Consider the following 115343-nt stretch of genomic DNA (forward strand, 5'->3'; position numbering starts at 1 on the left):
GTTATTGTTTAGATACGGAAATAGCAAAGCAATTGTAACTGTGGTTGGTTAGCCATTGCGATCATTTCCGAAAAGAGCATCTACCGTATGGTAGGTGCTTTTTTAATTTGAAAGTATGTTTGGAAAAGTCATGAGCCGAGCGTTCATGGCTTTTTTGTTTTCTGTTTTGCCCCTATTCTTAAAAACGCTTTTAATTGTCGAAAGATTTTAAAATAAATATTATTAAAATATTCGTTTTGATATACTGAAAAATAGAGGAGGGGTTGTTGGTGAAAGTCTATATGGAGGAATTTGGTGATGAATCTAACCCTACTATCGTCTGTTTTCATGGACTAGGTGGTAGTGGTCGTTATACTTATTCGGAAATCATTCCGATGCTTGAGCAAGATTTTCACTTGCTTGTTTTTGATAGTCCTGGGCATGGTCAGACGCCTGCATTCAAGGAAGAATCAGACTATTTGTTCTCTCGTTTGTCTAGTTGGTATCAGACGATTCTGAAAGATGTGAAGGGTTCATTTTATCTGCTTGGCCACTCTTGGGGTGCGGATCTGGCGCTTCATTACGCAAAGGACTTTCCTGAGAAGGTCTTGGGGGTAATTTTGTTGGATGGTGCTTTTACATTTCCTTCGTTTCAGTCAGATTTGATGTTGGAGCGGGCGTTATCCATGTGGGATCGGTATATAGATGAAACAGCTTCGACTAGCTGGGGGCAAGTGCTAGAGGAGTACAAGGGATATACCCATAAATGGGATGCTTCGAAAGAGGGATATGTTCGGCAGATATACCGGGAGGAAGATGGGGTATATCGCCTGGTAGCTACGAAGCATACCGCTTTAGCGATCGTGAAGGCATTTTTTCAAGAGCCTTTTACAGAGGTTTATCCTTTCGTAGAGGTTCCGGTTCTTTTAGTTTCTGCATCGTTACCGGCAGAAATGGAGGATGCGCGGAGAAAAGCAACCCGTTTTATAAAGAGTGTTGCGGACGTTGATATTGTTCGGATCGAATGGGCGGGACATATGCTGACATGGGATGAGCCGGAGAAAATATCTGAGGTAGTTGGTGGTTGGATTAATGCTGTTATACATAAGAAAAGGGGATCTAAATGAAGGAAATTAAATTTGGGCTCATTGGAACAGGGGTTGTCGGGGAGAGGATTATTAATCAAATCCTAAAGAACTCGGAAGCGGAGATAACGGCCGTTTATGATGAGAATAAAAGCAGATTAAAAGAAATCTCCACAAAGTATGGCTTGGAGATGGCAGGAACAGTCGAGGAGCTGTTGGACGCCAAACCAGACTGGGTTTATATCGGTACTCCGCCTGTTAGTCATGCTCCTTTGGCAGAAATGATTGCCGAGAGAGGAATTCGTATACTTTCAGAAAAGCCTTTGGCGCATGATTATTCATCAGGGGAACGGATGGTAAGGGTATCTAAGGAAGCAGGTGTGCAAACTGCCATGCATTTTCCTTTGATGTATAGTCCGGTTGTCCATGAATTGAAACGAGCGGTTGAACAAAAGGAGCTTGGAAACATCGTTCGGGTAGAGCTGCATACATACTTTCCGCATTGGCCTAGAAAGTGGCAACGAAATCCTTGGATAGGCTCTCGGGAGCAGGGGGGCTTCATACGAGAGGTTTTCCCACATTATTTGCAGCTAGCGTATCATTTGTTCGGGGAACTGGACATTGTTTCTCATTCTACTGAGTATCCGATGGATGAATCGCTCTGTGAAACAGGTGTGATGGCGATTGGGAGGACTAGTAGCGGTATTCCGCTATTCTTGAATGGCTTGTCGGGTATTGGGCAAGAAGAGAAGCTGGAGTTTAGGGTGCTTGGAACGGAAAAAGCGATGGTCTTGCGGAACTGGTCTGAGCTCTGGGTTAGTGAAATGGACATGGAGGAGAAGAGGCTAGAGGTTAGTGGTGACGTGGCGAGCCTCATGCAAGCTTGTAGTGACACGGTTAGGGGAAGAAAGGCGTTAACTGTTAGCTTTGAAGAGGGCTTGCTTGTCCAAGGGTGGATTGACGGGCTGTTGAAATAAATAGTAGGAAAACTGAGTCGAAGGAAGGGGTTTATCCCTTTTCATCGGCTTTTTGTATGTCCAAATAGCTAGGGATAATAAAGTTCGTGTAATGTACCCTGACACAATAGGAGAAAAATTCAGAAAATACTGTTGACTTATTTTTAATGGTGTGTAAAATAAAAATATAACTTATGTTACATTTCCTGACATCATTGAGAGATGAAACATAACATACAAGAAAAAGGGAGGAATACAGGATGGATGTAAATTATTTAATGGACAGTATGTGGACCATGGTTGCTGCAATTTTAGTTATTTTTATGATTGGTGGATTTATACTTTTAGAAGCTGGTTCAACAAGAATGAAAAATGCTGGCCATGTTGCTGGTAAGACAATTTTCACCTTTGGCTTGGCTGCTTTAGTTTTTTGGGCAGTGGGCTATGCCTTTATCTTCGGAGGTAATGCAAACTTTTTTGTAGGAATGACTGATTTCTTTTATTCCGGAGCAATCGCTGAAGGGGACTCCTTGGCAACTCCTGTATTCTTTGTTTTCCAATTAGCATTCGCTGGTATTGCGATTACCATCGCATTAGGGGGATTTGCGGAACGTGCAAAGCTATCCGCTTATGTAGTATTTACGGTTTTATTTGGAATTGCTGTGTATCCGGTTATCGCACACTGGGTTTGGGGCGGTGGCTGGTTAAGTGAACACGGCAAGCAGGACTTTGCTGGTTCTACGGTAGTGCATTTAACTGGAGCGATGGCAGCATTAGCGGCAACATTAATCTTAAAGCCTCGTATCGGAAAATATAATAAAGACGGCTCTGCCAATAATCTCGCTGGTCATAACCAAGTGTACACTGCTTTAGGAGTTTTGATCCTATGGGTAGGCTGGTTCGGATTTAACGCAGGTAGTACTATTTCTGTAGAAGGTGCGTTCTTTGGTTTCGTTGCATTAAACACAATGCTGGCTGCTGGAGCAGGAGCGGTTGCTGCAACATTTATCTCGTGGGTTGCATTAGGGAAATCCGATATCCCAACGATCTTAAACGGAGCGTTAGCAGGTCTTGTTGCCATCACGGCATCCTGTGCTTTCGTTGAAACGTGGGCTTCTGTAGTAATCGGCTTGGTTGCCGGCGTACTAGTATTCTATAGTGCTAGATTCTTCGAGAAAAGAAAAATTGATGACCCAATCTTTGCTTTATCCGTTCACGGTGCTGCCGGGGTTTGGGGAACTTTATCAACTGGATTCTTTGCGACACCAGAATTAGCAACGACGGGAAAAGCAGGTTTACTATATGGTGGTGGATTTGATCAGCTGCTAGTACAGTTAATGGGTGTTGTAGCTTGTGGAGCTTTCGCGTTTGCTGTATCCTATGTTATCCTTTTTATAATGAAAAAAGTAATGGGCGGTATCCGAGTTTCAGAGGAAGAAGAAATCATGGGTCTAGATATGAGCGAGCATGGTGGATACGGATATCCAGAACAAATGATTTTAGAGGAAGCTCCTTCAAAATCATAATACTACAGAAAAAGCCTCTTCTTGTAAGAGGCTTTTTGTATAAAGGGAGGATCATGTGAAATCGTACGGGGAAATAAAAGAGTGGAAGGAAAGAAATATTTACGACAAGCGAGACGTCATCTCTCTGAATCGATTTCATGATGAAGTGATGGGAGAGGTGATGAAGCTTGCTCAGGAGAAGGTGGGGGAGCCGCCATGCTCCTATGTTTGGTTCATCACAGGAAGTGGCGGAAGATTCGAGCAGGGCTTTATTAGTGATCAAGACCATGGGATGGTTTATGAAAACGAGGATGAACAAACACGGGAATATTTTCGGCGTCTTGGAGAAGAGGTTTCTTTTGGTCTAGACCAGCTTGGCTATCCGTACTGCACTGGAAAAGTGATGAGCTCCAATCCGTTATGGTGCAAGTCGCAGTCTGAATGGAAGGAGCAGCTGAGATTTTGGATGGAGGATGGCAGTTTTGAATCCATTCGCTACCTGCAAATCTTTCTAGATGCAAGAGCACTTTGCGGGTCAGCTGGCTTTATTCACAACTTAAAAACGTTCCTATTTTATTATCAAAAAGAGCATCTATACTTGCTTAAAAGGTTCGTAGACAATGTGATGCATGTGAAGAGTGGTATCGGACCGCTTGGACAAATTCTAGTAGAGCAGTATGGGGAGCACCAAGGCTGTGTGAACTTGAAGTATGCAGCGTTTCTTCTTTATGTAAACGCGGTGCGGCTCCTAAGCTTGAAGGAGGGTGTGTATGAAACCTCTACGCTCTCTAGGATAAATAAATGTATGTCCATTGGAGGATATGAACGGCTGCTTCAAAATGCAGAGAAAAATTTCAGTGATCTGCTAGCTTTTCGGATGTCTCTTTTTCTGGGAGGCTCATATGAGGACACCCATTATGTAAACGTAGAAAAGCTGACACGAGATGAGAAGAAGGTTATGAAGCGCATTTTGAGGGATGGGAAGAAATTACACGATGAAGTAATTGCTATGTTGAAAAAGGGTGTTGCAGATGGGGTTTGAATCATTTTTCCATATACTAAGAGGTGTTCAAAGAAGAAAGACAGGCGCGGGAATCGGCGGTATCCAAAATGCGCAGCAAATTGCTTTCCTGCGGAATCTTCAAAAGGAAATTCATCAAGAGGACGCTCTCACCGTTCCGCTTAAGCGGTTGAAGGTGGTAGTCTTTGATATCGAAACAACTGGCTTCCATCCTGAAAAAGGCGATGGGATTCTTTCTCTTGGAGCAATCAAGATGCAAGGCTCTGAGGTATTGGAAGAAACCTTCTATTCCCTTGCCCGCTATGATGAACAGGTGCCTGTGGAAATTGAGCGGTTAACCGGAATCACTACAGAGATGGTTGCAAGTGCTCCCTTGTTTTCGGACGTCTTCATCAAGTTCATGGAATTTAAAGAGGATGCAACCCTAGTAGCCCATCATGCTATACATGAAAGAGCCTTTATGCAGCACGCAAGCATGACAATGTTTAAAACCCCCTTCAAGCATAGGATTGTGGATACTGCCTTTTTATTCAAAACGGTGGAACCGAATTTGTCGCTCACTACGTTAGATGAGTGGTGCTTACATAATCAAATGCCGATAGTCGAGCGCCACCATGCCTTAGGAGATGCCAAAATGACTGCAAAGCTGTGGGGAATGTACGTAGAGAGAGCGAGAGAGCTAGGCTGTGAAACGTTACGGGATGTATACGAGCGATATGCGAGGCTGTAGGAGGAGCTAATGGTGAGCTCTTCTTTTTTTGTGTGAATTGTGCAGTGTCCTTTTAATAGGTAGGGGACTTGGGAATGGATTGTAGCAAAACTGAGGTTGATTGTAGCAGAAATAGAGGTCATTGTAGCAAAAATAGCGATGATTGTAGCAAAAATTAGTTCGCAAAGCGTCCAAGGAATTGATTGTAGCAAAAATGAGATTGATTGTAGCAGAAATAGAAGTCATTGTAGCAAAAATAGCGATGATTGTAGCAAAAATAGCGATGATTGTAGCAAAAATAGTTCTAAAAAGCATCCTGAGAATTGATTGTAGCAAAAATGAGGTTGATTGTAGCAAAAATGGAGCTCATTGTAGCAAAAATAGTTCTAAAAAGCAACCGCAAGGCGGTTGCTTGAAAGTAAAAGCAATATTACTAATTTCTCTTTTGTATTATATAAAATAATTGAGTAATGATGATGCATACCCCGGTGAATATTACAAAAGCAAATCCTACCATCCATTTTTGATAGATTTCTAGGCTATTAAAGAACAAGAAGGGGATGGAAACCAATATGGCTCCCGAGAATAACAATAAAAGAAAAATGCTAAGGTATTTCTCCACGTCATTCTTCCTCTAATAAGTTACGTTTTGCAAGGACAAGTCCATCTTCGTCCACGTAAACATAATTACCTGGTGTCCAATTTACTCCCGAGAAATATAAGGGGATATCTCGCTCTCCGACTCTCTTTTTCTTGCTTTTTAATGGATTGCTACCCAATGCTAGAATTCCGATATCTAGCTTCGCTAAATCAACTGTATCTCGAACACAGCCATTAACTATAATGCCTGCAAGATTTCGGCTCGCTCCTATCTCGCCGAGTCGATCTCCAAGTAAGGCGCATTTCTGTGATTCTCCACCATCCACCACTAACACATTTCCAGCAGGGATTGAGCTAAGCGCTTCTTCTACTAAAACATTATCCTCAAACACCTTCACCGTGCTGATTGGTCCAAAAAAGCTTTGTTTCTTACCAAAAGAACGAAACTCGGAGCCGATCACCTGGATCTCACTTGAGTAGGTATCGCATAAATCAGTCGTCTTAAACGTCATGTTCTTCGCCTCCTGAATAGTTATACAACCATCTTATCAAATTATTCAGTTAATTTTAAGTGAAGAAGACTTACTCTTTGTTTTTTGTCTCATTAAGTTTGAGTAAAAATCTTACTGCCTGTTCTTGGTCGAAGCTGTTAATAAAAGCTGTGAACTCGTCCTTCGTAAAAGATTCATGTATTTGATTTGTCCCTATACTACTGCTATGAAGGAAGATAAAACGAGGTTCATCTTCGACTGTAAGGGATGAAAGGGCTAAGTTGTAAAGAGCGCCGTCTGCCTGCAGCTCCCAAGTTCCTATTTTTTCTGCAACCTCCGCAATTTCAATTTTTCCTTTTAAAAAGATAGTTAAATTATACTCACGTGTATCCTTCTGTAAGGATAGATTCATAGAAGCAAATTCATAGTCATCTGTTTTTAATTTACCTACCACTCCTTCTTCGGTAATCGTGCTTAATGAATTATAAAGCTCGTAATCTGACGGAGAAGCATAAACCTCCATATTTGTAAGTTGATAGTCTGCATTAGTGAAGACTTTTTGCATCTCCATAAACTCCTCTTCGGTAGCAGCTCTCTCTAACATAAATATCATGTGACCTTCCGCTTTCATATACTCTCCAAAGTTCATATTTTTCTTATATTTACTCTCATCGAAATCATCATTTAAATTGTTGTCTGTCACAGGCATTTCAAAGATTGTATCGTGATGCTTATTCACAAACGCTTGAACTAGCTCGATGGCTTGCTTCAATGGCTTACTATCTGTGTTTTCTGGAGTATCTTTTGGAGTGTGAATATGCTCGAATTTTTCTTGAGATATATTTATTGCTTGATAGCCAGATAATAAAAAGGATTTGTGATCGCTATTAAGTCCTGAATATTCTTCTATTGCACTGAGAGTACTAATTTTTTGGCTTTCGGCTATCTTGGATAGCAATTCATTTAGATTACCGCTACCTGATGTCTCTCCGACAAGGGATATTGAGCCTCCATCCTTCGCACCGATGCAGTCCAAATTAATGTTTGCAATCGTGTCATATTCATTTTGGAGATATTCAACAAAGCGCTGACTTCCAATTAGACCATTTTCCTCTGCATTGAATCCCACGAAGAGAATGTCAGAAGCATATGTTGTATTTTTTGAATCCTCTTTTAGAAGTTCTGCAAGATTGATCATCCCCGTTAAACCAGTGGCGTTATCTAAGCTGCCAGGGAACAGTGTTTTTCCTGACATCCCAACATGGTCAAAGTGAGCAGAAATGACAATAGCCTGCTTATTTCCGCTACCTTTAATTTTTCCGGCAACATTATATTCGGTCATAGGATTGAACATTTCGTTATACCAAGCCAGATGTACTTTTTCGATAGCCTCTTTATTCTCGGTTAGGTAGTCATACACTGGTTCTGTTATCTCAAACGTAGTTGCGTCTGGACTTGAAAAATGATTGACCGTTTTAAATATATTGTCAGTCTTAATAAGCTGTGCTCTGACATCTTCTATTATTGTTTCCTCCGTGACAATGATGCTGCCCTTACTTATTTCCTGGGTAATATCTTGTCCTTTTTCATAAAAATGGAGAGGAAGCTCTATATCGATTTCTTGTGAAACTCTATTGGACCATTCCGTTCCGTATTCAAATTCCTTTGTCTCTCCGTTTTTAAGGTGCACGATTAAATCTGCTTTCTTCACTCCTTTATAAAAGAAGTCAAATGGCACGAGGTAATCATTTTCCTGTAATGGCTCCAAGCCAATTTCTTTAAACTTCCTTGCTATTTCCTCTCTTGCTTCCTTATTTCCTGGTGTGCCGGCTTCTCTCCCTTGAAATTTTTCAGAAGACCAGTAGGCGATTTCTGTATCTAATTTCTCTAATGAAAATTCTAGATGCTTATCATTGCAAGCCGTGATGAGTAAACTTACAGCAATTAATAAACAAACCCTGAACAGTATTTTCATTGTTTCACCCCCTACGATCTATTTTACTGTATAAAATGAAATAATTGGAAAAAACTTCAGGATTATTTTGTCCGACGATTGGCTCGGTAAAAGTTATAGCCTAGTACGATTACTAGCACCCCACCGCCAACTTTTAATATTAGGTTGGAGATATAGCTACTATCATTTCCTTCATATTTCCCATTAAATACGGCTTTTCGATATATTCCCTTTTTAGTTTCTACTGCAATTGCTTCCTTTGTGCTGACTCCTGGGATGGAGAAATATTTAGTTCCTCTCTCATAAGCATTCGAGAAGTTCCCTCCGGATGAGTAATAATCCGAATATACAGTTACCCTGCCTATTCTTTTTTCTACCTCTGTTATCTCCTCATCCTCCACAACATACATGTTTCCTTTCCAAACAACAAAGGGGTAGGCCCAATCTGTTGCATAGGTTTTAATGGGGAAAATAAAACAAAAGCAGCAAAGTAGAAGTAGGGGAAGAGGGTATCGCATATAATTTCCTCCTAGTTTATTTTATAAGACTGAGTGGAGTGGGAAAAAGTTACAAATATGCGAGTGCCTTTTTGCGAGAGTAAATTCAGGCCAAGCGAGAGTAAAGTCTTCACGAACGAGAGTAAACCATCTATCTGAGAGTAAATGATCCCTATTCGAGAATAAATTGCGGCTAAGCGAGAATAAAGACTTACCGAACGAGAGTAAATGGCGCCCAACCGAGAGAAAGCCTATTTGATAGAAAGTGAGCTATCTTCTTCTAAGAGTAAATTTGGTCTATCCGAGAATAAAATCCCATCAAACGAGAGTAAATCGAGCCCAAACGAGAGAAAGCCAAAAAATAGTAGGAGCCACTAGTGGTAACCCCACTCAACCAAAAAATGCAGTCTCCCAAAGGAGACTGCATCACCAATTATTTTTTCATTTTTCGAATTAATTCTTCGTCAGGTGTGACAAAGAGGGTGTTTTGGTCAAAGTAGATAACGAAGCCGGGCTTCGAACCATTTGGCTTTTTCACTTGCTTGATGACTGTATAGTCTACTGGCACAGATGAGGATCCCCTTGCCTTACTGAAGTATGCTGCTAGGTTAGCGGCTTCCAGAAGGGCTGTTTCCGAAGGGTTGTCTGAATGAATCACGACATGGGATCCAGGGATGTCCTTCGTGTGCAACCAGGTGTCTGTTTTTTTCGCAAGCTTAAAGGTTACATAATCATTTTGCTTGTTGTTTTTCCCTACAGAGATCTCTGTGCCATCTGATGCAATGTACTTTTCGGGCATCGGTTTTACGAGCTTTTTCTTTTTCTTGGAGGCGCGAGATTTTAAGAGGCCTTGTTCCATTAGCTCCTCACGTATTTCCTCTATATCTGTTGGGGAGGCTTGCATTACCTGCTGATGCAACAGCTCAAAATAATGAATATCCTCTTTTGTAATGTTCATTTGCTGCTCTATTTTAAGCAAGGCAGTTTTTGCCTTTGTATACCGGTTGTAATAGCTCTGTGCATTTTGTGTGGCAGTTTTTCGATTGTCTAGAGGTATTTTCACTGTATTCTGGTCTTCATCATAGTAGTTAACAAGCTCAACTTCGCTTAAGCCTTTTTCGATTGCATAGGCATTTGCCATCAGCAGCTCGCCGTATAACTGGAAAGTATCTAGCTTTTCGGCTTGCTCTAAATCCTTTTGCAGCTTTTTCATTTTCAGCTTAAGCTTGTTTAATTCGTTCTGTAGCCAACGCTCTAAGTCGCCAGCTTGCTGCTTCACGCGGTCACGCTCAGCCTTTGCAAAGTACACACGGTCAAGCAAGCTACCTAAAGATGGCTCATTAAATTTTTCACCTTCTAAATGGGTAAGCTCATTCGGTGAATAAAATTGCTTTCCGTTCCATTCTACTAGCTGCTTAGCGGTGCCACCAGTCTGGAACTCTTTCATATAAGCTTGATAGATTTCCATTCGAGCGGATCCGGTAGAGAAACGATGTAGCAGCTCCTTCGCATGAAGAGGAGAGAAGCCGGCGATTTTTTCCACAATCTCCTTAGGTTCTTCCATACTTTCCAGTACGTCCTTCAGACTATCCGAAAACTCCAGCGGATGGAGCTTATCCTGGGCAGGTGGAGCAATGTATTGCTGACCTGGCATGATAGTTCGGTAGCTGTTCATGGAAGGAGGCAGGTGCTTAATGCTTTCTAGAATTAAGTTTCTACTTGGATCAACTAGTATTAGGTTACTATGTCGTCCCATGATTTCCATATGAATCTCGCGAGTGATATCATCACCGATTTCATTCTTGCTCAGAACTTCTAAAATAATAATTCGGTCAGCCTCGTGCTGTCTCACAGCGGTTATAATACCACCCTCTAAATGTTTGCGCAGCATCATGCAGAACATTGGGGGAGACGCTGGGTTATCAATCGATTCTTCTGTTAGTTGCATTCTAGAATAGGAAGGGTGAACCGAAAACAAGAGCTTATAATTCTGTCCTTGCGCTCGTATTTGCATAAGTATCTCTTGTGCATTTGGCTGATGTATCTTCGAAATTCGCCCAGTCACAATTCTTTGTAATTCAGTTGTCATTGATATAGTAAATAATCCATCAAAAGCCATGATTAATCCTCTTTCAAAACGTATTTAGTAGTCCTTTATCCAAGCATAAGAATAGAAACATCCTATGCGACTAATTATAATTAAAGTAGTAGGTTTTCCCTTAAGTGAAGGGGAAGCTGTCTATAATAAAGACATAAATAAAAAGGTATGCCAGGATTGTCTCAACCCTATTGAAGAAACGGCACTATTCAGCTTTTAACATTAAAGTGTTTCAATAAATCATACAACTATCTTGATTAGCATAGCAGTGGGAAGCGTCCGCATAGAGCGCTCACACTGTAATAGGCTCTTTTATTAGAAGCTTTCTAACACCAAGAGCGTCCACCTTAAGCGATAACATTAAATTAAGTTAGTTCTTTTGTTAGAATGAAACATATATTAAGTAGTTCAGCTCCACTTTCAACATCAAAAAGGTTCATTAAATCCTAATACCATCTTAATTAAAAAAGCAGCGACCGGCGGCGACTCCAGTGGGATGAGTGAGACAGATGAGACAGCACACCGACACGCGCAAGCGGCCGGTGCTGGCTCATCGCTCACCCCACGGAAAGCGTCCGCCGAGAGCGCTCACATTCAATAAATTCATTTGTTAGAATGAAGCATATTTAAGTAGCTCTGCTCAGCTTTCAAAATTAAAAGGTTCATTAAATCCTACCACCATTTTTATTAAAAGCAGCGACAGGCGGCGACTCCAGTGGTATGAGTGAAACAGATGAGACAGCACAACGGCACGCGCTAGCGTTCGGTGCTGGCATCTCTTAGGATGGAAAACTAAGAACGTCACATCGTGTGACAACGTTTTCCTGACCAACATCCTGTCGGCCTCACGGAAAGCGTCCGCCTAAAGCGTTCACACTAAAAAAAGTTCATTTGTTAGAATGAAACATATATTAAGTAGTTCAGCTCAGCTTTCAAAATTAAAAAGGTTCCTAAAAATATATTTTCTATCCACCATGTCGCTTTTCTTTTTATCTTATCATTTTAAACAGGAAATGTGTTATAATCACTAAAGTATGTATTCAAAATAGCAGACGGAGATAAGATGTAGTTGAAGGAGAAGTTATGCGGAGAGAAAAAGGTATATTAATCGTTTTATCTGGTCCATCAGGAGTTGGGAAAGGAACAGTACGAAAAGAACTGTTTTCAGAGCCTGAAACAAATTATGAATATTCCATTTCCATGACGACAAGACTTCCTAGAGAGGGAGAAATTGACGGAGTAGATTACTTCTTTAAAAAGAAAGAAGAATTTGAAGAGCTAATCGAACAAGGAAAGCTTCTAGAATACGCTTCCTATGTAGGCAATTATTATGGAACGCCGATTGACTATGTCAATGAAACGCTAGAGTCAGGACGAGATGTGTTCTTGGAAATCGAAGTACAGGGAGCGGCGCTTGTTCGAGAAAAAGCACCAGACGCTCTTTTTATTTTCCTTGCACCTCCAAGCCTAAGTGAACTAGAGCAGAGGCTAATTGGTAGAGGTACGGAAACGGAAGATGTGATTAACTCGCGAATCCAAGCAGCTAGACAAGAATTAGAAATGATGCACTTATACGATTATGTAGTGGAAAACGATGAGGTTTCCAAGGCATGCTCGAAAATAAATGCGATTGTCGCTGCGGAGCATTGTCGCAGAGAGCGAGTAGAAAAAAGATATTTAGCCATGTTGGAGGGAGAAGTATAAATGTTATATCCATCAGTAGATTCTTTAAAAAATAAGATTGATTCCAAGTATTCTTTAGTAAGTGTTGCTTCCAAAAGAGCAAGACAGCTACAAGAACAAGGTGGCGAGCGCTTGCACAAATACGTTTCAGCTAAACAGGTTGGAAAAGCGTTGGAGGAAGTAGCCGCAGGAGAACTGACAATCGTAACTGCAGACGAAAAAGCGGTATACGAAGACGAAGTATAATAAGGGCACAGCAGACACCTCCCAAGGAATGATTCGTTCTTTGGGAGGTTATTGTTTAGAGAGGGGATTAGAGATGTTGGCATCCAAAAATATATTGGTTTGTGTTACAGGTGGGATTGCCGTATATAAGGCAGTCGCGCTTGTTAGTAAATTAACGCAGGCTGGGGCAAACGTGAAAGTAATCATGACGGAATCGGCAAAGCAATTTGTACAGCCTCTTACGTTTCAAGCGATGTCTCGCAATGATGTCTATTTTGATACATTCGATGAAAAGGATTCAAGTGTAATCGCCCATATTGATTTGGCAGATTGGGCTGACTTAGTTATTGTGGCACCAGCGACAGCGAATGTGATTGGAAAGCTTGCGAATGGCATTGCGGATAATATGGTGACGACCACACTTCTCGCAACTACTGCAGATGTTTGGATTGCTCCTGCAATGAACGTACATATGTATGACCATCCTGCTGTCATTCGAAATATACAACAGCTTTCAAAGGACGGCTATTCCTTTATTGAGCCCTCTGAAGGCTTTTTGGCATGTGGCTATGTTGGGAAAGGAAGATTAGAGGAGCCAGAAAATATCGTGAAGCTGGTAGAAGCATATTTTCAACCAAAGGAGCTTCCGTTAAAGGGGAAAAAGGTTGTCGTAACTGCCGGTCCAACAAGAGAGAGAATTGACCCGGTACGTTACTTGACCAATTTCTCCAGCGGGAAAATGGGCTACGCAATGGCCGAGGCCGCTGCAGCTTTAGGAGCGGAGACTGTTTTGATTTCTGGACCAGTAAATATACAACCCCCAGCAAATGTACAAGTTATCTCTATTGAAAGTGCAGAGGAAATGCTTCAAGCGGTCCTTTCTCACTATGATACTGCCTCCATCGTCGTGAAAACGGCTGCAGTTGCAGACTATCGTCCAAAGGAAGTCCATTCGCAAAAGATGAAGAAAAAGGATGGAGATGCTTCTATTATTTTAGAGCGGACAAGCGATATTCTTTCCGAGCTTGGTAAAAGAAAGAAGCATCAGCTGCTAATTGGCTTTGCTGCAGAAACGAATGATGTCGTGCATTATGCAAAGGGTAAGCTAGAAAAGAAAAATGCAGATTATATTGTTGCGAACGATGTGACGGAGGAAGGCTCCGGCTTTGGTACGGAAACCAATTCGGTCACATTAGTTGGCAAGGGCAATGTGAAGATTCATTTTCCGCACGCCTCGAAAAAGGAGCTTGCGCTTCAGCTGTTTGAAACCATTCTGCAATTAGAGAAAGATGATCGTCCATGATTGTAGGGGTAATTGTAGACGTTGCTGCATATCCTATTGACCGCCCCTTCGATTATTATGTTCCTGCACACTTGGAAGACCTTGTGGAAAAAGGAAGCCGAGTGCATGTGCCATTCGGAAATCGCAGAGTGCAAGGTTTTATTACCGAAGTTAAACGCAATACCGACATAGATCAATCGAAGCTCAAGGAAGTTCAATCAATTATCGACGTAGAACCTGTCATTACGGACGAGCTTTTAGCTTTATCGAAATGGATGACGAAAAAGACACTTTGCTATGAAATAGATGCTTTACAGGTAATGCTTCCTGCTGCTTTAAGGGCATCCTATAAGAAATTTATCAAAATGGTCGAGCCTGACAAAGTCGATCAAGAGCTACTGGAGCTGTTTGGAAAACGAGAGAAGCTTCCATATGAAGCATTTGAAAAAGCTGGCTTGCTGCCTCAGATGAAAAAGCATTTAACCGATGGCTCCTTGGAGCTAGAAAATGTGATTAAGCAGCAAGCGAAGGCAAAAACTGTGACCACCTACCATTTAGTAGACAACGAAGCGTTTGTTAAAGAACAGCTAGATAGCCTGACAAAGCAGGCAAAAAAGCAACGAGAGCTAATAGAATGGTTATTGGCGCAAGAGCAGGATAAGTCCTTTACCATGCAGGAAATGGTGGAGGCTACGCTTGTAAGCAATGCAACGGTCAAATCGTTAATTGAAAAGGGTATTTTAATAAAAGCGAAGGAAGAGGTTTACCGTGAGATTGCTTCGCTTGATTACCAGGACCAAGATAAACGAGTGGAGCTGAATGAAGAGCAGGCTATTGCGTTGTCCCACATAACGCAAGCACAAGAACAGCATCAGCCGACTACTTTTTTGCTGCACGGAATAACGGGCAGTGGGAAAACAGAGATTTATTTACATGCCATCGAGAGAGCTATCTCCGAAGGTAAGCAAGCTATTATGCTCGTACCGGAAATATCGCTCACTCCTCAAATGACTCGTCGCTTTAAGCTTCGTTTTGGAGACCAGGTTGCTGTAATGCATAGTGGTTTATCCATCGGGGAAAAGTTTGATGAGTGGCGAAAAATTCGGAGAGGCGAGGTGAAGGTAGTGGTAGGCGCACGCTCCGCTATCTTTGCTCCTTTCACCAATTTAGGTGTCATTATTCTCGATGAAGAGCATGAATCCTCCTACAAGCAAGAGGATACTCCACGCTATCATGCGAGAGATGTGGCCATTTGGCGAGGAGAGTATCATCATTGTCCCGTTATATTAGGGAGCGCAACTCCTTCCCTTGAGTCATTCGCAAGAGCCTCTAAGGGAGTCTATACACTTCTATCTCTTCACAAGCGCGCAAAGGATCAAGCGCTACCTACCGTGAATGTCGTGGACATGCGCGCCGAGCTAAAAGGCGGTAACCGTTCTATGTTCAGTGTGCCCCTTGCAGATGCAATACGTGACAAATTAGAGAAGAAAGAGCAAATCGTTCTTTTCTTAAATAAAAGAGGATTCTCCTCTTTTGTCCTATGTCGAGATTGCGGTACTGTGGTGGAATGCAATAATTGTGATATCTCGCTCACCTATCATAGAGAAGGAGAGCATCTGAAATGTCACTATTGTGGGCACGAGGAGCCGGTTCCTCATCAATGTCCAGAGTGTGGAAGTGAACATATACGCTTCTTTGGCACCGGGACTCAAAAGGTAGAAGAGGAAATCACCAAATTATTTCCGCAGGCAAGAGTTCTTCGAATGGATGTAGATACAACTAGAACGAAAGGATCGCATGAGCGCATATTAAAGGAATTCGGAGACGGTGGAGCAGACATTCTCCTAGGGACTCAGATGATTGCAAAGGGTCTGGACTTCCCTAACATCACCTTGGTTGGCGTATTAAACGCAGATACGACGCTTCATTTAGCTGATTTCCGAGCGTCTGAAAAAACCTTTCAGCTAATGACACAGGTAAGTGGTCGAGCGGGCAGACATCAGAAAGAGGGAGTCGTATTTATTCAAACTTATACCCCGGAGCATTATGCCATCGAATTTTCGAAGAACCAGCTTTACGAGCCATTTTATAAAAATGAAATGATGATGCGTAAGCAATATGAATATCCGCCATTTTATTATGTGACGTTGGTACAAGTAACGCATGAGAATGTATTGGCAGCAGCTGAGCATGCCAAGCTTGCTACTGATTGGCTAAAAGAAAACCTGTCGCCAGGGACTATCGTGATTGGTCCAACAGCAAGTGCGATTAGCCGGATACAGAATAGATATCGCTATCAATGTTTGATAAAATACAAAAAAGAACCATTATTAATAGAAAAATTACAGCAATTAATTAAGATATACCGTACGGAATGGATGAAAAAAGGGATTACCCTATCCGTTGATTTGGATCCATCCACTATTTTATAAGCTGTTGGAAAAGAGGAATGTAACACATGGCAATACGACCAATTATCACCCATCCAAATGACTTATTAACACAGAAATGTAGAGAGGTTACAGCGTTTGATGAAAGCCTTGCTAACCTTTTAGACGATATGTACGATACGATGGTCGCTTCCGATGGGATTGGAATCGCTGCTCCACAAGTAGGCGAAACAATTCAAGTCGCAATCGTTGACCTCGGGGAAGGGCAAGAGGTCATTGAAATGATCAACCCGGTAGTAGTAGCGGTTGGAGGATCTGAAATTGAGGTAGAAGGCTGTCTTAGCTTCCCAGATATTTATGGCGAGGTTGAAAGACCGTTCTATGTCAAGATTGAGGCACAAGACAGAGACGGCTCTTTATATGAGCTAGAGGCTGAGGATTACGAAGCAAGAGCGATTCTACACGAAATAGATCATTTGCACGGTGTTTTATTTACATCAAAGGTCATTCGATATGTGGATTTAGAAGAGTTAGAGGCTGAGGGAGAGGAGGAAGAGCTATGACATCGATTGTATTTATGGGAACGCCTGCATTCTCCGCTCCTATTTTAAGGATGCTGGTTGAAGAGGGCTATGATGTGCTAGCAGTAGTCACGCAGCCGGATCGTCCAGTTGGTAGGAAGAAGGTGCTGACTCCTCCACCAGTGAAGGAAGAGGCAGTAAAGCTTGGTTTACCAGTGCTTCAGCCAGAAAAGCTAAAGGGCTCTGAAGAATTACAGCAGGTGCTAGATTTACAGCCGGATTTAATCGTAACCGCTGCTTTCGGGCAGATTCTTCCAAAGGTGATTCTGGATGCACCGCGACTGGGCTGCATTAATGTACACGCATCTCTTTTGCCAGCATACAGAGGTGGCGCGCCGATTCACCAAGCGATTATGGATGGGCAAGATAAAACAGGCGTTACTATCATGTATATGGAAGAAAAGCTGGATGCAGGAGATATTATCTCTCAGCGAGAAATTCCAATCGGTCATCACGATGACACAGGCCTCCTTTTTGAAAAGCTGAGTGAGGTTGGGAAAGAGCTTTTAAAAGACACATTGCCTTCTATCGTAAATGGAACGAATGAGCGAATAAAACAAGATGAATCGAAGGTTACCTTCGCTAGAAACATCTCCAGAGAGCAGGAAAGAATCGATTGGCATAAGTCTGCTTTAGAAATTCATAACCAAATCCGTGGTCTTCATCCGTGGCCTGTTGCATATACAACATTAGATGGACAAACAGTGAAGATTTGGAGAGCGGATGTAGAGAAGATGCAAGCTTCTCAAGAGCCGGGTGCGGTTGTGAAAATTGAAAAGGATTATTTTGTCGTGCAAGCAGGAACGAATGAAGCAGTTCGGGTTTTAGAACTGCAACCTGCAGGGAAAAAGAAAATGACCTCTACCGACTATTTACGTGGTGTCGGAGGGAAATTGCAATTAGGAGATAAATTTGAATGACAAAAAAATCAGAGAAAATTTGGAATGGGAACGTCCGCGACGCAGCATTGTCCATCCTCATGGCTGTTGAGAAGCAGCAGGCATACAGCAACCTTTTACTTCATCAAACCATCGAAAAGTATCAAATCGATCCAAAGGACCGCGCGCTTCTGACAGAGCTAACGTACGGGACAATTCAGCATAAGATGACGCTAGATTATTATTTGGAGCCATTTATAAAGGGAAAATTAGACGACTGGGTTAGACAGCTTTTACGTCTTTCTTTATATCAAATCCACTATCTATCTAGGATTCCAGATCATGCAGCTGTAAACGAGGCTGTAGAGATTTCGAAAAGACGCGGTCACAAAGGGATTGCTTCTATGGTCAATGGAATTCTTCGCTCTATATTAAGAGAAGGAGTACGTTCGACAGAAGAAATCACGGATAAGGTGGAGCGATTATCTATTGAGACAAGTCATCCGCTTTGGATGGTCAATAGATTTATCTCTGAATATGGCTTTGAAGAATCGGAGAAAATGCTGAAGGAAAATAATGAGCCACCTGTGACGACCTTGCGTGTAAATCTGTTCAAGCGCACTGTCGACCAAGTACTTCATTTATTGACCCAAGAAGGATATGTGGTGGCAAGGAGCGAACATATACCTGAGTGTATTTATTTATTCAACGGACAAGCAGCAAAAACGACTGCCTTCCAAAAGGGCTTTGTCACCATTCAAGACGAAAGCTCGATGATTCCTGCCTATGCACTGCAGGCGGAGCCTGGGATGACGGTGCTGGATATGTGCTCTGCTCCGGGAGGAAAAACAACGCATATCGCGGAGAAAATGAAAAACACAGGCAAGCTCGTCGCGATGGATATCCATCAGCATAAGCTGAAGCTCGTTCGAGAAAATGCAGACCGCTTAGGCTTTAGCTTTATCGAAACAATGGAAATGGATGCTCGAAAGGCGTCCGAAATATTTCCGGCGGAATCCTTTGATCGTATTCTAGTGGATGCTCCTTGCAGTGGTCTTGGCGTAGTCAAGCGTAAGCCGGATATCAAATACACAAAAAGTGAGAAGGATTTTGATTCTCTTAAACCAATACAATTAAAGCTTTTAGAAGAGGCGTATAAGCTATTAAAGCCCCACGGAATTCTTGTCTACAGTACTTGTACGGTGGATCGTGAAGAAAATGAAGGCACGACGAAAATCTTCTTAGAAAAACATCCAGATATGCAACTAACATCCTTTCCAGACGTTATAAAGAATATAAAAACGCAGACTCAGGAAGGGATGCTTCAAATCTTTCCACAGGATTTAAGAAGTGATGGTTTTTACGTAGCTGTTTTTCAAAAAAAGAGCTGAAAGTTCCTCTGCTCAAACCATAAAGAGGTGAACGATTAGATGAAGTTCGTTGTGAAGACTGATGTTGGGATGAAAAGAACAATAAATGAGGATAGGGTCGGAGTGTTTAGTCGTGGTGACCTGGTGATTGCGGTGATTGCGGATGGAATGGGCGGACATAATGCAGGTGATGTGGCGAGTGAAATTGCTATAACGGAATTTGAAAAGTACTTTCAAACATTTGACCCGTCCTCTCAAGATGCAAAAGAATGGCTTACGTATACTTTCCAGAGCATCAACCAGATTATAGCTAAGCATTCCTCCTCTAATGAGGGCTGTGAAGGAATGGGGACCACGCTGATTGCTGGCCTTTTCGAAAAGGAAAAGGGTATCATCGCGCATATTGGTGACAGTCGGGTGTACCAAGTATCAAAAAATCGCGTTCATTTGATTACCAGAGACCATTCTTATGTGAATGTTTTGATTGATTCAGGTGAAATCAATGAGGAGCAGGCTAGATTTCATCCAATGAAAAATGTCATGATGAAGGCAGTTGGAACAGAAAAAGCCATTCAGCCCGATTTTTTTGAAGTGGAGTTTGAGCCGGACTCGTATTTTTTATTCTGTACTGATGGATTGAGCAACAAACTAAGTGAATCATTTATTCAGGAAACATTATATTCGGATGAATCCCTTCAGAAAAAGGGAGAGGTTTTAGTAAAAGAAGCCAATAATTCTGGAGGAGAAGATAATATTTCGTTAATTTTATTAACTAATAAGGAACAGGAGGTGTAAGGATGCTGATAGGAAAACGAATTAGTGGTAGATATAAGCTGCTAGAAATGATCGGTGGAGGCGGTATGTCCAATGTTTACCTAGCTCACGATATGATTTTAGACAGAGACGTTGCGATCAAGGTGCTTCGATACGACTTTTCGAATGAAGAGGAGCTTCGTAGACGCTTTCAGCGAGAGGCTTTATCTGCTACCAGCCTTACACACCCTAACATTGTAAATATTTATGATGTTGGAGAAGACGGGGATATCCATTATATCGTCATGGAATACGTGAAAGGAGAAACCTTAAAACAGTACATACAGAGAAATGCACCAATTTCACCAAGTAAATCTGTGGCTATTATGAGACAGCTAACTTCCGCAATCGCAGCTGCCCATTTAAATCACATTATTCATCGAGATATTAAGCCACAAAATATTTTAGTGGACGAACAAGGGGATATCAAAATAACGGATTTTGGTATTGCGATGGCGCTTAGTGCAACTTCTCATACGCAGACGAATTCTGTTTTAGGGACAGTTCATTACCTTTCACCTGAACAGGCAAGAGGTGGAACCGCTACCAGACAATCAGATATATATGCGCTTGGAATCGTATTATTTGAACTCCTAACTGGACAAGTCCCTTTTTCCGGCGAATCGGCAGTCTCGATTGCATTAAAGCATTTACAAGCAGAGACCCCTTCCGTTCGGGCAATGGTTCCTAACATACCACAAAGCTTAGAAAATGTTGTCTTGAAGGCAACTGCGAAGGATCCAAGACACAGATATCGCTCGGCAGAAGAAATGGAGAGAGACCTTTCCACTTCTTTATCGGCAGAGCGTGCGAATGAGGAAAAATTTGTGATAGAGACAGATGAAGGTGCCACTAAGGTGCTACCAATCATTAAAGAGCCTGTGCCTTATGAGGAAGTCGCAGAAACGAAAAAAATGGAGCCGGTAAAATCAGCTGAGGCTGCCCCTCCATCTGCAAAGCAACCGAAGAAAAAGAAGAAAATGGGTTTGATTATTGGTGGGATCCTTGCAGGGATATTGCTCCTTGCATTGCTTGTGTTCCTATTGTTCCCAGGCTGGTTTAAGCCAGATAAAATTGAAATACCAGAGGTTGAAGGAATGACCCTAGAGGAAGTAATCTCGACTCTAGAAGAGGCAGGATTTGAAGCGGGAGAAGAGATATTAGAATTTAGTGATGAAGTAGAAAAGGATTTGGTCATTGGCACCTCTCCTGAAGCTGGCAAGGAAAGAGAAGAGGGAACGGTCATTGATATCTTTATTTCTCAAGGAAAGCAGACCTCTGCAATCGGAGATTATAGAGGAAGAGATATTGAACAAGTATTAACGCTGCTTCAAAACCAAGATCTGCGGAGTATTGATCAAAAAGAAGAATTCTCCGATAAACCCAAGGGGACGATTATTAAGCAGGAGCCTGAACCAGGCACGGAGATAGTGCCAGAGGAAACGGATTTGATCTTTACAGTTAGTAAGGGACCAGACTTACGGACGGTAAAGGACTTAACAGGCTTTAATGAAAAAGCATTAGAGGATTATGGACAAAGCTCTGGATTCAAAATTTCTATCAAGAATAAGGTGCATTCCAACTCGGTTCCTGCTGGAAATGTGATAGAGCAAAGTCCTAAGGCTAACACGCAAGTGCCACCAGGGAGTACAATTGAGGTAACCATATCTATTGGTCCAGAAGAAAAGCATACGAAGACTTTTATAAAAGAGGTAACGATTCCTTACAACGATCCTTCTGAAGGTGAAGAGGGAGAGGATGATGGGAATGAAGAACAGACTCCTGAAAAACAGCTTGTTCGTATCTATATTGAAGACAAAGAACGTTCGATGGCAGAGCCAGTAGAAGAATTTGAGCTCGTTGAAACCACAACTAGAAGGCTATCCTTGCAAATCGTGGAAGGTGAAAAAGCGGCCTATCGAATTATGATAAACAATCAAACAATTGAAGAACGAACAATCGGCTATGACGAAATAAAATAAGGGAGGCTTTTAATGCCAAAAGGTCAAATTAGAAAAGCGTTAAGTGGATATTATTATGTGTATGACGATGGAAAGCTCATTCAGTGTAGAGGAAGAGGAGTTTTTCGAAACAGAGGGGAGTCCCCGTTAGTTGGGGACTTCGTCGATTATACAGTAGAAGGCGAAAATGATGGCACCATCACGGTGATTCATGACAGAAAGAACAGTCTTGTTCGACCTCCTATCGCCAATATCGATCAAGCGATATTAGTTTTTTCCGTGAAGGAGCCGGATTTTAATACAATTCTGCTAGACCGTTTCTTAGTAGTATTAGAATCCTTTCATGTGGAGCCAATCATCTGTCTGACAAAAATGGATTTATTGGATGAAGCCACTAGTAAAAAGATTGCAGAGTATGTAGAGCATTACCGAGAAATCGGTTATGAGGTACTCATGACTTATAAGGATGAAGAGAACTTGACAGAGGTGATCAGCCCTATCCTAGAAGGCAAAATCACTGTATTAGCCGGTCAATCGGGTGTTGGGAAGTCTACGCTTCTTAACACGCTACTGCCAAGTCTTCAACTGAAGACCGGTGTAATCTCAGATGCATTAGGACGAGGAAAGCATACGACAAGACATGTAGAGCTTATCGAGGTCTGTGGTGGTCTACTTGCGGACACGCCTGGCTTTAGCTCCTTTGAATTTGATTTAATTGAAAAAGAAGAGCTTACCAACTGTTTTCCAGATTTTGTGGACAGGCAGGATGGCTGTAAATTTAGAGGCTGTATGCATATCAACGAGCCGAAATGTGCCGTTAAGAGTGCAGTAGAGGTAGGGGAAATTAAAGACTATCGCTATAAACATTATTTACAGTTCTTCGAAGAAATTGCAGAAAGAAAGCCGAGGTATTAATCATGGTAAAAATCGCACCTTCCATTTTAGCAGCAAATTTTGCGAAGCTTGGAGAAGAAGTAGTAGAAGTAGAAAAAGCAGGAGCAGAGTTAATCCATATTGATGTTATGGATGGTCATTTCGTGCCGAATATTACAATGGGACCAATCGTAGTGGAGGCGTTGCGACCACTTACGAAGCTACCATTAGATGTTCACTTGATGATTGAGAACCCAGATCAATACATCGAAATGTTTGCGAAGGCGGGCGCTGACTATATTACGGTTCATGTGGAGGCTTGTCCTCATTTGCACCGAACGATCCAATTGATTCGCTCATTTGGTGTAAAGCCGGGTGTCGTGCTAAACCCTCATACACCGATCTCTTCTATCCAACATATATTGGAGGATGTGGATATGGTGCTATTTATGACGGTTAATCCAGGCTTTGGAGGCCAGAAATTTATTCATTCCGTTCTTCCGAAGGTGAAAGAATTAGCTGAAATCGTGAAAGAGAGAAATCTTTCCATTGATATAGAGATTGATGGCGGAATTAATGAAGAGACGATTAAGCTATGTGTGGAAGCGGGAGCTAATATCTTTGTTGCTGGCTCTGCTATTTATAATGCTCCAAATAGAGCGGAGGCACTTCAAGCAATTAAGCAAGCCGGCTTAAGTGTGGCAGGCAAATGAAAAGGGTCTTTATTTGTTCAGGAGGCCCTATAGAGGAAGTTGTGGAAGTGAAGCAGCTTCCTTTTTCTATGGAAGAGACTATCTTTATAGGGGCAGATAGGGGGGCAATCCACTTAGTAAACCAGGGGATTGTTCCCAATGAAATTATTGGGGATTTTGATTCTTTGGTGGATGGAGAGCTAGAGCTTTTAAAAGAAAAAATTCCTCACGTTACCATTCTTCCAGCTGAAAAAGATGAAACGGATACACATTTAGCTTTGAGAGAAGCGATGAAATACAAACCTGAAGAGGTTTATGTAACGGGAATCAGTGGTGGTAGGCTGGATCATTACGAGGCTGCCTTGCACGATGTATGTGGCTTTCAGCAAGCAAATCCAGACGTTCGCTTTTTTATTCAAAACAAGCAAAATAAGCTCCAGTTTTTATTGCCAGGGACTCACATCTTAGAAAATGACCTAGGTTACAAATACGTATCGTTCTTCGCTTTTGCACGGGATATTGAAAATGTTTCCTTGGAAGGTTTTTTATACAACGTGGAGAAAGAAACGATTCAAATCGGAAATGGGCGGTTTACGAGCAATCAACAAGTAGGACGAACAAGTCATATCTCCTTTGATACAGGCATATGTTTAATGATAAGAAGCAGTGACTGAAAAAGGGAGGATTTCTGTGAAGGTCTATACATTTAAGTTGCCTAAATCTGTCAGCAGCATTATGAAGGTTTGCATCAAGATATTTAAAAAGGAAGACGAGAAAAAGGGATAGAAAAGAAATAATGCCAGGTCGACTATTGTCGACCTGGCATTAACTATGAGTACGATTAAACGCGCTCAATTTTTCCTGATTTTAAAGCTCTAGCAGATACCCACACACGTTTAGGTTTGCCATCTACAAGAATACGTACTTTTTGAAGGTTAGCTCCCCAAGTACGCTTGTTAGCATTCATAGCGTGAGAACGAGCATTACCAGAACGAGCTTTACGCCCAGTGATTGCACATACTTTTGGCATTATAAGTTCCTCCTTTAAAAAAGAAGCTGAAAGATTTTTCAGTTCGATATTTCACATACTTTAATAATTTAACACAGACTGAAACTTGACGCAAGTATATCAAGAAAAAAACCTTTACACATACTTTCGATAAAATTAACCAATATTGGGTAACATAGAAAAACTAGACGAAAATAAACGTCTCTTTTATAATTTTATAGGGTGTAGTACAATAAGGGATAGTCAAAAAGACTTGGGAGGTTTCAGCATGTCTATAGAATTAAGAAATGAATTCGGTCAAATTGATATATCACAAGATACTATAGCGCAAATTGCAGGTGGCGCTGCAGTGGAATGCTACGGTATTGTCGGTATGGCATCTAAGCACCAAATAAGAGATGGTTTAACTGATATACTGAGAAAAGAAAACTTCACTAAGGGAGTTTTAGTGCGACAAGATAAAGATGGTTTACACATCGACATGTATATTATTGTTAGTTACGGAACAAAAATCTCAGAAATAGCTTATCAAGTTCAATCTAAAGTAAAATATACGCTAAATAAATCTCTTGGTATGCAGGTGAAATCCGTAAACGTCTACGTACAAGGAGTTCGCGTGGCAAACGTTTGATTAAGGAGAGAAAATGATGAAATCGATTAATGGTAACCAATTTGCAGATATGGTGAAGATGGGTGCACACCATCTTTTCCAAAATGCAGATTATGTAGATGCATTAAATGTATTCCCTGTACCAGATGGTGACACGGGAACAAATATGAATCTTTCTATGACTTCTGGGGCGAAGGAAACCGCAGCAAACACAAGTGAGCATATCGGGAAAACTGCTCAAGCATTATCAAAGGGATTGCTGATGGGGGCACGCGGAAATTCTGGTGTTATTCTTTCGCAGCTTTTCAGAGGGTTTGGTAAGTCCATCGAAAGCTATGCTTCATTAGATGCAAAGCAGTTCGCACAGGCATTGCAATATGGAGTAGAAACAGCTTACAAAGCGGTGATGAAGCCAGTAGAGGGTACCATCCTTACAGTAGCGAAGGATTCAGCTAAAAAAGCTGTAGAGGTTAGTGAAACAGTTACGGATATCCGTGAACTGATGACTGCTGTTGTGGAAGAAGCAAAGCAATCATTAAACAGAACGCCAGAGCTATTACCAGTGCTAAAAGAGGTCGGAGTAGTAGACAGCGGCGGCCAAGGGTTAGTTTTTGTCTACGAGGGCTTCCTTGCTAGTCTAAAGGGTGAAGCGCTCCCAGAAAAAACAGTTGGAAATTCCATGGACGATCTAGTAAGTGCCGAGCATCATAAGCATGTTCAAGGATTTATGGATACTGCAGACATTGAATTTGGCTTCTGTACAGAGTTCATGGTTCGCCTAGAAGATGGGAAGAAGAAGTTTGATGAATCAGACTTCCGTAATGACCTTAGTGTTTATGGCGATTCCCTACTAGTTATTTCCGATGATGAAGTCGTGAAAATTCATATTCACTCCGAAACTCCTGGAGAAGTACTAACATACGGACAGCAATACGGAGAGCTAATCAAGATTAAGATTGAAAATATGCGTCAGCAGCATACAGATATTGTCGGCGAAGGCCATGTTGCGGAAGTACCAGCAAAAAAATCTGAGATCCATCCTTACGCTGTCGTAACGGTAGCAATGGGTAGCGGCGTTGCCGAGCTACTAAAAAGCTTAGGTGCATCTGCTGTAATTGAGGGCGGACAAACTATGAACCCTTCCACAGAGGACATCGTGAAAGCGATTGAAGCAGTGGGAGCAGAAAGAGTTTTAATCCTGCCTAACAATAAAAACATTATCATGGCTGCAGAGCAAGCAGCAGAAGTAATGGGAATCGAAGCGGCAGTAGTGCCAACGAAAACGATTCCACAAGGGATGGCAGCAGTTCTTGCTTTCAACCCACAAGCTAGCGTAGAAGACAACCAACGCAATATGACAGCTGCCTTTGCCGGTGTAAAAACTGGCCAGGTCACTTTTGCTGTGCGCGACACTTCTATTGATGGAATTGAAATCAAAAAAGATGACTTCATGGCAATTGCTGAAGGCAAAATTATTCTAGCTGACCCTTCAAGAGAAGAAGCAGCAACCAAGCTAGCGAAAGAAATCATTGACGAAGATGCAGAAATTGTTACAGTTATCTACGGCGAAGATGTTTCCCAAGAGGACGCAGAAAACTTTGCAGCATTTATCGAGGAGCAATTCGAAGACGTCGAGGTAGAAGTATATAACGGAAAGCAACCGCTATATCCGTATATTCTATCTGTTGAATAAAATCATTTGAGCATTTTCTGCTCCCTGATTGGGGAGTGGGGAATGCTTTTTGTTTTGGGGGATGGAAACTAGGGTGTTGGAAGTGTTCAGTCCAGCCAAGAGAGTGAGCTGATTGTCGGGATAAAGGGAGCTGGAGACATAGGGAGTATATTTTGTGGCAGAAATTGATTGTCGCAAAAAAAATAGGGCTGATTGTAGTAAAAAATGGGAGTGATTGTAGCACTTTTTGTTTCGTTGAAATTGATTGTAGCAAAATTAGCATTGATTGTAGCAAGAATGTCGGTCATTGTAGCAAAAATGGGAATGATTGTAGCACTTTTTTCAAGAGCAGATCCCTTCGCCAGGTTACTCTCGTTCGTCTGGTGTTTATTCTCACTCATAGATGATTTACTCTCGGATAGACCATCTTTATTCTCATTCGGCCGGGTTACTCTCGTTCGAGCGGGGTTTATTCTCACTCGCGGATGATTTACTCTCATTCAAATTGGTGGAAGGGCATGGCCTATGTCCACTTGCTATCAAGGTCGTCCTTACTCTCGGTCGTGGGGTGGTTACTCTCGTTTGTCTGGTGTTTATTCTCACTCGTGGATGATTTACTCTCATTCAAATTGGTGGAAGGGCATGACCTATGTCCATTTGCTATCGAGGTCGGCCTTACTCTCAGTTGTGGGGTGGTTACTCTCGTTCGGATTTGGTTTATTCTCACTCATAGATGATTTACTCTCGGATAGACCATCTTTACTCTCATTCAGCCGGGTTACTCTCGTTTGTCTGGGATTTATTCTCACTCACAGATAATTTACTCTCATTCAAATTGTTGGAAGGGCATGGCCTATGTCCACTTGCTATGGGGGTTCGTTCGGGATCCCGTTACTCTCAGATAGATGGGGAATACTCTTGTTCGCATTGGTCATCTGTCTACCATCTATCACTCCGTACACTCCTTCTTTGTTCAAAATTCTTTCCTATCCTACCTTCCAAGTCCTATCGTCATCATTTGAAAAGCATGGTATAATCCATGAAAGCGTTTTTATCGCTTTTGTACAATACTTTTGTTTAATGTTCCTATTACGTGTAAAATAGAGTTATAAAGTGAAAGTGGAGGTCAGTAGATTGAAATTTAAGTCTGTTTTTGACATAATAGGCCCCGTTATGATTGGTCCTTCCTCATCCCATACTGCTGGAGCAGCACGCATTGGGAGAGTTGCACGAGATTTGTTTGGAAAACAGCCTACTTGGGCTAAGATATATCTTTATGGGTCTTTTGCTGAGACCTATAGAGGACACGGTACGGATGTAGCGATCATTGGTGGATTGTTAGATTACGATACATTTGATGAGCGTATAAAGACTGCCTTCGAGGATGCGGAGAAGGCTGGGTTAAGCTATGAATTTATTCCAGAGACAGGCCATACGGAACATCCGAATACAGCGAGGATTGTATTAGGGGACGATAAGACGGAAATGTCGATGGTCGGTATTTCAATCGGTGGCGGGAAGACGGAGATTACCGAGTTAAATGGTTTTCCACTTCGTTTGTCTGGTAATATGTCAGCAATTCTTGTGGTGCACGATGATCGTTCGGGCTGTATTGCAAGTGTTTCTAATTGTTTGGCAAATTATGATATAAATATTGGCCATATGGAGGTTTCTCGGAAAGGGAAGGGAAATATGGCGTTAATGGTGATAGAAGTCGATCAGAACGTGAACGAGTCTGTTTTAGAAGAGATATCGAAGCTTCCTAATATCACGCAAGTTACAAGAATTGTAGATTAAGGAGAGGTAAAATGGAGGTTCTATTTCGTAATGTTCGAGAATTGGTGGACTTGGCGACAGCGCAGAACAAGCTGATCTCGGAAATAATGATTGAACAAGAAATGCTTTTGACAGAGCGTTCTCGTGAAGAGATTATGCAGCAGATGGAGCGTAATCTGACTGTCATGGAAGAGGCTGTGGAAAAAGGCTTGAAGGGTGTTCGTTCAACATCAGGGCTAACCGGTGGAGATGCTGTGCTTCTTCAGGAGTATATGAAGAAGGGCAATTCACTTTCTGGTGAATTAATGCTCGATGCTGTTAGTAAGGCGGTAGCTACGAATGAAGTGAATGCTGCGATGGGTACGATTTGTGCGACTCCTACAGCTGGATCTGCTGGGGTAGTACCAGGTACTTTATTTGCGGTGCAAAATAAATTACATCCGACTAGGGAGCAGATGATCCGTTATTTATTCACGGCTGGTGCCTTCGGATTTGTGGTGGCGAATAATGCTTCTATTTCGGGAGCTGCTGGAGGATGCCAGGCTGAGGTAGGTTCGGCAGCTGGAATGGCGGCTGCAGCTATCGTAGAAATGGCTGGGGGAACTCCTGCACAGTCAGCGGAGGCGTTTGCCATAACACTGAAAAATATGCTTGGATTAGTATGCGATCCAGTGGCTGGCTTAGTTGAGGTGCCATGTGTGAAAAGGAATGCAATGGGTGCATCGAATTCTTTAGTAGCTGCGGATATGGCACTTGCTGGAGTTACTAGTAGAATTCCGTGTGATGAAGTAATTGATGCAATGTATAAAATTGGTCAGACGATGCCAACTGCTTTAAAAGAGACTGCTCAAGGGGGCCTTGCTGCTACGCCGACAGGGAAGTGGCTGGAAGCGAAGATTTTTGGCGGGGCTGTGATGAACAGTGGAAAATAAATTACAGGAGTCAGTCACTACTCTAAAGGGAGTGGGAGCTGGAACGGCTAAGGCTTTGGAAGAGTTGGGGATTCACACACTTCAGGATTTAGTAATGACCTTCCCATATCGACATGAGGATTTTCGATTAAAGAACTTAGCGGAAACAGCCCACAATGAAAGAGTGACAGTAGAAGGAAGGGTCGAAAGCGAACCCTCTCTTCTTTTTTTAGGAAAAAATAAATCACGATTGCAGGTCCGATTGTTGGCAGGACAGCATCTGATAAAGGCGGTTTTCTTTAATCAGGCATACTTAAAAAATAAACTGACTCCTGGCTCTTTTATTACGGTGACGGGTAAATGGGACCGAGGTAGACAGGTGATTAATGTTTCCACGTACAAGGATGGTCCGAAGACGGATGACCAGCAGGATTTTGAGCCGGTTTATTCTCTTCGTGGTTTAATTAATCAACGTGTATTTCGAAAGTTTATGAGGCTTGCATTAGATGAGCTGAAAGGGCAGATGGAGGATATTTTACCAGCATCCATTCGAACTGCGTACAAGCTGCCTGATATGGTGGAGGCACTGGAAGGAATTCATTTTCCGGTAGATGCAGAGCACGCAAAAAATGCGAGGAGACGCTTCGTTTATGAGGAGCTTCTTATTTTCCAATTAAAAATGCAGGCTATTAAAAAGGTGCGCAAGGAGCAGAATGTTGGAAATGACATTCATTTTGACAATGAAAAAGTCAAGGAGCTCATTCAGTCCTTGCCATATGAGCTAACAGATGCGCAAAAACGAGTGGTGAATGAGATTTGTCGCGATTTGCTCGAGCCACACCGAATGAATCGACTGCTTCAAGGAGATGTAGGCTCTGGGAAAACGGTAGTAGCAGCAATTTGTCTTTATGCGGTAATTACAGCTGGTTATCAAGGTGCGCTCATGGCTCCTACAGAGATTTTAGCAGAACAGCATGCAGCCTCCTTGGATCAGTGGCTTTCCCCTTTGGGTGTAAGAATTGCCTTGTTAACCGGAAGCACCAAGGCCAAGGCAAGAAGGATGGTGCTCGAGAATCTAGCGGCAGGCAATATTGATTTATTAATCGGAACGCATGCCTTAATCCAGCCGGATGTTACGTTTAAGAAACTGGGGTTAGTGATCACGGATGAGCAGCATCGCTTCGGTGTTGAGCAGAGAAGGGTGCTGAAGGAAAAGGGAGAAAATCCGGACGTGCTATTTATGACTGCTACTCCTATACCGAGAACGCTTGCAATCACGGCTTTTGGTGAGATGGACGTATCTATTATCGATCAAATGCCTGCTGGAAGAAAAGCGATAGATACGCATTGGATGAAGCAAGAGCAGCTACCGAAGCTAATCGTCCGCTTGAAGCGAGAGCTTGCACAGGGTAGACAAGCGTATATTATTTGCCCACTCATTGAGGAATCGGAAAAGCTGGATGTCCAAAATGCGGTGGATGTGTACAATATGATGGCTCATGAGCTAGGTGGCCAGTACCCAGTCGGACTGATGCACGGCAGGCTCCATCCAGATGAAAAGGATCAAGTGATGAGAGAGTTCACAGATGGACAAATCAAGGTACTCGTTTCTACGACGGTTGTAGAGGTAGGGGTAAACGTACCGAATGCGACATTTATGATCATTTTTGATGCCGAGCGATTTGGTCTTGCACAGCTCCACCAGCTACGTGGAAGGGTAGGTCGTGGAGAGCATCAATCCTACTGCATCTTGCTAGCGGATCCGAAATCGGAGGAAGGGAAAGAGCGAATGATATCGATGACTGAAACGAACGACGGGTTTGTGCTAGCGGAGAAGGACTTGGAGCTTAGGGGACCAGGGGACTTTTTCGGTCGTAAGCAAAGCGGTCTACCAGAGTTCAAGATGGCAGATTTAGTGCATGATTACCGTGCGTTAAATACGGCGAAGGCTGATGCGGAGCGTCTGTTGGAATCTGATGAGTTTTGGCAGTCGACGGAAATGAAGGGACTAAGAGATATTCTTGAACAATCCAAGGCATTAGATGGAGAGCGAATAGATTAACTGTTAGGTATCTGCATGGCTTTAGGCTCTTCGGAGTTTAAAGCCGTGTTTCATTTGTAGAAGCGGTAAGCAAAAGGAATGTATTCGGAATAAAAGCTGGAAAAGGCAATGCTCCTTGTTTTTCTGTAATCAGTTGTTGCATTCTTATTTTAATATTTATATACTGATATTAGTACCAAGTGCTAAAATGGTGGTGTGAAAGATGAAATATACGAAAAAAGAAAGACAGAGATTGCTTTTAGAGACTTTAGAGAAAAATCCTTTTATCACAGATGAAAATCTGGCATCCACGTTTCATGTGAGTGTTCAAACGATTCGACTTGATCGGATGGAGCTTTCCATTCCGGAGCTTCGTGAACGTATCAAATCTGTCGCCGCCAATAAATTTGAAGCTGAGGTGAAATCTCTTCCCCTTGATGAGGTGATTGGAGAGATTATTGATATAGAATTGGATAAACAGGCCATCTCTTTATTGGACATAACACAGGACCATGTGTTTGCGAGAAATGGGATAGCTCGTGGCCATCATTTATTTGCACAAGCAAACTCGCTAGCAGTAGCAGTAATCAATGACGAGCTCGCACTAACTAGAAAAGCGAATATTACCTTTGTGAAGCCGGTCAAGGCTGGTGATCGAGTAATTGCGAAAGCGGTTGTGATTTCTAGTGATACGGAAAGAAATAATACGGTCATTGAAGTGACAAGTAAGGTAGAAAATGATACTGTATTTGCTGGCCAATTTGATATGTATAGAGTAACTATGTCTTAAGTAAAGGTGAGTAATATGAAGATAGCAATAGATGCAATGGGCGGAGACAACGCCCCACACGAAATCGTCAAAGGAGCTTACGAGGCACTTGATGCATTTTCGGATATCGAAATACTTTTATATGGAAATGAAGAGAAGTTAGCTCCTCTTATGAAGGTGCATGAACGCATCAAGGTAATACATACAGAAGAAGTAATTGAAGGAACGGACGAGCCGGTTAGAGCAATTAGAAGAAAGAAAAATTCTTCGATGGTGAAAATGGCGGAGTCAGTGAAAAATGGAGAGGCAGACGCTTGTGTATCTGCGGGAAATACAGGTGCTTTAATGGCAGCAGGGCTGTTCGTGGTTGGTCGAATTGACCAAGTAGATCGTCCGGCACTTGCTCCGACTCTACCGACAGTGGATGGAAAGGGCTTTGTGATGCTCGATTTGGGAGCGAATGCGGATGCGAAGCCAGAGCATTTACAGCAGTTTGCGGTAATGGGAAGCGTCTATGCAGAAAAGGTAAGAGGTATTTCTAACCCAAGAGTTGGACTGCTGAACATCGGTACGGAGGATCAAAAAGGAAACGAGCTGACGAAAGCAGCATTCGCCTTGCTAAGCGAATCTCCTATAAATTTCATTGGAAACGTAGAATCGAGAGATCTTCTAAGCGGCGTAGCAGATGTCGTGGTAACGGATGGTTTCACAGGAAATATGGTGTTGAAAACGATTGAGGGTACGGCGGCTAGCATTTTTACCCTGCTGAAGGAAGCGTTGAACAGCTCTACAAAGACAAAAATTGGTGCATTGCTTGTGAAGGACGAGCTAAAAGGCTTGAAAGGCAAGCTTGATTACTCCGAATACGGAGGAGCAGGGCTGTTTGGTTTGAAGGCCCCTGTGATTAAAGCGCATGGTTCTTCCAATGCACATGCTGTGTTCCATGCAATCAGACAAGCAAAAACGATGGTGGAAAACAATGTAGCGGGTATTATCCAAACTACGTTAAGAAAGGAATCATCTAATGACTAAAATTGCTTTTATATTTCCTGGTCAAGGCTCTCAATCCGTGGGGATGGGGCAGCAGCTGATCGAAAGCAGCGTTGAGAGAAAAAGGTTTTATGAAGAAGCAGATAAAGTATTAGGGTTTTCATTAACAAACATTATGCTGGAAGGTCCAGCAGAAGAGCTGACAAAGACCTATCACGCACAGCCAGCTCTATTAACAACGAGTACGATGGTTGCGCATGCTCTCATGGATGCTGGTATTAAGCCGCATTATACAGCAGGGCACAGCTTAGGAGAGTATTCCGCTTTGGTTGCCTCCGGTGCCATTCGTTTTACGGACGCCGTTTCCTTAGTACACCAAAGAGGCTTGTTTATGAATGAGGCTGTTCCTTTTGGAGAAGGCTCGATGGCGGCGATCCTAGGCATGGAAGAGCATTTGCTGAAGGAGGTCACTAGCGAAGTGACAGCCGAAGGGAATCTTGTTCAAATTGCCAATCTGAATTGTCCTGGTCAAATTGTTATTTCCGGAACGGCGGAAGGTGTAAGACTCGCTTCGGAACGAGCAAAGGATTCTGGAGCAAAGCGTGCTATACCATTAGTCGTTAGTGGACCTTTCCATTCGGAATTAATGCGACCTGCAGCACATAAATTAGAACAAGCTATTCATACAATTGAAATGAAGGATGCTAACACTCCTGTCATTTCTAACGTTACTGCACTGCCTACAGAGAAGGCTACCGATTTTCAGGATCTCTTAGTTGAACAGCTATATTCTCCTGTTCGATGGGAGGAGTCTGTGAGGCAGCTATTAGACCTTGGAGTAACTGTTTTTATTGAATGCGGTCCTGGTAAAGTGTTAAGCGGGTTGGTGAAAAAAATAGATCGTTCGGCAACTGTTTATTGCGTTCATGATGAGGCGTCTATGCAGCAAGTCATTTCAGAGCTGGGAGAGGTTGTAAATGGGTAAGTTAGAAGGCAAATCGGTCATTGTGACAGGTGCTTCTCGAGGAATCGGGAAAGAAATTGCTCTTTATCTAGCAAGTGAAGGTGCAAAGATAGCAGTTAACTATAGTGGTAGCAAAGAAAAGGCAGAGGCAGTGGTAGCAGAGATTAAATCGCTTGGCGGTGAAGCATTTGCCATACAAGCGAATGTAGACCAAGCGGAGGATGTGCAGCAGCTTGTTGCACAAACGCTTGAGAACTTTGGATCTATTGATGTGTTAGTGAATAACGCGGGGATTACTCGCGATAACCTGTTGATGAGAATGAAGGAGCAAGAATGGGATGATGTGTTAAACACCAACCTAAAAGGAGTCTTCCTATGTACAAAGGCAGTGACAAGACAGATGATGAAGCAACGAAAAGGACGAATTATTAATATCACTTCTATCGTTGGAGTCGCTGGTAACCCTGGACAAGCCAATTACGTAGCTGCTAAAGCAGGGGTAATTGGACTGACGAAGACCTCTGCGATCGAGCTTGCTAGCCGGAATATTACCGTAAATGCAGTGGCACCAGGTTTTATTACTACGGACATGACCGATGCGCTTCCTGATGAGGTGAAAACCCAGATGCTAGGTCAAATTCCATTAGCGAAATTTGGGCAGCCAGCGGACATTGCAAAGACAGTAGCTTTCTTAGCTTCAGAGGATGCTAGCTATATAACCGGTCAAACCATACATGTTAATGGCGGTATGTACATGTGAGGTTAGGAAGTTCTTTTCCAAACACGCAGTTTTTTGTATAATCATTGAGGGGAGGTGACAAATGTGTCAACAGTTTTAGAACGCGTAACTAAAGTAATCGTAGATCGTCTAGGTGTAGACGAAAGTGAAGTAACATTAGAAGCATCTTTCCGTGATGATTTAGGTGCAGACTCTCTTGATGTAGTTGAATTGGTTATGGAGCTTGAGGATGAATTCGATATGGAGATTTCTGATGAAGATGCTGAAAACATTTCTACTGTAGGTAATGCAGTTAGCTATATTGAAAGCAAGCAAGGCTAAAAACCACTTAGATGAATTAAGGAAAAGAGACGTTCTGCTTTATTCGAATGAATAGCGGCAAAACGTCTCTATTTCTTTTTGCACAATGGTTTATAAAAGGGTAAACTTATACAGATAGACGTTTAAGCGAGAAAGGCAGATTAGGATGAAAGTAAATCGAAAACATAATCAGAATAGAAAAACAGGTTTTCCCGAAGCAGTAAAACAACAATTTCAGCATTTTCAGGAGCATTTTAATATACACTTTAATAATCCTACCTTATTGTATCAAGCCTTTACCCATTCATCCTATGTGAATGAGCATCGCCGGAAATTTTTCACGGATAATGAACGCTTAGAATTTTTAGGGGACGCAGTGTTAGAGCTTTCCGTCTCTCAATATTTATTCCAGCAATATGCACTAATGAGTGAGGGGCAGCTTACCAAGCTTAGAGCGGCAATTGTATGCGAGCCATCCCTTGTAGTGTTTGCGAATGAGCTTGGTTTTGGAAAATATGTATTGCTTGGAAAAGGCGAGGAACTCACTGGTGGTCGAGAAAGACCAGCACTGCTTGCTGATGTTTTCGAAGCATTTGTAGGAGCGTTATATCTAGATAAGGGCTTAGAGGAAGTCGTTCAATTTTTAGAAAAGGTCGTCTTCCCGAAAATAGAAACCGGTGCTTTTTCGCATGTGATGGATTATAAAAGTCAATTACAAGAGGTTGTTCAGCAAAAAAACAATGGTACCTTGAGCTATGAAATAGTAGAAGAAAAAGGACCTGCACATAATAGAACCTTCGTGTCTCGTGTACTTTTAAATGCGAAGGAGCTTGGAATTGGAAAAGGGCGTTCGAAGAAAGAGGCAGAGCAACAGGCCGCTCGAATCGCCATTCATGCTATAAAGGATCAAGAACAGGAGGAATAATCGTTGTTCCTTAAAAGATTAGAGATAATTGGATTCAAATCATTTGCAGATCGAATTGGGATAGATTTTGTTCCTGGTGTGACAGCAGTGGTTGGTCCAAATGGTAGTGGAAAGAGTAATGTGACAGATGCAATAAGATGGGTGCTAGGAGAGCAATCTGCCAAATCACTTCGTGGAGCAAAAATGGAGGATGTTATTTTTGCAGGAAGTGATTCGAGAAAGGCGTTAAACTTTGCTGAGGTTACCTTAATATTGGATAATGCGGACCGAAGAGTTGCACTTGATTTTGCAGAGATCAGTGTGACCAGAAGGGTATTCCGCTCTGGTGATAGTGAATATTTATTAAACAAACAGAACTGTCGATTAAAGGATATTACCGATTTATTTATGGACTCTGGATTAGGAAAAGAAGCCTTTTCCATTATTTCGCAAGGTAGGGTCGACGAAATACTAAACAGTCGCCCTGAGGATAGAAGAGCTATATTTGAAGAGGCAGCTGGTGTACTAAAATACAAGCAGCGAAAGAAGAAGGCCGAATTTAAGCTCATTGAAACGGATGATAATCTAAATCGTGTATTAGATATCCTACACGAGCTAGATGACCGCATGGAGCCTCTTCGTATCCAATCTTCTTTAGCAAACGATTATTTAACGATGTATGCAGAGCTAAAGGATATTGAAATAGCCGTCATTGGACACGATTTACGTCAATTTATTCAACAAACAGAAACGCTACATAAACAGCTTCAAGTAGTAGAAGAGGCAAAGGGACAGCTAACCGTAGAAATAAATCAAATCGAAGCTGCTATCCAAGAAAGCCGTAAAAACTTAACCTCCATCGACGAAAAATTAGATGATGAGCAAGGGCAGCTGGTTGATACTAGCTCCGAGCTAGAGCGCTTAGAGGGTAGAAAGCTGCTGCTGGCTGAGAAAAAGCAAAATGCTAGTCAGCAAATTGCGCAGTTAAAAAGAGCGCTAGAGGAAGAACAGAGCCGTTTAGCAGCTTTGGAAGCACAGATGGAGCAAAATGATGCATCAAAGGCTGAAAAACAGCAGACGTTGAAGGAGCTTCGTGCCAAGAAGATTCAAATCGAAAAGGTGCTAAGCAAATCGGCATCTGAGGTGGAAGAAGAAATTGAAAACCTGAAAAGCTCATACATCGAACTGTTAAACGAAGAAGCAGCGATGAAAAATGAAATGAAGCATATGGAGCAGCAGCTTCAAACAGAAATGGTCACCTCTGAAAAAATGGTAGAAGACTATCGTGAATTAAAGGAGGAGACTGAAAAGCTATCTGCTAGAAAAGAAGAGCTAGATGCTTTGTTAGCAACCTGTCAGGACAAGCTAGCACGAAAGCTAGAGTCTTACACGTCGAAGCGTGAGACAGCAACTCGTCTAGAGGCAGCCTATGAGGAGCAGCAGACAATGCTTCAAAAGGCATATCAAATGAAGCATCAGATGCAGGCTCGAAAGGATTCGCTTGAAGAGCTCGAGTCCGAGTTTGCCGGCTTCTTCCAGGGTGTAAAGGAAGTGCTGTTTGCACGGGATAAGAAGGAGCTGCAAGGGATTCATGGTGCAGTTGCAGAGCTTATTCAGATTCCAACCGAATATATGAGCGCGATTGACACTGCAATTGGTCAGCAATCTCAGCATATTATTACTGACACAAGTCAGGATGCACGTGTGGCAATTGAATGGCTGAAGCGTAAGAGAGTAGGTCGTGCTACGTTTCTGCCTTTAGAGGTAATCAAATCTAGAAAGCTAAGTGAGCAAACACTTGCTCCGATCAAACAGCATCCAGCTTTTATTGACACAGCCGACCAGCTAGTTAACTATCAAAAGGATTATCAAGTAATTTTTGAAAATTTACTTGGTAATATTATCGTAGCAAGAGACTTAAAGGGTGCCAATGAAATGGCGGCCCGACTGCAATATCGATACCGATTTGTAACACTGGATGGGGACGTAGTAAATGCCGGTGGATCTCTAACAGGAGGAGCTTCCAAACAGCAATCCTCTGTATTCACGAGAAAAGCAGAGCTGGAGCAGCTGAATGAAAAGCTGGTAGAGCTAGAAGCCTCTGTTTTAAATGCTGAACGTTCTGTTGCCTCGAAAAAGCAAGAGGTCAATCAGCTGAAAATTGAGCTAGAGGACGCGCGTATCCAGGGAGAAGGCTTACGAGAAGAAGAGCATAAGCTACTAGCGGAGACGAGAGAATGTACTGCTATCCTCACTCGACTGTCTAATCGATTACTAGAATATGATGAAGTGAAGACAGAAAAAAGCAACCTTCAAAACGACCTTGTTCGTAAAAAGGAGCAAACGGAAAAGCGAAGTGCAGAAATTCAGCAATCCCTTGCTTCTATTCAGCAAACGATTGACCAGCTTCAGCAACTGAAGCAGCAATCGATTGAAGAAAAGGATAAATTCCAAAACGAGCTTGGCGAGCTGCTTGCTACAATCGCCGTTGTAAATGAACAAGTTACGCAACGTGAAAAAGATAGAGCGCAACTAACGGAAGATAATGCGAAAAGCAAGCAACGAATCAGTAGTCTTCAGAAAGAAATTGCTTGGTATGAAAATGATGACCATGGTGGACAGTCTCCTGAGGAGCTAGATCAATTGATCAGTGACTTGAAGAAGAAAAAGGATTACCTGGTCGAGCAAATTCAAGCTGGGAAAACTGGACGAACAGATATTTCTCAAATGATTGCAAGAAATGAAGAGGCGTTGAAGAGACTTTTACAGCAGCTCTCCGTCCATACATCTAACGAGCGAGAGCTAGAGCTTAAACTAAGCAAGATAGAGGTAGAGACAAGAGCACTGCAAAACCATCTAGAGGACACGTATGAAATGAGTCTAGAGGAGGCAGAGCGTGATTATCCATTCGATATGGAGGAGGAGCTTGCACGTAAGAAGGTGAAACTGCTTAAACGTTCTATTGAGGAATTGGGACCTATTAACTTGGCCTCTATCCAAGAATTCGAGCAGGTCTCTGAAAGACATGCATTCTTAACCGAGCAGCGAGAGGATTTATTAGCAGCTCAAGAAACCTTACATGAGGTAATCAAAGAAATGGACGAGGAAATGACCATTCGCTTTGAAACAACCTTCCGTGAGATACAACGCCATTTCAAGGTGGTCTTCCGTCAACTTTTCGGTGGGGGACAGGCAGATTTAGTGCTAACAGATCCATCCTCCTTACTGAATACGGGAATAGATATCGTAGCGCAGCCGCCTGGTAAAAAGTTACAAAATCTATCTTTATTGTCAGGTGGGGAAAGAGCGTTAACGGCAATTGCATTGCTATTCTCTATCCTTCATACAAGACCTGTACCTTTCTGTATCCTCGATGAAGTAGAGGCGGCCTTAGACGAAGCGAATGTCACACGTTATAGTGACTACTTGAAGAAGTTTAGCCATGAGACACAATTTATCGTTATCACCCACCGAAAGGGAACGATGGAGGGTGCCGACGTGCTATACGGAATCACGATGCAAGAATCCGGTATTTCGAAGCTTGTTTCTGTAAAATTAGAAGAAGAATTAGTAACATAAAAGGAGTTTTTTTATGAGCTTTTTTAAGAAATTAAAGGATAAAATGCTTGGTTCCACTCCAGAAGCTGAGCAAACAGTAACTGTCACGAATAAATTTAAGGAAGGTCTTGCAAAAACTCGCAATCAATTTACCTCAAAAGTGAATGATCTTGTCGCAAGATACCGCAAAGTAGATGAGGACTTTTTTGAAGAGCTAGAGGAAATCCTACTGCAAGCCGATGTGGGCTTTGAGACAGTGCTTGAGCTGATGGATTCCCTTCGATTTGAGGTGCAGCGTAAAAATATCAAGGATACTGCCGGTATTCAATCAGTAATCTCTGAAAAGCTTGTAGAAATCTATCAGGCTGGTGAAGAAGACATTACGTCGCTTAACCTAGAACAAGAAGGGCTTTCTGTCATTTTATTCGTTGGAGTAAATGGTGTTGGGAAAACTACTACAATCGGGAAGCTCGCTCATCGTCTTAACAGCGAAGGCAAAAAAGTTATGCTAGCTGCAGGAGATACGTTCCGTGCGGGGGCAATAGACCAGCTACAGGTATGGGGAGACAGAGTAGGCGTAGAGGTTATCAAGCAGGCTGAGGGCTCTGACCCTGCAGCTGTTATGTACGATGCCATCCGTGCTGCCAAATCCCGAAAAGCGGATGTGTTAATCTGCGATACCGCTGGAAGACTTCAAAACAAAGTAAACCTGATGAATGAACTAGAAAAAATCCATCGCGTTATTTCTAGAGAGGTTCCAAATGCACCGCACGAAGTACTACTAGCTTTAGACGCTACCACAGGTCAAAATGCACTAGTGCAAGCACAAACGTTTAAGGAAGCTACAAATGTAACAGGAATTGTGCTAACGAAGCTAGACGGAACTGCAAAAGGCGGTATCGTCCTAGCCATCCGCAACAAGCTTCACATCCCTGTAAAATTTGTAGGCCTAGGGGAAAAAATGGATGACCTGCAACCATTTGACGCAGAAAAGTACGTATACGGCCTCTTCGCAGACGGCCTCGAGCTAGAAGACGAGAAAGAAAACGACTAACAACAGAACCAGTACTTAACAGGTAAGACAAGTAAAATTACTTGACAGACCTGTGCGGTATTAATACAATTGATAAGTAAAGTTATATAAAAAAGCAAGAGTAAGATATCCGCCCAGACGGTGGATTCTTTGGATTGATTTATTGATTGCTGTAAGAGTACGCTCTGAGCGATGACTGTACTTAACAGAGCTGTAAATCAATCAGAAGGGATCCATAATTAAATTAGTATTAATTTAACTTAATTTGTAATGGGTAGCGACCGGCAGGAAGCGACTATTCTTAATCAAAGTGGTAGTTGCTAAGAGGGCTTCCATAATCAGAACAGAATTATATTCGACTTTATTTGTGACTGGAAGCGGCGGGTGGCGACTCCTGCAGGATGAGTGAGAAAAATGAGACAGCACACCGACACGCGTAAGCGGCCGGTGCTGGCTCATCGCTCACCCTGCGGAATGCGTCCACCCATAGCGCCTACACTTAATAACGGGATTTCTTAACCCAATCACTGATTTGATTACCTAAAGCTTCAAAGCACTACTAAGGAACAATGGTAAGGAGAGATGGGAATTGATTGAAAAAACAACTAGAATGAATTTTCTCTTCGATTTTTACCAGGCACTATTAACTGATAAACAACGAAGCTATATGCAACTATATTATCTAGACGACTTATCCCTTGGAGAAATCGCAGAAGAATACAGCATCTCTAGGCAAGCAGTATACGATAACATCCGCCGCACAGAAGCAATGCTCGAGGAATATGAGGATAAACTAAACCTCCTATCCAAATTCGAAAACCGACAAGAAACAATCGAGCAGCTTCTGCAATTGGCCAAGGAAGAGTCGGTAAACGATCAGCTTATCGAACTAATTGATCAATTAAAAGAATGGGATTAGGAGGCGAGCGTGCATGGCATTTGAAGGATTAGCAGAGCGGCTCCAAGGAACAATTCAGAAAATCAAAGGTAAAGGGAAGATTTCTGAAGCAGACGTAAAAGAAATGATGCGGGAAGTCCGCTATGCACTATTAGAAGCGGACGTTAACTTAAAGGTAGTAAAAGAATTCGTTAAAAACGTATCGGAACGTGCTGTCGGTCAGGAAGTAATGAAAAGCCTAACACCTGGTCAGCAAGTAATTAAAATCGTAAAAGACGAGCTGACAAACTTAATGGGTGGGGAGCAAAGTCAAATTTCCTTCTCTTCCAGACCACCAACCGTTATTATGATGGTCGGTCTACAAGGGGCAGGTAAAACAACCACTACAGGTAAGCTGGCAAACGTACTTCGTAAAAAGTATAATAAAAAGCCTTTATTGATTGCAGCCGATGTATACCGACCAGCTGCAGTTAAACAGCTAGAAACAATTGGTAAACAGCTTTCATTGCCTGTATTCCAAATGGGTACGGACATTTCTCCGGTAGAAATCGTGAAGCAGGGGCTCGAAAAAGCGAAGGAAGATCATAATGATGTCGTAATCATCGATACTGCTGGTCGTCTTCACATTGACGAGGCGCTCATGCAGGAATTAAAGGATATCCGTGCGCTTAAAGAGCCAGATGAAGTATTTTTAGTTGTGGATGCGATGACAGGGCAAGATGCCGTGAACGTAGCGAACAACTTCAACGAATCCATTGGAATCACTGGCGTCGTGCTTACGAAGCTAGATGGTGATACTCGTGGTGGGGCAGCATTATCTATCCGTTCGATCACCCAAAAACCTATTAAATTTGTTGGGATGGGTGAAAAAATGGATGCGCTTGAGCCATTCCATCCAGAACGAATGGCTTCCCGAATTCTAGGGATGGGAGATATGATGTCTCTTATTGAAAAAGCGCAGGCGAATGTGGATGAACAGCGTGCGAAGGAGTTGGAAGAGAAGTTTAGAACCCAATCCTTCACATTTGATGACTTCCTAGAGCAGCTTAGCCAGGTGAAAAAGATGGGGCCATTGGATGAAATCTTAAAGATGCTTCCGGGCGCTGGAAAAATCAAAGGGCTAGAAAATGCAAAAGTAGATGAAAAACAAATGGGCCGAGTAGAAGCGATTATCTATTCGATGACTCCTCAGGAAAAAACTACCCCTGAGATTATTAATGGTCCAAGAAAGAAACGTATCGCCAAAGGTTCTGGTACGTCTATTCAAGATGTAAACCGTCTGCTGAAGCAATTTGATGAAATGAAAAAAATGATGAAGCAAATGACGAACATGACCCAAAAAGGGAAGAAAAAGATGAAAGTGCCTGGTTTTGATTCTCTTTTTAAATAATTTTTTTCAAATAAATAAGGTGTTAAGAAAAAACACTTTACAAACATCTAAAACCTTGATAATATACTATCTTGTGTGAAACTATTCGGAGGTGCAATAAAAAATGGCAGTTAAAATTCGTTTAAAACGTATGGGAGCTAAAAAATCTCCTTTTTATCGTATTGTAGTAGCAGACTCTCGCTCACCACGTGATGGTCGTCAAATTGAAACAGTAGGTACTTACAACCCACTTACTAAACCAGCTGAAGTAAAAATTAACGAAGAATTAGCGTTAAAATGGCTTCAAAATGGTGCAAAACCATCTGATACAGTACGTAACTTGTTCTCTGAGCAAGGAATCATGGAGAAATTCCATAACACAAAATTCGGCAAATAATCGGAGGGTACATTGTGGAGCAGCTGATCGAGACAATCGTAAAACCATTAGTTGATTATCCAGATAGCGTTCAGGTTGGAAAAGAGGAAAGTGTGAACCGTATAGTTTACAAGCTTTCTGTTCATCCTGAAGATATGGGGAAAGTAATTGGCAAACAAGGCCGAGTAGCGAAATCTATTCGAACTATTGTGTACTCAGCAGCAGGCAGTAACCAGAAGAAAATATATGTCGACATTTTAGATTAACTTACAATCTGTAGTTTACAAAAAGGGAGAACAATTTGTTCTTCCTTTTTTGTAGCATAAGAGGGGCAAGCATAGAGAGAATTTACAGTAGGAACGGTCATATTGCCTTCCTTATGCTTCTGCTTTTCAAAGGAGGTTTTGGACGATGGAATGGTTTAACGTAGGAAAAATTGTGAATACCCATGGCATCTGGGGAGAGGTGCGTGTCATCTCTACAACGGATTTCGCTGAAGATCGTTATCAGGTAGGAAATGTGCTGACTCTGTTTAAGTCAGATGGCTCTAAGCCGATGAAAGTAAAGATTGCGAGTCATCGTAAGCATAAAAACTTTGATCTACTTACATTCGAAGGCTACGGGCTTTTGAAGGAAGTAGAGGGATTCCGCGATGCAATCTTAAAGGTTTCGAAAAAGCAGCTTTCTGAATTAGAGGAAAACGAATTTTATTTCCACGAAATTATTGGCTGTACGGTTGTATCAACTGAGGGAGAAACAATCGGTACTGTGACGGAGATTCTTCAAACGGGAGCGAATGATGTGTGGGCAGTTCAGCCAGCAAAGGGTAAAACGCATTATATTCCTTATATCGAAGATGTGGTAAAAGAAGTGGATATCAAGAACCAAAAGATTACGATTGAAGTGTTAGAAGGTCTGCTATCATGATGAAGATCCACATTCTTTCATTGTTCCCAGAAATGTTTACAGGTGTCTTTAACTCTTCCATACTGAAGAAGGCGCAAGAAAAGAATGAGGTATCTATTAACGTAGTGAACTTTCGAGATTATGCAGGGAATAAGCATAACCAAGTCGATGATTACCCATACGGAGGAGGAGCGGGGATGGTATTAAAGCCAGAGCCGATCTTCCATGCAGTAGAGGCACTGCCTCCTAGCAATAAAAGACGTGTCATTCTGTTATGTCCACAAGGAGAGCGCTTTACTCAAAAGAAGGCAGAAGAGCTTGCGAAAGAGGAAGAGCTGATCTTCATCTGTGGACACTATGAGGGGTATGACGAGCGCATTAGGGAGCATCTAATTACAGATGAAATCTCTATTGGAGATTTTGTCCTGACAGGCGGAGAGCTTGCGGCCATGACTGTAGTAGATAGTGTAGTGCGCTTGCTTCCAAACGTCCTAGGAAAAGCAGAATCTCATGAGCAAGATTCTTTTTCTACTGGATTGCTAGAGCACCCACATTATACGCGTCCAGTAGAATTTAGAGGGCATAGAGTGCCAGATGTCTTAATGTCAGGCAACCATGCAAATATTGAAAAGTGGCGTAGAGAGCAGTCCTTGAAGCGGACGCTGGAAAGGCGACCAGATTTGCTGGAGGAAGCAGACCTCTCTGAGGCAGATCGGAAGCTCCTCGATTCTATAAAAGGAAAGTAATTTCAGCGGAATTATTATTGCATACTAGCAAGAGTTATGATATATTTTACTATGTACTTTTATGTGAAGTACTGATTTTGGGTGTTCCGCTGCAACAGCTATGTGTGTAAGAGCATTCTATATAAGGAGAGAAAATGATGCAAAACATTATTTCAGAAATCACAAAAGAACAATTACGTACAGACTTACCTGATTTCCGTCCAGGAGATACAGTACGTGTGAACGTAAAAGTTGTAGAGGGTACTCGTGAGCGTATCCAAATGTACGAAGGTGTTGTAATCAAACGTCGTGGAGGCGGAATCAGCGAAACTTTCACAGTTCGTAAAATCTCCTCTGGTGTTGGTGTAGAGCGTACTTTCCCAGTACACACACCAAAAATTGCAAGCCTAGAAGTTGTACGTCGTGGTAAAGTACGTCGTGCTAAATTGTACTACCTACGTGACCTACGTGGTAAAGCTGCTCGTATTAAAGAGCGTCGCTAATAAGAAAAGTAAATGTTGTAGTGAAGGTGGCGACACTTTTGCTACAGCATTTTTATTTTCTCTAGTAGCTAGATTTCTAAACGTGTGTCTCCATTTAAATATACATAATGAGAACGAAAGAGAGTACTACCTCTTTCCTCGTTTTCTGTATTCATTCAAATTTTTCTTCTCTCGCATAAAAAGAGGGATGTTGGGAAGTTATAAAAGAAAGGGTATTTCCTTTTGCCACCATACCATTTTCCCTGTACAATGAAGATAGTAACTAAAGGGGGCAAGTAAATGGAACAAGTAAAAAAAGAGAAAAATGAATTATGGGAATGGTCAAAAGCATTGCTGATTGCATTTGGGTTAGCTGCGATAATTCGCCTCTTTTTATTTACCCCTATCGTAGTAGACGGAGAATCCATGATGCCTACATTAGAGAATGGGGATCGGATGGTCGTTAATAAGATAGGATATAAGATAGGAGAGCCTGATAGATTTGATATCGTTGTTTTCCATGCACCAGAGCAAAAAAATTATATCAAACGTGTAATTGGTCTTCCAGGAGATCATATCGAGTATAAAAACGATCAGCTTTTTATCAATGGTAAGCCTGTTGATGAGCCATACCTTGACCAATACAAAAAAGAAATAGATGAAGGAACACTTACAGAGGACTTTACGCTTGAAGAAAAGGTGAACATGGAAGAGATTCCAGAAGGCTATGTGTTTGTTATGGGCGATAACCGTCGCTATAGTAAGGACAGCCGTCTAATAGGTCTCATTGCAATCGATGAGATTATTGGAAGCACGAACTTTGTATTCTGGCCAATTGAAGATTTTGGCACAGTTAAATAATTAGAGTGTAAGGGACGCTTGGCACAGCTTCAAGCGTTCAATGAAAATAAATGACGAAACTACTGACAAACTTAGTATCGCTAAGTTTGTTGTTTGTTTAAGAGGAGGGGCACGGGTGACAATTCAATGGTTTCCAGGACATATGGCAAAGGCAAGAAGAGAGGTTACGGAAAACCTCAAGCTAGTTGATATCATTTTTGAGCTAGTTGATGCTCGCTTACCACTTTCCTCTAGAAATCCGATGATTGACGATGTCATCAATCAAAAGACACGCTTGCTCATTTTAAACAAGATGGATATGGCGGATGATATGCAAACAAAGAAATGGATTGCCTATTTCGAGGAGAAGGGCCTGCCTACGGTTGCAGTAAACTCTTTGGAGGGAAAAGGTCTCCAAACTATTTTTAAGGCTGCTAAAGAGCTTCTAAAGCCGAAATGGGACCGTATGAAGGATAGAGGCATGAAGCCAAGGGCAATTAGGGCAATGATAGTAGGAATTCCAAATGTAGGGAAATCAACGCTTATCAACCGATTTGCCAAGAAAAACATTGCCAAGACGGGGAATACACCAGGGGTGACGAAGCGTCAGCAATGGATCAAGGTAGAAAAAGAAATAGAATTGCTAGACACTCCAGGTATACTTTGGCCGAAGTTCGAGGATCCGGAGGCAGGCTATAAGCTGGCACTTACCGGTGCTATCAAGGATGCTGTCGTAAACATGGAGGACCTAGCAGTATATGGCCTACGCTTCCTTGCTTCTCACTATCCAAATCGCATGAAAGAAAGATATGGTATTGAAGCGGTAAGTGAGGACTTGGTAGAAACGTTCGATCATATCGGCAAGCTGAGAAGATGCTATGCTGGTGGCGGCGAAATAGATTATGACCAAGTGGCGGAGTTAATTGTCAGAGATATACGAAGCCAGCATTTGGGTCGACTGACATTTGATTTTGTGGAAGATAATGCTTGACTTAGGGGTGTCCAAAAAGGGCACCCCTTTTCCATCGTTTCTCTCTATTTTGGAGGAAATCAACCGATACATAAAATAAGCAATTAGATAAAGTGGTGAAAAAATGAACATTCAAGAGATAAAAAGTAAACTAGCAATGACACAAACTATGGAGCCATGGATAGAGGAGTTAGAACGGGATCAAAGAGCGGGTGTCCAAAAGCTGCTGGTAAGCTGGAAAAAGAAGCAGGAGCAGCTATTAGAGGTTAAGCGCCAGCATGAAGAAAAAGTACGCTTTGATCGAAGCTTTACGAAGAGTCCGTTAGACCTAGTAGCAGGGGTGGATGAGGCTGGACGTGGACCGTTAGCCGGTCCAGTAGTAACAGCAGCAGTGGTTCTCGGAGAAAACACAGACGCCTTGATAGGTTTAAATGACTCGAAGCAGATTTCAAAGGAGAAAAGAGAAGAGCTAGCGAAAATAATAAAAGATACGGCACTGAGCTACTCCATTCATTTTCAATCTGTTGAAAATATCGATCGATTAAATATTTATGAAGCAACGAGGCTATCCATGATGGAAGCAGTAAACGCCTTGGAAGCAAGGCCACAGGTTGTGCTAGTAGATGCTATGAAGCTACCAATTGATATAGAGACACATTCTATTATCAAGGGAGACGCCCAGAGCTTAGCGATTGCCGCTGCTTCTATCCTAGCTAAGACGGCAAGAGATGCGTATATGGAAAAGTTACATGAGGAGTATCCACAGTATTTATTCCACCAGCATGCGGGTTATGGAACAAAGGAGCATGTGAATAAAATCATGGAATATGGTCCTTCTATCCATCATCGGAAAACATTTGAGCCAATTAAATCACTACTACAAAAGAGCGAGGTGAATGTATGAGCTATTCTTCCTTTTCGACGATTACCGGAAACCAGCCTTCTGCTATCCAACCAAATGGTCCGATGGCAATGAAGGAAGGACAGGTTGTGCATGGGACGATTAAGCAGCTCTTTCCAAACCAAACGGCGGAGGTGCAAATCGGTGGTCAAAAAGTAATTGCCAAGCTGGAAGCACCCTTAAAAGCAGGAGACGCTCATTTTTTTCAAGTGACAAAAGGAGCGCCGGAGCTTCAATTAAAGGTAGTGACAGGGCCGCTTGAACAAGGGAAGGGAATTGTTCAACAGGCTCAGCAGCTGATTCAGGCGATGGGGCTGAATAAATCAATGGAGCTTCAGGCTGCAGCCCAATTTTTCTTAAAAGAACAACTGCCGATTTCGAAGGAAATCCTGCTTCAGGCTGAGCAGCTAATGAAAAACCTTCCACAAGGAGCCTCTCTGAAGGCGGGACTTGAAGCAATCCAAAAAATGATGGAGCTCAAGCTACCTTTAACGGAGCAGATGCTGCAGACACTGGTAAGCGGTAAATCTACGAAAGGGATGCTGCCTTTGATTCAGCAGCTAAACAATGCAATTCAACAGGATAATAGCATCCCTGCTGTCATGAAACATACGATGCAGGACAGCTTAGTAAGACTGCAGGAGCCATTTCGATTTCCTCAGGCAGGGGCTTTATTAGGAAATCAGCTTGCTACCATGCTGGATGAGCAAACACCTGTTGCAGACAGACTGCAGATTATGCAGGCCTTGAAAGAGGCAGGGATTCTTCCGAGCAATTCGACGTTGAACTCTGTAGTGCTTGGAGAAGGAGCTGCTATTAAGGGGACGGCTGGGGAAGTGCTGCAAACAAAGAACGTGGAATTCGTTCGGAGCTGGGTGGAGAATCAATCGCTTCTTACCTCTTCCCAAAAAGAGACGCTATTAGCCTCGCTTAAGGGAGATAGTAACAATATACAGCAGCAATTAATCAAAGCCTTTTCGGCCCTTAGTCAACAAGCGATCTTTGAGAAAGATGAAGCTGGGTTTACGCCGAAGGACCATCTTTTGAGTTTGCTTGGTAAAGGGGAAACAAGAGAAGCGATGCAGCAGTCGCTAACTCAAATCGCTCAGTTAGGTAGAACGCAAGCATTTTCTGCAGGGAACCAAGCTGCGGAGCAATTGATCGTGCAGCAATTAGATGGGAAAGCAATGGAGCATGCGATGAAGGAGGTGCTTCGTTCGCTTGGATTTAGCTACGAAGGGAAGCTTTCAGGAGCCGGCGATAACGTAAGGCAGTTATCTGCCCAGCTTAAGCCGCAGCTAGTCGAATTACTGCAACAGCCACAAATCTCTTCTGCAATAAGAGAGATAGCGGAGGGTTTATTGCATCGAATGAACGGTCTTCAGCTTCTTTCTGCCGAAAACGGGGCACAGCATCAGCTTCTCATGCAGCTGCCATTAGAGTTAATGGGAAAGAAAATGGATGCAACATTAGAATGGAATGGAAGGATGAAAGAGGATGGGAAAATCGACTCCGACTATGCCCGTATCTTGTTTTATTTGCAGCTGGAATCTTTACAGGAAACTGTTGTTGATATGCAAGTGCAAAATAGAGTGGTGACGATTACGTTATTTAACGAGCTTCCTCAATTACAAGCCATGGTGGACCCACTAAAGGATCAGTTGAAGGCAGGGCTCGCTAGCCTTGATTACAAGCTATCAGGTGTCTTCGTGAAAGGTTTTCAAGAACAGCAGCTATCCTCCAAATGGAAGCAAAAATCAGTTGGGTTAGAAAACCAGGGAGTCGATATACGAATATGAGTGACGAAAAATTCAAACGAAAAGAAGCGGTCGCCTTAACCTATAAGCCAGGCGTAGATGCTCCCACAGTAGTTGCAAAGGGCAAGGGAAAAATAGCCGAAAACATTCTAGCGAAGGCAAGCGAGCACCAAGTCCCTATCCAGGAGGATCCCAGTTTGGTCGAGCTACTGGGAGGCCTAGATATCAATCAATCCATCCCGGAGGAGCTCTACCAGGCAGTAGCGGAGGTATTTGCTTTTATCTATCGCGTCGACAAAGGATTATCAGATCGGAAGTGAGCTCCCTGGGAATATAGGGAGCTTTTATTTGTTGTTACTTCTAAAGGGGGGCGATTCCAATATGGAGTGGCAAGTCGACCGAGAGTAAAGCGCGTCTGAGCGAGAGTAAACTGCTCCCGAGTGAGAGTAAACAGGCTGAATGAGAATAAAAGATCCTTAACCGAGAGTAACCTCCCCGCGAGTGAGAGTAATCGACAGCTAACCGAGAGTAAATATCCCTCAAGTGAGAGTAACCGAAATTAATAGAAAGTGGGGTTGGTCGAGTGAGAGTAACTGGTGTCCGAGCGAGAGTAAACTGCTCCCGAGTGAGAGTAAACAGGCTGAATGAGAATAAAAGACCTTCAACCGAGAGTAACCTCCCCGCGAGTGAGAGTAACTGGTGGCTGAGCGAGAGTAAACTGCTCCCGAGTGAGAGTAAACAGGATGAATGAGAATAAAAGATCCTTAACCGAGAGTAACCTCCCCGCGAGTGAGAGTAATAAGTGGCTAACCGAGAGTAATCCCCCCGCGACCGAGAGTAACCGCAAGCCCCCTGAGAGTAACCGTAACCCTACCCCAACTCCACATCAACTATCCAATACCACCAATTATCCCTTCCCTAACCCAGTATATTCCAAAAGCTCTTCCGCCCCTAAAATAATCCATAATATACTATAATGTGCGAATATTCTTTGATTTGGAGAATTATCATACTTTTGTGGACAAGATGTGACAGCTCTAATACAATAATAAAGTAGTATAAATGTTTGACATTTGATGGGAGGATGTAAAATGAATATCCATGAATATCAAGGAAAACAACTCCTAAGACAGTATGGGGTAGCAGTTTCGAATGGAATTGTTGCTTTTTCTCCGGAAGAAGCAGTAAAATCTGCAAAAGAGTTGGGCTCTAAGGTTATCGTTGTAAAAGCGCAAATTCACGCAGGTGGACGTGGAAAAGCGGGCGGAGTAAAAATCGCTAAAAATCTAGACGAAGTACGTGAATATGCGAAAGAGCTTCTAGGGAAAGTTCTTGTTACTCACCAAACTGGTCCTGAAGGTAAAGAAGTAAAGCGCTTACTTATTGAAGAAGGAAGCGACATTAAGAAGGAATATTATGTAGGACTAGTGTTAGACCGTGCAACTTCTCGTGTGACATTAATGGGCTCTGAAGAGGGCGGAATGGACATTGAAGAAGTAGCGGCAAATACACCTGAGAAAATTTTCTACGAGGAAATTGACCCGGTTGTTGGACTTACAGGGTTCCAAGCACGTCGTATGGCTTTTAATATGAATATTCCAGCTAAGCTTGTCAACAAAGCTGCGAAATTCATGCTAGGGTTATATCAAGTGTATAAAGAAAAGGATGCGTCCATCGTAGAGATTAACCCGTTAGTAGTAACAGGTGACGACAACGTATTGGCGTTAGATGCAAAATTCAACTTCGATAGCAATGCCCTATATCGTCATAAGGACATCTTAGAATTACGTGACTATGATGAAGAGGATCCAAAGGAAATCGAAGCTTCTAAATATGATTTAAGCTATATTTCCTTAGATGGAAATATCGGCTGTATGGTTAATGGTGCCGGTCTTGCGATGGCAACTATGGACACAATCAGCTATTATGGCGGCTCGCCTGCGAACTTCCTTGACGTTGGGGGCGGTGCAACAGCAGAAAAAGTGACAGAAGCATTCAAGATTATTCTAGCTGATCCAAATGTAAAAGGTATTTTCGTAAACATTTTCGGTGGAATTATGAAATGTGACGTTATTGCAGAGGGTGTTATTACAGCAGCAAAAGAAGTAGGACTTCAAGTGCCACTAGTTGTTCGTTTAGAAGGAACGAATGTGGATCTTGGAAAGAAACTACTGAATGAATCAGGCTTAAACATTGTTGCAGCAGACTCCATGGCAGACGGTGCTCAAAAAATCGTTAATCTTGTAGGATAAGAAAGGCAGGGACATAGAATGAGCGTATATATTAATAAAGATACAAAAGTAATTGTTCAAGGAATTACGGGCTCAACTGCTCTTTTCCATACAAAACAAATGCTGGAATATGGTACAAAAATTGTTGCCGGTGTAACTCCAGGAAAAGGCGGCACAGAAGTGGAAGGCGTTCCTGTATTTAACACAGTAGCGGATGCTGTAAAAGCAACTGGCGCAAACGTTTCTGTTATCTATGTACCAGCACCATTTGCAGCTGATGCAATTATGGAAGCCGTTGATGCTGAGCTTGATATGACCATCTGTATTACTGAGCATATCCCAGTGTTAGATATGGTGAATGTAAAACGCTATATGGAAGGTAAGAAAACACGTTTAGTGGGACCAAACTGCCCAGGTGTTATCACTGCGGATGAATGTAAAATTGGTATCATGCCAGGATACATTCATACAAAAGGCCATGTTGGCGTAGTTTCACGTTCTGGTACTTTAACGTATGAGGCTGTTCATCAATTAACACAAGCGGGAATTGGCCAAACAACTGCTGTTGGTATCGGTGGAGACCCAGTAAACGGTACGAACTTCATTGATGTATTAAAAGAATTTAATGAAGATGAAGACACTTATGCAGTAGTAATGATTGGGGAAATCGGTGGTACTGCAGAAGAAGAGGCTGCTGAGTGGATCAAAGCGAACATGAAGAAGCCGGTTGTAGGATTCATCGGTGGACAAACTGCACCTCCTGGAAAGCGTATGGGTCATGCTGGAGCTATCATCTCTGGTGGACAAGGTACAGCGGAAGGAAAAATCAAAGCGATGAAGGATGCAGGCATGAAGGTTGCTGCTACTCCATCCGTTATTGGTGAAACGTTAATTGAAGCAATTAAAGAAGCTGGAATCTATGACGCTTGTAAAACACATTAATAGATTATTCTAGAAAGAAAATAGGCTACTATTAGTAATAGCAGCTGCAACAAAGGGTATCCAAAGCATGAAGTATTGGATACCCTTTTTAAAAGTGACGATTCCAGTTTTCATTCATTTACTCCCGCTCTTATGCTGCTTACAAGTACTTCAATATTTAGGAGGTAATCAATGGAAGAATTATATAGAAGAAACTTGTTAGCCCTACATTATGTATTCCCTGCACCTCTTCATCAAATATTTCCTCTCATCAAACTTACCGCGAATCTTTCTGAATATAATGAAATAACTCCTAATATGATTTCCACCATTTGTCATGTTTCCTCTGCTCGAGCATCGAATATCCTAAGTCTTTGGAAGAAGTATCAGATAGTCCCTCTGGAAGATATGTATCAAGCTCATCAAATTACCCCTATTCTTTTTACAGATCCTCTATACCCAAAAAGTTTATTAAGCCTGTATGACCCACCCGCAGTAGTTTATATAAGAGGAAACAGTGAGATACTTAAAAATAAGAAGAAAGTCGCTATCATAGGTTCTCGAAAAGCTACCAGTTATTCCTCAGAAAGTATGAAACTTCTTCTCCCTCCTTTAATAAAAAATGATTATATTATTGTCAGTGGTTTGGCTAAGGGGGCAGATACGATGGCTCACCGAACAACCATTGAGTTATCAGGTCAAACGATTGCTGTCCTTGGGGCGGGCTTCCAGCATATATATCCGAAGGAGAATACGGAATTGGCTAGAATCATGTCGACCCATCATTTGCTGCTAACTGAATATCCCCCATATGTACCACCTAAAAAGTGGAATTTTCCTAAGAGGAATCGAATTATTAGTGGTTTGTCACAAGGTGTCGTTATTACAGAGGCAGAGTTGAAAAGTGGTACAGTTTCTACCATGGAGCATGCGCTAGAAAATGGAAAAGAAATTTTTGCGGTACCTGGACCTATTTTTTCTCCTCTGTCATTAGGACCAAATCACTTGATTCTAGAAGGGGCAAAGCCAATTTGGGATGGGAATCAAATACTAGAAGAATTAGAAAATATAAAATAAAAAAATGGATAAGAAATGAAAAGTCTTGCATTTCTCGAAAAACTGTTATACATTTTGCAACAGGTATTTGTTTTGAGTATGAAGCGAGTTACCTTCTATAAGGAGGCAAATCTATGTCAGATTATTTAGTGATAGTGGAATCACCTGCAAAAGCAAAAACAATAGAAAGATATCTTGGGAAGAAGTATAAAGTAAAAGCTTCTATTGGTCATATTATCGACCTCCCTAAAAGCCAAATGGCTGTTGATGTAGAAAATAACTATGAGCCTAGATATATTACAATTCGAGGAAAAGGTCCAATACTTCAAGATTTAAAGAGTGCCGCTAAAAAAGCGAAAAAAGTCTATCTAGCGGCCGACCCCGATAGAGAAGGGGAAGCGATTGCTTGGCATTTGGCGAAGGCATTGAATGTAGAACTAGACTCAGATTGCCGAGTTGTTTTTAATGAGATAACGAAGGATGCGATTGTGGAATCCTTTAAGCACCCAAGACCTATTGATATGGACCTAGTAGATGCTCAGCAAGCAAGAAGAGTACTAGACCGATTGGTGGGCTATAACATTAGCCCAATCTTGTGGAAAAAAGTGAAGAAGGGTCTGTCCGCTGGTCGTGTTCAATCGGTGGCCTTGCGCTTAATTATCGATCGTGAACGTGAGATAGAACAATTTGTTCCAGAAGAGTACTGGTCCATTGAAGGGAAATTCGAAAAGGATAAAAAACCCTTTGATGCAATGTTCTTTGGAAAAGACAAGGAAAAAACAACGCTAGCAAATGAAGAAGAGGTAAATGCAGTCCTAAAGCTGATGAAAGGAAATGACTTTGAGGTAACGAACGTAGTGAAGAAGGAAAGAAAGCGTAATCCAGCTCCATCCTTTACTACCTCATCCCTTCAGCAAGAGGCAGCACGGAAGCTGAACTTTCGAGCTAGAAAGACCATGATGCTAGCACAGCAGCTTTATGAAGGAATCGACCTTGGGAAAAAAGAAGGTACTGTCGGGTTAATCACCTATATGCGTACTGACTCCACAAGGATTTCTGAAACTGCCAAGGCGGATGCCGAAAGCTTTATTCAAATGCAGTATGGACAAGAGTTCGTGGCAGTTAAGAAAGCAGATAAGAAAGCAGATAAGCAAGCAAAAAATGCTCAGGATGCGCATGAAGCAGTTAGACCGACGAGTGTTACTAGAACACCGGATTCCTTGAAAAACATCCTATCTAGGGATTTATATCGTTTATACAAGCTTATTTGGGAGCGTTTTATTGCAAGTCAGATGGCACCTGCTACCTTAGACACAGTAGCTGTGGATTTGAAAAGTGGAGATGCTATTTTCAGAGCAAACGGCTCTCAAGTAAAGTTCCCTGGTTTTATGAAGGTGTACGTAGAGGGAACGGATGACCAAAAGGATGACAAGGATAAGCTATTGCCAAAACTTGAGGTTGGAGACAAGGTGGAGGCTTTAGAGGTGTTACCTAAGCAACATTTTACACAGCCACCTCCAAGATATTCTGAGGCTAGATTAGTAAAGACGCTAGAAGAGCTAGGTATCGGTAGACCATCTACTTATGCGCCTACCTTGGATACGATCCAAAAAAGAGGATATGTGACACTAGAAGCAAAACGATTTGTTCCTACTGAGCTAGGGACCATCATCCATGAGCTAGTACTGGAGTTCTTCCCAAACATACTAAATATCGAGTTCACTGCCCAAATGGAGCGGGACTTAGATAGTATTGAAGAAGGAGCAGTCCAATGGAGAGATGTTATCGATGGCTTCTATAAGGACTTTGAGAAGCATTTAAAACATGCGGATGTCGCAATGGAAAAGATCGAAATTAAAGATGAGCCGACTGGAGAGGACTGTGAGCAATGTGGTTCTCCGATGGTATATAAGCTAGGTAGATATGGGAAATTTATGGCTTGCAGTAACTTCCCGGATTGCAGAAACACAAAAGCGATTGTGAAAGAAATCGGTGTTACTTGTCCAACCTGTAAGGAAGGACAGATTGTGGAGAGAAAAAGTAAGACGAAGCGCGTCTTCTTTGGCTGTAATCGATATCCAGATTGCGATTTCGTTTCTTGGGATAAGCCAATCAATAGACCGTGTCCTAAGTGTAATGAAATGCTCGTAGAGAAAAAGCTGAAAAAAGGAATACAAATACAATGTGTTGCGTGTGACTATAAAGAAGATCCGCAAAGTTAGGAAAGAAGGATTCTAATATGACTGAAATCGTAAATGTAATTGGTGCTGGTTTGGCAGGAAGTGAAGCGGCATGGCAGATTGCGAATCGCGGTGTAAAGGTTCGCTTATATGAAATGCGTCCAGTGAAACAAACGCCAGCCCACCATACAGATAAATTCGCTGAATTAGTTTGTTCGAATTCACTTAGAGCAAATAATCTAACAAACGCTGTAGGGGTCATAAAAGAAGAAATGCGTATGCTTAATTCTTTGATTATCCAGTCAGCTGACAACAGCAGCGTACCAGCGGGTGGGGCATTGGCAGTTGATCGTCATGATTTTGCAGGTCGTGTGACAGAAGCAATTCGAAATCACCCAAATATTGAAATTGTGAATGAAGAAGTAACCGAAATACCAGAAGGAATAACGGTAATCGCAACTGGTCCACTTACTTCTCCTGCATTAGCAGAGAAGGTAAAAGAGATCACTGGGCAGGATTATCTTTATTTCTATGATGCTGCTGCGCCAATCGTAGAAAAAGACAGTATTGATATGGATAAGGTATACTTAAAATCTCGTTATGATAAAGGCGAAGCTGCTTATTTGAACTGTCCAATGACAGAAGAGGAGTTTAATCGTTTTTATGATGCGCTCATAGCTGCAGAGGTTGTGCCATTAAAGGAATTTGAGAAAGAGATTTATTTCGAAGGATGCATGCCTGTTGAGGTAATGGCTGCTAGAGGTAGAAAGACATTATTGTTTGGTCCGATGAAGCCAGTTGGATTAGAAGATCCGAAAACAGGTAAAAGACCTTATGCTGTTGTACAACTACGTCAAGATGATGCTGCTGGAACTCTTTATAATATCGTTGGATTCCAAACGCATTTAAAATGGGGACCACAAAAAGAAGTTCTTCGCCTAATCCCTGGGCTTGAAAACGTAGAAATTGTAAGATACGGGGTAATGCATAGAAATACGTTTATCAATTCTCCTTATGTATTAAAGCCGACTTATCAGTTGAAGGAAGAACAACGAATCTTCTTTGCAGGACAAATGACTGGTGTGGAAGGATATGTAGAGTCCGCTGGAAGTGGTCTATTAGCTGGTATTAACGCTGCTAAGCTTGCGAAGGGCGAGGAGCTTGTTGTATTCCCGAGTGAAACGGCGTTAGGAAGTATGGCGAGATATATTACGGAAGCTAATCCGAAGAACTTTCAGCCGATGAACATCAACTTTGGTTTATTTCCAGAGCTTCAACCGAAAGTGAGAGACAAAAAAGAGCGCACAGAACAACTAGCAAATAGAGCGTTGACAACAATTCGAAATTTTATGAAAAATACGTCAATATAATTGATTTTGGCCTCTTAAAAGTTGTATACTTTGAGAGGCCTTTATATTGGTTGTATAGGAGCTGGTTATAATGATCGGGACGGAAGAATTACACGCTTTTATTACGCATATACAGTTGGAAAAAAATTATTCAAGCTTGACTGTACGAGAATATCAAAAGGATATTGGTAATTTTATGAACTTTCTCGAACAAGAGGGCGTAAGCGACTTAAATGATGTAGAATATATTCATGCACGACTTTTTGTCACAAAATTATATGAACAGCAATTGGCACGAACTACAATTTCCAGAAAGATATCCGCTATTCGGTCCTTTTATAAATATTTAAACAAGGAATATAACATACGAGATGATGCATTTCAGAGTCTTTATCATCCCAAGAAAGAGGAGAGGCTTCCTCAGTTTTTTTATGAAGAGGAATTGGATGTTTTATTTGAAAAAAATAAAGGAACAGATCCTTTATCTATTCGAAACATCGCAATTCTGGAGATACTATACGCTACCGGTATTCGAGTGAGCGAACTTATTTCCATTGAATGCAGTCATATAGATAGTAGCTACGGAGTAATTCTTGTTATGGGAAAAGGTAGGAAAGAAAGGTACATACCTGTGGGTGACTATGCGCTTGGTGCGGTAGAAGAATACACAAAAACAAGCAGACCTAAACTTATGAAGAACAAGTCTCATTCCTATTTATTTGTCAATCATAGGGGAGAACCACTGACCACAGATGGAGTAAGGTATATTTTAAACAGCATGATGAAGAAAGCTGCCTTACATAACTCCATTCACCCTCATATGTTACGACATACCTTTGCTACACATTTATTAAATAATGGAGCAGATCTACGAAGTGTGCAGGAGCTTTTGGGCCATGCACATTTATCATCTACGCAGGTATATACACATGTAACAAAAGAGCATTTAAGAAAAACTTATATGAACGCCCATCCGAGGGCTTAAAAGTAGGAGGGAAAGAGTTTATGAGTCAAATTCATGCAACTACTATATTTGCGGTACAACATCGAGGTTCTTGTGCAATGGCAGGAGATGGTCAAGTAACACTTGGCAATCAAGTAGTGATGAAGCACACGGCTAAAAAGGTGAGAAGGCTATTTAATGGCCAAGTGGTGGCAGGATTTGCAGGTTCGGTAGCTGATGCTTTTACCCTTTTTGAAATGTTTGAAGGTAAGCTACTAGAGTATAATGGGAATCTTCAAAGAGCAGCAGTAGAGTTAGCTAAGCAGTGGCGAGGAGACAAAATGCTTCGTCAGCTGGAGGCGATGCTACTCGTGATGGACAAAGATCATTTATTACTAATAGCAGGAACCGGTGAGGTTATAGAACCGGATGATGGTGTACTTGCAATCGGGTCTGGTGGGAACTATGCTTTGGCTGCAGGAAGAGCCTTGAAGAAGTTTGCCGGAGATACGTTGACGGCGAAGGAGATAGCTGAGGCGGCATTAAACACGGCCGCTGATATTTGTGTATTTACAAACCATCAAATTATTGTGGAGGTAATAGGTGAAAATGAAAGAAACTAACTTAACTCCTAAACAAATAACTGAGCACCTAAATAAATATATTGTTGGTCAAGAGTCTGCAAAAAAATCAGTAGCTGTTGCATTACGTAATCGTTATAGAAGACAGTTGCTAGACGAGGAAATAAGAATGGAGGTAATACCAAAGAACATTCTTATGATTGGTCCAACAGGAGTTGGGAAAACAGAAATTGCGAGAAGAATTGCCAAGCTAACGAAAGCCCCATTTGTAAAAGTGGAAGCAACGAAATTTACAGAGGTTGGCTATGTAGGTAGAGATGTCGAGTCTATGGTAAGAGATTTGGTGGAGGCTGCTGTCCGTATTGTAAAAGAAGAGAAGATGGAAGAAGTCAAGGATCAGGCCGAACGACTTGCTAATGATGCGATTGTGAAACTATTAGTTCCATCTCTGAAAAAGAAGAATTCTGGACAAAATCCGTTTGAAGCCCTTTTTGGAGGGAAAATGGAGGATGAAGCCTCAGAAAATGATGATGTAGAGATACGTATAAAACGCTCGCAAATTGCCGAGGATTTAAGAGACGGCAAATTAGAAAATGAAATCATCACGGTAGAGGTAACAGAGCAAGCCCCTTCTATCTTTGACGCTTTGCAAGGTGGCGGGATGGAAAGCATGGGAATGAACATGCAAGACGCTTTATCTAGCCTAATGCCTAAAAAGAAGAAGAAAAGAAAAATGAAGGTGAAGGATGCTCGTAAAATTTTGACTCAAGAAGAGGCTAGCAAGCTAATTGATAATGATGAGCTCTCCCAAATCGCAATTGAGCGGACAGAGCAATCTGGGATTATCTTTATTGATGAAATGGATAAAATCGCAAGTAAAAGTGGTGGAAGCTCGGCAGATGTTTCAAGAGAGGGCGTACAAAGAGATATTCTGCCAATAGTAGAGGGGTCTACTATTACTACTAAATATGGTGCTGTCAAAACAGATTATATTTTATTTATTGCAGCTGGAGCCTTCCATATGTCAAAGCCGTCTGATTTAATTCCAGAGCTGCAAGGACGCTTTCCAATCAGAGTGGAACTCGAAAAGTTGACACAGGAGGACTTTGTTCGGATCTTGAAAGAGCCACATCATTCTCTTATTAAGCAATATGAGGCGTTGCTAGAAACAGAAGGGGTTTCAATCTCCTTCACTGAGGAAGCAATCGAACGTATTGGAGACATAGCTTATCAGGTCAATCAGGAGACGGATAATATAGGAGCGAGAAGGCTTCATACCATCCTCGAAAAAATATTGGAAGAGCTGTCCTATGAAGCTTCTGACATATCTCCAGCACAAATCCAGATAACCCCTGCATATATAGACTCTAAACTTGACAATATTGTGAAAAACAAAGACTTATCGCAATTTATACTGTAAGATATGAATGTTATTAGAATCGGAAACAATTAAAAAACTTTTGAATTTTGAAAAAATGAAAAACTATATGGAGGACTATACACATGAATCTTTTGGAAAAAACTCGTAAAATTAACTCGATGCTACAAGCATCTGCTGGGAAGCCAGTAAACTTTAAAGAAATGGCAGCTACTCTAAGCGCTATCATTGAATGTAATGTATTTATCGTTAGCAGAAAAGGGAAGCTTCTAGGTCATGAAGTACATCAACAAATTGAAAATGACCGTATGATTAAAATGATGGAAGAGCGTCAATTCCCAGAAGAATATACGCAAAACCTTTTCCAAATTAATGAAACATCCTCTAACCTAGATGTATACAGTGAGCATTCTGTATTCCCAGTAGAGAACAGAGACCTATTTAAAGATGGTCTTACAACAATCGTTCCAATCATCGGTGGTGGAGAGCGCCTAGGTACACTTATTCTTGGACGTCTTAAAGCGGAATTTGGCGAAGATGATTTAATCCTTGCTGAATACGGAGCTACAGTTGTAGGAATGGAAATCCTTCGTGAAAAAGCGGAAGAAATCGAAGGTGAAGCAAGAAGCAAAGCTGTGGTGCAAATGGCGATTAACTCACTTTCTTATAGTGAGCTTGAAGCAATTGAGCATATCTTTGAAGAATTAGATGGAAATGAAGGCTTGCTTGTAGCTTCTAAAATCGCTGATCGCGTTGGAATTACTCGCTCAGTAATCGTAAATGCACTTCGTAAGTTAGAAAGTGCAGGGGTTATCGAGTCTCGTTCGTTAGGAATGAAAGGAACTTATATCAAAGTGTTAAACGATAAGTTCTTAGCAGAGCTTGCACAACTTAAATTACGCTAATAGCATTGACTACGGTAAAACTTTTTATTTGCTATAAGTGAAGAAAAATACCTCAAGAGCATACCGAGGGCACTGAAAACTGTAGTCTTTTTATAATCGATTCATATCTAGAAAAAATAAGGCCCTTTTTGTTCTTTTTTGAACAGAAAGGGTCTTATTTCTATATCTGTTTCTTACTCCTTTCACTTAGAAGTTTCAATATTCGCTTGAGGTTGACCGTAAATATAGTGGTCGCTCCTTGTATTTTCATGCCGAATAAACCCACTGACTTGGCTGTTTTATACCCATGCGGATTTTTGATTTCACTATTTTTCGCCTCTATTTTATAGCTTTTCTTCGCTATTAGCTTGAAAGCCTCTGTCTCTTGAAATTCCGCTTGTTCCTAATGGAACGTGGACTTGATAGTAACCAAATAAGACTGACTTGCTTTTGGCACCTTCTTTATAACAACCTTCTCTAATAGGGCAAACTTTACATTTTTCAATATAAAATAGAAAGTGATTTGCTGGTTCTTAGCTTAATTTTTCTTTCCGGTACGCGCTTGTTTGATTGCCATATATCCCGCCGGCAAACAAACAAGCCTGCGCATCCTTGTTAAAATCAAACTCTCTCTTCCGTTGTCCGTTGCCATTGGTGATGGCGAGATGCAATGGGGATATCAGTTGAAGTCCTTAAGACTTTACGTGCAGTAAATTATCTTTATCTGAATAGCTGTATCCAAATATTCGAGAAGGTGGACATCTGATAGGTCTTGAATTGCTTTTAGTAGTAGTTATTTAAACATCCGAATCCGCCACAATGGAAATTAAAGATTTAAAAAAGCGAGTATGTGAAAGATTCTCCCCTACATCCTCGCTTCAAGTATTAATGAAATTTTTCAGTGCCCTCGAGCATACCTAGAGGTATTTTATATTATCTACCTCGAAAGTATCTCCCCTTAAAAAATACCTTCGAATACTGCATATGTGCTTGTAAGATATCTTGAACAAATGCACTAACTCCAACCTCTACCTATAAACAATCTTCTTAAGAATAAGTATCAGGACTAACCTTGCTAAAGCAATCTATTGCATATAAATAGACTGTCCAAGAATAAATCTATCCTTTACAGGAGTAATTTGTCATAATCAACGACAAAACTAGATTAACTGTAATTTGTCCTTTCTTGAAGAGATTTCACTAGTTCATCTCAAGTTGAATGACCGCAAATTTTAAGACTAGTTAGTGATAAAATAATTTTTTTGTCTGTTTCTTTTAGCGTTAGTACCCACATAGGTATAATACGTAATTAATCTAGTGGTTTCATAATATCGACAGCCAATGATTGTGAGTTACCTAGACCAATAAAACTAGTCGAATAAAACAGAATAAAAGAGAAAATATTTTTATAGGGACTTAATTAAAGGTAAAAAAATACATATATGTATGAAATGTGACTACTTTCGACAAAAATGGTAATAATGATGAATTTTTATTATAAAAAAGGGAAGAAAGTACTATGAAAATTCAAAAAATATAATAGACACTAAGTTATATATTCATTACAATTATAATATTATGATTTTGATAGAATATTACTAAATTACAGTATAGAAAAATAATTAGGGGTGAGTGAAAAATGACTTTTTTTGGAGGGACTATAAATAATTTAGAACGAGCTTTAGACTTTTCTGCTGTGAAGCATAAGACAATTGCTCAGAATATAGCGAATGTTGACACGCCGAATTACAAGGCGAGGGATGTGGATTTTCAGCAATATTTGACAGAGGCGAAAAGTATGTCTATTTCAGCATACCGTACAGACAAGAAGCACTATAATTTTTCGGCGAACGCAGGTCAATCGGAGGTGTTTGATTACTCAAGCTTCCAATACAATAGTAACGGCAATGGAGTGGACATGGATAAAGAACAGGCAAACCTTGCGACAAACCAGCTATATTATAATGCCTTAATTGACCGAATGAGCGGGAAGTTAAATACACTTCAAAATGTAATCAAGGGAGGAAGATAATCATGTCAATCTTTCATGGGATGAATACAACTGCCTCTGCCCTTACTGCACAGAGACTTCGAATGGATGTCATTTCATCTAACATGGCCAATGCTGAGACAACAAGGGCCAAAATGGTGGATGGAGAATGGCAGGCTTATAGAAGAAAGTCGGTTACCCTGCAGCCGTTAGAAAATGGTCGTTTTTCTAGCTTCTTAAATGTAGCGATGGGAGCTGGGGGTAAGAATGGAGCAGGTAGCGGTGTTAAGGTGACAAATGTAAAAGAAGACACAGAGACGCCATTTAAACTTGTCTATGATCCAACACATTTAGACGCTAATGAAGATGGTTATGTTGAAATGCCTAATGTTGACCCGTTAAGAGAAATGGTCGATTTAATATCTGCCACAAGGTCGTACGAGGCAAATGTTACAGTGTTCAATGCGAACAAAGCAATGATGTCGAAAGCGCTTGAAATAGGAAAATAGAAAGAAGGGTAATATATAAATGGCAATCGAATCAGTTTCTATGTTTCAGACTTCCCCGATTAATACGCTCGCTGCTCCTAAGAGTAGCCCAGCAGAAGCACAACAAAATTTTGGTGAGATGCTTAAAGGTGCGATTGATTCAGTAAACTCATCCCAGCAAGCATCGGATATAGCGACAGAGAAATTAATTAATGGTGGAGATATAGAATTACACGATGTAATGATTGCTTCTCAAAAGGCTAGCATTACATTAAATACTACACTCGAAATACGTAATAAAGTTGTAGAAGCATATCAAGAAATCATGCGAATGCAGGTGTAAGCTCTCGGTTATTAGTGAATGAAAAGCCGAAATATTCAACGTAGCCGGAGGAAAAATATGAATGAACGAATAACAAACATCACTCAAAATTTAACTGGCTTTTGGAAAAGTAGAACAAAAGCACAAAAGGGTACCATTATAGGGAGCATTGTTGCGATTATCCTTGCTGCAGCAGCTCTGACCTATTTTATGAGTAGAACTACCTTTATTCCCCTCTACTCGGAAGCTTCTCCAGCAGAAATAGGACGGATTAAAGAAACATTAGATGCTCAAGGAGTACCGAATGAAATAGGTCCTGGTGGAACATCCATCTTAGTTCCTGATGGACAGGCAGAAGCATTGCTTGTACAAATGGCAGCAGAAGGGTTTCCTCAATCTGGCATGATCGATTATAGCTTTTTCTCGCAAAATGCTGGCTTTGGAATGACTGATAATGAATTTAATGTATTAAAGCTTGCCTCCATGCAAACGGAGCTTGCCAATCTTATAAAAAGTGTAGAAGGCGTGAAGGATGCCAAGGTAATGATTACTTTGCCAGAAGAAGGAGTATTCCTTACACAAAGCAACCAAACAGCTAGTGCATCCATCGTATTAAACACAGCACCAGGATACCAATTCACTGAATCACAAATTAATTCTCTTTATAATTTAGTGGCGAAATCTGTACCGAACTTATCAACGAACGATATTGTGATTATGAATCAGTATTCCGAGTATTACGACTTAAACCAAGCAGGTAATGGCACAGGAGGTTCTCTTGTTACAGACCAAATGACATTGAAGAAAACAATTGAAAGAGATCTTCAACGGCAGGTGCAAACAATGCTTGGTACTTTAATGGGACAAGACAAGGTTGTTGTATCTGTTACAACAGATATTGATTTTAAGAAAGAAAATCGTGAAGAAAATCTAGTGGAGCCGGTGGACCAAGATAGTATGTCTGGGATTCAACTAAGTGCTCAGCGGATATCGGAAACTTTTACTGGAAACAATCCGATAGCTGGTGGTACTCCTCAATCGGAGGATCCAACAGATAACTCTACTAGTTATTTAGAAGGTTCTAATGCAAATGGTGATTATGAACGGACAGAAGAAACGATTAACAATGAAGTTAACAGAATAAGAAAAGAAATTGTGGAAAGCCCATATAAAATCAGGGACATCGGTATCCAAGTGATGGTTGAACCACCAAACCCTGAGGATGTTAACTCTCTTTCTAATGGAGTTCAAGAGGATATCGAGCAAATTCTTGCAACGATTATTCGTACTTCCATTGATAAAGGGGCAGTAGCCGAACTAACAGAGGAACAAGTACAGGATAAAATAGTTGTTTCTGTTCAACCGTTTAACGGAAAAAATTCTCTCACTGCAGAGACCAGCCAAACGATTCCTTGGTGGATTTTCGTTATCGGAGCAATCTTACTTGCAGCAATCATCCTATTAGTATTCTTTATCATCCGCTCTAAAAGAAGAGAGGCTCAAGAGGATGAATTCGTATTTGAAGAGCAAATGGAAGAGATAAAGATTGAGGACATAAACAATGAAAAAGAAACAGAGGCTACATTGAGACGGAAACAATTAGAAAGAATGGCGAAGGACAAGCCAGAAGACTTTGCGAAATTGTTGCGTACTTGGATAGCTGAGGATTAATGGGGGAATGGTCATGACTAAGAAGGAGAAAGGGCTAACTGGTAAGCAAAAAGCGGCTCTTCTATTGATTTCATTGGGACCAGAAGTATCAGCTTCCATCTATAAGCATTTAAATGAGGAAGAAATTGAACGGTTGACCCTTGAAATATCTGGTGTGAAAAGAGTAGAGCCAGAGGTGAAAGAGGATATTATTGAAGAGTTTCATCATATCGCTTTAGCTCAGGACTATATTTCACAGGGTGGCATTGGTTATGCCAAAACAGTTCTGGAAAAAGCGCTTGGAAGTGAGCACGCCCAGGCGATTATTAATCGACTGACATCGTCGTTGCAAGTAAAACCTTTCGATTTTGCTAGAAGAGCGGAACCAACTCAATTATTTAACTTTATTCAAAACGAACATCCACAAACAATTGCGCTGATACTATCTTATTTAGAGCCACAGCAGGCAGGAGTGATTTTATCCTCGCTGCCTCAGGATGTGCAAGCGGATATAGCGAGAAGAATCGCAACCATGGATTCTACTTCTCCGGAGGTAATTAGCGAGATTGAATCCATTCTAGAAAGAAAGCTGTCTTCTACTGTTACGCAAGACTTCACAGAGACAGGCGGTGTAGACGCAGTAGTCGAAGTGTTAAATGGAGTAGATCGTACAACAGAGAAGACTATCTTAGACGCACTAGAAATTCAAGATCCTGAGCTAGCGGAAGAGATTAAGAAGCGTATGTTTGTATTCGAAGATATCGTTACACTCGACAATCGCTCTATTCAACGAGTTATTCGAGATTGTGAAAATGAGGATCTTATCTTGTCCATGAAGGTTTCAAGTGACGAAGTGAAAGAAATTATTTTCCGAAACATGTCTACTAGAATGGCAGAGACATTTAAAGAGGAAATGGAGATTATGGGACCAGTTCGTCTACGAGATGTTGAAGAAGCACAAACTAGAATTGTTTCAGTGATTAGAAGATTGGAAGACGCCGGAGAGATTATCATTGCTCGCGGTGGAGGAGATGACATCATTGTCTAAGATTTTCCGAAATGCACAGCTCAGGACTCAAACAGAGCAGGCAAAGCAAATTCAGATAAAAAATCTTTCTCTAACTCTGCCTAATGATGAAAAGGATGAGAACAATAGGGAGAATTTATTTAGAGAAAGAGAAAGAAGGAACGATAAGCAAGAAGGTTTGCTAGCGAAACGCGAGCAAAAGTTATTAGAGGAAGAAGCTGCTGCAAGAGCAAGGATACAAGCGGAAAAAGAAAGCTGGGAATCAGAAAAGCTTGCTCTACAGCATGAGGCGTATGAGGAAGGCTTTACACGAGGTGTAGAAGAAGGCCGAGCAAAAGGATATGCTGAGCTACAAGAGACCCTTCAGCAAACGAATATGGTGTTGAACGAGGCTTATCAAAATGCTGCAGCTTATGTACAAGAGCAGGAGCACGTAATTCTAGAGCTGGCTATTCGTACAGCGGAAAGAATACTGGGTGAAAAGCTGGAAGATAACGCTGATTATTTCTTATCAGTAGTAAGAAGAGGTCTCAAGGAAGCTAGAGAGATGAAAGAAATAAAATTATATGTTTCTATGAACTATTTCTCCCTTATTTCTAGCAATAGAGAGGAATTAGCAGCAATTTTCCCAGTAGATGTTCCTTTTATGATTTTTGTGGATGAAGAAATGAATGAGACAGATTGTTATATAGAAACAAATCGTGGAAGAATCGTAGTAAGCGTCGATGAACAGTTAAAGGAATTACGTAGGAAACTGGTAGACATCTTAGAGAGTATGGAGTGAATGTGATGAAAGCGAAAGAGTTGATCCAACAAGTTTCGAATATACCAACCTTTAAAAAATTTGGTCGCGTCAGCCGTGTTGTTGGATTAATGATTGAGTCACAAGGACCTGAGTGCTCAGTTGGTGATGTTTGCAAAATTCATATTCAATCCCCCAAGAATGGTCACTCTGAACTTCTTGCAGAAGTAGTTGGTTTTCGAGAGGAAGTAGTAGTCTTAATGCCATATACCAACATTCGAGAGATTTCAACAGGATGTCTAGTAGAGGGTACAGGCAGTCCGTTAGAGGTAAGAGTCGGTCCGGAGCTAATAGGAAAGGTCTTAGACTCCATGGGAAATCCAATCGATGGATCTACCCTCCCAAAAGGTCTAAGTACTGTTGGAACTGAGCAGGATCCACCTAATCCGCTCACCAGGCCGCCAATTCATGAGCAGATAGAGGTTGGCGTAAAGGCAATTGATGGCATGCTTACTGTCGGTAAAGGACAGCGTGTAGGTATCTTTGCGGGCTCAGGGGTAGGTAAGAGTACACTTCTTGGGATGATTGCCAGAAATACAAATGCAGATTTAAATGTCATTGCACTCATTGGAGAACGTGGCAGAGAGGTACGAGAGTTTATTGAACGAGACTTAGGTAAAGAAGGGCTGGAAAGAACGATTGTTGTTGCTGCTACGTCAGACCAGCCGGCTCTCATGCGAATAAAAGGAGCATTTACTGCAACGGCGATAGCCGAGTACTTCCGTGACAAAGGGTTAAATGTCATGCTTATGATGGATTCAGTAACGCGAGTTGCAATGGCTCAACGAGAAATAGGGCTAGCAGTTGGAGAGCCGCCGGCAACGAGAGGATATACCCCTTCCGTTTTCGCAATCTTACCAAAGCTCTTAGAAAGAACCGGTACAAACCAGCAAGGAACCATCACGGCCTTTTATACAGTGCTAGTGGATGGGGATGATATGAATGAACCTATTGCGGATACGGTGCGAGGGATACTAGATGGTCATATCGTGTTAGATAGAGCACTTGCGAACAAAGGGCAATTCCCAGCGATAAACGTATTAAAAAGCATAAGTCGTCTAATGAATCACATTTCAGATGAACAGCATGTAAAAGCTGCTGAACGATTAAGAGAGCTATATTTTACTTATCAAAAATCAGAGGATCTTATTAATATTGGTGCATATAAACGTGGTACATCAAAAGAAATAGATGAAGCAATTCAATACGAGCCAATCATTACAGCCTTCTTAAAGCAAAGTTACCTGGATAAGGTTTCATTCAAGGAAAGTGTTCGTGAATTAGTAACTTTATCTGGTGGAGGTTCATAATGGTTACGTTTCATTACAAATTTTCAAAGGTTTTAACTGTCAAAGAGCAAGAAAAGTCTGATACAGAAATTGCTTATAAGGAATCTGTAAACATCTTTGAACAGGTTGCAACAGAGCTATATACTCTCTTAAAAAAAAGAGAGGATACATTAGATCAACAAAATAGTCACCTGAGTAACGGGCTATCCGTAGATGGAATCCACCATTATGCTCATTACTTGGATGCTCTTCAAAGGAGAATAGAAGTTCTTCAGCAGGAAGTAATTCAGGCGAGAGCCAAAATGAACTGGTATGAGGAGCGATTGTTAGAGAAATCTCTAGAAGTAAGAAAGTTTGAAAAGATAAGAGAAAAAGACTTGGAAAGCTTCCAGATAGAACAAAATAGACAAGAATCCTTATTCTTGGATGAGATATCCTCGTTAAAGTTTCAAAACAAAGAGATTAGGTGAGTAAACCATGGCTAAACCAACCAAAACAACTAAAGGTGTACAAGTGAATAACTCTAAACCTAACAAGATAGGCAAGGGGAAAATGTTTTTCCACTTCTTTTTTATCCCTTTCTTATTTGCTTTAGCTCTCCTGTTAGGCTTTGCTCAACTTACCAATGTAAATATTTTCGAAAAGGCGAAGGAGCTAACTAGTCTTAACGAAGATGGGACAGCTAAAGAGGAGATAAAAAATGAACGGCTTGAGCAACGAGTAGTGTCATTGCAGTCCGATATTCAAGAGAAAGAAGTACAAATCGACCAGCTTCAGCGTCAAATGGAACAGTCAGAGCAATCGAAAGAAGAACTTTTGTTAGAGCAAGAGAGATTGCTTGATGAAATCGAAAGTTTGCAAAGACAAAAGGAAGGTGCAAAGAGAGAATTTGCAGAAGTGGTGACAACCTTTGAAAACATGTCTGCAAAAACTGCAGCACCAGTCATTACAAAAATGAGCGATGCAGAAGCTCTTCGAATTTTGACTTCCTTAAATCCAGAGACGGTAGCGAAAATATACGAAAAAATGTCTCCAGAAGATGCGGCGAAATATATAGAGTTAATGTCTCAGTAATAAACAGAATACTTGAAGGGAGGTGAAAAAAATGAATATTACACCGGTTATGCCGAAAATGGCTTCCATCCAACTCACGAAACAGCCCGGTAACATGCAAGCGTTTGGTCAAGTGTTTGGTCAAGTGTTTGGTCAGATGCTAACAAATCCAGCTTCCGAATCCCTTACAGAACAAGCTTCAGGAATGGAAGATCTTCTTGCGCTATTAAATCTAACGTCATTAGAGGAGATAGAAGAAATGGTCGGAGAGCCTGTAAGTCAGGACGAGCTACACGCACTCTTCACTGATTTAGTCGGGGAAAAATCTCTAGAGAAAGAAACAGATATGTGGGGCTTTATAGAAGGATTGCTAATGCAGGATCCAGCAATAAGGGAGGCTATTTTAACTTCTGTTCAATCAGGGCAGCCAAAGAAAGATTTGGCTATTCAACTGGTTGGGCAACTAAAGATGGTAGAAATGATAGGCAAAAAATCTGACTTAACCTTAAAGCAAGAATCCGTTTTATTTGATATAAGCCAATTATTAGGTTCTATTAAGGAAGGGTTAGCAAACTCAGGAAAGACAGAGGGTTTTCCAGCGTATCAATCAATGAAAGCAATTAACTCGAATCTGCATTTCACAAAAATCCTTTCCCAGCCAATCACTTCGGATACAGTGGTAGAGGCGAAGGAAACAATGGCAACTCAAGGGCAGCTACCTAATCTTACACAGCCGAAGGTAGAGACAGGCACGATTGTTCTGCCGTTCAATAAGCCTGCTCAATCAGAGGAATTGGCAAAAGAGCTTCAAAAAATCATGAATAGAGTGCAATTTGGTCAGTCTGGTGGAGCTAATCGTTTAGTACTAAAGTTATATCCAGAGCAACTTGGAACAGTGCGCATTGAACTAATCCAGAAGGACGGGATGCTGACTGCAAAAATGCTTGCTAGCACGCCACTCGGTAAAGAATTGCTTGATACCAATGCTTCGCAGCTTCGAAATGGTTTGCTTAGTCAAAATATTCAGGTTGAAAAGCTTGAGGTCAGTTTGGCTCTTCAGGATACTGCTCGTCAAGATCGTCAGCAGAGTTTCGATGGATCCTTTAAGCAACAGCAGCAATCACAGGAACAAGAAAAACAGGATAATAAGGAAGAGGTTCCACTATCATTCCAAGATTTACTAGATGGATTGGAGGTATAACGAATGACTAATTTTCAACCAATAACAAGCAATATGTACTTGTCTCAACAGCAAAAGTCTACAAGAACTACAGGTAACGGGACATTAGGGAAAGATGAGTTTTTAAAAATACTCATGACTCAGCTTCAGAATCAGGATCCAACCAGTCCGATGGAGGATACAGAGTTTATTTCCCAAATGGCACAGTTTTCTTCGCTAGAGCAAATGACAAATATGACAAAGGCATTTGAAAAATATGCCGAGGCTCAAAACCAAACACAGCTGATTCAATATAGCAATTTTGTTGGAAAAGAAATTAAATGGCATGAAATCACGGACAAGAAAGATGATAAAGGCGACTTTATTATCCAAGAAGGAACGGGTTCCATTGTAGCTGTTAAGTTTGTGGAAGGCAGAGCAGAATTTACGCTAGCTGATGGAAAAGTAATCTCACCAGGAAATATATCTGAAGTACTAACAGCCGGTTCGTCCTCTAACAGCTTAGTAGAAGCTAGCATGATGATTGGCAGGTTAATAGAATTTAAAGCTGGTGAAATAGTAGGAAGTGGTACAGTTGAATCTGTCTCTAAAAAGGAAGGGAAAATAGTATATAACCTTTCAGATGGGACTGCTGTAAGTACAGAGCAAATAACATCCATTAAATAGAACGAGGTTTGGTCAATGGACAAAATGATGATTAATCGCGTCCCATTGCAACCGGTAATACGCCAGCCTATTCAGGCGAAACAAGTAACTACGCCAAGGCAATCGTTTTTACAGCATCTACAAGATGCGCAGGAAAACACACAGCTAAAGATTAGCAAGCATGCAAGCGCTAGACTGGCAGAACGTAATATTCATCTGACAGATGCAGATTGGCGACTTGTAAGTGATAAGGTGTCGGAAGCGCGCAAAAAGGGTGTGAATGATTCATTGGTGTTAATGGATCAGGTGGCATTAATTGTCAGTGTGAAGAATTCGACGGTGATTACGGCCATGGATCGCAGGGAAGCAACAAATCAATTATTCACAAATATAGACGGCACCATTGTGCTGGGATAGCAGGACCTTTAAAGGATGCTATGTGCTGTGGAATGATAGAAGCAGCACGAAAATAGAAGGGAGAAATAAGAATGATTCGCTCAATGTATTCAGGTATTTCAGGTTTAAAAAACTTCCAAACAAAGTTAGATGTAATTGGGAATAACATTTCAAACGTTAATACGTATGGTTTTAAAAAAGGTCGTACTGTTTTTAAAGATTTAGTATCACAAACAACTGCTGCAGCATCTGCAGCTACATTAACTCGCGGGGGAGTTAATGGGAAGCAAGTAGGTCTAGGAGCTCAATTATCTGCAATCGATACTATTCATGCGGGTGGTTCTTTACAATCCACTGGTAATACATTGGATTTAGCGATCTCAGGAGATGGTTTTTTCCAAGTTGCTGACGGGAATAATGATGTAGATCCAACAACAGGAGCAGGAACATTTACTAATCCATCTTTTACAAGAGCAGGGAATTTTTATATGGATAACAATGGCTATTTAGTAGATTCAAATGGTAAATTCCTAGTTGGTGTTGGTATAGGGTGGGATGGAGATCCAACAACTGTAGGGACAACATATCCAGCCAACACAGACGTTACAGCTGCAGCTGTAACTGGAAATCTTTCAGGAACGCCAGGTGAGATGCCCGATGTAATACCAGTAACTGCTGTAGGAGGAACCCCAGCATATACTCCTATCCGTATACCAACAAATGCCCAAAGTATGGGGGTAGGACAAGACGGTTCCATTACTTTCGTAGATGCTGCTGGTACTCTTAGATGGGCAGGACAATTAGTATTAACTAAATTTGCTAATCCAGGCGGGTTAGAAAAAACTGGATCTAACTATTATCAAGCATCATCGAACTCAGGTAATCCAATGAATCAAGTTGCATTAAAAGAAGGAATTGGTTCCGTGCAATCAGGCTTCCTTGAAATGTCCAACGTGGATCTTTCCGAGGAATTCACAGACATGATCGTTGCTCAGCGTGGATTCCAAGCTAACACACGAATCATCACAACATCAGATCAAATTTTAGAGGAATTAGTAAATCTAAAACGATAATTAATTTTATTAGCAAGGGAGGGTTGGGCCGTTCCTTAGTGCCCGGCCCTTTTATATGATTCACTTAACTAGATTAAATGGTAAAGAATTTTCATTGAATGCTCTATACATAGAGACGGTAGAATCTTTTCCAGATACAACGATAACGCTAACGAACGGTCATAAATATGTAGCCAAAGAGAGCAGAGAAGAAGTAGCCGAAAAGATTCTGCAGTTTTATCAAGCTATACATATTTTATCGAATCCCCAAGTAAGAGGTGTTCAATTTGAAGAACAATAACAGACTACTAACGATAACACTCATCATATTAGTTTCTATTACTCTAGTAGGAGTGATATTCCTTATCGCATTTTTCCAATTAAGTAAAGGGAATGAGGGTACTGAGCCAACTATCGATGAAATCATTGAGGCATCCATTGATATTCCTGAGATAACTACAAATTTATCAGGTAATAAATTCATTCGACTTTCTTTGAAGGTTCAAACAGATAGTAAGGATAGTGCAGAGGAGCTGGCAAAAAGAGATTTCCAAGTGAAAAATATTATTATAACGGAATTATCGGAAATGACTCCGAAGGATTTAGAAGGAAAAGAAGGAAAGCTGGCATTTGAATCTTCCATCAAAACGAAAATCAATGAGCTCATGAGTAATGGAGAGATTCAGCAAGTTTATATTACATCCTACATTATTCAGTAGGATACGCATTATGTGAAATGGAGGTGGGCAAATTGGCAGGAGATATTTTATCTCAATCAGAAATAGATGCGTTGTTAAGCGCTCTTTCCACAGGAGAAATGACAGCAGATGATATGAAATTCGAACAAGAAGCAAAAAAAGTGCGTGTGTATGATTTTAAGAGAGCACTTCGTTTTTCAAAGGATCAAATAAGAAGCTTAACGCGTATCCATGAAAATTTTGCTCGTCTGTTAACGACTTTTTTCTCTGCTCAGCTGAGAACATATGTACAAATCTCTGTAGTATCAGTCGACCAAATTCCCTTTGAAGAATTTATACGCTCTATCCCGCACAAGACATTAATTAATGTTTTTGAAGTTCCGCCACTTGAAGGAAATATATTAATGGAAATTAACCCAAACATTGCTTATTCTATGTTAGATTTATTAATGGGTGGAAAAGGGCAGAGTTATTCAAAAACAGATAATCTAACAGAGATAGAGACAAAAATCATGACGAATCTTTTTGAAAGATCCTTTGATAACTTACGAGAAGCATGGTCCAATATAGCGGATATAGATCCAATATTGACAGAGCTAGAGGTAAATCCTCAGTTTCTCCAAATGATTTCACCGAATGAAACAGTTGTTGTTATTTCTTTCAACACGGTTATTGGAGAAACGAGTGGAATGATAAACATTTGTATACCACATGTTGTGCTAGAGCCGATTGTACCTAATCTCTCCGTGAGATATTGGATGCAATCAAACAAGAAAGAGGTTTCTGAGCAGCAATTACAGATTCTAAAAAAGCAAGTAAAGTCTGCAGAATTACCAGTTGTTGCGGAGCTTGGCAAAACAGATATTACAATGGAGGATTTACTTTTCTTGCAGTTGGGTGATGTCATCCAGCTTCAAACAAAAATAGAGGAACCGTTGACTATAAAGGTTGGCGATGTTCCTAAATTTAGTGCGCAGCCTGGAAAGCTAAAAAAACGGATGGCAGTTCAAATTATTGAGACTTTGAAAGGAGGAGAGGATGATGATGAGTGATGATATGCTCTCTCAAGAAGAAATTGAGGCTCTCCTAAGAGGTACAGTTGGAGAAGATAAAAATACGGAAACGAGAATCGAGGATTATTTAGATTCCTTTGCACAGGATACACTCGGAGAAATTGGGAATATTTCTTTTGGAAGCTCCGCTACCGCTTTATCAGCGTTACTCGGGCAAAAAGTAGATATAACTACTCCTAATTTAAGTATGATTAACCAAAGTAAGTTGAAGGAGGAATTCCCACATCCTTATGTGGCTGTTCAAGTTCAATATACAGCCGGCTTGATTGGCTCTAATCTTTTAGTGATCAAGCAATCCGATGCAGCGATTATCGCTGACTTGATGCTTGGTGGGGACGGCACTGATCCGAGTTCAGATTTAGGTGAGATACAGTTGAGTGCTGTACAAGAGGCCATGAACCAAATGATGGGCTCTGCAGCAACCTCTATGTCTACAGTTTTTAATAAAAAGGTCGATATCTCGCCACCAACGATAGATTTAATGAATTTGCTTGAGGGTGAAGGAGTAGAGGCTATACCAAGTAAAGAGCTGTTAATAAAAATTTCCTTCCGCCTAAGAGTAGGAGGTTTAATAGATTCCAATATCATGCAGCTCTTACCGCTGGACTTCGGATTAGAGTTAGTAAAATCTCTGATTGGAGAGCAAGGCGAATCTGAGGCAGCAGCTACCGTGGTAGAGGAAAAAATTCAAGAAGCTCCTATTTCAGTAACTAAAAAGACTTATCAAGAGGATGTGCAGGAAATGTCTTCTATGCCAATTAGTCAGCCAAAACCTTCTAAGGCGCAAGTAGAGGTTCAGCAGGCTCAGTTTACTAGCTTTGAAGCTCCTCATTTGTCACAGAATGAATCGAGAAATTTAAATTTACTCCTCGATATACCGCTTAGTGTGACAGTAGAATTAGGACGTACGAAAAGAACCGTGAAAGACATTTTAGAGCTGACAAGTGGCTCGATTATAGAATTGGATAAACTTGCTGGCGAACCCGTTGATATATTAGTGAACCACCGTCAGATTGCTAAAGGTGAAGTAGTGGTAATTGACGAGAATTTCGGAGTGCGTATTACAGAAATATTAAGCCAAGCAGAGCGAATTCATAATTTAAGATAAGCAATGGAGGACAAGGAAAAATGTCAAAGAGAATACTAATTGTGGATGATGCAGCATTTATGAGAATGATGATTAAGGATATTCTAACGAAAAATGGCTTCGAGGTTGTAGGAGAAGCAGCAGATGGTATACAAGCTGTAGAAAAATATACAGAGCTTAAGCCGGATTTAGTAACAATGGATATAACAATGCCCGAGATGGATGGCATCGATGCACTTAAAAAGATTAAAGAAAAGGATCCTGCTGCAACTGTCATTATGTGTTCAGCTATGGGGCAGCAAGCAATGGTTATTGATGCAATTCAAGCTGGAGCCAAAGACTTTATTGTGAAACCATTCCAAGCTGATCGAGTAATTGAAGCTATCTCCAAAGCGATAGGGTAATAGAAATGAAATATTATTCCCTTTTACTTTGTTGTTTTATTACATGTATTTTGTTTCTACCAAATCCGATAGAGGCGAATGCAGCGGTGAACCAACACGAATGGGTAAAGGATAATTACAAGCCAAGCGATGAACCTTCGGAAGAAGAAACAGAGCAAGATGGAAGTACACAAGATTCTGAAGCAGAGGCAGAAGGAGTTCCACCGCTGGATGAGGAGCCATTAAGCGGTTCTGAAGGCGTTTCTGTCACTGCTTGGGACTATATAAAGATGATTTTTGCTCTTTTATTGGTGATTGGACTGTTATTTGCTGTCCTACGTTTTTTAAACAGTAAAAATAGAACGTTCCAGCAAAACCGTCTTGTCCAAAATCTCGGAGGTATGGGAGTAGGGCAAGGTAAGTCTATTCAGCTTATGCAAATAGGCAACTCCTTATATGTTGTTGGTATTGGGGAAAACATCACCTTATTGAAAGAAATCACAAATCCAAAGGAAATAGAAGAATTAACGACCATGTATGAGGAAACAACCGTGAGTGGTAAGGCAGTTCCTTATTTGGTGGAAATTTTTCAGCGTGCTAGAGCTAGGAAGGATTCAACCTCCACTCAGCCTTCTTCCTCTTTTCAGGATACCTTGCAAAAAAGACTGCAAGAGGTTAAACAAGACCGCAGTAACGTATTAAAGGATTGGAAAGCAAAGGAGCGTAATGACCATGAATGATTTCGTCCAATTTTTCTCGGACAGTGATCCATCTAATGTCTCCACATCCATCAAATTAATGCTGTTGCTGACGGTTTTATCTTTGGCACCAAGTATTCTTATTTTAATGACTTCCTTTGCACGGATTATCATTGTCTTATCCTTCGTACGGACTGCGCTTGCAACGAACCAAATGCCACCTAACCAGGTGTTAGTAGGATTAGCTTTATTTTTAACATTCTTTATCATGGCTCCGACATTACAGGAAGTAAATGAGACAGCGTTAACACCTCTGTTTAATGAGGACATAACGTTGGAGGAGGCCTACTCCAGAGCGAGTGGACCGTTTAAGGAGTTTATGAGTGAGCATACTCGTCAAAAGGATTTGGAGTTATTTTTACGATATACCGAATCGGAAAGACCGGAAACAATTGAGGATATTCCTCTAACTACATTGGTTCCAGCCTTTGCTCTAAGTGAGATAAAAACCGCGTTTCAAATTGGATTTATGATTTTTATTCCTTTTTTAGTAATAGATATGATTGTTGCAAGTGTGCTTATGTCTATGGGGATGATGATGTTACCACCGGTAATGATCTCCTTGCCATTTAAAATTCTTTTATTTGTACTAGTGGATGGCTGGTATCTCGTGATGAAATCCCTTCTACAAAGTTTTTAGGAGCTGATTGTTATGAATAGTGAAATGGTAATTGCAATTGCAGAGAGAGCTATCTGGATTATTCTACTAGCTTCAGGTCCTTTACTTTTAGTTGCATTGGTTACAGGTCTTATCGTGAGTATTTTTCAAGCAACCACCCAAATTCAAGAGCAAACGCTTGCCTTTGTTCCAAAGATTGTGGCTGTATTAGTGGCAATCGTATTTTTTGGCCCTTGGATGCTTTCTCAAGTAACAACGTATGCTGCAGACATCTTCGAAAATTTAGTTAGATACATAGGTTGATCAGTATGGAAGAAATATTACCTAATTTTACTGTTTTGTTATTAATTATCGCCAGAGTATCAGCATTCTTTGTAACGCTTCCTTTATTCTCTCATAGAACAATACCGGCAAATCATCGTATTGCGTTTGCGGTGCTTCTATCTTGGATGATGTATTATAGCTTCGATCATCCACCATTTGAGATTAATGGTGATTACATGATGCTTATCATAAAAGAGGTACTGGTTGGATTACTGATTGGTCTACTTGCTTTTATCATTATGTCGGCGATTCAAATCGCTGGTGGATTTATTGATTTTCAAATGGGTTTTGCGATTGCCAATGTGATTGACCCACAGACTGGAGCACAGAGTCCCTTAGTCGGACAATTCTTTAATACGATTGCTTTACTTTTGCTATTAGCAATAAATGGCCATCATCTGCTCCTCGATGGAATATTTTATAGCTATCAATTCATGCCATTGGATGCAGGATGGCCAGCGTTTGGAGGCAATTATGCAGAGTTTATTGCAAAAACATTTGCCGGAATATTTGCAGTTGCCTTTCAAATGTCTATTCCAATCGTTGCAACTCTTTTTCTAGTGGATATTGCACTTGGTATTACAGCCAGAACGGTGCCTCAGCTAAATATCTTCGTAGTCGGATTTCCTATAAAAATCGGTGTGAGCTTCATCGTTTTGTTGGTGATGATGGGCGTGCTGATAGCTGTTATGCAGAAAATGTTTGAGATTATGATGTTTAGCATGCGAGATTTAATGATAATTTTAGGTGGTGGCTAATTTGGAGTTGCTCCGATTAGATTTACAGTATTTTGCCGGAGAAAAAACAGAAAAAGCTACGCCTAAGAAGAGACTCGATTCTCGAAAGAAAGGGCAGGTCTTAAAGAGCCAGGATGTAACAAGTGCTTTTGTGCTACTAGCTGTTTTTTTGTTTCTCTTTTTCTTTAGCGGCTTTTTGCGCTCAGAGATCTTCTCTTTCTTCGATATAACATTTAATAGTTACATGCTAATGGATTCGTTGACAATTGATACCACCATTGAGATTTATAAAGATTTACTAATGGAAATTGCAGTTATTTTGTTACCTATTATGGCGGTGGCAGTCATTGCAGCGATCGCAGCTAATTTCTTTCAATTTGGTCTTTTATTTACAACAGAGCCGCTTAAATTGGATTTGAAAAAGATTGATCCAATAAAAGGATTAAAACGCATATTTTCTATGAGGGCTATAATAGAGCTTTTAAAATCTATTTTGAAAATAGCCTTTATAGGCTCTGTTACAGCCCTTATTATTTGGATGAATCTAGAACAGGTTTTGTCTCTTTCCTTTAAAACTCCTTGGGATATCCTATCTACAGTTGGTTGGTTAACAGGGATGATGGGGATAGCTGCTTCTTTTGTTCTTTTGTTAATCTCAGTCCTTGATTATTTTTATCAAAGATATGACTATGAAAAAAATCTAAAGATGTCCAAGCAGGATATAAAGGATGAACACAAAAATACCGAAGGGGATCCGATAATCAAATCTCGTATAAGGCAGCGACAACGAGAAATGGCGATGAGACGGATGATGCAGGAAATCCCAAATGCAGATGTTGTCATCACCAATCCCACTCACTTTGCAATTGCCTTAAAGTATGATGATAACTCAATGGACGCTCCCATTGTGGTAGCAAAGGGAGCGGATTTTGTGGCTCAGAAGATTAAGATGATTGCAAAAGAGCATGATGTGGTCATGGTAGAAAACCGACCTTTGGCTAGGGCGATGTATGATCAAGTAGAGATTGGCCAAAGAATTCCTGATGAATTCTTTAAGGCAGTAGCAGAGGTTTTAGCGTATGTGTATCGAATTAAACAAAAAATTTAATGAAAAAGATAGAGGTGGAAGGTAATGCAAATCCGCGATATAGCTGTTTTAGCTGGTGTCATATCTATAGTGGCAATGCTGGTTATCCCACTTCCACATTGGTTATTGAGCTTCTTAATTATTGTCAATATTACCATTGCGCTGCTCATTCTTATGACGGCAATGAATATGAAGGAAGCGCTTGAGTTTTCTGTGTTTCCACCTTTGTTACTAATCGTTACCTTGTTTCGTTTAGGATTAAATGTTTCTACTACTCGTGCAATTCTTTCGGAAGGAGATGCGGGAAAAGTTGTAGAGACATTTGGTACATTCGTAACCGGTGGCAATATCGTAGTAGGTTTAGTAGTATTTGCGATTTTAGTTATTATCCAGTTTCTAGTTATTACAAAAGGTTCAGAGCGTGTTTCTGAGGTAGCTGCACGATTTACATTAGATGCAATGCCAGGGAAACAAATGAGTATAGACGCTGACTTGAACGCCGGAATGATTTCGGAGCGAGAAGCTAGAGAGCGACGAGAGAAAGTAAGTAGAGAAGCCGATTTCTATGGTGCGATGGATGGGGCGACAAAGTTCGTAAAAGGAGATGCAATCGCCGGTATTATTATGGTGCTGATCAATCTTATCGCTGGAATGATCATTGGTGTTGTCCAAATGGGCATGCCATTTGCCGAAGCTGCTGTGCAATTCTCTACGTTGACTGTAGGAGATGGCTTGGTATCTCAAATACCAGCACTTTTAATTTCTACTGCAACGGGTATCGTAGTAACAAGAGCTGCGTCAGAAGGAAACCTAGGTAGTGATATTACTGGACAGCTTCTTTCGCAACCGAAATTATTGTACGTAGGTGCTGTTACGATTGCTCTTTTAGGTGTCGTTACTCCAATCGGTATAATCCTTACTTTCCCGATAGCTATCGCTTTAGCGGTAGGGGCTTATATGATGGGCAAAAACAGTAAGCAGGATCCTATAGAGCTGGAAGAGTTTGAAGAAGAGGCTGCAACAGACAACATGAAGAGTCCTGAAAATGTGATTAATTTATTAAATGTAGATCCGATAGAATTTGAGTTTGGCTATGGATTAATTCCGTTAGTGGATACAGCACAAGGCGGAGATTTGCTGGATAGAGTAGTAATGATTCGAAGACAGCTTGCATTGGAGCTGGGAATTGTCATCCCGGTCGTTCGAATTAGAGATAATATTCAGCTACAGCCAAATGAGTACCGCATTAAGATAAAAGGCAATGAAATGGCAAGGGGAGAGCTGCTGCTTGATCATTATCTAGCGATGAGCCCTGGCGATGATGATACGATTGAAGGAATTGATACCATTGAGCCTTCCTTCGGGCTTCCTGCGAAGTGGATAACGGAATCTGTCAAAGAGGATGCAGAAATACTAGGATACACAGTGGTAGATCCTCCTAGTGTTGTATCGACCCATATGACTGAAATTATTCGAAATAATGCACACGATTTACTGGGAAGACAAGAAACGAAGCAGCTGATAGATCATATTCGAGAAAGCTCCCCTATCCTTGTGGATGAGCTGACACCGACGCCTCTATCAATTGGAGAGATTCAAAAGGTACTCGGCAATCTGTTAAGGGAGCGTGTATCTATTCGAAATCTACCTATTATATTTGAAACATTGGCAGATTACTCGAAGCTGACTTCCGACGTAGATGTATTAACAGAATATACTAGACAGTCACTTGCAAAGCAGATTACAACACAATATGCAATCAATGGCTCTGTTTTAAAGGTGTTAACTGTATCAGGTCGCGTTGAAAAATTAGTTGCAGACAGTATCCAGCAAACAGAGCACGGAAATTACTTGTCCATTGACCCAAATGATTCTCAAGTAATCTTAGAATCAATGGCTAGAGAAATAGAGCGAGTGTCTCTCATGGAGCAGTCTCCAATTGTTCTATGCTCTCCAGCAGTTCGGATGTATATCAGGCAAATGACGGAGAGATATTTTCCACAGGTTCCAATTCTCTCCTACAATGAATTGGAAAATTCCATTGAAGTACAAAGCGTTGGGGTGGTGAATGTAGATTGAAAATGAAAAAATTTGTAGCTGCTAGCCTTCCGGAGGCGATGAAGCTAATCCGTAAGGAACTTGGAGACGACGCCATTATAATGAGTCAAAAGGCTATTTATTCCAAAGGGTTTTTAGGCATGTTTAAGAAAAAGTCAATTGAAGTGGTAGCTGGGATGGATACACAGCAGGATTTTTATAAGCCTTCTGGGGAGCCATTACCTTCCCCCCCACAGCAAACATCGGATGGCTCTTTGGAAATAAAAAAAGAGCTGGAAGATCTTAAAATTATGCTTAAATCCATTCAAAGACCCTCTTTTGAACAGCAGTATCCACAGGAAATGAAGAACCTTATTCATTACTTGAAGGAGCAGGAGTTAGCAGAAGAGCTTATCACAACAGTTAGTGATGAGCTTTTTGTGCTTTCCAAAAAGCAAGAGCTCTCTTTTCAGGAGCTTGCAGCTGGAGTAGAAAGAATCTTACTTCAGCAGCTCGCAGATCTTTCCTTCGGTGGCATTACGTATCAAAAGAAATATATTAACGTTCTAGGTCCGACCGGTGTAGGGAAGACGACCACTATAGCCAAAATAGCGGCTAGAGCTGTATTAGAGAAAAAGAAAAAGATTGGCTTTATCACTACGGATACTTATCGTATCGCGGCCATCGAACAGCTTAAAACTTATGCCGGTCTTCTACAAGCTCCAATCGAAATCATTTACAACGAAGCTGACCTGAAAGCAGCAACTGAAAAGTTCGCACATTTGGACATTGTCTTTGTCGATACTGCTGGCCGTAATTATAAGGAACAAAAATTTGTGGAGGACCTTGAGTCTCTCGTAGATGTTAAGCATGATTCGGAAACCTTTTTAGTGCTGTCCTCCACCTCTAAAGAAAGAGATATGGAGAGTATTATCAAGCAATTTCAGCATTTTCCAATTGAAAAGCTGATTTTTACAAAACTAGATGAAACAAATTCTGTTGGCTCCCTAATCAATTTAATGGTTAAATATAAGAAAGGACTTGCTTACTATACAGATGGTCAAGAAGTCCCGGAGGATATTGGGGATGGAACCCCTAAAAAAGTAATAGATATGTTGTTGAAGGGGCTGCAATCATGAGAGATCAAGCGGAAGAATTAAGATTACGCATGCTTCGTAATGAAAGCAGACTTGGTCGTTCTATTGCAGTTGTCAGTGGAAAAGGGGGCGTAGGGAAAAGTAACTTTTCTACAAACTTCACTACAACCCTTAGTAGCCTCGGAAAAAAAGTAGTATTAATCGACATGGATATTGGAATGGGAAATATCCACATCCTTCTAGGGAAAACAGCTCCTAAAAACTTAAGGGATTATTTGGTGGGAATGTGTTCTTTAGAGCAAGTGATGTATGAGGGACCGAATCATCTCCAATATATTTCTGGAGGGTCTGGTTTAAATGGTGTAATGGATTGGACAGAGGATATGTTCCATCGGTTGATCGAAGCCTTTGAATACCTTCAACGAAACTATGACTATATTTTATTTGACATGGGGGCAGGTGCTACCCCTCAAACATTAGATTTGCTAGTAGCAGTGGATGACATCATCGTATTAACAACTGCCGAACCTACTTCAATCACAGATGCCTATTCGATGATGAAATTTATCTACCATAAAGATGCAGATAAACATTTCTACTTACTTTGTAATCGGGCTTTCTCGAAGGAAGAGGGAAGAGAAACAGTGGCTAGACTGCAGCTTGCGATGGAAAGATTCTTATCAAAAGAGATTACCATTCTCGGCTCTTTGCCAGAGGATTCACACGTGAGAAAAGCTGTCCAGCAGCAGGTACCATTTTCTATTGCTTTTCCACATGCAGAGATAACAAAAGCGCTAAATGGAATAGTCAGCAAATTCACCGATGTTCAAATGGAAGAAGAGTATCCAAAGCAAAGCAAATTTATCACACGGTTAAGAAGCTTATTTGGAAGGTCGTGAGAACATTGAATGCTAGGAAGAAAAAGCTATTAATAGTAGATGACTCCGCATTTATGCGAAAGCTTATCGGTGATTTTTTTAAAGGAAATGACCTGGTAGAGGTTGTAGGTATCGCCAGAAATGGAAGGGACGCAATCCAAAAGATCAAGCTATGGAAACCAGATGTAGTGACGATGGATGTTGAAATGCCAGAGATGGATGGGATTGAGGCAGTACGTCAAATTATGGCCATCACTCCAGTCCCTGTGGTCATGCTTTCCAGTACGACTAGCAGGGGGACAGAAAATACGCTTAGGGCTATAGAAGTTGGTGCAATAGACTTCGTGGCAAAGCCGAGTGGGACCATTTCGCTTGATTTGGAAAAAATAAAAGATGAGCTAGTGGAAAAAGTGATTCACGCGGCGAATGTATCCATTCAAAAGGTGAAGAAACCGGTATCGCTTTCGAAACCAACAGAGAAGCCTACACTTCCAAATCCAATCAAATCTAGTGGGTGGAATAAAAGTAGCAAGAAGCTCGTACTGATTGGAACTTCTACAGGGGGTCCCAGGGCTCTTCAAGAGGTTCTGTGTAGACTTCCAAGCACTATCCAAGCACCTATTTTAATTGTCCAACATATGCCGGCAGGCTTTACGAAATCGTTGGCAACCAGACTAAATCAGCTGTCTGATATGGAGGTTAAGGAAGCAGAGCAAGGGGACATTTTATCCGACGGGCATGTATATATTGCACCAGGTGGCTACCATATGAAAGTTCGAAAGATGGGTCCTACCTTCACTATCGAGCTTGATAACCAGGAACCTCCTCGTGGTGGACATCGCCCATCAGTAGATGTGTTATTTGAGAATGTTAGTAAGCTTCATGACTTTAATAAAATTGCTGTCATCATGACGGGGATGGGCTCTGACGGCTCCAAGGGCCTTGTCCAATTAAACGAGCACGGTAACGTTGTTGCAATAGCAGAGTCCGCAAATACTGCAATCGTTTACGGAATGCCCAAGGCGGCAGTAGAAACGCAGCTAGTAAATGAAGTAGTAGATTTAGAAAGAATCGCAAATTCAATTATTCAATATTTGCCTTGAAGGGGTGTCAAAATGGATACAAATCAATATTTAGAGATGTTCATTGATGAGAGTAAAGAGCATTTGCAAGCGTGTAATGAGAATTTATTAGAACTAGAAAAAAATCCGGCAGATATTTCCATCGTGAATGAAATTTTTCGTTCTGCACATACCCTAAAGGGAATGTCCGCGACGATGGGCTATGAGGATATTGCAAACCTAACTCATAAACTCGAGAACGTCTTAGATGAAATAAGGAACTTGCGATTAGAGGTTACAACGGAGCTGTTAGATGTCGTATTTGTGGCAGTGGATCAGCTGGAGGAAATGGTTTTGGACATTGCAGGCGGTGGGGACGGCAAGCTAGATGTGGAGGAAACAGTTAAACAGCTGCATCTAATCGAGAGCGGAGAAGCAGTGCCAGCAGCAGCTACTATCGTGGAAGAAGCACCTGCGAAAAGCAACATAGTCTCTAATTGGTTAACCTACGACGATTATGAGTTGACGGTCATACAACAATCAGGTGAGCAAAGCTTCTATACATATGAAATAGCCGTGACGCTTCGAGATGATTGCCTACTTAAGGCTGCTCGGGTTTACATGGTATTCGAGCTGCTAGAAAAAATGGGAGAGGTCATCAAATCTTCTCCGCCGGTTGAAAGGCTCGAGAATGAGGACTTTGACAATCAATTCTTTGTAGCCTTCGTTACAACAGAAACGAAGGAGAACCTGCAGCAAAAGCTGTTAAAAGTTTCGGAAGTAACAGAGGTGTTCGTATTAGAGGTGACCTTGGATCAGCTGAAGCTTCGTCAAAACGAGGAATTATTGAAGAAAGAAATAGAACAACAAGATGCACAGGCAGTGGAAGCAGATCAGAATGTGGTGAAAAAGGAAGATAGATCCTCTTCTAGGACTGTTTCGGCGGCAGCAAGTAAAACAATCCGAGTGAATATTGAACGCTTAGATATCCTTATGAATTTATTTGAGGAATTAGTCATCGACAGAGGTCGTCTACAATCTATATCCAACAACCTAAAGGATAGTGAGTTAGATGAAACGGTAGAAAGAATGGCAAGAATCACTGGTGATCTACAAAACATTATTTTAAACATGCGAATGGTACCAGTAGATACTGTGTTTAATCGATTCCCTAAAATGGTTCGACAGCTTGCCCGTGATTTGAATAAAAAAATTAACCTGCAGATTATTGGGGCAGAGACAGAGCTAGATCGCACAGTGATTGATGAAATTGGCGACCCGCTTGTCCACTTAATTCGTAACTCCTTAGATCATGGTATTGAAAGCCCAGAGGTTCGGAAGGCAAATGGAAAACCAGAAGAAGGAACGGTTGTCTTAAGAGCTTATCATAGTGGCAATCATGTCTTCATTGAAATTGAAGATGACGGAGCTGGGATTAATAGGGAGAGAGTATTAAAAAAAGCCATTGCCAAAAATATCATCAAAGCGGATACGGCGGCGTCGTTATCGGACAAACAAGTAGCAGAGCTGATCATGTCCTCCGGGTTCTCTACTGCTGAGGTTATTTCAGATGTTTCTGGCCGAGGAGTAGGGCTAGATGTGGTAAAGACTACCATTGAATCTCTTGGTGGTACGATGGACATTTCCTCCACAGAAGGAAAAGGCTCGCTATTCTCTATTCAGCTGCCATTAACTCTATCCATTATTTCTGTCATGCTCGTGGAAATTGGAGAGGAAATTTATGCTGTTCCATTGTCTTCTATTATTGAAACCGCAATTATACGTAAATCTGATATCTTAAATGGACATAATCAGAAGGTAATAGATTTTAGAGGGAAGGTAGTGCCACTAGTCTATTTGGAGGAGGTATTAGAAGTACCAAATGCCAAGGAGGAGGATCAATTCCTCTCTGTCGTGTTAGTTCGAAAAGGAGATAAGATGGCTGGTTTGGTGGTAGACTCCTTTATTGGTCAGCAAGAGGTCGTTTTAAAATCACTCGGTGGTTACTTATCCAGTGTCTTTGCTATATCTGGAGCAACGATTTTAGGTAACGGAAAAGTGGCACTTATTATCGACTGTAACGCATTAATTAAGTAGAGAGGAGGTATAAAGCATGACACAGACTACAAGTACAGAAAGTAAGAAGTTTGTTGTTTTCCAGCTAGCAGATAATGAGTACGTTGTTCCGGTAAGCCAAGTGCAGGGGATCGAAAAAATGATGGACATCACCAGAGTTCCAAACACACCTTCCCATGTAATGGGAGTTGTCAATCTCCGAGGGGTGGTAACGCCAATCATTGATCTGAAAATACTGCTAGGCTTAGAGAAAAGTAAAATTACAGAGGCAACTCGAATTATCATCATCTCATCGGAGGAAAAGAATGTTGGGTTGATTGTAGATGCTGCTAACGATGTGTTAGATATACCCGATGAATTGATTGAACCACAGCCTGAGGTCGTTGGTGGTGTAGAACAAGCCTTCATCGCTGGTGTAACTAAAATAGAAAAACGGTTATTGATTCATTTACATTTACCCACTATTTTGCATGTGAATGGAAATGGTGAATAAGATGTACGAGAACAACATTACCTCCATGCATCTAGACATTTTAAAGGAGATTGGCAATATTGGTGCGGCCCACGCCGCTACTGCACTTTCCACTTTATTGAATAAGAGAATTGAGATGAACGTTCCAAAGGTTGAAATGGTATCGTTTGATCATATGATGGAGCTAGCCGGTGGGCCAGAGAGCGTGGTTGCGGGTATCTACCTACGTATTGAAGGAGATGTAAAGGGAAGCATGTTTTTTGTCCTGCCTGTCGAACAGGCTAGCAGGTTTATACAAAAGCTAGTACAGGACGACACGATTGACTTTCAAACAGGTGCTGTTTCGGAAATCGCAGCATCTGCTTTACAGGAGCTAGGTAATATTCTTTCTGGCTCCTATCTTTCAGCACTCTCTGATTTTACCTCCTTACATATTTTTCCGACTGTCCCTGCTTTAAGTGTGGACATGGTAGGGGCCATCATCAGCTTTGGCCTGGTGGAGATATCACATGTTAGTGATTCTGTTATCGTCATCAATACCACAATAAGTGATGAAGAGGCATTCACTGGAGAAACTGTAACAGGGCACTTTTTCTTACTGCCGGAGCCTGATTCCTTTCATACAATCTTTCAGGCATTGGGAGTCGATTAACATGGGAAATCAAGAGCTTACCGGTCAAGTGGTAAAAGTCGGGATAGCGGACATGAAAGTGATCCAAGCCCCTGATACCATCAGAACCTCCGGACTTGGATCTTGTGTTGGTGTAGTGTTGTATGAGGAAAGACTAAAAATTGCCGGAATGGTTCACGTAATGTTGCCTGAATCCAGTCTTGGAAGAACGGAAAACTTGAATCATGCAAAGTTTGCGGATACAGGAATTCCTGCACTTATTGATTTATTAAAGCAAAAAGGTGTTATTCCTATTCGCTTAAAGGCGAAGATTGCTGGAGGCGCTCAAATGTTTTCCTTTTCCTCCAGCAGTGAGACGATGAGAATTGGTCCAAGGAATGTAGAAGCGGTAAAAGTGCAACTTAAAATACATTCCATCCCTCTAATCGCGGAGGACACGGGGGGAAATAGCGGGCGAACGATTGAATTCGACCCTGCAAAGGGATTCTTACATATACGAACTGTCAATCAGGGAGTGAGAGAAATATAACATGGTAGGTTCAATACTTTCTAATTTTTGGGCGGCTTTATTCGCTTTTACTATTTATTTTCTTAGCTGTTACCCATTTACTGCCGGTCTAGGAATACTTACGACTGCCTTTGTTGTTGCCATTGTTGTCTTTTTTCTTACCTTTTTGGTAAGAGGAATTCTATCTTTTATTCTAGAGGATAAAAATGAAACTACAGAACAAGCAGGAGAAAAGATGCAGAGTAACCCAGTTAATGAGGAAATAACATCAGAAGAATATGCGAAAGCTATTAAAAATATGTTGAACGAGTAGCAGAGGAAGGGAGAGTCGCCGCGTTCGACCTCCCTTTTTCGTATATAAATTGGTATAATAATGATATCGAGTAAGAAAAATAGTTTATCACCAAAAGCTGGGGATGATCTATAAGAAATGTTTGATTGAAGTGTCGGCTGGCGACTCCTAGGGGATTAGCGAATTTATTTGCGACGAAAGCGAAGCGACAGGAGCAAATATCTTCTGCGACAGGAGCACCCGTGCGGAAAATCCAATTGTTTCGGAAGCATCCGAAACAAGATGGAAAACTAAGAACGGCACATCGTGTGCCAACGTTTTCCTGAACAACATCCTGTTGTCCCGAAGCCGCGCCCCCAGGAAAGCGTCTAGCCAGAACGGAAATCAACCCCAAGTTATGGGGAAAACCAGGAAAATGCGAAAGGAGGATAATTGTGTCAAAACAACATTCGGCAGAAGAGCAGCTCTTGTGGAAAAAATGGAGTGAAAGCAAGGACCCTCAAGCTGGAGATTTGCTTCTGAGAAAATACACTCCCCTTGTTACTTATCATGTCCAACGTATCGGTGCTAGCATTCCACAAAGCATTTCAAGAGAAGAGCTAAAAAGCTTAGGGATGATGGGGCTCTTTGATGCGCTAAATAAGTTTGATCAATCGAGAGACTTAAAATTTGATACGTATGCCTCTTTTCGGGTTAGAGGAGCAATTATAGATGGTTTAAGAAAAGAGGACTGGCTGCCAAGGTCATCGAGAGAGAAAGCAAAACGATTAGAAGGAAAAATTGAAGCGCTAGAGCAAAAACTGATGAGACATGCAACTCCAGAGGAAATAGCGGAATATACTCAAATGCCGGTAGAGGATGTCTATCAAACTGTACAAGAAAACTTCTTTTCAAACGTCTTATCGATGGACGAGCAGCTACAGGATAATGAAGAGACTGATAGTAAATCCTTTGTTATCCGAGATGATAATCAGAGAACACCTGAGCAGCATCTAGTGAAGCGAGAGCTCCTGCACGATTTAGCTGAACAGATCCAACATTTAAACGAAAAAGAGCAGTTAGTTCTAAGTTTGTTTTATACGGAGGAGCTAACACTTACCGTAATTGGAGAAATGCTTGGCTTATCTACTTCTCGAATTTCTCAAATTCACTCCAAGGCACTGTTTAAGCTGCGAAAATTATTAGCTTCAGAAATGCTGAATTCTTAGGAGGCGGAAGTATGAGCTTAAAAGGAGTAGAATTACAAATCGCCATTCCCAAAACATTTGATGCAGGGAAGGTAGCTGAGCAGTTGCAGCAGCAAAGCACTATTAGTCAGGCACATGCACAGGAAGCGACGGAGAGACAGCTAGAGCGAAACCGAGAAACGGTTCTTCAATCAAGCGAAACCTCGAAGTTTAAGGATTCAGATCCTAGAAAGCAACAAAATGGCCAGCAGCAACGAAACAAAAAAAAGCAACAACCAAAGAACTCTAAGCATCCCTTTAAGGGGAACTTTGTAGATTTTAATGGATAGGAGCAGCTTATAATGACCATCATGCTAGTGTTTTTATTTATCCTACAAATAATCAGCTTCTATTTCATCGCATTGCTATATACAAAGCTATCTAAGTTCCAAGATTTTGAAAGAAAACAAGAGAGTATGATGAACAATCTAGAAAACTCCATTAGTGCTTATTTAGCAGAGATGAAGGATGAAAATGATCGGTTATTGGCTGAGCTGAATAGGGATGCAAAAAGTCAATCTCCAAAGAGAACTATAGATTCGCAAAGTAATCATGAAACAAAGCAACCTCTTCCTAAAACCTATGTTTCTAAGCAGCTAGCTGCTTCTACTTACACTCAAATGAAGCAGACACCTAAAATGGCGGAGCCTGAAACAACGCAAGAAAAGGTTCTTTATTATCAGGATAAAGGAATGTCGATTGATGAAATAGCGAAACTCCTGCAGATTGGGAAAACGGAAGTAGAGCTTTTCCTGAAATTTAGGGAATAAATAGTTGAAAGTATAAAAAAGGTATGGTATAGTACAATACGGTATGAATATACACGCATTTCTGATGGAGTTGGTAGGTGCTCTCTGGAGTAGCCGACGAAAAATGATGAATGCGGAAGACTAAACCAAAATCAGGAGGAAATATCATGTCAGTAATCTCTATGAAACAATTACTTGAGGCTGGTGTACACTTTGGTCACCAAACTCGCCGTTGGAACCCAAAAATGAAAAAATACATTTTTGTTGAGCGTAACGGAATCTACATCATCGACCTAGCAAAAACAGTGAAGAAATTAGAAGAAGCTTATGACTTCATGCGTCAAGTTGGCGAAGATGGTGGGAAAGTTCTATTTGTTGGAACGAAAAAACAAGCGCAAGAAGCGATCAAAGAAGAAGCTGAGCGTTCTGGTAACTACTACATCAACCAACGTTGGTTAGGTGGTACTTTAACTAACTTCGGAACAATCCAAAAGCGTGTAGCACGCTTAAAAGCGATTGAAAAAATGGAAGAAGATGGAACTTTCTCTGTACTTCCTAAAAAAGAAGTAGTACAACTTAAAAAAGAGCACGAGCGTCTAGTTAAATTCTTAGGCGGTATCCGTGACATGAAAGCTATTCCAGATGTTATGTTCGTTGTAGACCCACGTAAAGAGCGTATTGCAGTTGCGGAAGCTCGCAAATTGAACATCCCTATCGTAGGAATCGTTGATACAAACTGTGATCCAGATGAAATCGACTATGTAATCCCTGCAAACGACGATGCAATCCGTGCGGTTAAATTATTAACAGCTAAAATGGCGGATGCATTACTTGAAGCAAGACAAGGTGAAGACGAAGTAGCTCCAGCTGAAGTTGCTGCTGAGTAAGACATGTAAGTACAGGTGATAAGCGGACCAACCACTTATCACCTTTTTTTGAGAAATGGATATTAAATGTTCTAGGAGGAATTTTATAATGGCAGTTACAGCACAAATGGTAAAAGAATTACGTGAAAAAACTGGCGCAGGAATGATGGATTGCAAAAAAGCACTTGTTGAAACAAACGGTGATTTAGAAGCAGCAATCGACTTTTTACGTGAAAAAGGATTATCTTCAGCAGCTAAAAAAGCTGACCGTATTGCGGCAGAAGGTACTACTTTCATTCAAGTAGAAGGAAACAAAGCAGTATTATTAGAAATGAATGCTGAAACAGACTTTGTTGCGAAAAACGAAGCATTCCAAGAGCTAGTGAAAAAAGTTGCTACTCACCTATTAGCAACTGAGCCAGCTTCAGTTGAAGAAGCATTAGCTTCTACAATCGAAGAAGGTACTACTGTAGATAACTTAATTTCTAATGCTGTAGCGAAAATTGGAGAAAAAATTACTCTTCGTCGTTTTGTTATTGAAACAAAAACTGATGCAGATGCATTCGGACCATACCTACACATGGGTGGACGCATTGGAGTATTAACAGTGCTTGAAGGTTCTACAGACGAGCAGGCTGCGAAAGATGTTGCAATGCATATCGCTGCTTTAAACCCAACTTACATCACTCGTGATGAAGTTTCTGCTGAAGAAGTAGAGCGTGAGCGTAAAGTGTTAACTGAACAAGCATTAAACGAAGGTAAGCCAGAAAACATCGTTGCGAAAATGGTAGAAGGCCGCCTTGGTAAATATTTCGAAGAAGTGTGCTTATTAGATCAATCTTTCGTTAAAAACCCTGACCAAAAAGTACGTGCATTTGTTGAGTCAACTGGTGGTAAACTAGTATCATTCACTCGCTATGCTGTAGGTGAAGGTATTGAAAAACGTGAAGATAACTTTGCTGAAGAAGTAATGAACCAAGTTAAAGGTAACTAATAATTAAAGGGAACTAAGGAATTAGTTATCCGGATATAAAGTAATCACTAGGGAGCACTATTTTGTGTTCCCTATTTTTCAAGAAAAGAGATGGAGGATACCTATGAGCACACCACAATACAATAGAATCGTTTTAAAGCTAAGTGGCGAAGCGTTAGCGGGAGAAAAAGGCTTCGGACTTTCTCCTCAAATCATTAAATCCGTTGCAGAACAAGTGAAGGAAGTAGTAGAGCTTGGAGTGGAAGTAGCGGTAGTCGTAGGTGGAGGCAACATCTGGCGCGGAAAGATTGGCAGCGAAATGGGCATGGACCGAGCAACAGCTGACTATATGGGCATGCTTGCCACCGTTATGAATTCCTTGGCACTTCAAGATTCTTTGGAGAAATTAGGGATTGAGACGAGAGTTCAATCTTCTATTGAAATGAGACAGGTAGCAGAGCCATACATAAGACGAAAAGCTATCCGTCACTTAGAAAAGAAACGAGTTGTAATCTTTGCAGCAGGAACAGGAAATCCTTACTTCTCTACTGATACTACAGCAGCACTTCGTGCAGCAGAGATTGAAGCGGATGTCATTCTGATGGCAAAAAACAACGTAGACGGTGTATATTCAGCTGATCCAAAAACAGATAAGAACGCAGTAAAGTATGACGAGCTATCCTTTATTGAGGTTATTCAACAAGGACTGCAAGTAATGGACTCAACTGCTTCCACGTTATGTATGGACAATGATATTGCACTTATTGTATTCTCTATTATGGAAAAAGGTAATATAAAAAGGGCTGTTATTGGGGAATCAATCGGAACAGTCGTGAGGAGGAATTCATAATGCCGAAACAAGTATTGGAGCAAACAAAAGAAAAAATGGCCAAAACGATTCAGGTGTATACGAGAGAGCTTGCCTCTATTAGAGCTGGGCGTGCAAGTGCCTCTTTACTCGATAAGATTACCGTTGATTATTATGGTGCGCCGACACCTATCAACCAAATGGCTGGTATTTCAGTTCCAGAAGCAAGACTTCTAGTAATTCAGCCTTATGATAAAACAATTCTAGGGGATATCGAAAAAGCAATCATGAAGTCGGATCTTGGAATTACACCGACAAATGATGGCTCTGTCATTCGTATCGCAATCCCTGCTTTAACAGAAGAGCGCCGTAAGGACTTAGTGAAGCAAGTGAAAAAAGAGGCGGAAGAAGCGAAAGTAAACATCCGCAACATTCGTCGTGATGCAAATGATGATTTGAAAAAGCTTGAAAAAGCTGGAGAAATCACAGAGGACGAGTTAAGAGGATACACAGAAGATGTTCAAAAGCTGACTGATACAAATATTGAAAAAATCGATTCCATTACAAAGGATAAAGAAAAAGAAATCCTAGACGTATAAGTATAACCTGCGAAAAGACTTTTACTGATATATTTCATCAGCTGAAGAATGACAGGCCCTGCTAAAAGGTATATGATACTAAAAAAGGCTGGCTTGATAATTTGAACCTTTATGTTAAAAAGGCGTCCTTTTGGTAGGACGCCTTTTTATATTTGGTTTATTTTGATATGATAGTTATATATGTCCGGAGAAGGTCTAATGTGGGGGTTAGTATATGCTAAAAAATCTTATTCGTAAAAAAAACAAAACGATAAGTGCACAAATAAAAGAACGGATAGAGAAAGCGCAAAAGGAAGAAATTCCCGAGCATATCGCCATTATTATGGATGGGAATGGAAGATGGGCAAAGAAAAGATCATTGCCTAGAATTGCCGGACATCATGAAGGGATGCAAACGGTACGCAAAATTACACGATTTGCAAACGAAGTAGGAGTAAAAACACTTACTCTCTATGCATTTTCAACGGAAAATTGGAAGAGACCAAGAATGGAAGTAGAATTCCTCATGAGGCTTCCAGAAGAATTTTTAGGTACTTATTTACCTGAGCTCACTGAACTGAATATCCAAGTGAAAATGATGGGAAATATAGAATCGCTACCTGAGCATACAAAAAGAGCGGTATATAAAGCGATGGAGCAAACCTCTAAAAATGATGGGATGACCTTAAATTTTGCTTTAAATTATGGAAGCAGAGACGAAATCGTCCAAGCGGTAAAGCAAATTGCAGATGATGTGAAGGATGGAAAGCTACAATCTGAAACAATCAATGAGGATCTTATTTCCTCTTATTTAATGACAAAGAATCTAAAAGATCCTGACTTGTTAATTAGAACAAGCGGGGAGGTTCGTTTAAGTAACTTTATGCTGTGGCAGCTTGCGTATACAGAGTTTTGCTTCACGGATACACTGTGGCCAGACTTTGACGAAGAAAGCTTAATGGATGCCATTGAAAGCTACCAAAAGAGACAACGAAGATATGGTGGTCTTAAGGGGGAAGAAATTAATTGAAGACAAGAATATTGACTGGTGCAGCCGCAATAGCTGTTTTTCTCCCAGTCGTCCTACTTGGTGGGCCCGTGTTTACGGTCTTTACTTATTTGATCGCTTCGATAGGGTTATATGAAGTACTGAGAATGAAGGGGATCAAGGTCGTTTCTTTTCCTAGTCTCGTTTCATTCTTATTGTTATTTCTGTTATTACTGCCAAGTTCATTAGCAGATAATTTATATGAGCTAACTACCCATACAAAAATGGAATGGCTATTTGTTGCTGTTTTCCTGGTTCTTATTTATACAGTGTTAAAGAAAAATCACTTCCACTTTGATGATGCTTCCTATATCATCCTTGGGACACTGTATGTAGGAATTGGCTTTTATTATTTCATAGAAACAAGAATAGAAGGAGGACTAGCATACGTAATTTATGCACTCCTAATTGTATGGACAACCGACTCTGGTGCTTATTTTACAGGTAGAAAGCTTGGGAAACGGAAGCTTTGGCCGGAAATATCTCCAAACAAAACAGTGGAGGGCTTTTTCGGCGGAATTATTTGGGCGCTAATCACTGCCTTAATTTTTCAGTGGATTCACCCTTTAACAGATTCTTATCTAATGTTAATAGTGGTGACAGTCGTTGCCTCTGTATTTGGTCAGCTAGGAGATTTGGTTGAATCAGCGATTAAAAGACATTACCATGTGAAGGATTCAGGGAAGCTATTACCTGGTCACGGTGGTATATTAGATAGATTTGATAGTCTTCTTTTCGTGATACCATTACTAAACTTTTTACATTTCATTTAAGGAGACGACATTATTTCATGAGTAAAAGAATAAGCTTATTAGGAGCAACAGGTTCTATTGGGCTCCAAACACTTGATATACTAAAGGATCACCGCGAGAGCTTTCAGCTAGTCTCTTTTTCTGCTGGGAGAAATATCGAAGAAACAAGAAGAATCTTGCGTGAGTTTTCAGTAGAGCTTGCCTCTGTTCAAGAAGAAGAGGATGCTCGTACTCTACAAAAAGAGTTTCCGAACGTTGAAATCGTATTTGGTTCACAGGGCCTAATTGATGTAGCTGCACATACCAATGCAGATATTCTAGTCAATGCTGTCTTAGGCAGTGTTGGACTTAAGCCTACGCTAGAAGCTATTAAAAAAGGAATCACGATTGCTATTGCGAATAAAGAGACATTGGTGACTGCCGGTCATTTAGTCATGCAGGCCGCAAAGGAGCACCAAGTTCCGATTCTTCCAGTAGATAGTGAGCATTCTGCGTTATTCCAAGCGTTGAATGGAGAAAATAAATCGGAGATAGCAAAGCTTATTATTACCGCTTCCGGTGGCAGCTTCCGTGATAAAACAAGAGCAGAGCTGCAGCATGTTACGGTCAAGGATGCGCTAAATCATCCAAACTGGTCCATGGGCTCCAAAATTACGATTGATTCTGCAACTATGATGAATAAAGGCTTAGAGGTAATTGAAGCGCATGTGTTATTCGATATAGATTATGATGATATCGAGGTGCTTCTACATAGAGAAAGCATCATTCACTCTATGATTGAATTCCAAGACACTAGTGTAATTGCACAGCTGGGAACACCAGATATGCGCGTGCCGATTCAGTATGCACTTTCTTATCCAAAGCGTTTAGACAGACCAAATGCCACACGCTTAAACTTAGCGGAGATTGGAAAGCTTCATTTCGAAAAGATGGATTACAATCGTTACTATGCGTTAAAGCTAGCAATTGATGCTGGACGAGCTGGTGGAACGATGACGACAGTGTTAAATGCGGCGAACGAAGCAGCGGTAGGTCTATTCCTTCAAGAAAAGATAAAGTTCCTAGAAATAGACGAGCTAATTGAAAAAGCGATGCAAGAGCATCAAATAATCCAGAATCCTGATTTAGACACAATCTTGCATGTTGATCAGGAAACAAGAAGAAGAATTTATGATATAGTGAACTGAGAAATTACTGAGTTGATTAAAAAAGGTGGGGTAAAATGGAAACGGCCATTGCGTTTATTGTTATCTTTGGAAGCATTGTCTTCTTTCATGAACTAGGCCATTTTATTTTTGCAAAAAGGGCCGGAATTATGGTTCGAGAATTTGCAATTGGATTTGGACCTAAGATTTTTGGTATGACAAAAGGGGAAACCTTATATACGATTCGACTTTTACCATTAGGTGGATATGTAAGAATGGCTGGCGAGGATTTGGATAGTATAGAGCTTCAGCCAGGATATCGTATTGGGATTCACGTGAATCAAGATAATGAAATTGACCAAATCGTATTGAATCAGAACAAGCAATTTCCTGATATGCTATTCCTAGAAGTAGAAAAATCTGATTTGATGAAGGAAATGTTCATCGAGGGATATGATGAAGAGGAACGATTTGTTCGATATACGGTAGCTAGAAATGCAGTCATTTTGGAAAATGGAAATAAAACAATTATTGCACCATACGATCGCCAATTTGGCTCAAAAACAGTCGGTCAAAGATCTCTAGCTATTTTTGCTGGCCCTCTTTTCAATTTTATCTTAGCCTTTTTCATTTTTGTTTTATTAGGATTATTCCAAGGGATTCCAACGATGGAGCCCGTTATTACAGAAGTGCTGGAAAACAGTCCTGCAGAAAAGGCTGGCATGCAGTCAGGCGATTTAGTCACTTCCATAAATGGTCAAGCGATCACTTCTTGGGAAGAGCTATCAGAAACCATTCGTGTCAGTGCTAATCAGCAAGTAGACTTTACAGTGGAGCGAGATGGACAAGCGTATGACTTGACCATTACACCTGCTGAGGTAGAGGTTGACAAAGAAAAGGTTGGCCAGATTGGTGTACAATATACTAGCCCAGTAGAAAAAAATCCGATTAAAGCAGTAGCTTTCGGTGCTGAGCAGACGTACGAATGGACAGTAAGGATTTTCACTGTACTAGGTACATTAATCACTGGTAACTTTTCTATAGATGACCTAGCAGGACCGGTAGGAATTTACCAAGCGACTGATAAAGTAGCTAGCTTTGGGATATTCAGTCTAATGGCTTGGGCAGCAGCACTAAGTATCAACTTAGGAATCATGAATCTGCTCCCACTACCAGCATTAGACGGCGGTCGTCTTCTGTTCTTCTTATTTGAAGCACTTAGAGGAAAACCAATAGACAAGCAAAAAGAAGGAATGGTTCACTTCGTAGGCATCATGCTCCTAATGATCCTGATGGTAGTAGTGACCTGGAACGACATCCAGCGATTCTTCTTCCAGTAACAATTTGAACGATGGGAGCCAGCTATAGGACAAGGGTTGATTTCCGTTCTGGCTGGACGCTTTCCTGGGGGCGCGGCTACAACTAAATTGTTTCGGATGCTTCCGAAACAATTGGATTTTCCGCACGCGCTTTATCCCCTAGGAGTCGCCAGCCGACACTCCAATCAACTATTTCTTATAAGGCAATCCCAAGTTTTTGGTGATGAACCAAAATTAAATTTATTCATATCGAATCACTTGCTATTTAAAGGATGGAAAAACTAAGAACGTCACATCGTGTGACAACGATTTCCTGACCAACATCCTGTTGGCCTCCACTCCAAGCGTCCGCCAGGAAGCGACTTTAATGTAACATAGGAGTAATCTATAAGAAGGTTACCTAATAAATTAGGTTCACCATAAATCACTTTATTTCTGATAATCACTGGTTAAGCGAAAGCTAACTGGATGAACTACTACTTTTTGAGTATATATTTTGCGCCTCACGAATGATAAAATTACTAGTAAAAAATAGTATAGGAAGGAAAGTTCATTCCAGAACTTTCCTTTCTTTTTCTGTACAAGGGAGGGAATCACATGCAGGACGGTAAAATGAGAATGCAGCTACTACTGCAACAGCTAGAACTCACAGAAGACGCAGTAGTGCAATACTTTGAAAACGCCTCAATTACAAGGTTTACAGTACATAAAAAGCAAAGGCAATGGCATTTTCAACTGAACTTAGCCTCCATACTTCCAATTGACGTATATACCCTGTTTCATTCCAGACTACAAGAAAAATTTGCAGGAATCGCAAATGTCCTTGTAAACATACAATGTGAAAATACAACCCTGACCGACAGCCTAATCAAAGACTACTGGCCAAAGGTAATCAATGAACTAAGCGATATGGCTCCTCCTCTGCGAGAGCGCCTTCTAGGGCAAATGCCAGAGTGGAACGGACAAACCATCCAGCTAACCTGTGCCCAAGAGCTAGAACAGCGAGCATTCAAGAAAAAATATGTTGAGCACTTATCTAGCATCTATGAAAGCTTTGGTTTTCCGAAAATGGGCTTTGACTTCAAATTAGTAGAGGATACACAAGCGCTAGCGGAAGCGCATCAAGCATTCTTGGAACAAAGAAGACGGGAAGAGGAAGAATTAGGAAAGAAAGCATTGGTAGATTTGCAGAAACGTGAGCAAAAACAAGAATCACAGGAATCTACAATCGATGGTCCTTTCCAGCTTGGTGTCCCATTGAAAAAAGAAGAGCCAATCGTGGAAATCCGTACGATACAAGACGAAGAACGTCGTGTGACAATAGAGGGCTACGTGTTCGATGTAGAGGTAAAAGAGCTTCGTAGTGGTCGTTCTCTGCTTACTGCAAAGGTGACGGACTACACAGACTCTATCCTCGTGAAGATGTTCTCACGAGACAAAGAAGATGCTCAAATGATGGAAAAACTGAAAAAAGGTATGTGGATCAAGGTAAGAGGATCTGTACAAAACGATACGTTTGTGCGTGACTTGATTATCATGGCGCAGGACATGTCTGAGATAAATCCTGTCGTAAGACATGACACAGCAGTAGAGAAGCGAGTGGAATTGCATCTTCATACGCCGATGAGTCAAATGGATGCAGTATCCTCTGTATCATCACTTGTGTCGCAGGCTGCCAAATGGGGGCATAAGGCAATCGCCATCACGGACCATGCCAATGTGCAGTCCTTCCCAGAAGCATACGCGGCAGGGAAAAAGAATGGGATTAAAATCTTATATGGACTAGAAGCAAACTTGATCCATGACGGTGTTCCGATTGCTTACGATGAACAGCATTTAGCATTAGAGGATGCTACTTATATTGTCTTTGACGTGGAAACGACTGGGCTTTCTGCAACTTATGACAAAATTATAGAACTTGCTGCAGTGAAAATGCATCAAGGCGCCATCATCGACAAATTTGAGCGGTTTGCGAATCCACATCATCCTCTATCGGCTACTACGATTGAATTAACGGGGATTACCGATGATATGGTCCGCAATGCACCAGAAATTGAGGATGTAATCCGTGAATTCCATGAGTTCATCGGAGACGGAATTGTGGTTGCCCACAATGCTTCCTTTGATATGGGCTTCTTATACGAGGGATATCGTAGAAGTGGAGTCAATCATTTTGATCATCCGGTTATTGACACGTTAGAGCTCGCAAGATTTTTACATCCGGAGCTGAAAAATCATCGTCTAGGTTCTTTGGCGAAAAAATTCAACATCGAGCTTACCCAAGCACACCGTGCGATCTATGACTGTGAGGCAACTGGATACTTGCTCCAGCATTTATTAAAAGAAGCAGAAGAAAAGAATATTCATTTCCATGATGATTTTAATAAGCATATTGGAGAAGGGGATGCCTATAAAAGGGCAAGACCGTCTCATTGTACAATATTGGCTGTGAACGATGAAGGGCTAAAAAATCTATTTAAATTAGTGTCACTTTCTCATATATCTACCTTTTATCGTGTGCCTCGTATTAAGCGCTCAGATTTGCAGAAGCATCGAAAAGGGTTGATTGTTGGGTCAGGCTGTGACCGAGGAGAGGTTTTTGAAGGACTTATGCAAAAGCCGCTAGAGCAAGTGGAAGAGATTGCGAAGTTCTATGACTACCTGGAAGTACATCCGAAAGAGGTTTATGCACACCTGATTGAGCTGGAATTGGTTCGAGATGAATGGAACCTGGAGGATATCATCCGTAAGATGGTGAAGCTTGGGAAGAAACTGAATATCCCAGTAGCTGCTACAGGGAACGTGCATTATCTTCACGAGAATGATGGAATCTATCGTAAGATTCTCATTAACTCTCAAGGAGGAGCAAATCCACTTAACAGACACAGTCTGCCAAAGGTTCATTTCCGAACAACCAATGAAATGCTAGATGCGTTCTCCTTCCTAGGAGATGAAATCGCACAAGAAATCGTCGTAACCAATACGAATAAGATTGCGGATATGATCGAGGATATCAAGCCGATTAAGGATGATTTGTATACGCCTAAAATTGAAGGTGCAGATGATGAGGTTAGACAGCTGACCTATACAAAGGCAAAAGAAATCTATGGGGAAGAGCTTCCTGAAATAGTAGAAGCGCGTATTGAAAAAGAATTGACCTCGATTATTGGACACGGCTTTGCGGTAATTTATTTAATTTCCCATAAGCTTGTGAAAAAATCATTGGATGATGGCTACCTAGTAGGATCTCGTGGTTCTGTTGGTTCTTCTCTTGTGGCGACCCTGATGGAAATTACAGAGGTAAATCCATTGCCGCCGCATTACATTTGTCCGAGCTGTAAGGATTCGATTTTCTTCCATGACGGGTCAGTTGGCTCTGGCTTTGACCTTCCGAATAAAACATGTGAGAAATGTGACGTTCCTTATATCAAGGAAGGACAGGATATTCCTTTCGAAACCTTCCTAGGCTTTAAAGGAGACAAGGTCCCGGATATCGACCTTAACTTTAGTGGAGAATATCAGCCGACTGCCCACAATTATACGAAGGTGCTTTTCGGGGAAGACTATGTGTATAGAGCAGGAACAATTGGTACCGTAGCGGAAAAAACGGCCTATGGATATGTTAGAGGCTATATGAATGATAATAATTTAAACCTTCGCGGAGCAGAAATTGATCGCCTCGTGCAAGGCTGTACAGGGGTAAAACGTACGACTGGACAGCATCCAGGGGGAATCATTGTTGTGCCTGACTATATGGATATCTATGATTTCTCGCCAATCCAATTTCCGGCGGACGCGCAAGATTCTGAATGGAAAACTACCCATTTCGACTTCCATTCTATCCACGATAATCTCTTGAAGCTCGATATTCTGGGACACGATGATCCGACCGTTATTCGTATGCTCCAAGATTTATCTGGTATTGATCCAAAGACCATTCCAGTAGATGACCCAGAGGTAATGAAGATATTCAGCGGTACAGAATCCTTAGGAGTGACGGAGGAGCAGATTAACTGTAAAACTGGTACGCTTGGTATTCCAGAGTTCGGTACACGCTTCGTTCGTCAGATGCTGGAGGAAACAAAGCCATCAACGTTCTCCGAGCTAGTTCAGATCTCAGGACTTTCCCATGGGACGGACGTGTGGCTAGGAAACGCACAGGAATTGATTCAAGATGGAACTTGCCAGCTGTCCGATGTAATCGGCTGTCGTGACGATATTATGGTTTATTTAATTTATCAAGGCCTCGAGCCTTCCTTGGCATTTAAAATTATGGAGTCTGTACGTAAAGGGAAGGGACTGTCTCCCGAGTTTGAAGCAGAGATGAAGTCAAAAGGTGTCCCTAATTGGTATATTGAGTCCTGTAAGAAAATAAAATATATGTTCCCAAAAGCCCATGCGGCTGCATATGTATTGATGGCAGTAAGGATTGCTTATTTTAAAGTACATTATCCGATTCTTTATTATGCTGCGTATTTTACCGTACGTGCTTCGGATTTTGACTTAATTTGTATGATGAACGGCTCACAAACAATTCGTGCGAGACTAGAGGAAATAAATTCGAAGGGTCTTGAAGCATCTCCGAAGGAAAAAAGTTTAGCGACTGTCCTAGAAATAGCTTTAGAAATGTCCGAACGTGGTATAAGAATGCAGAAGGTAGATTTATATAAATCGCAGGCTGCTGAGTTCATCATTGAGGGGAATACATTAATCCCACCTTTTAATGCAATACCAGGACTTGGGACAAACGTAGCGTTTCAAATTACAAAGGCAAGGGAGCAAGGAGAGTTTTTATCGAAAGAAGATCTTCAGCAAAGAGGAAAGGTTTCGAAGACAATCATTGAATACTTAGATTCAATGGGATGCTTGGAAGGACTTCCTGATGCAAACCAATTATCCCTTTTCTAAGCTTGTAATTTGCAAACAATTTTATGGTATGGTAATATAAAACTACCAATGTTTCATAGTTCTGTGGCGAAAGAGTGGGATTTCCCGCTCTTTTCTGTTGTTTGGAAGGAATTATACGGTCACATTCGTAGAAACTAACCATACTTCTACTAAATTGAAGCAATTTGCTCCTCTTTAGCAGGTAAGAGTTACGTAAGGAGGCTTATATGAGTAATATTACTGACAAAATTGAAGAACTAGTACAACCCATTCTTCAAGAAATGAACCTAGAGCTTGTGGATATTGAATATGTAAAAGAGGGCCGCGACTGGTTTTTGAGAGTGTATATTGATACACCACAAGGCAGGATTGATATTGAGCAATGCGCACAAGTTAGTGAGCAATTAAGTGTGAAGCTGGATGAGGAAGACCCTATTAAGGAAAATTACTTCCTTGAGGTGTCATCACCAGGAGCAGAGCGTCCGTTGAAAAAAGAAGCTGACTATGTTGCAGCAGTAGGGAAATATGTATATATCAAAACATATGAGCCAATTAACGGTGCAAAGGAATTTGAAGGAACACTCCTTTCCTATTCAGCAGAGGAGGGCGCACTTTTAGAGGTCCGCATCAAAACAAGAAAAGTAAAAGTAGAGATTGAAAAAGAGAAGATCGCGCTTGCTCGTTTAGCAATCGATTTCTCTGGATAACGTAAATGGAGGAGTGAAAGCTGTGAGTAGTGATTTATTAGATGCGTTGACTGCATTAGAGAAACAAAAGGGAATTTCAAGAGATGTCTTAATAGAGGCTATTGAAGCTGCATTAGTAACTGCTTATAAGAGAAATTTTAACCAAGCACAAAATGTTCGAGTGGACATTAATTTAGATAATGGGTCTATGATCGTCTATTCACGCAAAGACGTAGTAGAGGACGTAGAGGATAGCCGACTTCAAATTTCCCTAGAGGATGCGCACGCAATCAATCCGCATTATGCGATTGGTGATGTAGTGGAAGAAGAGGTAACACCAAGAAACTTTGGGCGTATAGCTGCTCAAACAGCTAAACAAGTAGTGACTCAGCGAGTTCGTGAAGCAGAGCGTGGCTTAATTTATGAAGAATATGTGGATCGTGAAGACGATATTGTCAACGGTATCGTGGAGCGTTTAGATGCTCGTAATATCTATGTTGGACTTGGGAAAGTAGAGGCTGTTCTTCCAGTCAATGAACAGATTCCAACAGAAACATACCGTCCACATGACCGTATTAAGGTGTATATTACAAAAGTAGAACGTACTACTCGTGGTCCACAAGTGTTTGTATCACGTACACATCCTGGTCTTCTTCGTCGTCTTTTCGAAATGGAGGTTCCTGAAATATTTGAGGGAATCGTTGAAATCAAATCAATCGCTCGTGAAGCGGGAGACCGTTCAAAAATATCTGTATATGCTCATAACGAAGAAATCGATCCAGTAGGCTCTTGCGTTGGTGCAAAGGGCGCACGTGTTCAAACAATCGTGAACGAGCTAGGTGGAGAGAAAATCGACATCGTAGAATGGTCAGAGGATCCAGTAGTATTTGTTGCCAATGCTTTAAGCCCATCCAAGGTGCTTGATGTACAGGTAAATGAGGAAGAAAAATCTACAACGGTTGTCGTTCCGGATTATCAGCTGTCCCTTGCAATCGGGAAGCGTGGACAAAATGCAAGGCTTGCTGCTAAGCTAACTGGTTGGAAAATTGATATCAAGAGTGAAACTGATGCTAGAGAGCTGGGTATTTATCCAAACGAAAATTCTCCACAGACAATCATTGAAACATTAGATAACGAGTTGGATGATTTTGATTTCTATAAAGACGAAGAGTAACAAATAAGGAAGGACGGTGAGCTTCATGGCCACTCAAAAGAAAATTCCTTTACGTAAATGTGTTGCTACTGGGGAAATGCTTCCTAAGAAAGAAATGATTCGAGTAGTACGCTCAAAAGAGGGAGAGGTTTCTGTCGACCTAACAGGAAAAAAATCTGGTCGTGGCGCTTATGTTTCAAAGTCAACAGAGGCTGTGAACCAAGCGAAGAAGAAGAACTCTTTGGGCAATCATTTAGAAGCAACCATTCCAAATGAAATCTATGACGAGCTAATTGTCATTATTGAAAGAGAAAAACTAAAATGACAACAGAACAACAAATTATACAGCTACTAGGACTTGCCACTAGAGCTCGCAAGACCATTTCTGGTGAAGAATTGGTCGTGAAAGAAATCAGAAGTAAAAAAGCCAAGCTAGTAATACTAGCCTCGGATGCTTCTGCCAATACGGCAAAAAAATTGAATGATAAATGTGCATCTTTTAACGTTGAGCTGCATGTCTTTGGAGACCGGCACGATCTCGGGCATGCGACGGGAAAAGAGGCCAGAGTGGCGATTGCCATTATGGATGACGGTTTCGCTAAAAAACTGTCCGGCCTTCTCAACGAATTTAACCGGGGGTGAGCTAATGACTAAAATCAGAGTTCATGAATACGCGAAACAAATTAATAAATCAAGTAAAGAAGTAATTGAGCAATTAGGAAAATTAAACATTTCCGTTACGAATCATATGTCTACGCTAGAAGGAGATGCTGTTAGTAAACTAGATGGCATTTACAAGAAAGCATCGAATACACCGAATAACAATAGACCATCGAATCAGTCGAATCCAGCTTCTTCTGGATCAAACGAGCAAAAACAAGGTTCTACTAGCAGCCAAGGTAGTCAAAGCCGTCCAGCAGGTCAAGGACAAAACAGACCAGCAGGCCAAGGTAGTCAAAACCGTCCAGCAGGTCAAGGACAAAACAGACCATCCGGCCAAGGTAGTCAAAACCGTCCAACAGGTCAAGGACAAAACAGACCATCCGGCCAAGGTGGTCAAAGTCGTCCAGCAGGTCAAGGACAAAACAGACCATCCGGCCAAGGTGGTCAAAACCGTCCAGCAGGCCAAGGACAAAGCAGACCATCCGGCCAAGGTGGTCAAAACCGTCCGGCAGGTCAAGGACAAAACAGACCATCCGGCCAAGGTGGTCAAAATCGTCCGGCAGGTCAAGGGCAAAACAGATCTGGCGGTCAAGGACAAAACCGTCCAGGTGGTCAAAATCAAAATAGACCAGGAGGACGTCCGCATAAGCGTAGAAAAGGGCCTACGACTCCTGTACAGCCACCAGTTCCACGTAAGGAAAGAGAATTACCAGCAAAGATTACGTTTACAGAATCTTTAACTGTGACAGAGCTAGCGAAAAAGCTAGGAAGAGAGCCTTCAGAAATTATCAAAAAGCTTTTCTTACTTGGTGTAATGGCAACTATCAACCAAGAGCTTGATAAGGATGCAATTGAGCTAATCTGTGCAGATTATGGAGTAGAGGTAGAAGAGGAAATCAGAGTAGATATCACTGATTTGGAAACACACTTCGAATCTACAGAAGAAAAAGCAGAGGATTTAAAAGAGCGTCCACCAGTGGTAACAATCATGGGACACGTTGATCATGGGAAAACAACGCTTCTTGACTCTATCAGAAATACAAAGGTAACTGCTGGTGAAGCTGGCGGGATTACGCAGCATATCGGTGCTTATCAAGTTGTCGAAAATGGGAAAAAGATTACGTTCCTTGATACACCTGGACACGCAGCATTTACTACGATGCGTGCTCGTGGTGCAAAAATCACGGACCTAACAATCCTTGTAGTAGCAGCTGATGATGGAGTAATGCCTCAAACGGTTGAAGCGATTAACCATGCGAAGGCAGCAGAGGTTCCAATTATTGTTGCTGTAAACAAAATGGATAAACCATCCGCAAATCCTGATCGTGTCATGCAAGAGCTTACCGAGCATGGACTAGTACCAGAGGATTGGGGTGGAGACACAATCTTCGTACCAATCTCCGCTTTAAAAGGTGACGGTATCGATAATCTTTTAGAAATGGTATTACTTGTTGCAGAAGTAGCTGAGCTGAAAGCAAATCCAAAACGACTTGCATTAGGGACAGTTATCGAGGCACAGCTTGATAAAGGAAGAGGATCTGTTGCAACACTATTAGTGCAAGATGGTACATTAAAAGTAGGAGACCCAATCGTTGTAGGTCATACTTTTGGTCGCGTCCGTGCAATGGTCAATGACTTAGGAAGACGTGTGAAAGAGGCTGGTCCTTCTACGCCTGTAGAAATTACTGGATTAAGTGATGTTCCACAAGCTGGAGACCGTTTTGTTGTCTTTGAAGATGAGAAAACTGCTCGTCAGGTTGGAGAATCTCGTGCTTCTCAAGCACAAGTGAACCAACGCTCAGAAAAAACTCGTGTAACCCTTGATAACCTGTTTGATCAAATGAAACAAGGGGAAATGAAAGAACTAAACCTAATTGTGAAAGCAGACGTTCAAGGTACTGTTGAAGCAATGGCTGCCTCTCTCATGAAAATTGAGGTAGAGGGTGTAAACGTTCGTATCATTCACACAGGTGCTGGTGGAATTACCGAATCTGATATTTCCCTAGCTGCAGCTTCTAATGCAATCGTTATCGGATTTAACGTTCGACCTGACGTAAATGCAAAACGTGCTGCTGAGCAAGAGGGTGTAGATATCCGTCTTCACCGCGTTATCTATAAGGTTATTGAAGAAATTGAATCAGCGATGAAAGGACTTCTTGATCCAGAATTTGAAGAAAAAATTATTGGGCAAGCAGAAGTTCGCGAAACATTCAAGGTTTCTAAAGTTGGTACAATTGCAGGATCTTATGTGACAGAGGGTAAAATCTCTAGAGACAGTGGTGTTCGTGTAATTCGTGACGGCATCGTTATCTTTGAAGGAGAATTAGATACACTTAAACGCTTCAAGGATGATGCGAAGGAAGTTGCCAAAGGCTATGAATGTGGTATTACCATTAAAAACTTTAATGATGTAAAAGAAAATGACATTATTGAGGCATATATTATGGAAGAAATCAAAAGATAATGATAATCTATGCAGAATGTGAATTTATCATCCCCACTGCACATTCTTTGAAGGAAAAGCGAGCAGTTCTTCAGCGTATGCTTACAAGAACGAAGCAAAAATTCAATGTTTCCATTTCTGAGCTTGACCACCAGGACGTTTGGCAGCGAACTTGTATCGGTATCGTTGCCATCGCTTCTGATAAGCTAGCAGCGGAGCGGGAGATACAGCATGCCATCCGGTACCTGGAATCAAACCCAGAGTGGGAATGCATGGAAATAAAAAAAGAATATTTATAATAAATGAGGTGTAGCAAATGTCAATGCGTGCTAACCGAGTTGCCGAGCAAATGAAAAAAGAGCTAGGTGAAATTATTGGACGAAAATTAAAGGATCCTCGTATCGGCTTCGTAACGGTTACAGATGTTGCAGTAACTGGTGACCTACAGAAAGCAACTATTTATGTTACCGTGCTTAACGGTAGTAAAGCTGATACGTTGAAAGCTTTAGAAAAAGCAAAGGGCTTTATTCGTTCCGAAATAGGACAACGTATTCGATTACGTGTCACACCTGAGCTGCATTTTGAATTTGATGAGTCAGCGGAATATGGGAATCGAATCGATAACCTACTTAGACAAATCAAGCAACCATCTGAAGATTAAAAATGAACAAGAAGTCTGCTTTCATCTAATAAGCAGACTTCTTTGTTGTATTAAATGGAGTGAAAACTATGTACGAAGGAATACTTCCATTATGGAAGGAAAAAGGGATGACCTCCCATGATTGTGTTTTCAAGCTTCGAAAAATCCTCAAAATGAAAAGAATTGGACACACTGGAACACTAGATCCTGCTGTGGAAGGGGTTCTTCCGATTTGTCTTGGACAAGCAACGAAAGTATCTGAGTATGTCATGGACGAAGGAAAAACATACATTGCCACCATAGCAATTGGACGTTCGACAACAACGGAAGATGCAGAAGGCGAGACAGTGGATCTAGACAGCTCCCCGAAATCTTTCACACGAGAGCAGATCCTCGTTGTTTTACAGCAGCTTACAGGTGAAATTGAGCAGACTCCTCCTATGTACTCCGCGGTAAAGGTCAACGGTAAAAAGCTATATGAATATGCACGTGAGGGGAAAGAAGTAGAAAGACCAACTCGACGAGTAACCATCTATCAACTAGAGCTTCTAGAGGAGGTTGACTCATTCCAAGGGGAAGAGGTCCGTTTCCAAATTCGAATTGACTGCAGTAAGGGAACCTATATCCGCACACTTTCCGTGCAAATTGGTGAACTGCTGGGGTTCCCGGCACATATGGCATCCTTGGTTCGTACCGCATCTGGCAGCTTTCGTCAGGAGCAATGTCTAACACTTGCACAAGTAGAAGAAGTTGCTAATAAAGGCAGCCTAGACGGTTTTATTCAGCCAATCAGCAAGGCATTAGGGAAATGGCCAACTCTGGAAATAAATGAAGAGAACGCAAAAGGAATCTCCAATGGTCAGGTGCTACCAATGCATGAACTGCTAAACGAGCATGAGAAACTTGTGTATACACACGCTGGCAAGCCAAAAGCAGTTTATATCAAACACCCATCGAAAAGTGGTATGATGAAGCCAGAGAAAATGTTTTCAGAAGGAGATTAATATGAAAGTCTATCATTTATCTTATCCTAATCATTTATATGAGGAAAATGAGGCATATTCGTTGGCAATCGGCTTTTTCGATGGTGTTCATAAGGGACATCGTGCAGTAATTCAGGAGGCGAAGGAGAAAGGGGAAGCGCTAGGCATCAAAACAGCGGTCATGACCTTTGATCCTCACCCTTCTATCGTATTAGGAGGTCGAAGAGAGGAAGTATTTTACATTACTCCTCTAGAACAGAAACTTGATATTCTAAAAGAGTTAGAAATAGACGCAGTATTTGTTGTACGCTTTACTTCAGATTTTGCCAAGCTTTCTCCTGCTCAGTTCATCCAGGCTTTTATTAAAGAAGCGAATGTGAAGCATGTTACAGCAGGCTTTGATTTTACCTTCGGTGCTTTTGGTAAAGGCACAATGAAGGAAATGGAGGAGCTTTCTGAAGGGGCCTATACTGTTTCTGTTGTAGGGAAGAAGGAGCAAGATGGCGATAAAATTAGCTCTACGAGAATACGAGCGGCTCTAAAGGCTGGAGAGATGGAAGAGGTACAAGCACTGCTCGGTAGGCCTTTCATGGTGTCTGGTATTGTAGTACATGGAGATAAGAGAGGAAGAACGATCCAATTTCCTACTGCAAACGTTCAGCCGAAAGAAGGACAATTTATTCCTGCCACCGGCGTATACGTGGTAAGGTTCTATGTCCAAGAAAAATGGTATGAGGGAGTATGTAATGTTGGCTACAAGCCTACTTTTACAGACCCAAATGAAAAAAAGCTTTCCATTGAAGTACATATCATTGATTTTGACCAAAATATCTACGGAGAAGAAGTTTCTATCCACTGGTATAAAAGGTTAAGAGAAGAGAAAAAGTTTAATGGGATTGAGGAGCTGAAAGCACAGCTGGTAAAGGATAAGGCTGCTGCTATTGCTTACTTTCAACAACACTAAAAGGTTGCTTCTCGTGACCTGATGTGCTATTCTTTATAAGTACAAATATGTATGAACCTTTCCTTGGCTTTTTCGATTCTCCAACGAATTGCTCAGGAAACGGGGATCATTAGAAACTAGGAGGAAACAAACATGGCAATTACACAAGAACGCAAAAACGAATTAATCGCTGAGTACAGAACTCACGAAAGCGATACAGGATCTGCAGAAATTCAAATCGCAATCCTTACTGAAGAGATCAACTCTTTAAACGAACATTTACGTACGCACAAGAAAGACCATCATTCACGTCGTGGTTTATTCAAAATGGTTGGACGTCGTCGTAACTTGTTAAAATACTTACGTGAAAATGATGTTCAACGTTACCGTGAGCTAATTGCAAAACTTGGTTTACGTCGATAAGCGAGACTTTAGAAAGCGGGATTTTTCCCGCTTTTTCTATTGGTATAATCCTTGTTGTTTTTTGGGAACAGTATATATAGAAATCATTTGCAGGTTTTAACAAAATATTTCGCATAGTTTCGTTATTTTTGATACACTACTTATGATACATATAACCTTTTATATGCCCTTTTATTTGAAGGAGTTTTAGAAGTTGAGAGGAGTACCAGGCAAATGAGTGAAAAGAAAGTATTTACGTATGAATGGGCTGGCCGTCCGCTACAAATAGAAGTCGGACAGCTTGCGAAGCAAGCAAATGGAGCAGTAATGGTAAGATACGGAGACACTAGCGTATTATCTGTTGCAACTGCTTCTAAACAGCCAAAAAATCTTGATTTCTTTCCATTGACAGTAAATTATGAAGAGAAATTATATGCAGTAGGGAAAATCCCTGGTGGATTTATCAAGCGTGAGGGTCGTCCTTCAGAGCGAGCTATTTTAACAAGCCGTCTAATTGACCGTCCAATCCGTCCACTTTTTCCGGATGGATTCCGTAACGAGGTACAAGTTATTTCTATCGTTATGTCCGTTGATCAAAACTGCTCATCCGAGATGGCGGCAATGCTTGGCTCATCTTTGGCATTATCTATTTCAGATATCCCATTTGATGGTCCAATCGCAGGCGTTCAAGTCGGTTTGATTGGTGACGAATTTATTATCAATCCAACAGTTGAACAAATGGAGAAAAGCACATTAGATCTTACTGTGGCAGGAACAAAAGATGCGATCAACATGGTGGAAGCTGGAGCGAAAGAAGTTTCAGAGGAAGTCGTGCTTGAGGCTATTATGTATGGCCACGAAGAAATTAAAAAATTAATCGAGTTCCAAGAAAAAGTTGTTGCTGAGGTTGGTAAAGAGAAAAAGGATATTCCTTTATTCGAATTAGACAAAGACCTTTTTGAAGAGGTTAGTCAAATGTGCGAAACTCAATTGGTACAAGCTATCCAGGTGCAAGAGAAGCATGCACGTGAGGATGCAATTACGGTAGTAAAAGAAGAAGTAATTGCTCATTACACAGAAAAAGAAGCAGAAGAAGATACGTTAAAACAAGTTCGTGATATTCTAGATGCTTTAGTAAAAGCGGAAGTACGTCGTTTGATTACAGAGGAAAAAGTGCGTCCTGATGGTCGTGGCGTTGCAGAAATTCGCCCACTTTCATCCGAAGTAGGAATCCTTCAACGTACACACGGCTCTGGTTTATTCACACGTGGTCAAACACAAGCATTAAGTATTTGTACATTAGGACCACTAGGCGATGTGCAAATCATCGACGGCTTAGGAATCGAAGAATCCAAGCGCTTTATGCACCACTACAATTTCCCTCAATTCAGTGTAGGGGAAACTGGACCGATTCGTGCTCCAGGACGTCGTGAAATCGGACATGGTGCACTTGGAGAGCGTGCTTTAGAGGCTGTTATTCCAGACGAAAAGGATTTCCCATACACAATGCGTTTAGTAGCGGAAGTGTTAGAGTCTAACGGTTCTACTTCTCAAGCAAGTATCTGTGCATCCACTTTAGCGATGATGGATGCTGGGGTTCCAATTAAGGCGCCAGTAGCAGGTATCGCAATGGGGCTTGTGAAAAAAGGCGAGCACTACACAATTTTAACGGATATTCAAGGCATGGAAGACCATCTTGGAGATATGGACTTTAAAGTAGCAGGTACATCTAAAGGGATCACTGCACTTCAAATGGATATCAAAATTGATGGGCTATCTAAGCAAATCCTAGAGGAAGCATTAGAGCAAGCGAAAATTGGCCGTATGCAGATTTTAGATAGCATGCTAGCTACAATCAGCGAGCCACGTGAACGCTTATCTAAATATGCTCCAAAAATCGCAATGATCAAAATCAACCCAGATAAAATCCGTGACGTTATCGGACCTGGTGGTAAGCAAATCAATAAAATCATTGATGAAACCGGCGTAAAAATCGATACAGAGCAGGACGGCACTATTTATATTGCTTCTGCAGATGAAGAGATGATTGCCCGTGCAAAACAAATCATTGAAGACATCGTTCGCGTAGCGCAAGTAGGCGAATACTACCTAGGAAAAGTAAAACGTATTGAAAAATTCGGTGCTTTCTTAGAAATCTTCAACGGCAAAGACGGTCTCCTACACATTTCCGAAATCCAAGAGGAACGTACGAAAAACGTAGAGGACGTCCTAAAAATCGGGGACGAGCTATTGGTAAAAGTAATCGAAATCGACAACCAAGGCCGCGTCAACCTATCCCGCAAGGTAGTTCTCAAAGAAGAAAAAGAACGTGCCGAGCAAAAAGATCAATAAGCAACTGCCCGCAGCATTGGAGCTGCGGGTTTTTTGTTGGAAAACGCAGGGACTCTCCTATGGAGTATCAGCTGTACGAGGAAAGAGATGGGGGAAACTGGTTCTGCTTATTAAGATACCAGTAGAGCTACCGTATCGTGGGCTGGAACTGGAGTCACTACCGCACGATAGAAGTCTCGTATCGAGCGATAGAACCGCAGAATCGCGCGATAGCTAGAGCATCGCACGATAGAATGCCGGAATCGCTCGATAGGAAGTCACTACCGTTCGATAGAAGTCTCGTATCGCACGATAGCTAGAGCATCGCACGATAGAATGCCGGAATCGCTTGATAGGAAGTCACTACCGCTCGATAGAAGTCTCGTACCGCGCGATAGAACCGCAGAATCGCGCGATAGCTAGAGCATCGCTCGATAGAATGCCGGAATCGCTTGATAGGAAGTCACTACCGCTCGATAGAACCGCAGAATCGCTTGATAGGAAGTCACTACCGCTCGATAGAAGTCTCGTATCGCACGATAGAACCGCAGAATCGCGCGATAGCTAGAGCATCGCACGATAGAATGCCGTTATCGCTCGATAGGAAGTCACTACCGCTCGATAGAAGTCTCGTACCGCGCGATAGAACCGCAGAATCGCACGATAGCTAAAGCATCGCACGATAGAATGCCCGGAATCGCTCGATAGGAAGCCACTACCGCTCGATAGAAGTCTCGTATCGCACGATAGAACCGCAGAATCGCACGATAGCTAGAGCATCGCACGATAGAATGCCGTTATCGCTCAATAGGAAGTCACTACCGCTCGATAGAAGTCTCGTACCGCGCGATAGAACCGCCGAACCGAGCACTAGCCCCCCAGAATCGCTCAGTAGCCACCTTAACCAAGCAATACCCCACTCCTTCTCTCCATCTCCGAGCTAATCTTTTCATTTTTTGGAACAGAAGCATTAAAATAAATAGGTAAATCCAAGCGAGTGAAAGCATATGGAGTTATGCTATGATAGGAAAATAGGAAAAGTAGATAGAGGTGTTAGATTGATACAAACAATTACTTGTCAAAATGGACTTCGTATTGTCCATGAAAAGATGCCACATATACGGTCGGTTGCAGTTGGGATTTGGGTAGAGGCCGGGTCAAGGTATGAGTTGCCAGAGGAAAATGGCCTTACGCACTTTATTGAGCATATGCTGTTTAAGGGCACGGAAACCCGTACGGCCAAACAAATTGCCGAGGAGTTTGACCGAATTGGTGGCAATATTAATGCCTTCACTTCGAAGGAGAACACTTGCTATTACGTGAAGGTGCTAGATCATCATGCGAAGTTAGCTGTAGAGATACTAGCGGAT

115 protein-coding genes (1 of these 115 only partly in view) are annotated in these 115343 nt (G+C 41.3%); 109 read left to right on the top strand and 6 right to left on the bottom strand.

The features are described 5' to 3' along the window. The first annotated feature begins 269 nt into the window (after positions 1 to 269). From AC1ECF_RS04315 to AC1ECF_RS04340, 6 genes are all read left to right on the top strand, one after another. Entirely contained in the window at positions 270 to 1106 is an 837-nt protein-coding gene (locus tag AC1ECF_RS04315) for an alpha/beta fold hydrolase (protein WP_480388172.1), read from the top strand. Continuing rightward, positions 1103 to 2041, top strand: a complete 939-nt coding sequence (locus tag AC1ECF_RS04320) for a Gfo/Idh/MocA family protein (protein WP_480388173.1) — start codon at positions 1103 to 1105, stop codon at positions 2039 to 2041. The genes AC1ECF_RS04315 and AC1ECF_RS04320 overlap by 4 nt, the downstream gene beginning before the upstream one ends. 239 nt (positions 2042 to 2280) lie before the next feature. After that, positions 2281 to 3546 carry an ammonium transporter gene (locus AC1ECF_RS04325; RefSeq protein ID WP_480388174.1) on the top strand — a complete coding sequence of 422 codons (1266 nt, stop codon included), beginning with the start codon at positions 2281 to 2283 and terminating at the stop codon, positions 3544 to 3546. 55 nt (positions 3547 to 3601) lie between these two features. Continuing rightward, positions 3602 to 4567 carry a DUF294 nucleotidyltransferase-like domain-containing protein gene (locus AC1ECF_RS04330; protein WP_480388175.1) on the top strand — a complete coding sequence of 322 codons (966 nt, stop codon included), beginning with the start codon at positions 3602 to 3604 and terminating at the stop codon, positions 4565 to 4567. Beyond that, the gene (locus AC1ECF_RS04335) at positions 4557 to 5276 is read left to right on the top strand and encodes an exonuclease domain-containing protein (RefSeq protein WP_480388176.1); all 720 of its coding nucleotides are present in this window, start codon (positions 4557 to 4559) and stop codon (positions 5274 to 5276) included. Before AC1ECF_RS04330 ends, AC1ECF_RS04335 begins: the two co-directional genes overlap by 11 nt. 178 nt (positions 5277 to 5454) lie before the next feature. Continuing rightward, positions 5455 to 5718: a hypothetical protein gene (locus AC1ECF_RS04340; protein ID WP_480388177.1), complete on the top strand. Its 264-nt coding sequence runs from the start codon at positions 5455 to 5457 to the stop codon at positions 5716 to 5718. 160 nt (positions 5719 to 5878) lie between these two features. On the opposite strand, the gene rraA is transcribed toward AC1ECF_RS04340, so the two are convergent. The 4 genes from rraA to AC1ECF_RS04360 form a co-directional block, all read right to left on the bottom strand. After that, positions 5879 to 6367 (bottom strand): ribonuclease E activity regulator RraA, encoded by a 489-nt coding sequence (gene rraA, locus AC1ECF_RS04345; RefSeq protein WP_480388178.1) that lies wholly within the window; start codon positions 6365 to 6367, stop codon positions 5879 to 5881. A 70-nt stretch (positions 6368 to 6437) separates the two neighbouring features. Further along, positions 6438 to 8321: a M28 family metallopeptidase gene (locus tag AC1ECF_RS04350; RefSeq protein WP_480388179.1), complete on the bottom strand. Its 1884-nt coding sequence runs from the start codon at positions 8319 to 8321 to the stop codon at positions 6438 to 6440. 62 nt (positions 8322 to 8383) lie between these two features. Further along, positions 8384 to 8818 carry a hypothetical protein gene (locus AC1ECF_RS04355; protein ID WP_480388180.1) on the bottom strand — a complete coding sequence of 145 codons (435 nt, stop codon included), beginning with the start codon at positions 8816 to 8818 and terminating at the stop codon, positions 8384 to 8386. 412 nt (positions 8819 to 9230) lie between these two features. Beyond that, on the bottom strand, positions 9231 to 10916 hold the full coding sequence (locus tag AC1ECF_RS04360; RefSeq protein WP_480388181.1) for an Rqc2 family fibronectin-binding protein: 1686 nt from the start codon (positions 10914 to 10916) through the stop codon (positions 9231 to 9233). Between the two features lie 1062 nt (positions 10917 to 11978). Here AC1ECF_RS04360 and gmk point away from each other — a divergent pair. The 13 genes from gmk (at position 11979) to spoVM (ending at position 24429) form a co-directional block, all read left to right on the top strand. After that, a complete protein-coding gene (gene gmk, locus AC1ECF_RS04365) occupies positions 11979 to 12599 on the top strand; it encodes a guanylate kinase (protein WP_480388182.1) in 621 nt (206 codons plus the stop codon). Beyond that, on the top strand, positions 12600 to 12824 hold the full coding sequence (gene rpoZ, locus AC1ECF_RS04370; RefSeq protein ID WP_480388183.1) for a DNA-directed RNA polymerase subunit omega: 225 nt from the start codon (positions 12600 to 12602) through the stop codon (positions 12822 to 12824). Between the two features lie 73 nt (positions 12825 to 12897). Next, positions 12898 to 14106: a bifunctional phosphopantothenoylcysteine decarboxylase/phosphopantothenate--cysteine ligase CoaBC gene (gene coaBC, locus AC1ECF_RS04375; protein ID WP_480388184.1), complete on the top strand. Its 1209-nt coding sequence runs from the start codon at positions 12898 to 12900 to the stop codon at positions 14104 to 14106. Further along, on the top strand, positions 14103 to 16517 hold the full coding sequence (gene priA / locus AC1ECF_RS04380; protein WP_480388185.1) for a primosomal protein N': 2415 nt from the start codon (positions 14103 to 14105) through the stop codon (positions 16515 to 16517). The genes coaBC and priA overlap by 4 nt, the downstream gene beginning before the upstream one ends. 26 nt (positions 16518 to 16543) lie before the next feature. After that, positions 16544 to 17038 (top strand): peptide deformylase, encoded by a 495-nt coding sequence (def, locus tag AC1ECF_RS04385; protein WP_480388186.1) that lies wholly within the window; start codon positions 16544 to 16546, stop codon positions 17036 to 17038. After that, the gene (gene fmt / locus AC1ECF_RS04390) at positions 17035 to 17976 is read left to right on the top strand and encodes a methionyl-tRNA formyltransferase (protein ID WP_480388187.1); all 942 of its coding nucleotides are present in this window, start codon (positions 17035 to 17037) and stop codon (positions 17974 to 17976) included. The genes def and fmt overlap by 4 nt, the downstream gene beginning before the upstream one ends. Beyond that, entirely contained in the window at positions 17973 to 19325 is a 1353-nt protein-coding gene (gene rsmB, locus AC1ECF_RS04395; RefSeq protein ID WP_480388188.1) for a 16S rRNA (cytosine(967)-C(5))-methyltransferase RsmB, read from the top strand. The genes fmt and rsmB overlap by 4 nt, the downstream gene beginning before the upstream one ends. 39 nt (positions 19326 to 19364) lie before the next feature. Continuing rightward, positions 19365 to 20099 (top strand): Stp1/IreP family PP2C-type Ser/Thr phosphatase, encoded by a 735-nt coding sequence (locus AC1ECF_RS04400; RefSeq protein WP_480388189.1) that lies wholly within the window; start codon positions 19365 to 19367, stop codon positions 20097 to 20099. A 2-nt stretch (positions 20100 to 20101) separates the two neighbouring features. Then, on the top strand, positions 20102 to 22099 hold the full coding sequence (gene pknB, locus AC1ECF_RS04405; protein WP_480388190.1) for a Stk1 family PASTA domain-containing Ser/Thr kinase: 1998 nt from the start codon (positions 20102 to 20104) through the stop codon (positions 22097 to 22099). A gap of 12 nt (positions 22100 to 22111) precedes the next feature. Further along, the gene (rsgA, locus tag AC1ECF_RS04410; protein ID WP_480388191.1) at positions 22112 to 22993 is read left to right on the top strand and encodes a ribosome small subunit-dependent GTPase A; all 882 of its coding nucleotides are present in this window, start codon (positions 22112 to 22114) and stop codon (positions 22991 to 22993) included. A 2-nt stretch (positions 22994 to 22995) separates the two neighbouring features. Further along, entirely contained in the window at positions 22996 to 23664 is a 669-nt protein-coding gene (rpe, locus tag AC1ECF_RS04415) for a ribulose-phosphate 3-epimerase (protein ID WP_480388192.1), read from the top strand. Further along, a complete protein-coding gene (locus AC1ECF_RS04420; protein WP_480388193.1) occupies positions 23661 to 24317 on the top strand; it encodes a thiamine diphosphokinase in 657 nt (218 codons plus the stop codon). The genes rpe and AC1ECF_RS04420 overlap by 4 nt, the downstream gene beginning before the upstream one ends. A gap of 16 nt (positions 24318 to 24333) precedes the next feature. Beyond that, positions 24334 to 24429 (top strand): stage V sporulation protein SpoVM, encoded by a 96-nt coding sequence (gene spoVM, locus AC1ECF_RS04425; RefSeq protein ID WP_480388194.1) that lies wholly within the window; start codon positions 24334 to 24336, stop codon positions 24427 to 24429. 55 nt (positions 24430 to 24484) lie between these two features. Here the strand turns inward: spoVM and rpmB are convergent, their stop codons facing one another. Further along, positions 24485 to 24673: a 50S ribosomal protein L28 gene (gene rpmB, locus AC1ECF_RS04430; protein WP_093263405.1), complete on the bottom strand. Its 189-nt coding sequence runs from the start codon at positions 24671 to 24673 to the stop codon at positions 24485 to 24487. A gap of 247 nt (positions 24674 to 24920) precedes the next feature. On the opposite strand from rpmB, the gene AC1ECF_RS04435 reads away from it, so the two are divergent. Beyond that, positions 24921 to 25283 (top strand): Asp23/Gls24 family envelope stress response protein, encoded by a 363-nt coding sequence (locus AC1ECF_RS04435; RefSeq protein ID WP_480388195.1) that lies wholly within the window; start codon positions 24921 to 24923, stop codon positions 25281 to 25283. A 16-nt stretch (positions 25284 to 25299) separates the two neighbouring features. Then, entirely contained in the window at positions 25300 to 26955 is a 1656-nt protein-coding gene (locus tag AC1ECF_RS04440; protein WP_480388196.1) for a DAK2 domain-containing protein, read from the top strand. 86 nt (positions 26956 to 27041) lie between these two features. Here AC1ECF_RS04440 and AC1ECF_RS04445 read toward each other — a convergent pair whose 3' ends face one another. Beyond that, entirely contained in the window at positions 27042 to 27335 is a 294-nt protein-coding gene (locus AC1ECF_RS04445; protein WP_480388197.1) for a hypothetical protein, read from the bottom strand. A gap of 733 nt (positions 27336 to 28068) precedes the next feature. On the opposite strand from AC1ECF_RS04445, the gene sdaAB reads away from it, so the two are divergent. The 88 genes from sdaAB to AC1ECF_RS04885 all read left to right on the top strand — a co-directional run. After that, positions 28069 to 28731: an L-serine ammonia-lyase, iron-sulfur-dependent subunit beta gene (sdaAB, locus tag AC1ECF_RS04450; protein ID WP_480388198.1), complete on the top strand. Its 663-nt coding sequence runs from the start codon at positions 28069 to 28071 to the stop codon at positions 28729 to 28731. 11 nt (positions 28732 to 28742) lie between these two features. After that, positions 28743 to 29642 carry an L-serine ammonia-lyase, iron-sulfur-dependent, subunit alpha gene (gene sdaAA / locus AC1ECF_RS04455; RefSeq protein ID WP_480388199.1) on the top strand — a complete coding sequence of 300 codons (900 nt, stop codon included), beginning with the start codon at positions 28743 to 28745 and terminating at the stop codon, positions 29640 to 29642. Beyond that, complete coding sequence (recG, locus tag AC1ECF_RS04460; protein WP_480388200.1) at positions 29632 to 31683, top strand: ATP-dependent DNA helicase RecG; 2052 nt, start codon at positions 29632 to 29634, stop codon at positions 31681 to 31683. Before sdaAA ends, recG begins: the two co-directional genes overlap by 11 nt. Before the next feature lie 202 nt (positions 31684 to 31885). Then, positions 31886 to 32452, top strand: coding sequence for a transcription factor FapR (gene fapR / locus AC1ECF_RS04465; protein ID WP_480388201.1), 567 nt, complete (start codon positions 31886 to 31888; stop codon positions 32450 to 32452). A gap of 15 nt (positions 32453 to 32467) precedes the next feature. Continuing rightward, positions 32468 to 33463: a phosphate acyltransferase PlsX gene (plsX, locus tag AC1ECF_RS04470; RefSeq protein ID WP_480388202.1), complete on the top strand. Its 996-nt coding sequence runs from the start codon at positions 32468 to 32470 to the stop codon at positions 33461 to 33463. After that, positions 33456 to 34406 carry an ACP S-malonyltransferase gene (gene fabD / locus AC1ECF_RS04475; RefSeq protein WP_480388203.1) on the top strand — a complete coding sequence of 317 codons (951 nt, stop codon included), beginning with the start codon at positions 33456 to 33458 and terminating at the stop codon, positions 34404 to 34406. Before plsX ends, fabD begins: the two co-directional genes overlap by 8 nt. Next, positions 34399 to 35145, top strand: a complete 747-nt coding sequence (gene fabG / locus AC1ECF_RS04480) for a 3-oxoacyl-[acyl-carrier-protein] reductase (protein ID WP_480388204.1) — start codon at positions 34399 to 34401, stop codon at positions 35143 to 35145. The genes fabD and fabG overlap by 8 nt, the downstream gene beginning before the upstream one ends. A gap of 63 nt (positions 35146 to 35208) precedes the next feature. Then, positions 35209 to 35445 carry an acyl carrier protein gene (locus AC1ECF_RS04485; protein ID WP_480388205.1) on the top strand — a complete coding sequence of 79 codons (237 nt, stop codon included), beginning with the start codon at positions 35209 to 35211 and terminating at the stop codon, positions 35443 to 35445. A gap of 145 nt (positions 35446 to 35590) precedes the next feature. Next, positions 35591 to 36349: a ribonuclease III gene (gene rnc / locus AC1ECF_RS04490; RefSeq protein WP_480388206.1), complete on the top strand. Its 759-nt coding sequence runs from the start codon at positions 35591 to 35593 to the stop codon at positions 36347 to 36349. A 3-nt stretch (positions 36350 to 36352) separates the two neighbouring features. Beyond that, on the top strand, positions 36353 to 39907 hold the full coding sequence (smc, locus tag AC1ECF_RS04495) for a chromosome segregation protein SMC (protein ID WP_480388207.1): 3555 nt from the start codon (positions 36353 to 36355) through the stop codon (positions 39905 to 39907). 13 nt (positions 39908 to 39920) lie between these two features. Beyond that, complete coding sequence (gene ftsY / locus AC1ECF_RS04500) at positions 39921 to 40940, top strand: signal recognition particle-docking protein FtsY (protein WP_480388208.1); 1020 nt, start codon at positions 39921 to 39923, stop codon at positions 40938 to 40940. Positions 40941 to 41508: 568 nt separating this feature from the next. After that, the gene (locus tag AC1ECF_RS04505; RefSeq protein WP_480388209.1) at positions 41509 to 41838 is read left to right on the top strand and encodes a putative DNA-binding protein; all 330 of its coding nucleotides are present in this window, start codon (positions 41509 to 41511) and stop codon (positions 41836 to 41838) included. Positions 41839 to 41851: 13 nt separating this feature from the next. Then, the gene (gene ffh, locus AC1ECF_RS04510; protein ID WP_480388210.1) at positions 41852 to 43207 is read left to right on the top strand and encodes a signal recognition particle protein; all 1356 of its coding nucleotides are present in this window, start codon (positions 41852 to 41854) and stop codon (positions 43205 to 43207) included. Between the two features lie 103 nt (positions 43208 to 43310). Next, entirely contained in the window at positions 43311 to 43583 is a 273-nt protein-coding gene (rpsP, locus tag AC1ECF_RS04515) for a 30S ribosomal protein S16 (RefSeq protein ID WP_480388211.1), read from the top strand. A gap of 14 nt (positions 43584 to 43597) precedes the next feature. Continuing rightward, positions 43598 to 43828, top strand: a complete 231-nt coding sequence (locus tag AC1ECF_RS04520; protein ID WP_480388212.1) for a KH domain-containing protein — start codon at positions 43598 to 43600, stop codon at positions 43826 to 43828. 145 nt (positions 43829 to 43973) lie between these two features. Then, on the top strand, positions 43974 to 44489 hold the full coding sequence (gene rimM / locus AC1ECF_RS04525; protein WP_480388213.1) for a ribosome maturation factor RimM: 516 nt from the start codon (positions 43974 to 43976) through the stop codon (positions 44487 to 44489). Then, positions 44489 to 45214, top strand: coding sequence for a tRNA (guanosine(37)-N1)-methyltransferase TrmD (trmD, locus tag AC1ECF_RS04530; protein WP_480388414.1), 726 nt, complete (start codon positions 44489 to 44491; stop codon positions 45212 to 45214). The genes rimM and trmD overlap by 1 nt, the downstream gene beginning before the upstream one ends. Before the next feature lie 137 nt (positions 45215 to 45351). Then, positions 45352 to 45696 carry a 50S ribosomal protein L19 gene (rplS, locus tag AC1ECF_RS04535; RefSeq protein ID WP_480388214.1) on the top strand — a complete coding sequence of 115 codons (345 nt, stop codon included), beginning with the start codon at positions 45352 to 45354 and terminating at the stop codon, positions 45694 to 45696. A gap of 279 nt (positions 45697 to 45975) precedes the next feature. Further along, a complete protein-coding gene (gene lepB / locus AC1ECF_RS04540; RefSeq protein ID WP_480388215.1) occupies positions 45976 to 46536 on the top strand; it encodes a signal peptidase I in 561 nt (186 codons plus the stop codon). Positions 46537 to 46651: 115 nt separating this feature from the next. Further along, positions 46652 to 47506, top strand: coding sequence for a ribosome biogenesis GTPase YlqF (gene ylqF, locus AC1ECF_RS04545; RefSeq protein WP_480388216.1), 855 nt, complete (start codon positions 46652 to 46654; stop codon positions 47504 to 47506). 103 nt (positions 47507 to 47609) lie between these two features. Continuing rightward, a complete protein-coding gene (locus AC1ECF_RS04550; protein WP_480388217.1) occupies positions 47610 to 48389 on the top strand; it encodes a ribonuclease HII in 780 nt (259 codons plus the stop codon). Further along, positions 48386 to 50185, top strand: coding sequence for a hypothetical protein (locus AC1ECF_RS04555; protein ID WP_480388218.1), 1800 nt, complete (start codon positions 48386 to 48388; stop codon positions 50183 to 50185). The genes AC1ECF_RS04550 and AC1ECF_RS04555 overlap by 4 nt, the downstream gene beginning before the upstream one ends. Further along, complete coding sequence (locus AC1ECF_RS04560) at positions 50182 to 50463, top strand: EscU/YscU/HrcU family type III secretion system export apparatus switch protein (RefSeq protein ID WP_480388219.1); 282 nt, start codon at positions 50182 to 50184, stop codon at positions 50461 to 50463. The genes AC1ECF_RS04555 and AC1ECF_RS04560 overlap by 4 nt, the downstream gene beginning before the upstream one ends. Before the next feature lie 771 nt (positions 50464 to 51234). Continuing rightward, complete coding sequence (gene sucC / locus AC1ECF_RS04565) at positions 51235 to 52395, top strand: ADP-forming succinate--CoA ligase subunit beta (protein ID WP_480388220.1); 1161 nt, start codon at positions 51235 to 51237, stop codon at positions 52393 to 52395. An 18-nt stretch (positions 52396 to 52413) separates the two neighbouring features. Continuing rightward, complete coding sequence (gene sucD, locus AC1ECF_RS04570) at positions 52414 to 53316, top strand: succinate--CoA ligase subunit alpha (RefSeq protein ID WP_480388221.1); 903 nt, start codon at positions 52414 to 52416, stop codon at positions 53314 to 53316. A gap of 171 nt (positions 53317 to 53487) precedes the next feature. Continuing rightward, positions 53488 to 54372: a DNA-processing protein DprA gene (dprA, locus tag AC1ECF_RS04575; protein ID WP_480388222.1), complete on the top strand. Its 885-nt coding sequence runs from the start codon at positions 53488 to 53490 to the stop codon at positions 54370 to 54372. Positions 54373 to 54485: 113 nt separating this feature from the next. Beyond that, entirely contained in the window at positions 54486 to 56573 is a 2088-nt protein-coding gene (gene topA / locus AC1ECF_RS04580; protein WP_480388223.1) for a type I DNA topoisomerase, read from the top strand. 17 nt (positions 56574 to 56590) lie between these two features. After that, entirely contained in the window at positions 56591 to 57901 is a 1311-nt protein-coding gene (gene trmFO / locus AC1ECF_RS04585; RefSeq protein WP_480388224.1) for an FADH(2)-oxidizing methylenetetrahydrofolate--tRNA-(uracil(54)-C(5))-methyltransferase TrmFO, read from the top strand. A 70-nt stretch (positions 57902 to 57971) separates the two neighbouring features. After that, entirely contained in the window at positions 57972 to 58865 is an 894-nt protein-coding gene (gene xerC / locus AC1ECF_RS04590) for a tyrosine recombinase XerC (RefSeq protein ID WP_480388225.1), read from the top strand. 20 nt (positions 58866 to 58885) lie between these two features. Beyond that, positions 58886 to 59446, top strand: coding sequence for an ATP-dependent protease subunit HslV (gene hslV, locus AC1ECF_RS04595; protein ID WP_480388226.1), 561 nt, complete (start codon positions 58886 to 58888; stop codon positions 59444 to 59446). Then, entirely contained in the window at positions 59433 to 60824 is a 1392-nt protein-coding gene (gene hslU, locus AC1ECF_RS04600) for an HslU--HslV peptidase ATPase subunit (protein ID WP_480388415.1), read from the top strand. Before hslV ends, hslU begins: the two co-directional genes overlap by 14 nt. An 83-nt stretch (positions 60825 to 60907) precedes the next feature. Next, a complete protein-coding gene (gene codY, locus AC1ECF_RS04605) occupies positions 60908 to 61687 on the top strand; it encodes a GTP-sensing pleiotropic transcriptional regulator CodY (RefSeq protein WP_480388227.1) in 780 nt (259 codons plus the stop codon). Between the two features lie 1618 nt (positions 61688 to 63305). Further along, positions 63306 to 63698 (top strand): flagellar basal body rod protein FlgB, encoded by a 393-nt coding sequence (gene flgB / locus AC1ECF_RS04610; protein WP_480388228.1) that lies wholly within the window; start codon positions 63306 to 63308, stop codon positions 63696 to 63698. A gap of 2 nt (positions 63699 to 63700) precedes the next feature. Continuing rightward, complete coding sequence (gene flgC, locus AC1ECF_RS04615) at positions 63701 to 64165, top strand: flagellar basal body rod protein FlgC (RefSeq protein ID WP_480388229.1); 465 nt, start codon at positions 63701 to 63703, stop codon at positions 64163 to 64165. A gap of 19 nt (positions 64166 to 64184) precedes the next feature. Beyond that, complete coding sequence (fliE, locus tag AC1ECF_RS04620; protein ID WP_480388230.1) at positions 64185 to 64487, top strand: flagellar hook-basal body complex protein FliE; 303 nt, start codon at positions 64185 to 64187, stop codon at positions 64485 to 64487. A gap of 57 nt (positions 64488 to 64544) precedes the next feature. Then, entirely contained in the window at positions 64545 to 66137 is a 1593-nt protein-coding gene (fliF, locus tag AC1ECF_RS04625) for a flagellar basal-body MS-ring/collar protein FliF (RefSeq protein WP_480388231.1), read from the top strand. Between the two features lie 13 nt (positions 66138 to 66150). Then, a complete protein-coding gene (gene fliG / locus AC1ECF_RS04630) occupies positions 66151 to 67164 on the top strand; it encodes a flagellar motor switch protein FliG (RefSeq protein ID WP_480388232.1) in 1014 nt (337 codons plus the stop codon). After that, on the top strand, positions 67157 to 67927 hold the full coding sequence (gene fliH, locus AC1ECF_RS04635; protein WP_480388233.1) for a flagellar assembly protein FliH: 771 nt from the start codon (positions 67157 to 67159) through the stop codon (positions 67925 to 67927). Before fliG ends, fliH begins: the two co-directional genes overlap by 8 nt. A gap of 5 nt (positions 67928 to 67932) precedes the next feature. After that, positions 67933 to 69255, top strand: coding sequence for a flagellar protein export ATPase FliI (gene fliI / locus AC1ECF_RS04640; RefSeq protein WP_480388234.1), 1323 nt, complete (start codon positions 67933 to 67935; stop codon positions 69253 to 69255). Next, positions 69255 to 69704 (top strand): flagellar export protein FliJ, encoded by a 450-nt coding sequence (gene fliJ / locus AC1ECF_RS04645; protein WP_480388235.1) that lies wholly within the window; start codon positions 69255 to 69257, stop codon positions 69702 to 69704. The genes fliI and fliJ overlap by 1 nt, the downstream gene beginning before the upstream one ends. Positions 69705 to 69711: 7 nt before the next feature. After that, a complete protein-coding gene (locus AC1ECF_RS04650; protein WP_480388236.1) occupies positions 69712 to 70308 on the top strand; it encodes a MotE family protein in 597 nt (198 codons plus the stop codon). Positions 70309 to 70339: 31 nt separating this feature from the next. Beyond that, complete coding sequence (locus AC1ECF_RS04655) at positions 70340 to 71488, top strand: flagellar hook-length control protein FliK (protein WP_480388237.1); 1149 nt, start codon at positions 70340 to 70342, stop codon at positions 71486 to 71488. A gap of 3 nt (positions 71489 to 71491) precedes the next feature. Continuing rightward, the gene (gene flgD / locus AC1ECF_RS04660; RefSeq protein WP_480388238.1) at positions 71492 to 72133 is read left to right on the top strand and encodes a flagellar hook assembly protein FlgD; all 642 of its coding nucleotides are present in this window, start codon (positions 71492 to 71494) and stop codon (positions 72131 to 72133) included. A 15-nt stretch (positions 72134 to 72148) separates the two neighbouring features. Continuing rightward, the gene (locus AC1ECF_RS04665) at positions 72149 to 72529 is read left to right on the top strand and encodes a TIGR02530 family flagellar biosynthesis protein (RefSeq protein WP_480388239.1); all 381 of its coding nucleotides are present in this window, start codon (positions 72149 to 72151) and stop codon (positions 72527 to 72529) included. A gap of 71 nt (positions 72530 to 72600) precedes the next feature. Beyond that, positions 72601 to 73581 (top strand): flagellar basal body rod protein FlgG, encoded by a 981-nt coding sequence (flgG, locus tag AC1ECF_RS04670; protein ID WP_480388240.1) that lies wholly within the window; start codon positions 72601 to 72603, stop codon positions 73579 to 73581. Positions 73582 to 73636: 55 nt separating this feature from the next. After that, positions 73637 to 73861, top strand: a complete 225-nt coding sequence (locus AC1ECF_RS04675; protein ID WP_480388241.1) for a flagellar FlbD family protein — start codon at positions 73637 to 73639, stop codon at positions 73859 to 73861. Next, positions 73848 to 74279 carry a flagellar basal body-associated protein FliL gene (gene fliL / locus AC1ECF_RS04680; RefSeq protein ID WP_480388242.1) on the top strand — a complete coding sequence of 144 codons (432 nt, stop codon included), beginning with the start codon at positions 73848 to 73850 and terminating at the stop codon, positions 74277 to 74279. The genes AC1ECF_RS04675 and fliL overlap by 14 nt, the downstream gene beginning before the upstream one ends. 32 nt (positions 74280 to 74311) lie before the next feature. Next, complete coding sequence (gene fliM, locus AC1ECF_RS04685; protein ID WP_480388243.1) at positions 74312 to 75310, top strand: flagellar motor switch protein FliM; 999 nt, start codon at positions 74312 to 74314, stop codon at positions 75308 to 75310. Further along, positions 75303 to 76439 (top strand): flagellar motor switch phosphatase FliY, encoded by a 1137-nt coding sequence (fliY, locus tag AC1ECF_RS04690; protein ID WP_480388416.1) that lies wholly within the window; start codon positions 75303 to 75305, stop codon positions 76437 to 76439. Before fliM ends, fliY begins: the two co-directional genes overlap by 8 nt. A 20-nt stretch (positions 76440 to 76459) precedes the next feature. Continuing rightward, on the top strand, positions 76460 to 76822 hold the full coding sequence (locus tag AC1ECF_RS04695; protein WP_480388244.1) for a response regulator: 363 nt from the start codon (positions 76460 to 76462) through the stop codon (positions 76820 to 76822). 5 nt (positions 76823 to 76827) lie between these two features. Then, a complete protein-coding gene (locus tag AC1ECF_RS04700; protein WP_480388245.1) occupies positions 76828 to 77541 on the top strand; it encodes a flagellar biosynthetic protein FliO in 714 nt (237 codons plus the stop codon). Then, entirely contained in the window at positions 77534 to 78199 is a 666-nt protein-coding gene (fliP, locus tag AC1ECF_RS04705; RefSeq protein WP_480388246.1) for a flagellar type III secretion system pore protein FliP, read from the top strand. Before AC1ECF_RS04700 ends, fliP begins: the two co-directional genes overlap by 8 nt. Positions 78200 to 78211: 12 nt before the next feature. Further along, positions 78212 to 78481 carry a flagellar biosynthesis protein FliQ gene (fliQ, locus tag AC1ECF_RS04710; protein ID WP_480388247.1) on the top strand — a complete coding sequence of 90 codons (270 nt, stop codon included), beginning with the start codon at positions 78212 to 78214 and terminating at the stop codon, positions 78479 to 78481. A 5-nt stretch (positions 78482 to 78486) separates the two neighbouring features. Then, a complete protein-coding gene (fliR, locus tag AC1ECF_RS04715) occupies positions 78487 to 79260 on the top strand; it encodes a flagellar biosynthetic protein FliR (protein ID WP_480388248.1) in 774 nt (257 codons plus the stop codon). A gap of 1 nt (position 79261) precedes the next feature. Continuing rightward, positions 79262 to 80347: a flagellar biosynthesis protein FlhB gene (gene flhB / locus AC1ECF_RS04720; RefSeq protein WP_480388249.1), complete on the top strand. Its 1086-nt coding sequence runs from the start codon at positions 79262 to 79264 to the stop codon at positions 80345 to 80347. 24 nt (positions 80348 to 80371) lie between these two features. After that, entirely contained in the window at positions 80372 to 82405 is a 2034-nt protein-coding gene (gene flhA / locus AC1ECF_RS04725) for a flagellar biosynthesis protein FlhA (protein WP_480388250.1), read from the top strand. Next, a complete protein-coding gene (locus AC1ECF_RS04730; protein ID WP_480388251.1) occupies positions 82402 to 83502 on the top strand; it encodes a flagellar biosynthesis protein FlhF in 1101 nt (366 codons plus the stop codon). Before flhA ends, AC1ECF_RS04730 begins: the two co-directional genes overlap by 4 nt. Then, positions 83499 to 84359, top strand: coding sequence for a MinD/ParA family protein (locus AC1ECF_RS04735; RefSeq protein WP_480388252.1), 861 nt, complete (start codon positions 83499 to 83501; stop codon positions 84357 to 84359). Before AC1ECF_RS04730 ends, AC1ECF_RS04735 begins: the two co-directional genes overlap by 4 nt. Before the next feature lie 53 nt (positions 84360 to 84412). Next, entirely contained in the window at positions 84413 to 85441 is a 1029-nt protein-coding gene (locus tag AC1ECF_RS04740; protein WP_480388417.1) for a protein-glutamate methylesterase/protein-glutamine glutaminase, read from the top strand. Between the two features lie 12 nt (positions 85442 to 85453). Continuing rightward, on the top strand, positions 85454 to 87496 hold the full coding sequence (locus AC1ECF_RS04745) for a chemotaxis protein CheW (protein ID WP_480388253.1): 2043 nt from the start codon (positions 85454 to 85456) through the stop codon (positions 87494 to 87496). Between the two features lie 16 nt (positions 87497 to 87512). Then, entirely contained in the window at positions 87513 to 87968 is a 456-nt protein-coding gene (locus tag AC1ECF_RS04750; protein ID WP_480388254.1) for a chemotaxis protein CheW, read from the top strand. Further along, complete coding sequence (locus AC1ECF_RS04755; protein WP_480388255.1) at positions 87958 to 88599, top strand: chemotaxis protein CheC; 642 nt, start codon at positions 87958 to 87960, stop codon at positions 88597 to 88599. The genes AC1ECF_RS04750 and AC1ECF_RS04755 overlap by 11 nt, the downstream gene beginning before the upstream one ends. A 1-nt stretch (position 88600) precedes the next feature. Further along, the gene (locus AC1ECF_RS04760) at positions 88601 to 89107 is read left to right on the top strand and encodes a chemotaxis protein CheD (RefSeq protein WP_480388256.1); all 507 of its coding nucleotides are present in this window, start codon (positions 88601 to 88603) and stop codon (positions 89105 to 89107) included. A gap of 1 nt (position 89108) precedes the next feature. Further along, entirely contained in the window at positions 89109 to 89399 is a 291-nt protein-coding gene (locus AC1ECF_RS04765; RefSeq protein ID WP_480388257.1) for a hypothetical protein, read from the top strand. A 413-nt stretch (positions 89400 to 89812) separates the two neighbouring features. After that, positions 89813 to 90586 (top strand): FliA/WhiG family RNA polymerase sigma factor, encoded by a 774-nt coding sequence (locus AC1ECF_RS04770; RefSeq protein ID WP_480388258.1) that lies wholly within the window; start codon positions 89813 to 89815, stop codon positions 90584 to 90586. Between the two features lie 11 nt (positions 90587 to 90597). Then, positions 90598 to 90894, top strand: coding sequence for an RNA polymerase subunit sigma (locus tag AC1ECF_RS04775; RefSeq protein ID WP_480388259.1), 297 nt, complete (start codon positions 90598 to 90600; stop codon positions 90892 to 90894). Positions 90895 to 90906: 12 nt separating this feature from the next. Further along, positions 90907 to 91374: a DUF6115 domain-containing protein gene (locus tag AC1ECF_RS04780; RefSeq protein WP_480388260.1), complete on the top strand. Its 468-nt coding sequence runs from the start codon at positions 90907 to 90909 to the stop codon at positions 91372 to 91374. Positions 91375 to 91520: 146 nt separating this feature from the next. Beyond that, entirely contained in the window at positions 91521 to 92240 is a 720-nt protein-coding gene (gene rpsB / locus AC1ECF_RS04785; protein WP_480388261.1) for a 30S ribosomal protein S2, read from the top strand. An 88-nt stretch (positions 92241 to 92328) separates the two neighbouring features. After that, positions 92329 to 93213, top strand: a complete 885-nt coding sequence (gene tsf, locus AC1ECF_RS04790) for a translation elongation factor Ts (protein WP_480388262.1) — start codon at positions 92329 to 92331, stop codon at positions 93211 to 93213. Between the two features lie 103 nt (positions 93214 to 93316). Then, complete coding sequence (gene pyrH / locus AC1ECF_RS04795) at positions 93317 to 94042, top strand: UMP kinase (protein ID WP_480388263.1); 726 nt, start codon at positions 93317 to 93319, stop codon at positions 94040 to 94042. Continuing rightward, positions 94042 to 94599: a ribosome recycling factor gene (gene frr / locus AC1ECF_RS04800; protein ID WP_480388264.1), complete on the top strand. Its 558-nt coding sequence runs from the start codon at positions 94042 to 94044 to the stop codon at positions 94597 to 94599. The genes pyrH and frr overlap by 1 nt, the downstream gene beginning before the upstream one ends. A 214-nt stretch (positions 94600 to 94813) precedes the next feature. Next, positions 94814 to 95608, top strand: a complete 795-nt coding sequence (locus AC1ECF_RS04805) for an isoprenyl transferase (protein ID WP_480388265.1) — start codon at positions 94814 to 94816, stop codon at positions 95606 to 95608. Next, positions 95605 to 96399, top strand: coding sequence for a phosphatidate cytidylyltransferase (locus AC1ECF_RS04810; protein ID WP_480388266.1), 795 nt, complete (start codon positions 95605 to 95607; stop codon positions 96397 to 96399). The genes AC1ECF_RS04805 and AC1ECF_RS04810 overlap by 4 nt, the downstream gene beginning before the upstream one ends. 17 nt (positions 96400 to 96416) lie before the next feature. Beyond that, positions 96417 to 97565: a 1-deoxy-D-xylulose-5-phosphate reductoisomerase gene (locus AC1ECF_RS04815; RefSeq protein ID WP_480388267.1), complete on the top strand. Its 1149-nt coding sequence runs from the start codon at positions 96417 to 96419 to the stop codon at positions 97563 to 97565. A gap of 35 nt (positions 97566 to 97600) precedes the next feature. After that, on the top strand, positions 97601 to 98863 hold the full coding sequence (gene rseP / locus AC1ECF_RS04820) for an RIP metalloprotease RseP (protein ID WP_480388268.1): 1263 nt from the start codon (positions 97601 to 97603) through the stop codon (positions 98861 to 98863). A gap of 576 nt (positions 98864 to 99439) precedes the next feature. Then, a complete protein-coding gene (locus AC1ECF_RS04825; RefSeq protein ID WP_480388269.1) occupies positions 99440 to 103750 on the top strand; it encodes a PolC-type DNA polymerase III in 4311 nt (1436 codons plus the stop codon). Positions 103751 to 103956: 206 nt separating this feature from the next. After that, positions 103957 to 104436 carry a ribosome maturation factor RimP gene (rimP, locus tag AC1ECF_RS04830; RefSeq protein WP_480388270.1) on the top strand — a complete coding sequence of 160 codons (480 nt, stop codon included), beginning with the start codon at positions 103957 to 103959 and terminating at the stop codon, positions 104434 to 104436. Positions 104437 to 104458: 22 nt separating this feature from the next. Continuing rightward, positions 104459 to 105589: a transcription termination factor NusA gene (gene nusA, locus AC1ECF_RS04835; protein ID WP_480388271.1), complete on the top strand. Its 1131-nt coding sequence runs from the start codon at positions 104459 to 104461 to the stop codon at positions 105587 to 105589. Between the two features lie 25 nt (positions 105590 to 105614). Continuing rightward, the gene (gene rnpM, locus AC1ECF_RS04840) at positions 105615 to 105893 is read left to right on the top strand and encodes an RNase P modulator RnpM (protein ID WP_480388272.1); all 279 of its coding nucleotides are present in this window, start codon (positions 105615 to 105617) and stop codon (positions 105891 to 105893) included. Beyond that, positions 105890 to 106210: a YlxQ family RNA-binding protein gene (locus AC1ECF_RS04845; RefSeq protein ID WP_480388273.1), complete on the top strand. Its 321-nt coding sequence runs from the start codon at positions 105890 to 105892 to the stop codon at positions 106208 to 106210. The genes rnpM and AC1ECF_RS04845 overlap by 4 nt, the downstream gene beginning before the upstream one ends. 4 nt (positions 106211 to 106214) lie before the next feature. Further along, on the top strand, positions 106215 to 108695 hold the full coding sequence (infB, locus tag AC1ECF_RS04850) for a translation initiation factor IF-2 (RefSeq protein WP_480388274.1): 2481 nt from the start codon (positions 106215 to 106217) through the stop codon (positions 108693 to 108695). Next, positions 108695 to 108973, top strand: a complete 279-nt coding sequence (locus tag AC1ECF_RS04855) for a DUF503 domain-containing protein (RefSeq protein WP_480388275.1) — start codon at positions 108695 to 108697, stop codon at positions 108971 to 108973. Before infB ends, AC1ECF_RS04855 begins: the two co-directional genes overlap by 1 nt. A gap of 17 nt (positions 108974 to 108990) precedes the next feature. After that, positions 108991 to 109335, top strand: a complete 345-nt coding sequence (rbfA, locus tag AC1ECF_RS04860; RefSeq protein ID WP_480388276.1) for a 30S ribosome-binding factor RbfA — start codon at positions 108991 to 108993, stop codon at positions 109333 to 109335. 68 nt (positions 109336 to 109403) lie between these two features. Continuing rightward, the gene (gene truB / locus AC1ECF_RS04865; RefSeq protein ID WP_480388277.1) at positions 109404 to 110318 is read left to right on the top strand and encodes a tRNA pseudouridine(55) synthase TruB; all 915 of its coding nucleotides are present in this window, start codon (positions 109404 to 109406) and stop codon (positions 110316 to 110318) included. A 1-nt stretch (position 110319) separates the two neighbouring features. After that, positions 110320 to 111261, top strand: coding sequence for a riboflavin biosynthesis protein RibF (gene ribF / locus AC1ECF_RS04870; protein ID WP_480388278.1), 942 nt, complete (start codon positions 110320 to 110322; stop codon positions 111259 to 111261). A 132-nt stretch (positions 111262 to 111393) separates the two neighbouring features. Beyond that, complete coding sequence (rpsO, locus tag AC1ECF_RS04875; RefSeq protein ID WP_480388279.1) at positions 111394 to 111663, top strand: 30S ribosomal protein S15; 270 nt, start codon at positions 111394 to 111396, stop codon at positions 111661 to 111663. Between the two features lie 213 nt (positions 111664 to 111876). Next, the gene (pnp, locus tag AC1ECF_RS04880; protein ID WP_480388280.1) at positions 111877 to 113994 is read left to right on the top strand and encodes a polyribonucleotide nucleotidyltransferase; all 2118 of its coding nucleotides are present in this window, start codon (positions 111877 to 111879) and stop codon (positions 113992 to 113994) included. A gap of 1037 nt (positions 113995 to 115031) precedes the next feature. Next, positions 115032 to 115343: the 5' end (the start) of a M16 family metallopeptidase gene (locus AC1ECF_RS04885; protein WP_480388281.1), read on the top strand. The gene runs 924 nt beyond the window's last position; only the first 312 of its 1236 coding nucleotides appear in the window; it begins with the start codon at positions 115032 to 115034; the stop codon falls past the right edge of the window.

The sequence above is a fragment of the Psychrobacillus sp. Z3-81 genome (genome assembly GCF_056620325.1).

What these genes read in the sequence shown, in the direction of transcription:
- sucC (WP_480388220.1), top strand. Translation starts at nt 51,235, where the DNA reads ATGAATATCCATGAATATCAAGGAAAACAACTCCTAAGACAGTATGGG.
- fliJ (WP_480388235.1), top strand. Translation starts at nt 69,255, where the DNA reads ATGGTTACGTTTCATTACAAATTTTCAAAGGTTTTAACTGTCAAAGAG.
- rpsP (WP_480388211.1), top strand. Translation starts at nt 43,311, where the DNA reads ATGGCAGTTAAAATTCGTTTAAAACGTATGGGAGCTAAAAAATCTCCT.
- AC1ECF_RS04550 (WP_480388217.1), top strand. Translation starts at nt 47,610, where the DNA reads ATGAACATTCAAGAGATAAAAAGTAAACTAGCAATGACACAAACTATG.
- AC1ECF_RS04440 (WP_480388196.1), top strand. Translation starts at nt 25,300, where the DNA reads ATGAAATCGATTAATGGTAACCAATTTGCAGATATGGTGAAGATGGGT.
- AC1ECF_RS04760 (WP_480388256.1), top strand. Translation starts at nt 88,601, where the DNA reads ATGGGAAATCAAGAGCTTACCGGTCAAGTGGTAAAAGTCGGGATAGCG.
- AC1ECF_RS04320 (WP_480388173.1), top strand. Translation starts at nt 1,103, where the DNA reads ATGAAGGAAATTAAATTTGGGCTCATTGGAACAGGGGTTGTCGGGGAG.
- AC1ECF_RS04655 (WP_480388237.1), top strand. Translation starts at nt 70,340, where the DNA reads ATGAATATTACACCGGTTATGCCGAAAATGGCTTCCATCCAACTCACG.
- AC1ECF_RS04765 (WP_480388257.1), top strand. Translation starts at nt 89,109, where the DNA reads ATGGTAGGTTCAATACTTTCTAATTTTTGGGCGGCTTTATTCGCTTTT.
- pyrH (WP_480388263.1), top strand. Translation starts at nt 93,317, where the DNA reads ATGAGCACACCACAATACAATAGAATCGTTTTAAAGCTAAGTGGCGAA.
- AC1ECF_RS04700 (WP_480388245.1), top strand. Translation starts at nt 76,828, where the DNA reads ATGAAATATTATTCCCTTTTACTTTGTTGTTTTATTACATGTATTTTG.
- fliG (WP_480388232.1), top strand. Translation starts at nt 66,151, where the DNA reads ATGACTAAGAAGGAGAAAGGGCTAACTGGTAAGCAAAAAGCGGCTCTT.
- rpoZ (WP_480388183.1), top strand. Translation starts at nt 12,600, where the DNA reads ATGTTATATCCATCAGTAGATTCTTTAAAAAATAAGATTGATTCCAAG.
- AC1ECF_RS04735 (WP_480388252.1), top strand. Translation starts at nt 83,499, where the DNA reads ATGAGAGATCAAGCGGAAGAATTAAGATTACGCATGCTTCGTAATGAA.
- AC1ECF_RS04400 (WP_480388189.1), top strand. Translation starts at nt 19,365, where the DNA reads ATGAAGTTCGTTGTGAAGACTGATGTTGGGATGAAAAGAACAATAAAT.
- plsX (WP_480388202.1), top strand. Translation starts at nt 32,468, where the DNA reads ATGAAGATAGCAATAGATGCAATGGGCGGAGACAACGCCCCACACGAA.
- AC1ECF_RS04845 (WP_480388273.1), top strand. Translation starts at nt 105,890, where the DNA reads ATGACAACAGAACAACAAATTATACAGCTACTAGGACTTGCCACTAGA.
- hslV (WP_480388226.1), top strand. Translation starts at nt 58,886, where the DNA reads ATGAGTCAAATTCATGCAACTACTATATTTGCGGTACAACATCGAGGT.
- sdaAA (WP_480388199.1), top strand. Translation starts at nt 28,743, where the DNA reads ATGGAGGTTCTATTTCGTAATGTTCGAGAATTGGTGGACTTGGCGACA.
- AC1ECF_RS04740 (WP_480388417.1), top strand. Translation starts at nt 84,413, where the DNA reads ATGCGAAAGCTTATCGGTGATTTTTTTAAAGGAAATGACCTGGTAGAG.
- ffh (WP_480388210.1), top strand. Translation starts at nt 41,852, where the DNA reads ATGGCATTTGAAGGATTAGCAGAGCGGCTCCAAGGAACAATTCAGAAA.
- codY (WP_480388227.1), top strand. Translation starts at nt 60,908, where the DNA reads ATGAATCTTTTGGAAAAAACTCGTAAAATTAACTCGATGCTACAAGCA.
- rseP (WP_480388268.1), top strand. Translation starts at nt 97,601, where the DNA reads ATGGAAACGGCCATTGCGTTTATTGTTATCTTTGGAAGCATTGTCTTC.
- rsmB (WP_480388188.1), top strand. Translation starts at nt 17,973, where the DNA reads ATGACAAAAAAATCAGAGAAAATTTGGAATGGGAACGTCCGCGACGCA.
- AC1ECF_RS04825 (WP_480388269.1), top strand. Translation starts at nt 99,440, where the DNA reads ATGCAGGACGGTAAAATGAGAATGCAGCTACTACTGCAACAGCTAGAA.
- fabD (WP_480388203.1), top strand. Translation starts at nt 33,456, where the DNA reads ATGACTAAAATTGCTTTTATATTTCCTGGTCAAGGCTCTCAATCCGTG.
- AC1ECF_RS04650 (WP_480388236.1), top strand. Translation starts at nt 69,712, where the DNA reads ATGGCTAAACCAACCAAAACAACTAAAGGTGTACAAGTGAATAACTCT.
- dprA (WP_480388222.1), top strand. Translation starts at nt 53,488, where the DNA reads ATGGAAGAATTATATAGAAGAAACTTGTTAGCCCTACATTATGTATTC.
- sucD (WP_480388221.1), top strand. Translation starts at nt 52,414, where the DNA reads ATGAGCGTATATATTAATAAAGATACAAAAGTAATTGTTCAAGGAATT.
- AC1ECF_RS04855 (WP_480388275.1), top strand. Translation starts at nt 108,695, where the DNA reads ATGATAATCTATGCAGAATGTGAATTTATCATCCCCACTGCACATTCT.
- rbfA (WP_480388276.1), top strand. Translation starts at nt 108,991, where the DNA reads ATGTCAATGCGTGCTAACCGAGTTGCCGAGCAAATGAAAAAAGAGCTA.
- AC1ECF_RS04755 (WP_480388255.1), top strand. Translation starts at nt 87,958, where the DNA reads ATGGTGAATAAGATGTACGAGAACAACATTACCTCCATGCATCTAGAC.
- fapR (WP_480388201.1), top strand. Translation starts at nt 31,886, where the DNA reads ATGAAATATACGAAAAAAGAAAGACAGAGATTGCTTTTAGAGACTTTA.
- AC1ECF_RS04695 (WP_480388244.1), top strand. Translation starts at nt 76,460, where the DNA reads ATGTCAAAGAGAATACTAATTGTGGATGATGCAGCATTTATGAGAATG.
- AC1ECF_RS04805 (WP_480388265.1), top strand. Translation starts at nt 94,814, where the DNA reads ATGCTAAAAAATCTTATTCGTAAAAAAAACAAAACGATAAGTGCACAA.
- rraA (WP_480388178.1), bottom strand. Translation starts at nt 6,367, where the DNA reads ATGACGTTTAAGACGACTGATTTATGCGATACCTACTCAAGTGAGATC.
- pknB (WP_480388190.1), top strand. Translation starts at nt 20,102, where the DNA reads ATGCTGATAGGAAAACGAATTAGTGGTAGATATAAGCTGCTAGAAATG.
- frr (WP_480388264.1), top strand. Translation starts at nt 94,042, where the DNA reads ATGCCGAAACAAGTATTGGAGCAAACAAAAGAAAAAATGGCCAAAACG.
- AC1ECF_RS04335 (WP_480388176.1), top strand. Translation starts at nt 4,557, where the DNA reads ATGGGGTTTGAATCATTTTTCCATATACTAAGAGGTGTTCAAAGAAGA.
- fliI (WP_480388234.1), top strand. Translation starts at nt 67,933, where the DNA reads ATGAAAGCGAAAGAGTTGATCCAACAAGTTTCGAATATACCAACCTTT.
- rimP (WP_480388270.1), top strand. Translation starts at nt 103,957, where the DNA reads ATGAGTAATATTACTGACAAAATTGAAGAACTAGTACAACCCATTCTT.
- AC1ECF_RS04555 (WP_480388218.1), top strand. Translation starts at nt 48,386, where the DNA reads ATGAGCTATTCTTCCTTTTCGACGATTACCGGAAACCAGCCTTCTGCT.
- gmk (WP_480388182.1), top strand. Translation starts at nt 11,979, where the DNA reads ATGCGGAGAGAAAAAGGTATATTAATCGTTTTATCTGGTCCATCAGGA.
- AC1ECF_RS04775 (WP_480388259.1), top strand. Translation starts at nt 90,598, where the DNA reads ATGAGCTTAAAAGGAGTAGAATTACAAATCGCCATTCCCAAAACATTT.
- hslU (WP_480388415.1), top strand. Translation starts at nt 59,433, where the DNA reads ATGAAAGAAACTAACTTAACTCCTAAACAAATAACTGAGCACCTAAAT.
- AC1ECF_RS04675 (WP_480388241.1), top strand. Translation starts at nt 73,637, where the DNA reads ATGATTCACTTAACTAGATTAAATGGTAAAGAATTTTCATTGAATGCT.
- infB (WP_480388274.1), top strand. Translation starts at nt 106,215, where the DNA reads ATGACTAAAATCAGAGTTCATGAATACGCGAAACAAATTAATAAATCA.
- AC1ECF_RS04420 (WP_480388193.1), top strand. Translation starts at nt 23,661, where the DNA reads ATGAAAAGGGTCTTTATTTGTTCAGGAGGCCCTATAGAGGAAGTTGTG.
- fmt (WP_480388187.1), top strand. Translation starts at nt 17,035, where the DNA reads ATGACATCGATTGTATTTATGGGAACGCCTGCATTCTCCGCTCCTATT.
- rpmB (WP_093263405.1), bottom strand. Translation starts at nt 24,673, where the DNA reads ATGCCAAAAGTATGTGCAATCACTGGGCGTAAAGCTCGTTCTGGTAAT.
- AC1ECF_RS04750 (WP_480388254.1), top strand. Translation starts at nt 87,513, where the DNA reads ATGACACAGACTACAAGTACAGAAAGTAAGAAGTTTGTTGTTTTCCAG.
- flgD (WP_480388238.1), top strand. Translation starts at nt 71,492, where the DNA reads ATGACTAATTTTCAACCAATAACAAGCAATATGTACTTGTCTCAACAG.
- AC1ECF_RS04325 (WP_480388174.1), top strand. Translation starts at nt 2,281, where the DNA reads ATGGATGTAAATTATTTAATGGACAGTATGTGGACCATGGTTGCTGCA.
- AC1ECF_RS04745 (WP_480388253.1), top strand. Translation starts at nt 85,454, where the DNA reads ATGGATACAAATCAATATTTAGAGATGTTCATTGATGAGAGTAAAGAG.
- flgB (WP_480388228.1), top strand. Translation starts at nt 63,306, where the DNA reads ATGACTTTTTTTGGAGGGACTATAAATAATTTAGAACGAGCTTTAGAC.
- topA (WP_480388223.1), top strand. Translation starts at nt 54,486, where the DNA reads ATGTCAGATTATTTAGTGATAGTGGAATCACCTGCAAAAGCAAAAACA.
- coaBC (WP_480388184.1), top strand. Translation starts at nt 12,898, where the DNA reads ATGTTGGCATCCAAAAATATATTGGTTTGTGTTACAGGTGGGATTGCC.
- AC1ECF_RS04665 (WP_480388239.1), top strand. Translation starts at nt 72,149, where the DNA reads ATGGACAAAATGATGATTAATCGCGTCCCATTGCAACCGGTAATACGC.
- AC1ECF_RS04560 (WP_480388219.1), top strand. Translation starts at nt 50,182, where the DNA reads ATGAGTGACGAAAAATTCAAACGAAAAGAAGCGGTCGCCTTAACCTAT.
- rpsB (WP_480388261.1), top strand. Translation starts at nt 91,521, where the DNA reads ATGTCAGTAATCTCTATGAAACAATTACTTGAGGCTGGTGTACACTTT.
- xerC (WP_480388225.1), top strand. Translation starts at nt 57,972, where the DNA reads ATGATCGGGACGGAAGAATTACACGCTTTTATTACGCATATACAGTTG.
- flgG (WP_480388240.1), top strand. Translation starts at nt 72,601, where the DNA reads ATGATTCGCTCAATGTATTCAGGTATTTCAGGTTTAAAAAACTTCCAA.
- AC1ECF_RS04360 (WP_480388181.1), bottom strand. Translation starts at nt 10,916, where the DNA reads ATGGCTTTTGATGGATTATTTACTATATCAATGACAACTGAATTACAA.
- truB (WP_480388277.1), top strand. Translation starts at nt 109,404, where the DNA reads ATGTACGAAGGAATACTTCCATTATGGAAGGAAAAAGGGATGACCTCC.
- flhA (WP_480388250.1), top strand. Translation starts at nt 80,372, where the DNA reads ATGCAAATCCGCGATATAGCTGTTTTAGCTGGTGTCATATCTATAGTG.
- fabG (WP_480388204.1), top strand. Translation starts at nt 34,399, where the DNA reads ATGGGTAAGTTAGAAGGCAAATCGGTCATTGTGACAGGTGCTTCTCGA.
- fliF (WP_480388231.1), top strand. Translation starts at nt 64,545, where the DNA reads ATGAATGAACGAATAACAAACATCACTCAAAATTTAACTGGCTTTTGG.
- trmFO (WP_480388224.1), top strand. Translation starts at nt 56,591, where the DNA reads ATGACTGAAATCGTAAATGTAATTGGTGCTGGTTTGGCAGGAAGTGAA.
- AC1ECF_RS04815 (WP_480388267.1), top strand. Translation starts at nt 96,417, where the DNA reads ATGAGTAAAAGAATAAGCTTATTAGGAGCAACAGGTTCTATTGGGCTC.
- trmD (WP_480388414.1), top strand. Translation starts at nt 44,489, where the DNA reads ATGAAGATCCACATTCTTTCATTGTTCCCAGAAATGTTTACAGGTGTC.
- priA (WP_480388185.1), top strand. Translation starts at nt 14,103, where the DNA reads ATGATTGTAGGGGTAATTGTAGACGTTGCTGCATATCCTATTGACCGC.
- fliQ (WP_480388247.1), top strand. Translation starts at nt 78,212, where the DNA reads ATGAATAGTGAAATGGTAATTGCAATTGCAGAGAGAGCTATCTGGATT.
- rpsO (WP_480388279.1), top strand. Translation starts at nt 111,394, where the DNA reads ATGGCAATTACACAAGAACGCAAAAACGAATTAATCGCTGAGTACAGA.
- fliE (WP_480388230.1), top strand. Translation starts at nt 64,185, where the DNA reads ATGGCAATCGAATCAGTTTCTATGTTTCAGACTTCCCCGATTAATACG.
- flgC (WP_480388229.1), top strand. Translation starts at nt 63,701, where the DNA reads ATGTCAATCTTTCATGGGATGAATACAACTGCCTCTGCCCTTACTGCA.
- fliY (WP_480388416.1), top strand. Translation starts at nt 75,303, where the DNA reads ATGAGTGATGATATGCTCTCTCAAGAAGAAATTGAGGCTCTCCTAAGA.
- rsgA (WP_480388191.1), top strand. Translation starts at nt 22,112, where the DNA reads ATGCCAAAAGGTCAAATTAGAAAAGCGTTAAGTGGATATTATTATGTG.
- fliR (WP_480388248.1), top strand. Translation starts at nt 78,487, where the DNA reads ATGGAAGAAATATTACCTAATTTTACTGTTTTGTTATTAATTATCGCC.
- fliP (WP_480388246.1), top strand. Translation starts at nt 77,534, where the DNA reads ATGAATGATTTCGTCCAATTTTTCTCGGACAGTGATCCATCTAATGTC.
- AC1ECF_RS04445 (WP_480388197.1), bottom strand. Translation starts at nt 27,335, where the DNA reads ATGAGTGAGAATAAACACCAGACGAACGAGAGTAACCTGGCGAAGGGA.
- ribF (WP_480388278.1), top strand. Translation starts at nt 110,320, where the DNA reads ATGAAAGTCTATCATTTATCTTATCCTAATCATTTATATGAGGAAAAT.
- ftsY (WP_480388208.1), top strand. Translation starts at nt 39,921, where the DNA reads ATGAGCTTTTTTAAGAAATTAAAGGATAAAATGCTTGGTTCCACTCCA.
- AC1ECF_RS04355 (WP_480388180.1), bottom strand. Translation starts at nt 8,818, where the DNA reads ATGCGATACCCTCTTCCCCTACTTCTACTTTGCTGCTTTTGTTTTATT.
- AC1ECF_RS04435 (WP_480388195.1), top strand. Translation starts at nt 24,921, where the DNA reads ATGTCTATAGAATTAAGAAATGAATTCGGTCAAATTGATATATCACAA.
- def (WP_480388186.1), top strand. Translation starts at nt 16,544, where the DNA reads ATGGCAATACGACCAATTATCACCCATCCAAATGACTTATTAACACAG.
- AC1ECF_RS04350 (WP_480388179.1), bottom strand. Translation starts at nt 8,321, where the DNA reads ATGAAAATACTGTTCAGGGTTTGTTTATTAATTGCTGTAAGTTTACTC.
- pnp (WP_480388280.1), top strand. Translation starts at nt 111,877, where the DNA reads ATGAGTGAAAAGAAAGTATTTACGTATGAATGGGCTGGCCGTCCGCTA.
- lepB (WP_480388215.1), top strand. Translation starts at nt 45,976, where the DNA reads ATGGAACAAGTAAAAAAAGAGAAAAATGAATTATGGGAATGGTCAAAA.
- rimM (WP_480388213.1), top strand. Translation starts at nt 43,974, where the DNA reads ATGGAATGGTTTAACGTAGGAAAAATTGTGAATACCCATGGCATCTGG.
- rnc (WP_480388206.1), top strand. Translation starts at nt 35,591, where the DNA reads ATGAAAGTAAATCGAAAACATAATCAGAATAGAAAAACAGGTTTTCCC.
- tsf (WP_480388262.1), top strand. Translation starts at nt 92,329, where the DNA reads ATGGCAGTTACAGCACAAATGGTAAAAGAATTACGTGAAAAAACTGGC.
- rpe (WP_480388192.1), top strand. Translation starts at nt 22,996, where the DNA reads ATGGTAAAAATCGCACCTTCCATTTTAGCAGCAAATTTTGCGAAGCTT.
- rnpM (WP_480388272.1), top strand. Translation starts at nt 105,615, where the DNA reads ATGGCCACTCAAAAGAAAATTCCTTTACGTAAATGTGTTGCTACTGGG.
- AC1ECF_RS04780 (WP_480388260.1), top strand. Translation starts at nt 90,907, where the DNA reads ATGACCATCATGCTAGTGTTTTTATTTATCCTACAAATAATCAGCTTC.
- rplS (WP_480388214.1), top strand. Translation starts at nt 45,352, where the DNA reads ATGCAAAACATTATTTCAGAAATCACAAAAGAACAATTACGTACAGAC.